General features: G+C 43.5%; 82 protein-coding genes, 3 tRNA genes, 1 rRNA gene and 2 riboswitches (1 of these 88 running past the window's edge). Of the genes, 14 read left to right on the top strand and 72 right to left on the bottom strand.

Annotation, left to right across the window (positions count from 1 at the left end):
- The 22 genes from BLV86_RS04695 to BLV86_RS04590 all read right to left on the bottom strand — a co-directional run.
- Window positions 1-185 (bottom strand): 16S ribosomal RNA (locus tag BLV86_RS04695); the annotation flags it as partial.
- 230 nt (window positions 186-415) lie between these two features.
- Window positions 416-501 (bottom strand) — tRNA-Ser (locus BLV86_RS04690).
- A gap of 187 nt (window positions 502-688) precedes the next feature.
- Complete coding sequence (locus BLV86_RS04685; RefSeq protein ID WP_031550569.1) at window positions 689-1,267, bottom strand: xanthine phosphoribosyltransferase; 579 nt, start codon at window positions 1,265-1,267, stop codon at window positions 689-691.
- Between the two features lie 13 nt (window positions 1,268-1,280).
- Window positions 1,281-2,273, bottom strand: a complete 993-nt coding sequence (locus BLV86_RS04680) for an ABC transporter permease (protein WP_031550570.1) — start codon at window positions 2,271-2,273, stop codon at window positions 1,281-1,283.
- Window positions 2,273-3,373, bottom strand: coding sequence for an ABC transporter permease (locus BLV86_RS04675; protein WP_031550572.1), 1,101 nt, complete (start codon window positions 3,371-3,373; stop codon window positions 2,273-2,275). Before BLV86_RS04675 ends, BLV86_RS04680 begins: the two co-directional genes overlap by 1 nt.
- A 3-nt stretch (window positions 3,374-3,376) precedes the next feature.
- Window positions 3,377-4,903, bottom strand: coding sequence for an ABC transporter ATP-binding protein (locus BLV86_RS04670; protein WP_031550574.1), 1,527 nt, complete (start codon window positions 4,901-4,903; stop codon window positions 3,377-3,379).
- 201 nt (window positions 4,904-5,104) lie between these two features.
- Window positions 5,105-6,394 (bottom strand): BMP family ABC transporter substrate-binding protein, encoded by a 1,290-nt coding sequence (locus BLV86_RS04665; RefSeq protein WP_090815300.1) that lies wholly within the window; start codon window positions 6,392-6,394, stop codon window positions 5,105-5,107.
- A gap of 244 nt (window positions 6,395-6,638) precedes the next feature.
- A riboswitch (purine riboswitch) is annotated at window positions 6,639-6,740 on the bottom strand.
- Between the two features lie 152 nt (window positions 6,741-6,892).
- Complete coding sequence (gene ispD, locus BLV86_RS04660) at window positions 6,893-7,636, bottom strand: 2-C-methyl-D-erythritol 4-phosphate cytidylyltransferase (protein WP_090815299.1); 744 nt, start codon at window positions 7,634-7,636, stop codon at window positions 6,893-6,895.
- A gap of 207 nt (window positions 7,637-7,843) precedes the next feature.
- A complete protein-coding gene (gene tsaD / locus BLV86_RS04655; RefSeq protein ID WP_090815298.1) occupies window positions 7,844-8,863 on the bottom strand; it encodes a tRNA (adenosine(37)-N6)-threonylcarbamoyltransferase complex transferase subunit TsaD in 1,020 nt (339 codons plus the stop codon).
- A gap of 115 nt (window positions 8,864-8,978) precedes the next feature.
- Window positions 8,979-9,902: a ribonuclease Z gene (locus BLV86_RS04650; RefSeq protein WP_090815297.1), complete on the bottom strand. Its 924-nt coding sequence runs from the start codon at window positions 9,900-9,902 to the stop codon at window positions 8,979-8,981.
- Window positions 9,903-9,915: 13 nt separating this feature from the next.
- On the bottom strand, window positions 9,916-10,407 hold the full coding sequence (gene rimI, locus BLV86_RS04645; RefSeq protein WP_090815296.1) for a ribosomal protein S18-alanine N-acetyltransferase: 492 nt from the start codon (window positions 10,405-10,407) through the stop codon (window positions 9,916-9,918).
- Between the two features lie 114 nt (window positions 10,408-10,521).
- Window positions 10,522-11,403, bottom strand: coding sequence for a tRNA (adenosine(37)-N6)-threonylcarbamoyltransferase complex dimerization subunit type 1 TsaB (gene tsaB / locus BLV86_RS04640; RefSeq protein WP_031550588.1), 882 nt, complete (start codon window positions 11,401-11,403; stop codon window positions 10,522-10,524).
- A gap of 23 nt (window positions 11,404-11,426) precedes the next feature.
- The gene (gene tsaE, locus BLV86_RS04635; RefSeq protein ID WP_090815295.1) at window positions 11,427-11,840 is read right to left on the bottom strand and encodes a tRNA (adenosine(37)-N6)-threonylcarbamoyltransferase complex ATPase subunit type 1 TsaE; all 414 of its coding nucleotides are present in this window, start codon (window positions 11,838-11,840) and stop codon (window positions 11,427-11,429) included.
- A 13-nt stretch (window positions 11,841-11,853) separates the two neighbouring features.
- The gene (locus BLV86_RS04630; RefSeq protein ID WP_090815294.1) at window positions 11,854-13,098 is read right to left on the bottom strand and encodes a homoserine dehydrogenase; all 1,245 of its coding nucleotides are present in this window, start codon (window positions 13,096-13,098) and stop codon (window positions 11,854-11,856) included.
- 156 nt (window positions 13,099-13,254) lie between these two features.
- Window positions 13,255-13,710: an ACT domain-containing protein gene (locus BLV86_RS04625; RefSeq protein WP_031550594.1), complete on the bottom strand. Its 456-nt coding sequence runs from the start codon at window positions 13,708-13,710 to the stop codon at window positions 13,255-13,257.
- 121 nt (window positions 13,711-13,831) lie between these two features.
- Window positions 13,832-14,971 (bottom strand): peptide chain release factor 2, encoded by a 1,140-nt coding sequence (prfB, locus tag BLV86_RS04620; RefSeq protein WP_330373101.1) that lies wholly within the window; start codon window positions 14,969-14,971, stop codon window positions 13,832-13,834.
- A gap of 156 nt (window positions 14,972-15,127) precedes the next feature.
- Window positions 15,128-17,764: a preprotein translocase subunit SecA gene (gene secA / locus BLV86_RS04615; RefSeq protein WP_090815293.1), complete on the bottom strand. Its 2,637-nt coding sequence runs from the start codon at window positions 17,762-17,764 to the stop codon at window positions 15,128-15,130.
- Between the two features lie 203 nt (window positions 17,765-17,967).
- Window positions 17,968-19,971 carry a glycoside hydrolase family 3 protein gene (locus BLV86_RS04610; RefSeq protein WP_090815292.1) on the bottom strand — a complete coding sequence of 668 codons (2,004 nt, stop codon included), beginning with the start codon at window positions 19,969-19,971 and terminating at the stop codon, window positions 17,968-17,970.
- 174 nt (window positions 19,972-20,145) lie between these two features.
- Window positions 20,146-21,000 carry a carbohydrate ABC transporter permease gene (locus BLV86_RS04605; RefSeq protein ID WP_031550602.1) on the bottom strand — a complete coding sequence of 285 codons (855 nt, stop codon included), beginning with the start codon at window positions 20,998-21,000 and terminating at the stop codon, window positions 20,146-20,148.
- A 116-nt stretch (window positions 21,001-21,116) separates the two neighbouring features.
- Entirely contained in the window at window positions 21,117-22,028 is a 912-nt protein-coding gene (locus tag BLV86_RS04600) for a carbohydrate ABC transporter permease (protein ID WP_090815291.1), read from the bottom strand.
- Between the two features lie 138 nt (window positions 22,029-22,166).
- Window positions 22,167-23,522 carry a type 2 periplasmic-binding domain-containing protein gene (locus BLV86_RS04595; RefSeq protein ID WP_090815290.1) on the bottom strand — a complete coding sequence of 452 codons (1,356 nt, stop codon included), beginning with the start codon at window positions 23,520-23,522 and terminating at the stop codon, window positions 22,167-22,169.
- A gap of 67 nt (window positions 23,523-23,589) precedes the next feature.
- Window positions 23,590-24,612, bottom strand: coding sequence for a LacI family DNA-binding transcriptional regulator (locus BLV86_RS04590; RefSeq protein ID WP_031550607.1), 1,023 nt, complete (start codon window positions 24,610-24,612; stop codon window positions 23,590-23,592).
- A gap of 305 nt (window positions 24,613-24,917) precedes the next feature.
- Here BLV86_RS04590 and BLV86_RS04585 point away from each other — a divergent pair, with 305 nt between their 5' ends.
- Window positions 24,918-27,359 (top strand): glycoside hydrolase family 94 protein, encoded by a 2,442-nt coding sequence (locus BLV86_RS04585; protein WP_090815289.1) that lies wholly within the window; start codon window positions 24,918-24,920, stop codon window positions 27,357-27,359.
- Between the two features lie 161 nt (window positions 27,360-27,520).
- Here the strand turns inward: BLV86_RS04585 and hpf are convergent, their stop codons facing one another.
- From hpf to BLV86_RS04550, 7 genes are all read right to left on the bottom strand, one after another.
- Window positions 27,521-28,051, bottom strand: coding sequence for a ribosome hibernation-promoting factor, HPF/YfiA family (hpf, locus tag BLV86_RS04580; RefSeq protein WP_031550612.1), 531 nt, complete (start codon window positions 28,049-28,051; stop codon window positions 27,521-27,523).
- Window positions 28,052-28,249: 198 nt separating this feature from the next.
- Window positions 28,250-29,323 (bottom strand): C40 family peptidase, encoded by a 1,074-nt coding sequence (locus tag BLV86_RS04575; protein WP_242873236.1) that lies wholly within the window; start codon window positions 29,321-29,323, stop codon window positions 28,250-28,252.
- Between the two features lie 262 nt (window positions 29,324-29,585).
- Window positions 29,586-30,863: an N-acetylmuramoyl-L-alanine amidase family protein gene (locus tag BLV86_RS04570; protein WP_090815288.1), complete on the bottom strand. Its 1,278-nt coding sequence runs from the start codon at window positions 30,861-30,863 to the stop codon at window positions 29,586-29,588.
- Window positions 30,864-31,433: 570 nt separating this feature from the next.
- Window positions 31,434-32,234 carry an SDR family NAD(P)-dependent oxidoreductase gene (locus BLV86_RS04565; protein WP_090815287.1) on the bottom strand — a complete coding sequence of 267 codons (801 nt, stop codon included), beginning with the start codon at window positions 32,232-32,234 and terminating at the stop codon, window positions 31,434-31,436.
- Window positions 32,235-32,673: 439 nt separating this feature from the next.
- Complete coding sequence (locus tag BLV86_RS04560) at window positions 32,674-33,231, bottom strand: zinc ribbon domain-containing protein (RefSeq protein WP_090815286.1); 558 nt, start codon at window positions 33,229-33,231, stop codon at window positions 32,674-32,676.
- 32 nt (window positions 33,232-33,263) lie between these two features.
- Window positions 33,264-34,814: a zinc ribbon domain-containing protein gene (locus BLV86_RS04555; protein ID WP_090815285.1), complete on the bottom strand. Its 1,551-nt coding sequence runs from the start codon at window positions 34,812-34,814 to the stop codon at window positions 33,264-33,266.
- 243 nt (window positions 34,815-35,057) lie between these two features.
- Window positions 35,058-35,993: a hypothetical protein gene (locus BLV86_RS04550; RefSeq protein ID WP_090815284.1), complete on the bottom strand. Its 936-nt coding sequence runs from the start codon at window positions 35,991-35,993 to the stop codon at window positions 35,058-35,060.
- Between the two features lie 230 nt (window positions 35,994-36,223).
- Between BLV86_RS04550 and BLV86_RS04545 the strand changes: the two genes are divergently transcribed.
- Entirely contained in the window at window positions 36,224-36,439 is a 216-nt protein-coding gene (locus tag BLV86_RS04545) for a CopG family transcriptional regulator (RefSeq protein ID WP_242873235.1), read from the top strand.
- A 169-nt stretch (window positions 36,440-36,608) separates the two neighbouring features.
- On the opposite strand, the gene BLV86_RS04540 is transcribed toward BLV86_RS04545, so the two are convergent.
- Window positions 36,609-38,288 (bottom strand): DUF3298 and DUF4163 domain-containing protein, encoded by a 1,680-nt coding sequence (locus BLV86_RS04540; RefSeq protein ID WP_090815283.1) that lies wholly within the window; start codon window positions 38,286-38,288, stop codon window positions 36,609-36,611.
- 268 nt (window positions 38,289-38,556) lie between these two features.
- On the opposite strand from BLV86_RS04540, the gene BLV86_RS04535 reads away from it, so the two are divergent.
- Entirely contained in the window at window positions 38,557-39,699 is a 1,143-nt protein-coding gene (locus BLV86_RS04535; RefSeq protein WP_090815282.1) for a glycosyltransferase, read from the top strand.
- 59 nt (window positions 39,700-39,758) lie between these two features.
- Here the strand turns inward: BLV86_RS04535 and BLV86_RS04530 are convergent, their stop codons facing one another.
- Window positions 39,759-42,035 (bottom strand): LTA synthase family protein, encoded by a 2,277-nt coding sequence (locus BLV86_RS04530; RefSeq protein ID WP_090815281.1) that lies wholly within the window; start codon window positions 42,033-42,035, stop codon window positions 39,759-39,761.
- Between the two features lie 182 nt (window positions 42,036-42,217).
- On the opposite strand from BLV86_RS04530, the gene BLV86_RS04525 reads away from it, so the two are divergent.
- The 4 genes from BLV86_RS04525 (at window position 42,218) to BLV86_RS04510 (ending at window position 47,118) form a co-directional block, all read left to right on the top strand.
- A complete protein-coding gene (locus BLV86_RS04525; RefSeq protein WP_090815304.1) occupies window positions 42,218-43,231 on the top strand; it encodes a glycosyltransferase in 1,014 nt (337 codons plus the stop codon).
- A complete protein-coding gene (locus BLV86_RS04520; RefSeq protein WP_090815280.1) occupies window positions 43,228-44,715 on the top strand; it encodes a hypothetical protein in 1,488 nt (495 codons plus the stop codon). The genes BLV86_RS04525 and BLV86_RS04520 overlap by 4 nt, the downstream gene beginning before the upstream one ends.
- Window positions 44,716-44,842: 127 nt before the next feature.
- Window positions 44,843-45,982 carry an ABC transporter permease gene (locus BLV86_RS04515; protein ID WP_175456441.1) on the top strand — a complete coding sequence of 380 codons (1,140 nt, stop codon included), beginning with the start codon at window positions 44,843-44,845 and terminating at the stop codon, window positions 45,980-45,982.
- Window positions 45,979-47,118 carry an ABC transporter permease gene (locus BLV86_RS04510; protein WP_090815278.1) on the top strand — a complete coding sequence of 380 codons (1,140 nt, stop codon included), beginning with the start codon at window positions 45,979-45,981 and terminating at the stop codon, window positions 47,116-47,118. Before BLV86_RS04515 ends, BLV86_RS04510 begins: the two co-directional genes overlap by 4 nt.
- A gap of 154 nt (window positions 47,119-47,272) precedes the next feature.
- Here BLV86_RS04510 and BLV86_RS04505 read toward each other — a convergent pair whose 3' ends face one another.
- The 7 genes from BLV86_RS04505 to BLV86_RS04475 all read right to left on the bottom strand — a co-directional run bounded on the left by BLV86_RS04505 (window position 47,273) and on the right by BLV86_RS04475 (window position 55,717).
- Entirely contained in the window at window positions 47,273-48,232 is a 960-nt protein-coding gene (locus BLV86_RS04505) for a methyl-accepting chemotaxis protein (RefSeq protein WP_090815277.1), read from the bottom strand.
- Window positions 48,233-48,247: 15 nt separating this feature from the next.
- On the bottom strand, window positions 48,248-49,342 hold the full coding sequence (locus tag BLV86_RS04500) for an FIST N-terminal domain-containing protein (RefSeq protein WP_090815276.1): 1,095 nt from the start codon (window positions 49,340-49,342) through the stop codon (window positions 48,248-48,250).
- 228 nt (window positions 49,343-49,570) lie between these two features.
- On the bottom strand, window positions 49,571-49,756 hold the full coding sequence (locus tag BLV86_RS04495) for a YjfB family protein (RefSeq protein WP_031550649.1): 186 nt from the start codon (window positions 49,754-49,756) through the stop codon (window positions 49,571-49,573).
- Window positions 49,757-49,960: 204 nt separating this feature from the next.
- A complete protein-coding gene (locus BLV86_RS04490) occupies window positions 49,961-52,024 on the bottom strand; it encodes a zinc ribbon domain-containing protein (protein WP_090815275.1) in 2,064 nt (687 codons plus the stop codon).
- Window positions 52,025-52,092: 68 nt separating this feature from the next.
- A complete protein-coding gene (locus BLV86_RS04485) occupies window positions 52,093-52,710 on the bottom strand; it encodes an ABC transporter ATP-binding protein (protein WP_044916471.1) in 618 nt (205 codons plus the stop codon).
- Between the two features lie 97 nt (window positions 52,711-52,807).
- Window positions 52,808-54,928: a zinc ribbon domain-containing protein gene (locus BLV86_RS04480; protein ID WP_090815274.1), complete on the bottom strand. Its 2,121-nt coding sequence runs from the start codon at window positions 54,926-54,928 to the stop codon at window positions 52,808-52,810.
- A 105-nt stretch (window positions 54,929-55,033) separates the two neighbouring features.
- Entirely contained in the window at window positions 55,034-55,717 is a 684-nt protein-coding gene (locus BLV86_RS04475; RefSeq protein ID WP_090815273.1) for a hypothetical protein, read from the bottom strand.
- Between the two features lie 160 nt (window positions 55,718-55,877).
- Here BLV86_RS04475 and BLV86_RS04470 point away from each other — a divergent pair, with 160 nt between their 5' ends.
- From BLV86_RS04470 to BLV86_RS04460, 3 genes are all read left to right on the top strand, one after another.
- Entirely contained in the window at window positions 55,878-56,558 is a 681-nt protein-coding gene (locus BLV86_RS04470) for a TIGR00266 family protein (protein WP_031550663.1), read from the top strand.
- A gap of 122 nt (window positions 56,559-56,680) precedes the next feature.
- A complete protein-coding gene (locus BLV86_RS04465) occupies window positions 56,681-57,232 on the top strand; it encodes a DJ-1 family glyoxalase III (protein ID WP_090815272.1) in 552 nt (183 codons plus the stop codon).
- Window positions 57,233-57,385: 153 nt separating this feature from the next.
- On the top strand, window positions 57,386-57,871 hold the full coding sequence (locus BLV86_RS04460) for a hypothetical protein (RefSeq protein ID WP_090815271.1): 486 nt from the start codon (window positions 57,386-57,388) through the stop codon (window positions 57,869-57,871).
- Between the two features lie 153 nt (window positions 57,872-58,024).
- Here BLV86_RS04460 and BLV86_RS04455 read toward each other — a convergent pair whose 3' ends face one another.
- The 8 genes from BLV86_RS04455 to BLV86_RS04420 form a co-directional block, all read right to left on the bottom strand.
- The gene (locus BLV86_RS04455) at window positions 58,025-61,219 is read right to left on the bottom strand and encodes an AAA family ATPase (protein ID WP_090815270.1); all 3,195 of its coding nucleotides are present in this window, start codon (window positions 61,217-61,219) and stop codon (window positions 58,025-58,027) included.
- Window positions 61,216-62,367, bottom strand: a complete 1,152-nt coding sequence (locus tag BLV86_RS04450; protein ID WP_090815269.1) for an exonuclease SbcCD subunit D — start codon at window positions 62,365-62,367, stop codon at window positions 61,216-61,218. Before BLV86_RS04450 ends, BLV86_RS04455 begins: the two co-directional genes overlap by 4 nt.
- 88 nt (window positions 62,368-62,455) lie before the next feature.
- Window positions 62,456-62,530: transfer RNA gene (locus tag BLV86_RS04445), tRNA-Pro, on the bottom strand.
- A gap of 23 nt (window positions 62,531-62,553) precedes the next feature.
- Window positions 62,554-62,628: transfer RNA gene (locus tag BLV86_RS04440), tRNA-Pro, on the bottom strand.
- Between the two features lie 129 nt (window positions 62,629-62,757).
- On the bottom strand, window positions 62,758-63,198 hold the full coding sequence (locus BLV86_RS04435; protein ID WP_090815268.1) for an Hsp20/alpha crystallin family protein: 441 nt from the start codon (window positions 63,196-63,198) through the stop codon (window positions 62,758-62,760).
- Between the two features lie 371 nt (window positions 63,199-63,569).
- The gene (locus BLV86_RS04430; RefSeq protein WP_090815267.1) at window positions 63,570-63,911 is read right to left on the bottom strand and encodes a zinc ribbon domain-containing protein; all 342 of its coding nucleotides are present in this window, start codon (window positions 63,909-63,911) and stop codon (window positions 63,570-63,572) included.
- A 518-nt stretch (window positions 63,912-64,429) separates the two neighbouring features.
- The gene (locus BLV86_RS04425; protein ID WP_090815266.1) at window positions 64,430-65,230 is read right to left on the bottom strand and encodes a creatininase family protein; all 801 of its coding nucleotides are present in this window, start codon (window positions 65,228-65,230) and stop codon (window positions 64,430-64,432) included.
- Between the two features lie 176 nt (window positions 65,231-65,406).
- The gene (locus BLV86_RS04420) at window positions 65,407-66,033 is read right to left on the bottom strand and encodes an ECF transporter S component (RefSeq protein WP_031550685.1); all 627 of its coding nucleotides are present in this window, start codon (window positions 66,031-66,033) and stop codon (window positions 65,407-65,409) included.
- A gap of 153 nt (window positions 66,034-66,186) precedes the next feature.
- Window positions 66,187-66,301: riboswitch (FMN riboswitch) on the bottom strand.
- A 283-nt stretch (window positions 66,302-66,584) separates the two neighbouring features.
- Between BLV86_RS04420 and BLV86_RS04415 the strand changes: the two genes are divergently transcribed.
- Window positions 66,585-67,016, top strand: coding sequence for a hypothetical protein (locus tag BLV86_RS04415; protein ID WP_031550688.1), 432 nt, complete (start codon window positions 66,585-66,587; stop codon window positions 67,014-67,016).
- 280 nt (window positions 67,017-67,296) lie between these two features.
- On the top strand, window positions 67,297-67,827 hold the full coding sequence (locus BLV86_RS04410; RefSeq protein ID WP_090815265.1) for a hypothetical protein: 531 nt from the start codon (window positions 67,297-67,299) through the stop codon (window positions 67,825-67,827).
- Window positions 67,828-67,955: 128 nt separating this feature from the next.
- On the opposite strand, the gene BLV86_RS04405 is transcribed toward BLV86_RS04410, so the two are convergent.
- The 26 genes from BLV86_RS04405 to BLV86_RS04280 form a co-directional block, all read right to left on the bottom strand.
- The gene (locus tag BLV86_RS04405; RefSeq protein ID WP_090815264.1) at window positions 67,956-69,338 is read right to left on the bottom strand and encodes a hypothetical protein; all 1,383 of its coding nucleotides are present in this window, start codon (window positions 69,336-69,338) and stop codon (window positions 67,956-67,958) included.
- 79 nt (window positions 69,339-69,417) lie between these two features.
- The gene (locus tag BLV86_RS04400) at window positions 69,418-69,648 is read right to left on the bottom strand and encodes a hypothetical protein (RefSeq protein WP_031550696.1); all 231 of its coding nucleotides are present in this window, start codon (window positions 69,646-69,648) and stop codon (window positions 69,418-69,420) included.
- 176 nt (window positions 69,649-69,824) lie between these two features.
- A complete protein-coding gene (locus BLV86_RS04395) occupies window positions 69,825-71,390 on the bottom strand; it encodes a sensor histidine kinase (protein WP_090815263.1) in 1,566 nt (521 codons plus the stop codon).
- A gap of 30 nt (window positions 71,391-71,420) precedes the next feature.
- Window positions 71,421-72,092: a response regulator transcription factor gene (locus BLV86_RS04390; RefSeq protein WP_031550702.1), complete on the bottom strand. Its 672-nt coding sequence runs from the start codon at window positions 72,090-72,092 to the stop codon at window positions 71,421-71,423.
- A 103-nt stretch (window positions 72,093-72,195) separates the two neighbouring features.
- A complete protein-coding gene (locus BLV86_RS04385; protein WP_139297878.1) occupies window positions 72,196-74,049 on the bottom strand; it encodes an ATP-dependent helicase in 1,854 nt (617 codons plus the stop codon).
- A 57-nt stretch (window positions 74,050-74,106) separates the two neighbouring features.
- Complete coding sequence (gene hflC / locus BLV86_RS04380) at window positions 74,107-74,997, bottom strand: protease modulator HflC (RefSeq protein ID WP_090815261.1); 891 nt, start codon at window positions 74,995-74,997, stop codon at window positions 74,107-74,109.
- The gene (hflK, locus tag BLV86_RS04375; RefSeq protein ID WP_242873234.1) at window positions 74,994-76,094 is read right to left on the bottom strand and encodes an FtsH protease activity modulator HflK; all 1,101 of its coding nucleotides are present in this window, start codon (window positions 76,092-76,094) and stop codon (window positions 74,994-74,996) included. The genes hflC and hflK overlap by 4 nt, the downstream gene beginning before the upstream one ends.
- 226 nt (window positions 76,095-76,320) lie before the next feature.
- Window positions 76,321-77,352: an SPFH domain-containing protein gene (locus tag BLV86_RS04370; RefSeq protein ID WP_031550713.1), complete on the bottom strand. Its 1,032-nt coding sequence runs from the start codon at window positions 77,350-77,352 to the stop codon at window positions 76,321-76,323.
- Window positions 77,353-77,543: 191 nt separating this feature from the next.
- Window positions 77,544-78,992, bottom strand: a complete 1,449-nt coding sequence (gltX, locus tag BLV86_RS04365) for a glutamate--tRNA ligase (RefSeq protein WP_031550716.1) — start codon at window positions 78,990-78,992, stop codon at window positions 77,544-77,546.
- A 164-nt stretch (window positions 78,993-79,156) separates the two neighbouring features.
- Window positions 79,157-81,250 (bottom strand): polyribonucleotide nucleotidyltransferase, encoded by a 2,094-nt coding sequence (locus tag BLV86_RS04360; RefSeq protein ID WP_090815260.1) that lies wholly within the window; start codon window positions 81,248-81,250, stop codon window positions 79,157-79,159.
- A gap of 354 nt (window positions 81,251-81,604) precedes the next feature.
- Window positions 81,605-81,871: a 30S ribosomal protein S15 gene (gene rpsO / locus BLV86_RS04355; RefSeq protein ID WP_031550722.1), complete on the bottom strand. Its 267-nt coding sequence runs from the start codon at window positions 81,869-81,871 to the stop codon at window positions 81,605-81,607.
- 162 nt (window positions 81,872-82,033) lie between these two features.
- Window positions 82,034-83,626 (bottom strand): tRNA pseudouridine(55) synthase TruB, encoded by a 1,593-nt coding sequence (truB, locus tag BLV86_RS04350; RefSeq protein ID WP_090815259.1) that lies wholly within the window; start codon window positions 83,624-83,626, stop codon window positions 82,034-82,036.
- 10 nt (window positions 83,627-83,636) lie between these two features.
- Window positions 83,637-84,740 carry a DHH family phosphoesterase gene (locus BLV86_RS04345; RefSeq protein ID WP_242840080.1) on the bottom strand — a complete coding sequence of 368 codons (1,104 nt, stop codon included), beginning with the start codon at window positions 84,738-84,740 and terminating at the stop codon, window positions 83,637-83,639.
- A complete protein-coding gene (gene rbfA, locus BLV86_RS04340; RefSeq protein ID WP_031550728.1) occupies window positions 84,685-85,101 on the bottom strand; it encodes a 30S ribosome-binding factor RbfA in 417 nt (138 codons plus the stop codon). The genes BLV86_RS04345 and rbfA overlap by 56 nt, the downstream gene beginning before the upstream one ends.
- Window positions 85,098-87,839 carry a translation initiation factor IF-2 gene (gene infB, locus BLV86_RS04335; protein ID WP_090815258.1) on the bottom strand — a complete coding sequence of 914 codons (2,742 nt, stop codon included), beginning with the start codon at window positions 87,837-87,839 and terminating at the stop codon, window positions 85,098-85,100. Before infB ends, rbfA begins: the two co-directional genes overlap by 4 nt.
- Window positions 87,829-88,149 (bottom strand): L7Ae/L30e/S12e/Gadd45 family ribosomal protein, encoded by a 321-nt coding sequence (locus BLV86_RS04330; RefSeq protein WP_442950755.1) that lies wholly within the window; start codon window positions 88,147-88,149, stop codon window positions 87,829-87,831. Before BLV86_RS04330 ends, infB begins: the two co-directional genes overlap by 11 nt.
- On the bottom strand, window positions 88,142-88,408 hold the full coding sequence (rnpM, locus tag BLV86_RS04325) for an RNase P modulator RnpM (protein ID WP_197027319.1): 267 nt from the start codon (window positions 88,406-88,408) through the stop codon (window positions 88,142-88,144). Before rnpM ends, BLV86_RS04330 begins: the two co-directional genes overlap by 8 nt.
- Before the next feature lie 5 nt (window positions 88,409-88,413).
- On the bottom strand, window positions 88,414-89,571 hold the full coding sequence (gene nusA / locus BLV86_RS04320) for a transcription termination factor NusA (protein ID WP_090815256.1): 1,158 nt from the start codon (window positions 89,569-89,571) through the stop codon (window positions 88,414-88,416).
- A complete protein-coding gene (gene rimP, locus BLV86_RS04315; RefSeq protein ID WP_044916483.1) occupies window positions 89,571-89,945 on the bottom strand; it encodes a ribosome maturation factor RimP in 375 nt (124 codons plus the stop codon). The genes nusA and rimP overlap by 1 nt, the downstream gene beginning before the upstream one ends.
- A gap of 230 nt (window positions 89,946-90,175) precedes the next feature.
- Entirely contained in the window at window positions 90,176-91,555 is a 1,380-nt protein-coding gene (locus BLV86_RS04310) for a sodium-dependent transporter (RefSeq protein ID WP_090815255.1), read from the bottom strand.
- Between the two features lie 143 nt (window positions 91,556-91,698).
- The gene (locus BLV86_RS04305; protein WP_090815254.1) at window positions 91,699-92,961 is read right to left on the bottom strand and encodes a bacterial transcriptional activator domain-containing protein; all 1,263 of its coding nucleotides are present in this window, start codon (window positions 92,959-92,961) and stop codon (window positions 91,699-91,701) included.
- Between the two features lie 141 nt (window positions 92,962-93,102).
- Window positions 93,103-93,780, bottom strand: coding sequence for an NAD(P)H-hydrate epimerase (locus BLV86_RS04300; protein ID WP_090815253.1), 678 nt, complete (start codon window positions 93,778-93,780; stop codon window positions 93,103-93,105).
- A 250-nt stretch (window positions 93,781-94,030) separates the two neighbouring features.
- A complete protein-coding gene (locus BLV86_RS04295) occupies window positions 94,031-95,221 on the bottom strand; it encodes an ABC transporter permease (RefSeq protein ID WP_031550752.1) in 1,191 nt (396 codons plus the stop codon).
- Window positions 95,205-95,864, bottom strand: a complete 660-nt coding sequence (locus tag BLV86_RS18600) for an ABC transporter ATP-binding protein (RefSeq protein ID WP_090815302.1) — start codon at window positions 95,862-95,864, stop codon at window positions 95,205-95,207. The genes BLV86_RS04295 and BLV86_RS18600 overlap by 17 nt, the downstream gene beginning before the upstream one ends.
- 480 nt (window positions 95,865-96,344) lie before the next feature.
- Window positions 96,345-98,102: an RND family efflux transporter gene (locus BLV86_RS04285; RefSeq protein WP_090815252.1), complete on the bottom strand. Its 1,758-nt coding sequence runs from the start codon at window positions 98,100-98,102 to the stop codon at window positions 96,345-96,347.
- A gap of 107 nt (window positions 98,103-98,209) precedes the next feature.
- On the bottom strand, window positions 98,210-99,310 hold the full coding sequence (locus BLV86_RS04280) for an S-layer homology domain-containing protein (RefSeq protein ID WP_090815251.1): 1,101 nt from the start codon (window positions 99,308-99,310) through the stop codon (window positions 98,210-98,212).
- Between the two features lie 382 nt (window positions 99,311-99,692).
- Here BLV86_RS04280 and BLV86_RS04275 point away from each other — a divergent pair, with 382 nt between their 5' ends.
- Both BLV86_RS04275 and BLV86_RS04270 read left to right on the top strand, forming a co-directional pair.
- Window positions 99,693-100,364 carry a response regulator transcription factor gene (locus BLV86_RS04275; protein ID WP_031550764.1) on the top strand — a complete coding sequence of 224 codons (672 nt, stop codon included), beginning with the start codon at window positions 99,693-99,695 and terminating at the stop codon, window positions 100,362-100,364.
- A gap of 6 nt (window positions 100,365-100,370) precedes the next feature.
- Window positions 100,371-101,428 carry the 5' portion of a sensor histidine kinase gene (locus BLV86_RS04270; RefSeq protein ID WP_175456440.1) on the top strand. The gene runs 502 nt beyond the window's last position, so 1,058 of the gene's 1,560 nt are visible here — the first part of the coding sequence; the start codon lies at window positions 100,371-100,373; its stop codon lies beyond the right edge, outside the window.

Here is a 101,428-nt window from a genome sequence, read left to right as displayed (position 1 = left end):
GCTTATGCGGTATTAGCAGTCTTTTCAGACTGTTATCCCCCTCTGTAAGGCAGGTTACCCACGCGTTACTCACCCGTCCGCCACTCGCTTGAGAATCACTAGGTTTCATCTCTCGCTCGTTCGACTTGCATGTGTTAGGCACGCCGCCAGCGTTCATCCTGAGCCAGGATCGAACTCTCATATTAAATGTTAAGAGATTTCTCTCTTTAAGTTCTCTTCCCGTTCAAAACTAAGCTTGGCTTCTGTTTTGTCCGTTTTCTTTACTGCGATTGTATTTTCGCTTTAGACCTTTTTGGTCTCGCTTCAGATCTTTAAAGATCCTCCGCTTCTGAATCTTCTTTATAGAATCTTCAGGGTCTGTGTATTAATCGATCTTTGATTTTCAAGGTTCTGTTGAGATTTTTAAAATCCCGAGCGCAGAGGGTGGGGTTCGAACCCACGTGCCCTTGCGGACAAACGGTTTTCAAGACCGCCTCGTTATGACCACTTCGATACCTCTGCATATTAAATTTTTACTTAAATAATATTGGTTTAAGTAATTTGTCGTTTTTGGCGACTTGCTTAATATATACTATCCCACTTTTCCCGTCAAGACTTTTTTAGAAAAAATTCATCTTTTGAAAATTAAATAAAAAAAGCAGTTCCCTCTAACTGATGTTTTGGGAACTGCTTTTAATCAAAGATTATTTTAATCTCTGAATTTTATTTCTCCTGTGGAAGCATCCATGGAATCTACAATTGCAAGAGACTCCAGTCTATAGCCCATGTTCCGGATTATCTGACCGCCATTCTGGAAGCCTTTTTCGATAGCTATTCCTATGCCTGAAACAGATGCTCCTGCCTGATTTATTATAGATATAAGACCCTGCAGAGCACATCCGTTTGCAAGGAAATCATCTATGATGAGAACCTTATCATCTTTGTTCAGGAATTTTTTCGACACTATAACAAGATTCTTGTTCTTATGGGTAAAGGATTCTACTTCTGCCGTATACATTTCACCATCAAGGTTTACACTCTTAGACTTTTTGGCAAATACAACAGGTACTCCGAAATGCCTTGCGACAACACAGGCTATGCCTATTCCGGAGGCTTCGATAGTCAGAATCTTATTGATTTCGATACCTTCAAATCGCTTTGCCCATTCTTTGCCCATTTGATCAAATAAATTGACATCAAGCTGATGATTAAGGAAACTGTCCACTTTAAGAATGTTTCCTTCTTTTACTATACCGTCTTTTACTATTCTTTCTTCGAGACAATTCATATTTATACCTTCTTTATCGTTCTTCTCTGAAGTAGTTTGTTCCGAGACTCCGTGGAGGCTGATTTTCGCGTTTATTGTGTATGCTTGTTATAACAAGAACCACCAGTGTAACCACATAGGGAATCATCTTATAAAGCTCTTTGTATTCAGTATGGGTTCCTGTTGGAAGGTAAAGATACAGTATGTATAATCCTCCGAACAAAATGGAAGAAAAGATACCGACGTCGGTTTTCCATATAGTGAAGATAACGAGAGCTATTGCAAGCCATCCTCTGTCACCGAAAGCATCATTTGACCATACTCCGCAGGCATAGTCCATAACATAATATAATCCGCCAAGGCCTGCGATCATACAACCGAGGCAGGTTGCAATGTACTTATATTTAGTAACACTGATTCCTGCGGCATCAGCTGTTGCGGGATCCTCTCCTACTGCGCGAAGATGAAGGCCTGTTCTTGTCTTCTTCAGGACAAATGCTGCGATAAGAGAAATGATTATAGCCACATAAGCAAGAAATCCATAGGAAAGGAATATCTTTCCGAACCAGCCTGTTTGTGAAGCCATAGGTAATGTTTTACTGAAATATGCTGAAGTTTGTGACAATGAAATCGAAGGAACATCAGCACCTGCAAGTTTGATAAGAGATCCGCCAAAGAAATTTCCGAAGCCTATTCCGAAGGTTGTCATGGCAAGACCTGTAACATTCTGATTTGAACGGAGAGTTACTGTAAGAAAGCTGTACAGAAGACCCATCAGAAAAGATCCTGCAAGTGAACAGAAAAGAGGTATAAAAACAGCAAGGAATCCGTTTAAATTGCCTGATGGAACAGACTGCTCATAAAAAAATGATCCTATAACTCCGCATATGGCTCCAACATACATAACACCGGGAATTCCGAGATTCAGATTTCCTGATTTTTCAGTTATGGTTTCTCCGGTACTTCCAAATAAAAGTGGAATGCCCTGTTGTACAGCTCTAGGAATAAAAGTAACCAGACTAAACATTATGCATTCTCCTTTCCGGAATCTTTACGAATCTTTACTTCGTATCTGATAAAGAACTCACAACCGATGATGAAGAAAAGAATAATTCCTGTCAGAATATCGGCAAAACTTTGGTTTAGTTCAAATGTTGTGGAAATCTCACTGGCACCTCTGTCCATAAAGATGATCAGAAGACTGGTAAAGATCATTCCGATAGGATGGAATTTGGCAAGCCAGGATACCATAACAGCTGTGAATCCCTGTCCATTGGTTATGGTTGTGGTGATAGTATGATTGATACCGCCAACAAGCAGAAGTCCGGCCAATCCGCAGAGTGCGCCTGAAATAAGCATTGTTCTGACAATAACCTGTTCTACCTTGATACCAACGTATCTTGCAGTGTTAAGGCTTTCTCCAACAACGGAAATTTCATATCCCTGCTTTGTGTATTTAAGGTAAATATACATGCCCGCAGTGACAATGGCAGCAACAACTATACTCAGGAGATATTTGTTTCCAAAGTTCGGGAGCCAGCCGATGTTTGAATTCTGGTTAATGATTCCGATCTTTCCTGAACCTTTGGGTACCTCCCAGACTATGGTGTAGAAAGCAACAATCTGTGTTGCAATGTAATTCATCATGAGGGTTGAAAGGGTTTCATTGGTGTTCCAGAGCGCTTTGCAAATTGCAGGGATAACGCCCCATACTGCACCTGCAAATAAAGATGTCACTATCATAAGGAGAATGACAACTGCATTGGGAAGTTTATTTTCCAATGTGATCATGCAGGCTGCAGCGGCAAGACCACCCATCAATATCTGTCCTTCGCCTCCGACATTCCAGAACTGCATCTTAAATGCAGGAGTAAGAGCCAGAGAAATGATAAGTAAAACTGCCACATACTGGAGAGTTATCCAGGCTTTTCTCTGGGTTCCGAAAGCACCTTTGAAAATTGTTGCGAATATGGAGATAGGATTATCACCTGTACAGATCATAGTTACGATTCCGCATACGATAAGTGAGATCAAAATCGCAGTAATTCTGATAATCCACGCTGTCTTTCTATCTACATCTGCTCTTTTTGAAATATAAAAACGAGGCTCTTTATTTTTTGCTGACATTACTTAAGCCTCTCCTTTCTGAGTCATCATGGAACCTAATGTATATTTATCGGTGGTTCTTCCGTCTACGATTCCTGTTACCTTACCTTCACAGAGTACAAGGATCCTGTCACAAAGTTCTACAAGTACATCCAGATCCTCACCTACAAATATAACAGCCGAACCACGGACCTTTTGTTGATTTATGAGGTCATATATCTGGTAGGAAGAATTAATATCCAGACCTCTTACTGCATAGGCTGTCAAAAGTACCCTTGGCTCAGAGGCGATCTCACGGCCCACAAGAACCTTCTGAACATTTCCTCCGGAAAGCTGTCTTACCGGTGTATCAACACTGGGAGTTGCCACCTGGAGCTGATCTACAACCTTTTCTGCAAGATCACGCGGAGCTTTCGTATCTGTAAAGATTTTTGAATTACCTTCTCTATAAGATCTGAGCATCATATTGTCGGCGATATTCATGTTGCCAACCAGACCCATGCCCAGTCTGTCCTCGGGAACGAAAGAAAGCTTTACACCGAGTTCTGAGATTTCTCTCGGAGACATACCCAGCAGTTCCTCTGTTCTGCCATCTCTATGGATGTATGTGATCTTTCCTTCTTTAACTATTTCAAGTCCCGCTATGGCACGAAGCAGTTCCTTCTGACCACATCCGGAAATTCCTGCTATTCCAAGGATCTCTCCTCTATTAGCAGTGAAAGAGACATTATCCAGCTTTACAACACCCTCTTCGTCTAAAACGGTGAGGTTTTCTACTTTTATACGAGGCTGCGGATCAACAGGCTCAGGTCTCTCAATGTTCAGAGAAACGGTGTGACCTACCATCATATCGGTCATTTCCTTTATGGTGGAATCTGCGGTCTTCATATCTCCGATGAATTCTCCCTGACGAAGTACTGCTACTCTGTCAGAAATACTCTGAATCTCATTAAGTTTATGGGTGATGATGACAATGGATTTGCCATCTTCCTTCATGTTCCTCATAACCTGGAAAAGGTGCTCTGTTTCTTGAGGGGTGAGAACAGCGGTGGGTTCATCCAGAATAAGAATCTCTGCTCCTCTGAAAAGTACCTTTACGATCTCAACAGTCTGTTTTTCGGAAACCGACATGTCATATATTTTTTTACTGGTGTTGATCTCGAATCCGTATTTATCGCAGATCGCTTTGATCTTTTTTTCTGCTTCCTGAAGATTCAGTTTACCTTCAAGACCAAGCACGATATTTTCAGTTGCATTGAAAATGTCGATGAGCTTGAAATGCTGGTGTACCATTCCGATACCAAGGGCAAATGCATCCCTCGGTGAGTTGATGGTAACTTCTTTTCCGTTGATGATGATCTGACCGGCATCCGGGTGATATATACCCGAAAGCATATTCATGAGGGTAGTCTTTCCGCTTCCGTTTTCTCCGAGAAGAGACAGGATCTCACCCTTTTTTATATCGAGATTGACATTGTTGTTGGCCAGGACTGTGCCGACAAAAGTCTTTGTTATATTACGAAGTGATACTGCTATTTCGTTGTTATTCAAAACTGATGCCTTTCTGCTTTATGAATCAGGTGGGTGTAAAAAGGATCTGCCGCCGGCTTATGAAGTGCAGCACCCTCACATCCCTGTGAACGGTGTCAACATTAAAAAATGGAAACATGGGAAATCTTTGCATTAGGCAGAATATAAACCTTTGCTAAAGATTCCCCATGTTTTTTAAAAGTTATAGAATCCGGATGTCAATTAGAATGCTGTATCAAGAAGTGTGATACCATCGATCTTTAAATCAAAGTATGGAGCTGAACGGAATCCTTCACCGGACTCGTCAAAGTAGCCATCCTTGATAACCTCTGTGTCAGCTGTGTAGTCAGCATCTGTATCTACATCAGCCATGTAGGATGTAAGAGCTGCACCGTCAACAGTGAAGGTGTTTGTATCAAATACGTGAACTGCGCCTGACTTAAGATCCTCTTCTGCCTTTGCGATGGCGTCTGCAGTACCTTCAGCAGCTGCAGTTCCAAGCTCTGTAAGTACTACTGAACCTGTCTCAAGAGTTCCGGTCCAGTCAGTTGCGATCTCAGTTCCGTTTTCAACTGAATCAATGATGTATGCATAGTAAGGAGCCCAGTCGATCTTTGATGAAACGATGAATGTGTTAGGACATGCAGAAGCGGTACTTCCGTTGTAGGAAACGTCAGGAACACCTGCCTTTTCACAAGCTGTAGGAGCACCCATGGAATCAGCATGCTGAGAGATAAGAACGCAGCCATTTTCGATGAGCTTGTTTGCGCCTTCCTTCTCTGCTGTCTCATCATACCATGAACCTGTGAAGGTAACTTCCATGGTTGTTGAAGGACATACAGAACGTGCTCCAAGGAAGAATGATGTGTAGCCAGAGATAACCTCTGCATAAGTATAAGCACCGATGTAACCCATCTTAGCCTGATCTTCGGTGATGGCACCACTCTCGATCATTTCATTAAGCTTCATACCTGCAGCAATACCTGCAAGATAACGACCCTCGAAGATGGTTGCAAATGCGTTGTGATAGTTTGAAAGACCCTCTGTATGAGCCTTTGTTCCTGTAGCGTGGCAGAACTGAACTTCAGGATATTCCTTAGCTGCCTCGATCATATAATCTTCGTGACCAAAAGAATCGGCGAAAACGATGCTGCATCCTGCATCTGCAAGCTCACAGGCAGCTTCATAGCACTCCTGTCCTTCAGGAATATTGGTTTTGAAAACAGCTGTTACGCCTGCTTCTTCGCAGGCTCTTGTAGCTGCCTCGATAAAGTTAAGGTCATATGTTGAGTTTTCATCGTGTAAGAATATAAAGCCGACTTTGAGGTCTGATGCAGCTTTCTTGTCAGAGCCTGCAGCTTCTGTTGCTTTTTCTCCGGAACCGTTTGCATCTGCTGCTGCGGTTGTTGCATTTGCAGAAGATCCGTTCTCACTCTGGCTTGAACATGCAACAGATGACAGCATCATGGATGCAAGCAGAACAGATGACATAATTTTTTTGAATCTTTTCATTGGTACTTCTCCTTTGTAAAAACTCGAAACAAAGACCATTTAACAGGATGCTTTTGCATTGATACTGAGTCTTTTTTGAAAATCAAGCATGGATTTTTATTCCTATGCTCACCCGTGCACTGCCGGTCTGCAAAGCATACAGCTTCCTTTCTGCAGCTTTGTGAAAATAAAAAAAGACGTAGAATCAATGCTTCTACGCCTTTTCAATCCGACATATTTAACCACTGAAAAACATTTCAGCTGAATACTGAATCGAAAATTCGATAGTCCGGTAATTTACGGCAACCGGGTAGAAACATCAAATCCATATTATTTGACCTATATCGATTAATCTCATCCATGGTAACAGAGTGAATTTATTAATTCAAGCTGTTTATAATATTATGTCAGTTTTATTAAAAAATTAATAAATATCAATGTTCCTTTTGTGACATTCAGCAAAAGTTGCCGGATCAAAAAGGCAGAATTGAGATTGATAAAAAGTATCACGGTAACAGCTTACCTGGACAGATACAGCTCTGCTATTTTTATATCTTCCGGGGTCGTTATCTTAATGTTCTCATAGGAGCCTGCAACAATTCTGACTCTTGTGCCTGTGTAGGATTCAACTACCATGGCGTCATCTGTCACAGGGATCATAAGCCGTCCGGCCTTTTCCTGATCTATAAGTTTTCTGTAAGCATTGTAGATCAAAGAAAAATCAAAGCTCTGAGGTGTTTCCATGAGCCATACCGAGCTTCGTTCCGGTGTGGACTTTACAAAGTGATCTTCATCAAGGATTTTGATGGTATCTTTTACGGGCATGCCGATGGCAGTTGCGTGGTACTTGGCGGCATAACGGATGGAGTCATCGATTATCGGATCCGTCAGCATTGGCCGTGCACAGTCATGGATAAGAACGATGGGATCATTTTCGGATGAAGCTGAATCCGTATCGATATGCTCGATTGATCTGATCTCAGCCAATCCGTTGTAAACAGAATTATAGCGCTCCTTTCCGCCCGGAATAATGGCACAGAGCTTAGACAAAGGGCCGGTCAAAGATTTCATGTAGGGAATGTCCTCTTCGGAAGTGGTTATGATGATTCCGTCTACACTTGGGTGCCGGTCAAATTTTTCTGCACTCCATGCAAAAAGAGGCTTGCCAAGAATCTCCATAAACTGTTTTTTCTGTTTGCTATGCATACGTCTTCCGCTGCCTGCAGCCAATACTATAGCGTAGACTTTTCTTCCTTCGTACATGGATACCTCCTCCATAAACTATTGTTTTTCACCATTTATATATGACATTCGGATGCAGATCTATCCGACCGCTCTGATATCTTCTTTTTGTATTTTGATTATACAACATAATTAATTGCCAAAGAATTCGTAAATAAAAAACTCTGAGAAAAACATGCAAAAACAAAGGTGCATATCCTTCTCAGAGTTAATTGTCGATTAACGGGCTTACCTTTCTCCAAGTTTAAGTCCCGGGCAGGCATTAAGGTCGAGACCATCCCTGCGACCACGCAAAAACTCGTAGTATCCGGCACAGCCAATCATGGCAGCATTGTCCGTACAAAGCACCGGGCTTGGACGGTAGAAAGAGATACCGTTTTCAGCACACTCACTTTCAAGCCTTGAGCGGATATGTGAGTTGGAAGCAACACCTCCGGCTATGGCGAGTTTTTTATATCCCCTTTCTTTGCAGAGACCTATGGCTCTTGAAACCAGAGAGTCGGTTACTGCCTCCTGGAATGAAGCACAAAGATCGGGAACATTGATGGTTTCTTCTTTCATCTTAGCCTTGTTGATATAGTTGAGAACGGCTGATTTGATTCCGGAAAATGAAAAATCGTATGGATTATCCGCAACTGTTCCTCTTGGGAAATCTATGGCATGAGGGTTACCGCTTCTTGCGGCTTTATCGATCTTTGGCCCGCCGGGATATCCGAGTCCCACTGCTCTTGCGACTTTGTCGAATGCTTCCCCCGCAGCATCGTCACGGGATCTTCCGACTATTTCATATTTTCCGTAATCTTCCACCACTACAAGATGTGTATGTCCGCCGGATACGATAAGGCAGGCAAAGGGCGGTTCGAGATCCTTGTTCTCTATATAGTTAGCACTGATATGCCCTTCGATATGATGTATACCTACAAGTGGTTTGTTTAATGCAAAACTGAGGGCTTTTGCTTCGGCAACTCCAACGAGAAGCGCTCCCACAAGACCAGGTCCGTAAGTTACAGCGATGGCGTCGATATCATCAAAAGTGCAGTCAGCTTCCTTAAGGGCAAGTGAGATAACATCATCGATTTTTTCTATGTGCTTTCGTGAAGCAATCTCGGGAACGACACCGCCGTATTCGGTGTGAATGGCTATCTGTGATGATATGATATTTGAACGTACCTCGCGACCGTTTCTTATGACAGCCGCAGCTGTTTCATCACAGCTGGATTCTATTCCCAAAATATTGATATCCTTCATTGCTTAGTCTCCCGGGGTTCAGAAAAAAAGATTACCTGTTCTCTGAACCCGTATTTAAAAACATTATTTTTGACAGCATGAAAACGGCATTACAATAACTCTGAAGGTCCCGTTCTCAAGCTTCTTTTTCTTCGTCGTCAAAGGTAAGATCCTTTGTCCATCCGTCCCGGGCAAATTTTACAGGGAAAATCTTCCATATGTCGTCCTTATAGATATCGGGACGCATTTCACTTGGAGAATAGTGTGTGAACCACATCTCCCGGGGCTTTGCTTCGGCGCCGATTGCCGCAGCTTCATACATCATCATATGTTTGTTTTTCTTTGCATTTTCAAGCTTGTCACGTTCTCCGTACATGCCCTCGCATATAAAGAGGTCTGCATCCTTGGCCATTTCTGTAATCGTCGGCGTCGGACGGGTGTCTGTGCAGTAGGTAACACTAAGTCCCCGTCTGGCAGCCCCCATGACCATATCAGGGGTGTAAATGACATTGTCCTCTGCGGTTATGGTCTCTCCGTGCTGCAGCTTATTCCAGTATTTAAGAGGTATATTCTGCTCTTTTGCTTTTGCTGCATCAAATTTACCCAGGCGTCTGATGCTTACCTTATAGCCATAACAGGTTACCTTGTGATTGACTTTAAATGCATCGATAACAAAGGGACCAAACTCCAGCTGTTGAACACTTTCCTCAAGTTCATGATATATGAGCTCAAAGGGAAGCTCAGGTGCAACTATGCGAAGTCCATCCACAACTCTTTTAAGCCCCTTCGGACCCACAAGGTGTATGGGTTCTGTCCTCTCGGCGTTGCCGATAGACAGAAGCATTCCGGGTAATCCCGATATGTGGTCTGCGTGAAAATGTGTAAAGCAGATCAGATCTATAGGTTTTGGCGACCAGGATTTCTCCTTCATGGCTATCTGTGTACCTTCGCCGCAGTCGATAAGCATATTGCTTCCGCTGCATCTGAGCATAAGGCTTGTAAGCCATCGGTTTGGAAGAGGCATCATGCCCCCTGTTCCAAGTAAACAAAGATCAAGCATATATTAAAATCCTTTATTTTTTGTATAAGTTTAGCTGCATGATGATGGCATCATCAACCGGATCCCTGTAGTAGCTTTTTCTTACGTAGAGCTCCTTAAAACCTAATTTCTGGTACAGTGCTCTGGCAGGAGTATTGCCGGCACGGACTTCGAGAAAAATGACTGAAGCTTTTTCTGTCAGGGCTGTCTGTATCATCTTCTGCATAAGTGTTTTGCCTATACCGTTTCTTCGCATATCGGGAGAAACACAAATATTTTCGATTTCTGCTTCGGGACCCAAAAGTCGTAAAACAGAGTAGCCTGCAAGATTGTTCATAAAACTTTCCTGATCTGAAGTATTAACCGGCTGCTTATGGACAACCATTGGATAGTCATAATCCGAAGAAAGGGCAGTTTCAAAGTCCTTTGAACTCCATGCCATTTTGCCGAAAGATAATCTCTCCAGTGCAAGTACTTCCGGAAGGTCCAGTATGTCCATAAAATCTATATCGTTGAAAGTGATCATAATTCAAATCTCAATAAAGTGATCCACACGTAATCTTTAATCAAACATAATTGTAAAGTCACTGCACCATGAACGAGAGAGACTGTTTATAATAAGAATGGCAGTATAATGAAATCAGAGATTCTCCGGTATGGACTCATCTTCGTATCCGGAACCCTCTCCTATTTTATAGTTACGGGCTGCAAGAACATCCTCGGCAGAGGTCTTTTTAAGCTTGTTTGGATCATCATGAGTGATATCGAATTCCCTGAGACCTGAAGCCTCTTTCTCGCGTTCTGCCTGCGGCTTTCGTATATAGCTGAGACGGAAATCCTTTCCGCTTACGGTCTCTCCGGCTTTCAGCTTTTCCATACCTGTCAATGCCACCGATGAGGCTCGTTGGAGAAGATTCTGAGGTGCGGCAAAACCAAAGGCTACAGTCAGATGTTCCATAAGATAATCTCTGTATACAGGTACGGCATCACCAAGGAACAGATGACGACCGCCGGCTTTGTTGATTTTCTCGGCCAGCTCATCTATGCCTATAGCCTCCTCTTCGCCCACCAGTGTGCCATTAAGGAAAGCTCCTGTATAAACCTGCTTACGGCGTGCATCCATGATGGGATGAACATATAATGCATCTTTGTCTGTTGCTGTCCCTGCTTCTCCGGAGGTTTTGCTGCCTGAAGAAATGCCTCCCATATCGGAAACATTTTTTGCAAGGCCTTCCAGAGTGCTGACCTCTATAAGAGGGATTCCGTAACCAAGAGCAAGACCCTTTGCTGTTGAAGCTCCGATACGAAGACCGGTGAAAGAGCCGGGACCTGCACTGACTGCGATGGCATCAAGATCTGAGACACTTCGTCCGGTACGCGAAAAAATCTCAGCCACCATAGGTAACAGTGTCTGAGAATGTGTAAGTCCTATATTGGCGGAATACTCTGAAAGCACAAGATTGTCTTCTATAAGCGCACATGACGCAGTATGTCCTGATGAATCTATACCTAAAACCAACATGTTTTTCTATCCATTTCTATAGATCAATACTCTATTCTTCTGTAATCGAATCCTTTATCCAGATCCTTCTTGATGCGAACCCAGTGAGCTTCTTCGGGAATCAGCTCATCGATCAACTCCGGCCATTCAATGATGGAGACACCCTTCCCGTAAAAATAGTCTTCATAACCGATTTCTTCCATTTCGGAGGGGTCGCCGATTCTGTAAACATCAAAATGATAGAGAGGGATACGGCCGTAGTATTCCTTTACTATGGTGAAGGTGGGCGAATTAACATAATCGTCAATGCCCAACCCCTCGGCAAAGCCCTGGGTAAAGACTGTTTTGCCGACGCCAAGGTCGCCATCCAGGCAAATGATATCGCCCGGTTTTGCAGCTTCACCCATTTTTTTGCCAAATGCGAAGGTGTCCTCCGCAGAATTACTTTCAAAAATCATTTTAAGCTTCTTTCTAGGTTTCTTTCTCGGTACGGATAAAGTGGAATATGCGTCGGCCTGTTTTAGCCTCAAAGGCCTTTACATTATCCAGGAAGTCATCCTCGAACATAACATCTGTAAGAAGTGCAAACTCATCGGTTCGGTTATCTAATACTATATGCTTAAGCTCGGAATCTTCGTTAAGGAAATACTCTCTGAGGTCAGCTTCGATATCAGAGGATGTGCCTTCTACTCTTATAAAATATGAAAAGGCATTGGAACCCATGGGCTCTATCTCAAGCATATTTTCGGACCAGCCGATTCCCTGGAATTCGTTTTTATGGCGTACTGCGGCAATTATGTCGGAAACAACTGCACTTGCGGTTGGAAGCTTGCCGGCGCCCATTCCGTAAAGCATGGTGGTTCCCAGGCAGTTACCTACGATGCGGATTCCGTTAAATACACCGTCAACACTGAAAAGAGGGTCTGACTTCGGGATCATCATAGGGACAACATAGGCAAAATATTTATCTTCTACCTGCTGGACAGAACCAAGAAGCTTTATGGACATGCCAAGCTCATGAGCATAGGAGAAATCAAGCTTTGAGATATCTCGGATACCCTCTGTGTAGATATCCTCATGACGGCAGCGATTACCGGATGCCATGCTGAGGAGAATGGCTGTCTTACGTGAGGTGTCAAAGCCGTCTATATCTGAAGACGGATCACGCTCTGCATAGCCGAGACGCTGAGCTTCTTCAAGAGTTTCTCCGAAATCAGCACCCTTTTCACGCATGTTTGTAAGGATGAAGTTGGTGGTTCCGTTCATGATACCGGTTATCTCGATGAGATTCTCACCGGCATAATTGTGATGTATGGTTCTGATGACCGGAATTCCTCCGCCTACAGAGGCTTCGAAATAGAAGTTACAATTATGTGCCTTGGCAATGCTTATAAGCTTTGAACCGCAGGCATCAACAAGAGCCTTGTTGGAGGTTACACAATGCTTACCCTTCTCGAGACAGGCTTTTACGAATTCGTAAGCCGGATGTATGCCGCCCATGGTTTCAACCACAAGACCAACCTCGTCATCATTCTCAATGATGGAAAAGTCATTGATGAGCTTATCGTTATCTTCAGGTATGGACTCACGGATATCAAGCACATACTTTAACTCGACAGGCTCACCGATCTTCTTTTTCAGGATTTCCTGATTTACTCTGAGAACCTCTGCCACACCAGAACCAATGGTTCCATAACCCATAATCGCAACTTTCATAAAGGACTCCTTTACATGATAAGATTTATAAGAACCATTATACCATTTTGAACAGCCTCTTGACGGGGATTTGTTCCGGGAAATCTTTAATTATGACGGATTCTCTATAATACTTTGTTATAAGAGATATGCTGTCCTTGCGACAGACAGGTATAGTTAAACCGTAGACTGTTCCTGTGCAATGATCTTCACATATTGTATGTTAGGCCAGGACTCGATATCCTGAATCATGGCATTGACATCGGAAGTGTCTTCCCGGACTTCGATGGATACAGTAAGAGTCGCAATGGAATTTACCGGGATGGACTGGTGTATGGTAAGTATGTTGGCTCTGTATTCGGAAATCTTTGAGCATATTTTTGACAGGAAACCAAGCTCATCATGCATTTGCATAACCAGAGTTACCGTCTTTCCCTTTGAGCTGTCATAAAAGGGGAAGATATCCTCTTTATATTTATAAAAGGAACTGCGGGAAATGCCTGCTTTTTCGGTTGCTTCCGCAATGGAGACCCCCTTTTCGTTTTCAAGGATACTCTTTACTTCAACAACTTTCTTTAAAACTGTCGGTAATGCTTTTGTCCGAACAACAAAATAATCGGACTCGTTATTCATTAGAAAGCCTCCAAATAAAAAACATTAACAGCACCAAATCCGGATGAAGACATAATCCTTACAGAGCCGGATAAACTCGCCCCCATGTCTGTATAGTGGAGATATGAAGGTGAGTACTAAATTAGTCGTCTCCCTGGATTCTGCGGTCGGGACAGCCAAGCTGCATCCATTTAAGGTATGCAGTGATAAAGCGGTCGATATCTCCGTCAAGAACAGCGTCTGTATTGGAAGACTGTTCGCCTGAACGAAGATCCTTAACCATGCGATATGGCTGAAGAACGTAAGAACGAATCTGGGAACCCCAGCCGTTATCCTTAACTTCTCCTCTGATTCCGGCGATCATCTCTTCCTGCTCGGCCTTTTCCTTGAGATAAAGTCTTGCCTTCAGCATCTGCATAGCCTTGGCACGGTTCTGTACCTGGGATCTTTCTTCCTGGCAGGCTACTACGATACCTGTAGGGATATGGATGAGACGTACAGCGGATGAGGTCTTGTTGATGTGCTGTCCGCCGGCACCGGATGAACGGAATACTTCCATCTTAATGTCCTCGGGACGAACTTCGATGTCTATGTCTGTTTCGATATCCGGCATGATATCGCAGGATACGAAGGATGTCTGTCTCTTGCCCTGGGCATTAAACGGTGAAATACGTACAAGTCTGTGAATGCCTGCCTCTGAACGGAGATATCCGTAGGCGTACTGACCGTCGATCTCGATGGTAGCTGACTTGATGCCTGCTTCATCTCCCTCAAGGTAATCAAGAATCTTGTAGGTGAAGCCATGGCGCTCTGCCCAACGTGTGTACATACGGTAAAGCATTCCAGCCCAGTCATTGGACTCTGTTCCACCGGCTCCTGCATTGAGACGAAGGATTGCGTTCATTGTGTCATATTCACCTGAAAGAAGAAGTCTTGTGGACATGGCATCAAGCTTCTCTGTGAACTCATCAAGCATTTCCTTGACTTCGGCAACGCTTTCCTGATCATCTTCCTCTTCTGCCATCTCGATAAGTGCTCCGATATCCTCGTATGCCTGTGTGAGATCTTCGTAGGCCTTTACGTCATCCTTGAGACGACGCGCTTCTGTTGAATACTGGTTTGCAGTTTCGGGATTTGCCCAAAAATCAGGCTCTTCCATCATTCGGTCAAGCTCAACGATTCTTTTCTGTTTATTGTCAAGGTCAAGAGAAGCGCCGAGATCCTTCAGTGACTGTTCTTTGCCATTAAGTTCAAATTTGTATTGCTCTAACTCTACGATCATAGTAATTCCTTTTATTTATAAACGTTTGATAGGTGAGGACTATATTACAGTCTTTTTGGGAGACTGTAATGTTTCTATTCAGAAACTTATGAAAAAATGCCGCGAAAGTATCTTTTCGCGGCATGGTCACGGTGCGGGTTAAAGTACCGAATTGTTTCAGTTCTCCGGTTTATCGCCGGGTGCCGGGTTTGCGCCGTTCTGAGGATTCATTGCCTTTAAATACTCGTTGCGTCCATGGCACTGCTTATATTTCTTTCCTGAACCGCATGGACACGGGTCATTTGGATATACCTTACGAACCTCACGCTTTTTGGGAGCTGCGGCTACACTGTCATCACGGTTTGTACCGGTTACCTGAGCAACCTGCTCACGCTCTACCTTCTGCTCAACCTTGATGTGGTAAAGTATGCGAATGGTATCTTCCTTAATGGCTGTGGTCATCTCCTCAAACATTGAGAAGCCCTGAATCTTGTACTCTACAAGGGGATCCTTCTGTCCGTAAGCCTGGAGACCGATACCGTCACGCATGAGATCCATATCATCGATATGGTTCATCCACTTCTGGTCGATGACTCTTAAAAGGATGACTCTTTCGATCTCACGAACCTGCTCTGGATTAGGGAAATCAGCTTCCTTCTGCTCATAAAGCTTGATTGCTTCCTCTTTGAGGAGCTGCTTAAACTCGTTCTTGGTCATGGTATTGAACTGTTCTTCTGTAAGTTTAAGCTTTGGCAGAGGAATAATGGTCATCAGAGTATCGTTAAGGCCGCTGAGATCCCAATCCTTTGCAGTGGAATCTTCTGCAACATTGGCATCAACGTAGTTCTCGATGATTTCCTGTATAAAGCTGATGATAAGAGGACGAAGGTTGTCTCCGTTGAGAACCTTTGAACGCTCATCATAGATAACATCTCTCTGTTCGTTGTTTACTTCGTCGTACTTAAGAAGGTTTTCACGGATGCCATAGTTGTTAAGCTCTATCTTCTGCTGTGCCTTTTCGATGGCATTGGAAAGCATCTTGTGATGAATCTGTTCGCCTTCGGGTACACCTAAAGCTTCAAACATGCCCATAAGACGGTCTGAACCGAAGAGTCTCATGAGATCATCCTCAAGTGAGATGAAGAACTGAGACTGTCCCGGGTCTCCCTGTCTTCCGGCACGTCCACGAAGCTGGTTGTCGATACGTCTTGATTCATGACGTTCTGTTCCGAGGATATGAAGACCGCCTGCAGCAAGTGACTCCGGATCCAACTTGATATCGGTACCACGACCTGCCATGTTGGTTGCGATGGTTACGGCGCCGTGCTGACCTGCGTCTGCTACGATAGCAGCTTCCATTTCATGGAACTTTGCGTTCAGGACATTGTGCTTGATGCCGCGTCTCTTAAGCATTCCGCTAAGGAGCTCTGAGGTGTCGATGTTGATGGTTCCGATAAGTACAGGAGCGCCTGTCTCGTGGATTCTTACTGCTTCATCAACTACAGCCTGGAATTTTTCTCTCTTTGTCTTATAAACCGCATCATCAAGGTCTACACGCTGTACGGGACGGTTTGTAGGGATACAGATAACATCCATGTAATAGATGTTACGGAACTCTTTTTCCTCGGTCTGGGCAGTACCTGTCATTCCGGCCTTCTTGTCAAACTTATTGAAGAAGTTCTGGAAGGTGATAGTTGCGAGGGTCTTGGACTCACGCTTTACCTTAACATGCTCTTTTGCTTCTATTGCCTGGTGGAGACCATCGCTGTAACGACGACCCGGCATGATACGTCCGGTAAACTCGTCTACGATGAGAATCTCGTCTTCCTTTACAACGTAGTCCTTATCACGGTGCATAAGATTGTTGGCACGAAGTGCAAGGATAACACAATGCTGGATCTCCAGGTTCTCGGGATCTGCAAGATTCTTTATATGGAAGAACTGCTCTACTTTGCGAACACCTTCCTGAGTGAGGTTTACAGTCTTCTCTTTTTCGTTAACGATAAAGTCACCGGTTTCTTCGATCTCTTCTCCGAGGATGGCATCGAGTTTATTGAACTCGGCTGATTCTTCACCTCTCTGAAGCTGTTTTGCAAGTATATCGCAAACCTCATAGAGCTTTGTGGACTTGCCGGACTGGCCGGAAATGATAAGAGGTGTACGTGCTTCATCGATAAGAACGGAGTCGACCTCGTCGATGATGCAGTAGTGGAGGCCACGAAGAACCTGCTGGTTCTTATATACTGCCATGTTGTCACGAAGGTAGTCGAAACCGAGCTCGTTGTTGGTAACATATGTAATGTCACAGTTGTAAGCCTGCTGACGCTGCTCTGTTGTCATGGAATTGAGGACAACACCAACCTTGAGTCCAAGAAACTCATGGATACGTCCCATCCACTCAGAGTCACGCTTAGCGAGGTAGTCATTGACGGTTACGATATGAACGCCCTTTCCTTCAAGTGCGTTTAAGTATGCAGGTGCTGTGGAAACAAGGGTTTTACCTTCACCTGTTCTCATCTCTGCGATACGGCCCTGATGAAGTACTACTCCACCGATAAGCTGTACCGGGAAATGCTTCATGCCGTTTACACGTTTTCCGGCCTCACGGACAGTGGCAAATGCTTCCGGGAGGATGTCATCCAATGTTTCTCCGTTGGCAAGGCGCTCTTTGAATTTTGCTGTCTGTGCTTTCAGTTCTTCATCTGACATGGCAGTCATCTGCTCGTCATATGAAAGTATTTTATTAACGATTGGCTCAATTCTCTTAAGCTCGCGTTCAGAGTGGGTACCGAAAACCTTCTCAAATAAACTCATCTATATACTCCTTAATAACCGTGTGCAGGTTTATAATCACACACTTTTAACTCTACTTTCGGCTATAACCATGAAATTCTATCACTAACCTCTTTTTTTTTCAAGACGGGCGGGAAAGTTTAGAGAGATTTAACTAAATGGGGCGCAGGGCGTAGCCGGATGCCCTCCGGCTACGCCCTGCTTACGTTGTGGCTGAAATGTAATTAGTGTGTTCTCTTTGTGCCTGCGTTTTCGTGGGTTAAGGGAACTGAAAAACTGATCTCTTTGCTTTCGCCCGGTTGCAGCTGGAGTTTTTCGAAGGCGATGAGTTCTCTCACCTGGGCTTTTTTGTTGTCACCGAAGATCAGGATGGTTTCGGCGCCTTCTCTGCTGCCGGTGTTGGTTACGGTGAGGGTTAAGGTGCTGCCTTCGAGCTTTTCATTGTTATGGGAGAAAGTTGTGTAGGAAAGTCCGTGGCCGAAGGGGAACAGTACAGGGATGTTGTGCTTGTCGGTGTACTTGTAGCCGATTTCGTAGCCTTCCTTATAATGTACGGTATCTTTGCGGCCGAAGTCTCCTACGCTGAAAGCGGAGCAGTCCTTGAGATCAAGGTAAAAGGTTTCCGGGAGTTTTCCTGACGGGTTAATGTCTCCGAAGATGGTGCGGGCAAGGGCTCTTCCGCCTTCGCATCCGTTGTAGTAGGACCAGAGAACGGTGTCTGCCTTGTCTATCCAGGAGCTCATGTCTACTGAGCTTCCGCTGATGAGGACGATGACCGCGTCTTTTCTTAGTTCAAGGATGGAATTGATAAGTTCATCCTGTCCGTAGGGAAGCTTCATGTCGGGTTTGTCAAAGCCTTCTCTGTCAAGTACATGGTTGAGACCGCCTACGTAGATGACGCTGTCATAGTTGTTCTCTCTTAATGCTTTGAGTACCTCTTCTCTCTTTTCCTCGGAGACTTTTTTGAGCTGGTCATTGCTCTCCACATCTACTTTTTCGAGACTGTTTTCCTGCCAGTTGATTTCGGTGCTGTCGGGAGCAATGTCTGCGTCGTAGCCTGACAGATAGTCGATCTTTGTGTTTCCGCCCAGGAGTTCCCTGAGACCAAGGAGAGGATTTATTTCATAAAGTGCTTTTATCTCTGCGCTTCCACCGCCGAGGCTGTGCTGCCTTATGGCATTATCACCTACAACGAGGATGCGTCGCTGTTTTTCCGGATCCAGAGGAAGGACGTGGCTTTCGTTTTTGAGGAGCACCAGAGACTCTGCTGCGATCTTTGCTGCGGTTTTATGGTGCTCATCTGTGTTGTAGGAACCTTTTTGTCTCTTTCCGGAAAGCATATGGAGCTTATCCATGAGAAGAAGGAGTCGGAAAACCTTCTTATCTATAACACTCTCGTCTATCTTCTTTTCCTGAACCATCTTTTTGAGAGGCTCGGCGAAGCAGTATTCGTCGAAGTTGTCTGTTACGGACATTTCCAGGTCACAGCCTGCGGTGGCTGCTTTTTCGGTGTCGTGGACCCCGCCCCAATCGGAGATCACAACACCGTCATAGTTCCACTCTTCACGGAGGATTGTGTCAAGAAGGAACTTGTTTTCGCAGCAGTAGTCACCGTAAACACGGTTGTAGGCGCCCATTACGGAGCCGGCGCCGCCTTCGAGCAGGACTCTTCTGAAAACCTCGAGATAAGTGTCTCTGAAGATTTCCTCGTCTATATCGGAGTCCACACCCATTCTTTCGGTTTCCTGGTTGTTTAAAGCGAAATGCTTAACGCAGGCAGCTACATCATTTTCCTGAACACCCTTTACGAACTCGATGGCAAGCTCTGAGGTGAGGTATCCATCTTCGCTGAAGTACTCGAAGTTTCTTCCGCAAAGAGGGCTTCTTTTGAGATTTATTCCCGGAGCAAGGATTACATCTTTTCCTCTGCCACGGGCCTCCGCGCCGAGAACATTACCCTCATCATGAGCAAGGGCCCTGTTGAAGGTGCTGGCGAGTGCACTGTTGCAGGGAAGGTAGGTCACGAGATCATCCTGGTAGTTGAGGGATATCCATTTGCTGTCATAAAACTCTCCTCTTACGCCCATGGGACCGTCGGAGGTGATGAGCGGAGGGACACCAAAACGCTCAACTCCGTCATTGTGAAAGAATCCGCTTCCGTGAAGCATGCCGATCTTTTCGTCCAGAGTCATCTTCTGAACGAGCTCTTCTATCTGTTCTTTAGTCATAGTTTCATCCTTTGCAATATTCAACAATATATTATTAGAAACGGAATCATCCCGGTCATGGGTAAAGCTGATCGGTTTCTGTTTATTGTGTAGTATGTGTTTTTATAAGACGGGATCATCCAAGCCATGTTTGTGGTTAATCATGGACTAAGATGATCCCGAAGAGTTTTTACATTATCCCTTAACGGCACCTGAAGTGATACCGCCTACGATATATTTAGATAAGAAAAGATATATTACGATTACCGGGAAAATGGAGGCAGCTATCATGATATAAACCTGTCCCATATCGAATCTGAGCCAGTCGGCACCTCGTAATTGTGCGATAAGAACCGGAAGTGTCTTTTTGGAATCGGTGTGAAGAATGAGGGCCGGTGTAAAGTAGTTGTTCCAGCTGCCCACAAAACTGAAGATAACCTGAACACTGATTGCCGGCTTCAGGAGAGGCATGATGATGGTGTTGAAGGTTCTGAATTCTCCGGAACCATCGATTCTTGCCGCCTCGACCAGTGACATGGGAAGGTTGCTTGCCATGTACTGTCTGAAATAGAAATAAGTAACCGGTGAAGCTATGGAAGGGATGATGAGCGGGATAATGGTATCATCGAGCTTCATATTATTGATGAGCTGGATGAAGCCAAGGACTGTAACCTGTCCCGGGATCATCATGATGGCCAGTATGAATGCTGCTATGGCATCTCTTCCTTTGAATCTGTAGGTATTGATGGCGTAGGCTGTCATAGCTGAGAAGTATACGCAAAGGACTGAGGAACAAACAGATACTGTAAGGCTGTTTACAAACCCTTTTGCTATAGGTATGGTTCCGTTTACCAGGTTTTCCCAGTTTTCAAAGATATGAGTGCTGGGGAGCATGGTGAAACCACGGGTCATCTCTGCATGTGATCTTGTTGCGTTTATGAGAAGTATGTAAAACCATATGAGGCACAGAAATGTAAAAATGCCAAGTACCACATAGGCTATGGCTCTTCTGGTCCCGACAGGAAGGCCGCTGCTTGCATGAGTTTCCATTATTATCTCCGTTCTGCCGCCCTTTCGTCGACGGCACAGATGATGATTTGTTTTTACTAATCTCAGTTCAGTCCCTTGACCGGCGGAACTGAATGTGGTGAACAGGAATATTCACATTAATCTTTCTTTGCACTGTTTATCCTGAATACCACTAAGCTGAGTATGCCTGTGATGATAAACATATAGACTGAAAGGGCGCCGCCCATTCCGAAATTCTTGCTTGTTAAGTACTGGTTCAGGTTCATGATAACTGTTGTGGTTGAACCTGCCGGTGTACCCTTTCCGTTTGTGAGGATCTGAGGAACATCGTACATCTGAAGTCCGCCGATAAGTGAAGTGATGAGAACATAGATGAAGATCGGACGGAGTATCGGCATGGTGATGCGGAAGAAAATCTGGGAAGCGCTTGCTCCGTCAACTTCTGCCGCTTCGTAAAGGGAACCGTCGATTCCCAGCATGCCTGCAAGTAACAGAATGGTTGTATTACCAAACCACATAAGGAAATTCATAAGCATTATCAGTATTCTGGATGCTGCGATGCTGTTCATGAATTTGAATGGCTCTTTCAGGATGTGGAGACTTATAAGCATTTGGTTTATAGGGCCCGCATCTGCGAAAAGAGCGAAGAATAACATTGAAAATGCTGATGCCATGATAAGGTTTGGCATATAGATGACTGTCTTGAAAAAACTCTGACCTTTAAGCTTAAGGCTTGGGTCTGAGAACCAGTATGCAAGAATGAGAGCCACTGTGATCTGAGGGATAAATCCGCCTATCCACATGATAAGAGTGTTGCCGAGATATTTCCAGATTTCCGGTGATGAGAGAAGGTTTATGTAATTTTCAATTCCTACAAATCTGGGGCCGATCTGTGTCAGACCGGAATAATAGTTCTCAAAGAAACTGTTATAGATGGTTGACGCCAAAGGGATGAAACTGAAGATTACATATACCAGGAAAAACGGTATGAGAAATATATAACCCCAGCGATTGTATCTGGCAGTTGTGCCGGATGCCTTCTTAGCCATGTGGAACCTCCAAAGTGGTCTTGCCTTGGATTGCCTTCCGATTTCCTCCGGAAGGCAATCCGCTGTATAACCATGATTTGAAAAAAGAGATGATGTGTGAGAAAGAATATTTTTCATGATGTTAAAGAACCGGAAATATCAACGGGTAAGATCAGGGTATCTTGTTGTAGCAAGTGTATAGAACTGTTCCATAGCCTTATCTATAGAATCGTAATTACCCTTGATGTAATCGCCCATAGCTGACTGGAAATCCTGAAGGAGTCCCTGATCGTAAGCTGTAAGGTTAGCCATGTCGATCCTGTCAGCCCCTGCACAGAACATCTTGAGAGGGTTCTGACCTCCGAGAACTTCATTGGAATAAGATTCGTCGTTTGCGAGCTCTTCCATGACAGGCTTGTTGTTTACGAAATCGTTGTCCTTGAGAACGATGTCCTTCATGATTTCAGGGTCGCAGGTAATCTTTCTGATGATGTCGGCAACTACGTCTCCATTGTCTGTTCCTGCAGCTGCGCAGATCCATGTTCCGCCCCAGTAGAAGCCCTGAGGACCTTCGATGGCACCCCAGCCGCCTTCGTGAGCGATAGAGCCTTCAACATCCTTTGCCATAGAGAAATCGATGAGCCATGCAGGTCCGAAGTAAGCAAATACTTTTCCTTCGGGATAGAAGCCCTTTGTCCAGTCGTCTGTCCACTGGTCGTAAGTATCACAGTAACCGGCATCAACAAGTGCCTTTGAATCCTCTACCCACTTGATGAGGTTGTCATCAACCTGGATCTTCTTATCTTCCGTAACCCATGGAAGCTTTGAATTGTTCTGATAAATTCTGAAGGTATCGGCCATGGAGGATATTACATGATAACCCTTGTCCTTAAGCTGTGCTGCTGATTCGTTGAATTTGTCCCAGTCAGAGAAATGCTTCTGAACCTCTTCCGGCTCCTGTGTTCCGAATACTTCTTCAGCGGCTTTTCTGTTGTAGATCATGACTCCCGGACATCCCTGCCATGAGCTTCCCTTGATAACGCCCTTTGAATCTGTAACAACGTCCTGAGTGTACTTGTACTGATCCTTCATATCTTCTGCTGTGATGCCAAGGTCTGTAAGAGGAACTGTGAAGTCTGTATCTGTGTACTTTGTTGCGTAATCAGCTTCTACCAGGAAAAGGTCAAGCTTCTCATCCTGTGGAGCCTTGTCCTGGGCAAGAAGTATCTCGTCCAGTCTGTTCTGGTAAGCATTCTCCTGGTTTGGAGTGATATGCCACTTTACTGTTATATCGCCGATCTTTCCTGTGGTTCCGTCAACCTCTTCATATCCCGGATAGTGGTCTATAAGGCGGGATTTGAACTCTTCGTTCCAAGCTGCGATGTTAAGAACCTTTCCGGCACCCTCTGTAGCTGCTGCCGTTGTTGCCTCGGGAGTGCTTCCGCCTCCGCATCCTGTAAGTACATTTGCTGCCACTGTGGCTGAAAGTAATAATCCTAGCATTGATCTTCTCATAACTGATTGCCTCCATTGTTTTTTATTATGTATAGTGTTTGATCTATCGGCTCTTGCCGGTAGTTTGTTATAACTTTGAAACCGATCCTCCCTTATCCAGCTTCCCTTCAACAAGCAGATGCTCGATGAGAGTGCCTTTCGGGTTGTTTATAAGCGCTATAAGCTTTTCTGCCGCAAGGGAACCCAGCTTTTTAGTATCCTGTACAACTGTGGTAAGTCTTGGGCTTATCCTTCTCGCAAGCTCGATCCCGTCGTAACCTGCTATGGAAATATCCTCGGGAATCCTAAGCCCCCTCTCTCTTACTGCATTTATACAGCCAAAGCAGGAAAAGTCATCGGGACAGATGATGCAGGTGGGCGGGTTTTCCAGATCCAGCAGCTTCTTTGCTGCCTCATAGGTTCTGTCGGTATCTCTGTAGGGCGCTGTGATCATGTATTCGTCAGGTACCGAAACATTAAGCTCCTGCATGGTGTTATAGAAGCAGGCGAGTCTTCCTTGTGTTACGGAAGTGTTTTCGTAGGCATGTATATATGCGATCCTTCTGTGACCCTGGTCATATATATAATGGAGCATTTCCCGCATGCCCTTTATGTTGTCGGATTGAACGGACATACAGTTGTCAAACATGTGATCGATGGTCACCACCGGTATGCTGCTGCTCACAAGCTCATAAACCTGGGGGTCGTAGAAGTCCACGCAGGCGATGACAACTCCGTCAAAGCCTCTGTATAAGGCATGTGAAAGATAAGTGCTGTTGTCATTCCGTTTCCCTGAGTTTATAAAGGTGATGTCGTAGCCATTGGCCTCAGCGGTTGTTTTGAAGCTGTCCAGAACATGGGAGAAATAATCATGGGTAAGACCGCTGTGGGCTTCGTCCACGAACAATACTCCGATGTTGTAGGTTTTGTTGGTCTTTAATGCCTGGGCGGCAGCGTTTGGCCTGTAACCAAGCTCTTCCGCAACCTTCCGGATGTGCTCCTTAGTCTCCTCGCCTATGTCGCGATGGTTGTTCAGGGCTTTTGACACCGTTGCTATCGATACGCCGCAGGTGTTGGAAATGTCTTTTAAAGATACTGTTCTTTTAGCCATGTTGTTTTCCAATCGTTTAACTTAATCGTTTTCGTAATGCCAATATACATCAATATGTCGATGAATGCAATACCATTTTTAATTTTTTTGTGAATCATTCACAGCAATACTGGTTTATGTGGCGGCATCTCGTCAAAAAATGCGATCATACCAAGAACCGGAGCAAGGTTTTTTCTGATTTTAGAGGAATATCAAGTAAACGTTTTCTGATAAATTTTGAAATTTTCTATTGATAAATATCGATATCGACTATATAATCCGACTATATCCAACTTAAACGATTAAGTATTAAACGGAGGCATTATATGAAATACGGTTACTTTGATGACGCTGCCCGTGAGTACGTTATCACCACTCCGAAGACACCATTGCCCTGGATAAACTATCTTGGCAATAAGGAATTCTTTTCATTGATCTCTAACACCTGCGGAGGCTACTCCTTCTATAAGGACGCTAAGCTTCTCCGCCTTACAAGGTATAGATACAACAATGTCCCTTATGACAATAACGGTAAGTATTTCTATGTAAAGGACAGAAACCGGAATACTGTCTGGAACCCGGGCTGGCAGCCTGTAAAGACTGAGCTTGACAGCTATGAGTGCCGTCACGGTCTTGGATACAGCAGATTTACATCATTAAAGGACGGAATTGAAGCAGAGCTTCTTAGCTTTGTTCCAATGGAGGATAATTGTGAGATTTCAAGTATAACTCTTACAAACAAGGGTGATACTTCGGCAGAACTGTCACTCTTCTCTTATGTAGAGTGGTGTCTCTGGAATGCAGATGATGATATGAAGAACTTCCAAAGAAACTTAAGCACCGGTGAGGTTGAGGTTTCCGGTGAAGGCTCAGTCATATTTCACAAGACAGAGTACAGGGAAAGAAGAAATCATTATGCCATTCTCGGAGTGAACAGTAAGGTAAACGGCTTTGATACAAGCCGTGACGCATTCCTGGGAGCCTATAACGGACCCGATCACCCGGATGCTGTCGTTAACGGGAAATGCACAGGCTCTATGGCCAGTGGCTGGTCTCCCATCGCTTCACAGCAGATAGATCTGAGTCTTGCGCCGGGTGAATCAAGGACCTTTATATTTACTCTGGGATACATAGAGAATGAAGAAAATGATAAGTGGGAAGCACCGTCTGTTATAAACAAAAAGAAAGCCTTCGAGATGCTTTCGAGATATGACAGCGAGGACAAGGTTGAAAAGGCTTTTGAAGAGCTTCGTGCATACTGGAATGAGCTTCTGGGAATCTATCATGTTTCTTCCGAAAACGAAAAGGTTGACCGCATGGTTAACATCTGGAATCAGTATCAGTGCATGGTTACTTTCAACATGTCCCGTTCTGCTTCCTACTATGAGTCAGGTATCGGAAGAGGCATGGGCTTCAGAGATTCCTGCCAGGATCTTCTGGGCTTTGTGCATCTCATTCCGGACCGAGCAAGACAGCGTATCATAGACATTGCTTCCACACAGTTCCCGGACGGCAGTGCATACCATCAGTATCAGCCGCTGACCAAGAAGGGGAATTCAGACATTGGTTCGGGCTTCAATGATGATCCTTTGTGGTTGATTGCAGGAACAAGTGCATATGTAAGAGAGACGGGTGACCTTTCGATTCTCAGTGAGTCTGTGCCTTTTGATAATGATATGACCACAGCACAGTCACTTATGAATCACCTTCAGCGTTCCTTCAACTTTACCGCAACTCATAAGGGACCTCACGGTCTTCCGCTCATCGGACGTGCTGACTGGAATGACTGCCTGAACCTTAACTGTTTTTCCGAGCATCCCGGGGAATCATTCCAGACCTTCGGACCATCAGAAGGACCGGTTGCGGAATCAGTATTTATAGCCGGAATGTTCGTGAAGTATGGAGAGGAATATGCCCAGCTTGCAGAGCTCCTTCATGATAATGCTGAGGCCGAAAGAGCCCGCGCTGAAGTTAAAAAGGTTTATGATGCGGTTCTCGAATATGGATGGGACGGCGACTGGTTCCTGAGAGCATACGATGCGGAATCAAAGAAGGTTGGTTCAAAAGAATGTGAAGAGGGTCAGATATACATCGAGCCTCAGGGCTTCTGCACTCTCGCAGGCATCGGTGTTAAGGAAGGACTTGCGGAAAAAGCATTGAAGAGCGTTGAAGAAAAGCTGGATACAAAGTATGGTGTAATGATCCTTCAGCCTGCATATACAAAGTATCATCTTGAACTTGGTGAGGTAAGCTCATACCCGCCCGGATACAAGGAGAACGGCGGTATCTTCTGCCACAATAACCCATGGGTTTCCATAGCGGAAACGGTTCTCGGTCACGGTGACAGAGCATTTGACATTTACAAAAAGACCTGCCCTGCTTTCATAGAGGACATAAGTGAAGTTCACTGTACAGAACCTTATGTTTATTCCCAGATGGTGGCCGGAAGGGATGCGAAGTTCTTCGGTCAGGGCAAGAACAGCTGGCTTACGGGAACTGCGGCCTGGACCTTTGTAAATGTTTCCCAGTATATTCTGGGCGTTTATCCTACACATAAGGGGCTTTCTATTGATCCGTGTGTACCGGAGGATTTCGGAGATTTCACCCTTACGAGAAAGTTCCGCGGCGGGGTTTACAGAATCAATGTTCACACCAACGGTTCCCAAAAGGGAGTTAAGAAGCTTACCGTAAACGGTGTGGTTTGTGAGGGTAATGTTATCCCGTTTGATGCAGCGGTTAAGGAATACGATGTTGTAGTTGAGATGTAAAACTATTATCAGAATTTAACCAAAGGATTTCACAGGGGGTGTTTCTTTTCGCAGAGAATCGTCCTCGGTGAAACGTAGAAAACTTTCTCCGGTGGTTTAACAGAAAAAGGTCCGGGGCTTTATGCCCCGAACCTTTTTTATGTAGGATTAAATATGGAAGCTTAATACTCCGGCTCGATGAGTCCGTAGCTGTTTCCTTTTCTCTTATAAACAACTGCCACATTTCCGGTATCGCCGTTCTGGAATACGAAGAATGCATGTCCTACAAGTTCCATCTGGAGACAAGCCTCTTCAGGAGTCATAGGCTTGAGATCAAAGTGCTTTGTACGAACGATATTGATCTCTTCTTCATTTGTATCATCAGGCTCCTCGTTGAAAGCATCCGAGAAATCGGCTGCAGCCTGATGTCTGTTGAGAAGTTTGGTGCGATACTTGCGGATCTGACGCTCGATGATGTCTACAACCAGATCCAATGACTGGAATTTATCTGAGGTGGTTTCCTCTGCGCGGATCACCCCGTCTTTAACAGGGATGGTTACCTCTACCTTGTACATATTCTTCTCAGTAGAGAGAGTGACATTGCAGATGGTGTCCTCCTTAAAGAACTTGGACAACTTTCCGAGCTTTCTGTCGATCTGGTCTTTCATGCCATCTGATACGTTAATGTTTCTGCCCGTGATATTAAACTTCATGGAATCACGCTCCCTTATATAGATTTCTCAAATATCTTTTGAGATACCTAGATTATACCACCGATAAAAATATAATTCCAATTTTATTACACTCAAAAAATGAATTTTTTATTAATGTGGTGGCGGATGACAGAAAAAAGTCCCAAATCAATGCCTCTGCAATGATTTGGGACTTGATATTACAGTATTTACAGGGTTTTAGTTGTTGATGAATCTTCCGTAAGCGTATGGCTCCCTGTAGTCGTATCTTCCGGTACAGATTCCGGTTCTTGTGTTTGCGGCATGGATGATAACTCCGTCGCCGGCATAGATTGCAACGTGATTTACATAATCGCCTGATGCGTAGAATATCAGGTCTCCCGGCTGCAGTTCCTCAAAGGTTATGGACTGGGCATTTTCAATCTGATCTCTTGAGGATCTTCCGGTTTTGATGCCAAAATACTTGAAGATCTGCTGAACAAATCCGGAACAATCGGCACCGTCTGTAAGTGAAGTTCCTCCGTATACGTACGGATTTCCAAGGAACTGTTTTGCGTAGTTGATAAGTGCCTGGCGGCTTGCTGTTGTGGCAATGGTAGGAACAGCGGTGCCTGCATTAACAACTTTGTTCACAGCGGAAACTATAGAAGTTGTCTCCGATGAAGGTGCATTGTTTACGGCTATTGTGTCATCAGAACCTGAAGTTGTTGAGTTGCCTGACTGCCCTGTTATGTTTGATACAAAACTGGTAAAGTCATCAGCCATATTGGATACCTTTGTCTTGAAGGCACTAAAATCGTCAACATCGTCTGCTATTTCCAGAAGCTTATCTTCGGAACCGGATACAGAGGATGTCTCTGTGATTGTTTCTTTCGCGCCGGAGTCCTTTGCCACTGCATAGTTCTCGGTTACTACATTGGAAGTGGTCTCATCAATGCTTGTAATGTTATATTCCGGAATCATGGAACCATCTGTAATAGCTGCCAGATCCTCATCGGAAGTGATGCCAAGTTCTGCATCATCAACAGGACCGTCTCCTATTTCCAGAAGAACTTCCCCGGAGGAATCGGATGAAGAGGTTGAGGATGATTTTGATTCTTTTGTCTTTGATGAGGAAGCCTTGGATTCTGTTGTTTTGGCAGTTGATGTTGTAGAAGATGCCTCAACTATCGCTGTCACAGATGAAGACTTTTCAGCCTCTTCGGCATAGGATACCATGCCGGGGGTCAGGCTGCCTATGGTTATGGTCAGAGCTGTATATAAAGCTATATGTTTGTATGTGATGTTTTTCAAAATGATCTCCCAGGTGTTCCGTACAAAAGGAACTGTAAATTGATATATTGATTTATTCAGCCGCTTAGCGACTGTGATAGTGCAGATTTCGGAAAATGATTAAAATACAAAACAGCAGGTGTGATATTCTCTGATGTTTTAATCACATCATTATGGTATCACACCTGCTGTTGAAGAATCTTTTTAAATGTTTTACGTTTTACTTACTGTGTAAAATTATTCTAAAAAGAATGGACAAACCCTTATATTTACTGATTAATGCTTATGAATAAAAACTGTCGATTCCGTCTGCGATTCCCTTTGCAAGAACAGCAACCGTAGAATCACTGTAATCAGAGACTCTGTCACCAAGTTCCAGGTCGATGGACGGGATCTTTGAGTAGCTGGTCTGAGTGAGATCCATCTGCATTGCACCGTCGCTGAAAATCTTTACACCATTTGCGGAAAGACCGTTGATGACATTTGAACCCAGACGGTCACTCTCCTGCCAGATTTCGGAAACGGGATACATGCCCTTGATGCCGTCAGCTACACTCATGAAGAAAGCACCTTTGTCTTTTTCGGTTGAGTCGTAGTGGATGGCGATATGGCAGTCAGCACGGTTGTTTGCCATGACTGTACGGGCAATGTTGTCGAGCTGTACATCTTCGCTCTCGCGGATCATGAGAACGTTGTAGCCTCTTTCGAGAAGGACGTCTTTCAAAGCTTTGGCAACCTTGAGGTTTACATAAGCCTCTGAGGTTCCGTCTTTCATGGTGGTTCCGGAAGAAACTGCGGTTGCGTGGGTATTGCCGGCTGCAGTGCTGCCGCCTGTAACCTTCTTTGTACCGTCGGGATGGCAAAGTGTCTTTACGCTCTCGCCGCCGCTTGTGCCGTGACCGGCATTTACGCATACGGTTATGCCTTTCTTGTTGCTGCCTGTTGCATAGTAAAGAGTTGCGGTGCCGGAATTGATCATTGAATTTTGGCCGAACTCCCAATCCGGATTGAATGCTACAGCTTCAGAGGTTTTCTTTTCAACCACTTCGGTGGTAGTAAATTCAGAACTGATGAATGCGGTCTGGCCGTTATACTCGATTCTGCTCCATTTCTGATCACTGTATCCTGTACGGTGGAAGCTGTCTCCGGTGTTGGCTTTACCAAGTACCTCGCCTGTTTCTGTCTGTGGTAATGAGCGAATGTTTACATTATCTGTCGTAATATAAACTTTTTCATCACGGTCTTCAAAGTTTATGGGAGCAGCTGTTTCTGCTGCTGTGGTTTCGAGAACGGAAGCAGCCTGTGTTTCGGTGGCTGCTGCAGCCTGTGTGTCAGAGTTGGCAGCCGGAACTGTAGGACCGACGTTGCTTGCAACAGTTGCAGATTCGTTGGGGAGAACATTGTTCTCTGTATCTGCGAGAGTTCCCTCTTCTACGGAAACTGCGGCTGAAGTCTCGGAGAACTCTGCTTTATAAGACTTCTTGCAGCCGCTAAGGGAAAAAGCAAGTGCTGTGCAGGCGGTTGCGGATAAAATCAATGTTTTTTTGAAATTTTTTTTCATACTTGACCTCACTCTGCCATCCGGAAATGATGGCGTATATATATCAACGGTATTTGAATCTTTTGGAAAACAAATATTCACAATGTGAAGTTATACTCTTTAAAGATTACTTCGGCAAGTGATAAAGCCTTAAAGTTTCATAAAGATTACAAAACAGGTAACAGTTCAGCCTGTGGAACATGGTGTGTGAATGAGGAGTAGTTTTTCAAGTTCTGCTGCTTCATGACCCAAGACACTAAAATCCGGAAATGAGTCAATGCCAAGTCCGGTTCTACATGACCCATATCACCAAAACACTAGATATGAGTCAATGATAAGTCCGATTCTACATGACCCATATCACCAAAACACCAGATATGAGTCAATGCTAAGTCCGGTTCTACATGACCCATATCACCAAAACACCAGATATGAGTCAATGCCAAGTCCGATTCTACATGACCCATATCACCAAAACACCGAATATGAGTCAATGCCAAATCCGATTCTACATGACTCATATCCCCGTAAAGCAGATTATGAGTCAAGCAAAAGCCTGGTCCACCGGCTGAACTGTTACAAATGAAGGGTTCAAATCCAACCACCGTCAAACTGTATAACCTGAGCAGTGAGATACCGTGGTGCCTGAGCGAGAAGGTAAATGAACTCTCCCACTTCCTCCGGTGTCGCCATGCGACCATAAGGGATTTCATCTTCCACTGCAGCTCTGTCTTCCGGAGACATCCAACCGTTCATGTCTGTGTCGACGCAGCCGATGGCCACAGCATTAACCGGAATATGATTTGGTGCCAGCTCCTTGCCGAGCGCCCTGGTGAAGGCATTGACAGCCCCTTTAGTCAGGCTGTAAACCGATTCCATGGAGGCCCCTGAGACTCCCCAGACTGAGGAAACATTCAGGATGCGGCCGCACCCGGTTTTCAGCATGTAAGGAATCACTGAGCGGGTGAGCTTGAACATATCGGAGACATTGGAACTAAGCATGTTACTGAACTCATCGTCGGTAACATCCTGACAGAGATTGAAGGTGGAAATGCCGGCGTTGTTCACAAGCAGGATTTCGTTAGTGTTTTCGGATTGATTTGAATCATTGCCTGAGGTAACTTCGTCAAGGCTGTTTGCGATATCATCTTCCGTAAGAACCGGCATGGCGGAATCAAGATCAATCTTTAGTGCCGATTTCAAAACTTCATTCGTGATGGCACCGTGAACGGTTTTGACTTCAGTGCAGATTCTTAACTTCTCCGCCACTTCCTCCAGAAGATCAAAATTTGAACGGCAGTTTATGATGAGCCTGTAGCCCTTTTGTGCCAATATTTCTGCCGTAGCCTTCCCCACTCCCCGGGAAGCGCCGGTTACGATAGCTGTTTTCATAATTTGATATCTCCTGTGGTTTGACGCTGTATTGACTAAGATATACAGCGATGTTAATATATTAATTGAAAAGAAGTGCTACCGATAGACGGTTAGCCCTAAGCTTTATTTAACAAAAATAACCGTTCAGTTGGGACTGGTGGTTATTTTTTGTTATCTCATAAACGAGACCAATGATCGCAAATATCAGAATTCCAAGTTGGAATAAATCTCCGTATGTAACCATGGAGCCCTCCTTTCCGGAGGGTCTTACAAATCCCTCCAAATAGAGGGCTAACCGCCTACCGTAGTTACTGGTAGCACTGCTTGGATTTTAACAAACATATATTCGTGTGTCAATGATTGATGACTGATGATAAAACGTAAAGATAATGAAGGCGCCGATGTGGTTTTAAGCCACATCGGCGCTGTTTTTAAAAGCTATAATTTATATGGTTTGTCATGTCCATTGGTTATTCTGCTCGTTCTTTTTTCTCAAAAAAGTCAACACAACTCCGGCAACAAGAAGAATTGATCCCAAGATCAAAATATAATAACCAGAACCTTTGTGTATAAAACCAGAGTAAATATCAGCTTCCGCTAAAATGTTCGATGTATGTGTTACTTCAAAAATATTAAGCGCTACGCCCAAACCGGCTAATACATAGAAAACTATATACTTATGTAAATGCAAAACAATTAGTATAGCGGCAGAGATTACAATAAAAAACCAACCATCTCCTCCGTTTATAAGAGTTTGTGACTGTTCATACCCAAAAACACTTGCAGAAACATATGGTAAAAAGCATGATAATATCCAAGATAACGCTCCTGCAATAGATAAAATAGTATCCACATGTTTTAAATCCAGTCCACTTGAAGCGGAATTTTTTAGTGAACTTTGATTATTCGGATTTTGCCATTCATTCATTCCGGAAGAACCACTTATGGGACTTCCACAATCTGGACAGAACATAGCACCATCATTAACCTTCTTACCACATTTAGGACAAAACATTTTTTCCTCCTTTTCCTTAGGGAATTCACATTTTAATAGTTATAATTTATATGGTTTTTTATGTCATCGGTTATTCTGTGATAAACTACTGTATCCTGATGTTCATCCGTTACATATAACGTGTCATAGCCGTCAAATATCAGTGTGCGAGTATCTGCATGGCCCTTGTAGTAATCAGTAATATAAAACGGGGTATTTGCGTAAATAGAATCTACATTTCCAAAAGGAGCGCCTTTATAGCTGTCCACTACCGAGACATCATAGGTTCCATAATAATTTTCAGATATTTCAACATAACCGACCAATGGTCCGTCTTCGTCATATATCATCATAACACCGTCATCTCCAACATATATTCCGACAGGATCATTCATTTCGGAAGCATTTAAGTCATTTGTGCTTGATGAATCTTCGTTGTAAGTCTCTTGAGCCAATAATTCATAATACGTTGATACGATCATTTCCTGAGTGGATTCATCAATCTCTTTGCCTAAAACGTCATTTGAATAGGATTCAAAGGGATTATACATCAGTTGCACAATTATTGATGAATCACAGTTTACTTCTTTGTCATTCTGAGCAAGGGAGCAATATGAAAAACTGAACGTGTCATCATCAAATAATTCAAATTGGATGTATACTTCGGCGGGTTCATCATTATAAGCACAGTCACCACTAAACTCAACTATACTTTTACCTTCGGTTGAATCAAATGCTCTCCATCTGGGATTAGAATAGAAATGCCCGTAAGCTTCGTCATATGTAATATCTCTAAGCCATATCGGGGAACCATTACGAACTAAATCTATACGATCATCAAATGATGAAAGCCAATCGGATTTTAAGTTATCCGGAGACTCATCAGTTGAAGATATGCTTTCGGTTGATGTTGGTTGAGCGACGGAAGTTTCATTTTTCGATTTAGTAGTTGTATTAGATTTTTGATAATAACCAAAAACATTTGGATCATTTCTAAAAAAATTACAAATGCATATTATCAGAAACAATAATACGAACGAGTAGGAAGTATTAGTTATTGAAGTGCCATAGTTTTTTGTATCTCCCAAGGAAAGTACCTTTATGCAATGTTGATAATATTTTTTATTAAAAACGATACCAAACCAAATTGAAGCAATGGCCCACCAAAGTAATCCTAGCAAAAATAATATAACGCCTATTATAGAAAAGTATTCTAACTCATAGAATGGACCTAGAATTATCAAAATACAGCCACAAATAAACGGCATCAGTGACAATACAGAAAATACAAATAGTTTGTAGCATTTTCGATAAGGAAATAAAAAAATACTATACTGAAAAGCTGAAAAATTAAATCCGGCTTTTCCGCTTTTTTGTATCCTATCAAATTGTTCTATATAATAATCAATATTTTTCCCTATTACTGGTTTTAATTCATCAAGAGAAACTTCATTATCAGTAATTCCTGAACCACTGGTCTGAGTGATATTTGACTGATCCGAAATTTCTTTTTTTATATTGTCTAAGTTGATAATTTTGAATCCACAATGGGGACAAAATTGTGCACTATCAGGGATCTCTGCGCCACATTTTGTACAGAACATGGTAAGCCTCCTTTTGATCTTTACATATGAAATCTGAAAAAACGAAGATGGTGATAAGGTGTTTTTTATATGCTTAAGAGAAGAACTATAAGAGAATCTTACAAGAATTTCAGATTAGGCAGTCACCAGTAGAAATGAACTGACATCCATGTCTTGCATATATTTCAATACGAGTGTAAGTAAGCTTCTTGCACCATCATCCGGATTCCATGCTACGTTTTAAACTCGTAAGACGATTCTGCATCAGTGTTGTATTCCAGAGATATCTGCGTATTTCATTGCGAATAATGGATGTTCCGGCTCTGGCGTAAAACCAATAAATTCTCCGTATAATGTAATATAATCACCTTCAAGGATTCTTGTTGTATCGGTATTTCGATAGTCTATGACATAGAAATACCCAAAATAGTCATCTTCAAGGCAATAATATATATCAAAGGAATTATTTTTCCCTTTTCTATTGACTGACGATACCACACAATTTATACGATAACGTTTATCTTTGCGTTCTTCAGTATATCGCAAGAAATTATTATAATTATCAAGATAGTTACAAGATTTTTTGTATGTATCCTCAGATTCATTTGAATATGCAGGAACAACATAATATGTGCCCCCGAAATATACTTCCATGCCCTCGCTTTCTTTTGTTTTAGCCTCAATATCTTCTGTTTGCTCCTCTGCAACAACCTCGTTCTGAATACCCTTTTTTATTGCCTTCGGATCAAAATCAAAGTTATCATCGTAAATAGCTTGAATGAGTGTCGAGAACTTGGAATTTTCAGTAAGTGACGAAAATTTATAACCGTCACATGTGAGCTCACTCATTTTCAAATAGTCACTATCATCTTTAATCTTAAAAGTAATTTTCCATTTTCTCCTTTTGGGATCAGTACCGGTAAAGTAAACAAAGGTTACTTTTTTATCTTGATCATGACGGTAATCCCACTTAGTTTCAAACATAGTTGAATCTAAGACAGAACCTATAGATTTAGTTTCATCATAATAATCGAACACACTATTTTTAATAGATTGAATCGCTGCATTTTTGTTTTCAAATGTTCTAAATACATATAAGATAATAACAATAAGAAAAATATTAATAATTAATGAACATACTTTTAAACATACAGTTAAACACCCATTACTATTCTTTTCTTTGAAAGTTGTATTTTCCATAGCTCCTCTAATGCTCTATTTTGGCTCCTACAAAACCTTCAGAAATATCACTAAACATATAATGTTGTTTAGTGTAAACACGATTAGAGCTCCTTTATAATATCCACGGCAACAAACATAATATATGTTACTAATATAACATCGACAATAACATATTAAATATAAGTTATATGAGCATATCAACACATTGCCTTTTAAGTTTAAAATTCCTGTTAAAAGGAGTTAATGTCATGGCAGGAATATCAATCACAAATAATAAACTTATTATAAAATCCAAAGCAAAAGCTAAAGGTGACGATGGTTACAAGGTGTTTTCTATACGCTTGAGGGAAGAACTCTATGAGAACCTTACAAGAATTTCAGATCAGGCAGGCTATAGCAGAAATGAACTGATATCCATGTTCCTGGAGTATGCCTGTGCAAATTGCGAAATAGAAGAAAACTGAAAAACAAAAAAGAACCCGGCTTTTTAAAGCCGAGTTCTTTTTTCATCTCATCATTTTCATTTTTGTGGGTTTTTCAATGAAAGCATTATTATTAAGTGATATATATATAGGACGCAGACCGCCAGGTCAGCGCCCCTTGTGTTGAGTGAAAAATGGATTTATATAATGTTTATCCCGCAAACACAATTCCTGAGAAAGCTTCCTCAATTTCGATGCCGTCTACCTTACGGGGCCAGTCGGAAGTATCAACATAGATTCTTGCAATCTTTCCGTCCGGTGTACGGGCATCAACCCAGTCAAGTTCATTGGTGCGTATCAGTATGAGTTTTGTTTTTTCAGGAAGCTCTGTTTCGGTACCATTATCGCTGCAGTCCTCTGTGAGTTCATCCATCACGCTGAGCTTAAGAGGCTGGTTGAGGGTGAGGTCGAAATCACGACCGATCCACCAGGCATTTGTAAGAGGAACAGGCTTTCCGTCAGCGTCCATTTCGTAATGGCGGAATATACCGTAGGTGCTTAAGAGACCGCCTCTGGAGGACATAATGAAATCAGAAGGATCTATAGGTTTTACATCGTAGAAAGCTTCTTCTGTGAAATCACCAACCTTTTTGATCTCGGATCCGTTAATGTCATAAATCTGTGTGATATGCCAGTCATTGTCAGAGCTCATATCGAGATAGATGTAAGCATTATCGTCTTTTACAAGGATATAAGCACGCATACCGTAAATGCTTTCCAGTTTCTCTGTATACTCCTTGCCATCAAGGCTCATGCGAAGTGTGTACTCTGAAGCATACTCATCATCTCCTATGGGCTCCAGGTAATTAACTGTGATGGATTTCTTTGTACCATCTCCTGTTTCAAATGAGAAAGGAGCATCCAAACCAATCTCGGCAGCATAATCTTTGGTGGTCTTCAGATACTTCTCATTAAGGAAGTCAGCCGAGTCAGTATAATACAGTGAAACGAACTCGGGTCCGTAGGCATAGGCTGTGATGTCATAAGCTGAAAATACTGTAACCAGTGCATCGTGTGTCATGTAGAACTGAAGATTCATATCATCTTTTCCGTCATACAAATCGCTGATGGCGGTCTTGAGATCTTCTACAACGAGGCCTTCTTCGATGTCAGGGTACTCTTCGTGGAGCTGCTTATCAACAGCGTCAATGAAAGCGTCTTTATCGGTAACAACGTCTGAAATCTTGAGCACCTCGCCGGTTTTGGGATCTACATTAAATCCGGTGATGACGGTGTTGCCGTGAGCACCTCCCAAAAAAGAATAGTTTGATGCGGACACACTGAAAATGTTTGAGTCCGAGCGTTCGATAGAAGCATCCATGTCTACAGAATATGAGTAGCCTTCGTTGTCCTCTTCTTTAAAACGGGGATCCTCATCTGCGAGTTCTTTTGCAGAATCCATATCAGACTTGAAGCTTTCGGCCGTATTCTTATTATAGGTGTCTATAGCTTTTACAAGCTCAGGGTGGTTTTCGTTACCTTCAACATACTCTCCGTTCACATAGGATCCAAGAGTTATTTCCGGATAGTAGCCTCCGCCTAAATATTTTCTGTCAGTATCCGAGTAAATACTTTCATAGTTTGTTTCTATTCCGGCATTTATGAGCTGCACCTCACCGCTTTCTTCAGCGGCTTCTGCATTAGTTTCCTTGGCAGCTTCAGTTGTGGCCAATGTTTCCGCCTCTTTTGTTTCAGCTGAAGCGGTAGTCTCCGCAGCAGTTGCTGCCGGTGCTTCGGTAGAACTGTTAGTAGTTGTCGTTCCGCCGCATCCGGACATCAAAAGTGCTGCCGAAATGACAAGAGCTGACATTTTCCTGATATTTCTTTTCATAATTACCTCCGTTCTGTTTCTTTCTTTTCCTTTCGATGAACATTAGTCACCGTATCTACTATATCATTCAGAAAGGATAAGGAAAACAAAAATAACAAAAGCTTTTTTCGCTTGCTTTTTTCTCTTGTTCTGAGTATATGTATACCTGGAGTTGGGTGATGTGTACTAAGGAAAAGGTAAAAACCAAAGTGAACAAACTCCGTGTATGGACTGTGGAGAGTTTATGATAGTAAAATGATTTATATCTTTTCAGTGAAGGGAGAACCTTGTGAAAATCCTTATTGCATCAGATTTATTTAATCCCGAAGTTAACGGAATTGTAACATCCATTAATATCTTATATGAAGGCTTGAAAAAGCATGGACACGATGTCAGGATCGTAACCCTCTCCCAAACACATTCCGAAAGAAAAGACGGAGATTTTTATTATGTCCCATCTATCAACGCAGACATAGTTTATCCTCATGCCAGGCTCGTTCTTCCCGGGAAATACAAAATAATTAAAGAATTAATTGAATGGAATCCTGATGTGATACACACCCATTGTGAACTGTCAACATTTTGCTGCGCATGTTATATAGCGAGAAAGACCAACACGCCCATTGTGCATCATTATCATACGGTTTATAAATACTATGTCCGCTATCTTCCCTTAGGCAATTTATGGGTAAGACCTATTGTTCCAAACATTATACGACAGATATCAGGGAAGACAAAAGCATTCATAACACCGACTGATAAAATGCGGCAAATACTTGAAGGATATCATATAAAGTCCGATATATTTGTTGTTCCAAGCGCCATCAGAGAGTGTTTTTTTGATTCTGAGTACTTCAAATACAGGAATTCCATTCGTGAAAAATATGGAATCAAAGAAAATGAATGCCTCCTGCTCTATCTTGGCAGAGTTGCCAAAGAAAAAAACATAGAGGAGCTTATTGATTTCATCGGAGATGAAGAACTGTCCGGTTACCGTATCATGATAGTTGGAGACGGACCCCACAGAAAGAAGATAGAAAAATATATTCAGAAGCAAAAGGTATCGGACAGAGTGATATTTGTCGGGATGATTGATCCTAACGAGGTTCCCCGATATTATGTTTCCGGTGATATATTTGTTAATGCGTCCCGTAGTGAATCCCAGGGATTAACTTATATGGAAGCCATGGCATGCAAAATCCCGGTTCTTTGCCGCTATGACAGCTGTCTGGATGGGGTTATTACGAATTCTGTAAACGGATTTATGTATAATAGTCGGGATGAATTCAAACAATATCTCAGACTGTTGGCAAATGATGAACATTTACGAACAACAGTCGCAGAGAATGCAAAAACAATGGTGTTTGAAAAATATAATCAGGAAAAATTTGTAAAAGAATGTGAAAAAATATATGAACTGAAGAAAATATGAAAAATACCAAAAGCCCGCCTGGCAGGCGGGCTTACAAGATGCGGGAGGTTATAAGATCATTATTGATCAGAGTCAATATCCTCCTGCCCTTTTTGTTTTAACAATTCAATCTGTTTTTTTGCTTCTTCCAATCCGCCTTTGATTGTGTCTTCCCTGCTTTGGTTTTTATCCTTCCTTAGCCCTTTCAATTCTTCTCTTACGTTGTCTTCCCTTTTGATCTCGCTTGAAGCCTCTTCGGCTGTGATCAAATCTGAATCTTTCCATAAATGGTGATAGAAATTATTTTCTATTATCTTTATGCTTGCGGAGTATTCCGATTCTATCAAATCGCTCATTGAGTCCAGATATAACTCAAGGTCTTTTTTATTATATTGTCCGGTGTCGATTTTCCATTCTGTTGTTCTGGTTTTTGAATTGTAAATGACCTTGTCGGTAATAAAACTTTTGTTATAAAGAACAGCTTTGTGGATACCTTGAGAAAAAACATCTGTGCCCATAAACAGTCTTGAGTCATAATCGATTCCCAAAAGATTCAAAACAGTCGGAACGATATCTATATTACAGCAATACGTTTCGCATGTTACTTTTTCCGGCAATCCCGTTGTATATAATATACATGTTGAATGATACAGATCCATATCGGAAATAGCCCTTCCCGCAAGCTGGTTTCTTCCTTCCTCTCCGAGATAATATGGATAATGGTCACCGGTTATCATTATTAAGGTGTTATCCAGGATCCCTTTTTCTTCAAGCCTGGTTACCAGATATTCAATTCCTTTTTCCAGTTCAAGATTGCCTGCAAGATATCCTAATGCTTCATCACAGTAATTGCCTGCTTCGTCACCGAGCCGGGATTTTACTTCTTCTATATTTTTATTGTAAATGCAATTGCTTGAATTGTACGGACCATGACCGCTGAAGGTCATATAATATGTGAAAAAACGATCTTCCGAAATGTACTTATCAACTGATTGCTCCATCAGTTCATAATCGGAAGCGGGCCACCTGGAGGAAAAAGTCATTCCGTCATCCATAAAAAACAGATTCTCATAACCAAGGTTGGTCCAGGACTGTTTTCTGCGGTAATAATTTCCGTAATAGTTATGGAAAGCATAGGAAGGCGCACCTTCGTTTTTAAAGATATTTCCAAGGCCCATGGGCATATAGCACATGGATGATTGAGGCATACTTCCGACATCGACGCCCTTTAAGGCCTTACGTGATACATCGGGCCATAAAGATGTTGAAAGAGCGAACTCTCCATTCACGGTTGTATTGCGAAAACTATTGTAATAATTTGTCAGTATTATTCCGCTGTTTGCCATCTCATAAATAGTTGGAGTTACTTTTTCATTGATTCCGTATGTCCAGAGACCTTCAGCGCAGATAAAAATAACATTATAACCTTTCATTATGCCGGTATATTCATTGGTATAAGAAGGCATTCTGTTTCCCACATAATCATACAGTTCATGAATAGAATCGTCGCCGCTGTTTTTTGCCAGTTCATCAAAATCAAAACTCTTATTGATTTTAGCTGCGGCATTGTTGTCGAATAATATTTCATCATTGAGCATCAGACCCTCATAGAGAGAATTATCGGTTTTAAATGAGTCACTTCTTCCGAAGCCGCAAAAATAAGAGCCCAATTCAACGGTAAAGGTTGTTATGCTTCCTACTTTGGAGGAAGTAGTGTCTGTGTCGCTTGTATTGGAAACGAATATATTATATGCACTTTGTTTTGCTGTACCGTCTATTCTGAGGCACTGAGCTCCCAGGATCCATAATATGATTACCGGGGGAATCATGATCAGATGAAGAACCGGAGGGTATGGATTGCCTTTTATTCGTTTAGTCAGACACAGTGCGGTTACAACTACTACAGGAAAAAGTAAAAGTGCCATGTATCCAAGGGATTTCTGCAGAACTTCTCCAATTGCCCAACCGAAATTGACTACGGATTCCTCTCCCATTTCCATCATGGATACAGAAAAAAATGAACCAAAGATTCGAAAATACACCAGTTGAATATCGTAATAAAAGGATATGATTAAAAGACTTAACGGAAAAAGAATCCGATTGATTTTTTGAGGAAACAGTCCGTTGATAACAGTCAGAGCAAGAGCTTCGGCAGGAACAAAAAAAAGAAAGAAAAGGTTTTCTTTTGAGAATCCCTGCCCCATTTGAAAACGAAGAATCAGTTCCCAAACAATAATAGATATGGAAAAAACACAAAAATAAGGCAGGAGATCGCAGATTCCCTGCTTTATTTTCCGTGAAAAATCCTTCGATTTTTTATATGATTTATCATTGTCAGTTTTTTTACTGTCGACCATAATCAGTAATCCTTTTGGTGGTGAAGTAATATTATCATTAAGAATTATTATTCTCAATCCTTTTTGGATTTTGTAACAGTTCACCCGGTGGACCAGGGGGATCTGTTACCGGAATTTGCAGATGGGGGTGTTTGATAGAGGAAAAGAATAGTATTATATTTACTATGATGCATGATAACAATATGAAAACTTTTGTATATATGGGTGGGATTAATCTCACAAAAAAGAGCGGCGTGGGGAAAGCGGTATATCACCAGATCTCCATGCTGGAAAAACAAGGTATATCTGTAAACAAATCCGGCTTAAAACAATCCGATATTGTTCATATCAATACGGTTTTTCCCGATAGTGTTTTCATGGCTGTAAGGGCTAAAGCATTGGGCAAAAAAGTATTATATTACGGTCATTCAACAATGGAGGATTTTAAAAACTCTTTTGTAGGTTCCAATTTTTTGGCACCGGTTTTTAAGCAATGGATAGTTTTTTGCTATGGACTCGGTGATGCTGTTATCACCCCTACTGAATATTCGAAGTCACTGTTGGAAGGATACAATATCAAAAAGCCTGTTTATGCTTTGTCAAACGGTATAGATACATATTACTGGAGGAAAGAGAAGGAACTTAATCTGATTCAGAAAAAGGAGTTTCTGAAAAAGTATAATCTGCCGGATGATAAAAAAGTGATAATGAGTGTAGGACATTATATGGAGAGAAAGGGTATTACGGAATTCATTGAACTTGCCAGGAATAACCCTGACTATTCTTTTATCTGGTTTGGTTATACACCTTCCGTTCTTGTTCCTGCTCGGGTTAGAAAAGAAATCCGACAGTCTCCAGAAAACCTTATCTTCGCAGGTTTCGTTGACAGCGCAGAATTGAAAAAAGCATATAATTTCTGTGATTTATTTCTTTTTATGAGTCATGAGGAGACAGAAGGAATAGTTGTTTTAGAGGCTATGGCATGTGAAATACCGGTTATCGTCCGTGACATCCCCGTATATAACGGATGGCTTGTTAACGGAAAAAATGTATTTAAATTCAAGCAGAATGACGAGCTGCCGGGGATACTTAAACAGGTCCTGAACAGTACTGATAAATCCATTGTAAAGGAAGCCGGAAAAACAGCTCTGGAAAGAGATTTCTCCAGGACAGGACAAAGACTTTCGGCAATTTATGATATAATAAAAGCCATATGAAAGAGAATAAAAATGGCGGCATTACCGTCAAGATAATCATCTTTATTATTTTACTGGCAGCACTTCTTACCGGCGGTGTTGTATTTATCATTAACAGCGGTATTTTCAAAAATCCCAGGAAGGCTTTTGCTGAAAATGTTGTTGGAGTTTCCAAAAATATAAATAAAGAAATTTCAAATATCGGTTCAATCCCTATGGATGCTTTGGTCCATTTTGGAATCGATGATACCGACAAATCTCATACCTGCACAAGGACTACGCGTTTTTCGTCCGATACCATGCCTGCATATGACCTGGTGTTGGAACAGACATACAGTTATAATGCAGATAATGGTGATGCTGCATATGATATTACAGCCTCTGTCAGTGGAAACCCGCTTGGTACGGGAAGTATGTATTTTTCCGGAGATCAGTTTATCTTTGTCCCTATGGATCCCGGTTCCCCGATGATAAGATATCAAATGGATTCATCAGCTCAGGAAAGTCTTAAAAACGTTGGAGCAATAGAACGTTATGCCAAGATGATAATGGAATCAGATAAACGTGAAGAAACTGACTGGGATCAGGAATTGAATAACTTTATTGAAACCGCTCTCTCAGGTTTAACGGAAAAAGACTTTATAAAATCAAAAGCAGGCTACATTATTTTAGGTGAAGAAAAGGAATGCAATACTGTTTCAGTAACCGTATCCGATGATAACGCTGTTAACCTGATTAGTGGTCTCAGCGATCTCATATACAAAGAAATAATTGACCTCGATGAAAATGATACTAGCAAATTTAACAGGCTTATCGATTCATACACCCAGAATGACGGTGACATGGAAATCACTATGACAACATACAGTTATAAAGGAACGCCTGTTGCCATTATTGCAGATGTTACTCTTGATCAGGAAACCTGTAAGTATGAAATCAACTATTATAAAAAGGGATCCGAAAAACAAATGATAATTGACTGTGATTCAACCGGTGATGATTCCTACTATGAAGAAAGCGTCATCTGCACAGGCAGCGGAGAATACAGCATGACCAACAAGTGTGATTTCGATGGCTTCTTCGTTACAATTCTTCAGGAAGTAAATCAGTCAGGTTCTTCCAAAGAAATAAACGGAACTTTTGAGATATCATCAAATAAACCTTCGTCTGATGATATTACTTCTATTACCGGAAACTTTATGACAGGTACGATTAAAGAAACTTCCGTACTTGGTAACGGAACGAAAACAACAACATTAAAAAGTGATAAGGTATCGGTCGACATTACTTCTTCCATGACCAGGGGACCTCTTGAGACAAACAAGATTACTCCCCCCGTTTTCCTGCCTGAGTCAGGTATTGATTGCGGAACAAACCTTGAGGATTTAAAAGCAGCACTGGATACGGGTGATACTTTAAAAGTGAATATGGACAATTCAGTATACAGTCTGGCGCAGGTATTCATCCTTATGATTAAAAAAGCAGGGATTTTAGATTTGTTGTAGGTTGCTGTTTCTTATGGACAGAATGATTAAACTTGACAGGGGGGCATGTTATCGAATGAAGCCTTTTATGCTCATCTTATATGATATAAAAAGACTATTTGGTCATGGGAAAACGGTGATACTCGCAATGTTATCGCCGGTCCCTGTTTTATTGCTGTTTGCAACCTTTCTTATACCGGTTATAAGTGCAGATAACGGCAATAAAATTGCATGTGCAATCTATAATGAAGATTCTGCAGAGAAAACAAGTGAATTATTAAATCTGATCATTGCTCCCGAAGTAAGTGACGGCAGGGCTGTGGTTTACCCTGTCAAAGACATGGAAACAGGAATGAATCTTGTTAAAGAAGGGAAAGTTGCCGTTTTCCTTCATATTCCGGAAAATACTTATTATACTTCCATGTCGGGAGAAAAGGCAGAATTGGAATATTATTATTCAAAAGAGCATTCCTTTGATGCTTTAATATTTTATTCATCCTTTAAAAGTACAATGTCTGTGTTCGGGCAGGGAATACGAATAGTATATATTGCTGCCGATATCGGAAGAAACAAAGGAATAACCGATGACGAGATATTAACCTTGTGGGAAGAAGGAAGCTATGATCTCCTGAATGTCCACCTTAATCGTGGCCGTATCATAGGAAAGAAGGGAGTCTTTTCTCCCGGAAATGATTATTATTTAAGATTCATTGTTGGTTCCCTGTTTGCTGTCTGTGCTTATTTTGCATCTTTTCCCATAATATACTTAACCGGTATCGATGTATCCGGAACATTTAAAAAGAGAAAAATATCTGCAGGCAGTCTTGCCGGATTTTATTTTGCACGTTTGATTTCAGGCACTATCCTTATCATGGGTACTTTCCTTATAATGTACCCGGTAGCACGAATTATACGTAATGTACCGATTCAGCTTGCATTAACTGTTTTTCCTGCTATGCTCTTAACCGCATTAACCTTCAGTGCCCTGGCAATCTTTTTCGGATCTGTTTTCAAAAACGGACATTCTGCTCTTTGGGCAGGGCTTTATTTTGGTTTTGTTTCCATGGCGGGTGTTTTCTTTATGTCCCGCAGTACCGATTATCCCAAAACGATTGCTTTTCTTATGGAAATATCTCCTCTTCGAAGCAGCATAAGCATTTTTTCCAATGCCCTTTATAAAATGGTTGAAGAAAGGTTCACGATGGATATCATGATGCTGGTATTCATGTGTATCGTTTTTGTGATTTCAGGGTTTACCGTTTATATGATAAGGGGGTGCAAAGAATGAATTACGCATCTCTGTTTAAAGGCCGTACAAGAGCACTTATTACAGACTATACATCTCTTTCTGTTTTGATCATTATCGCGATTGTTTCATTTTATATCTCCACGCTAAATACAGGCGAAAACAATACTTCTGTTCCGATTGCCATTGTAAACAATGATGAAGGCGTTTGGGGTGAAGAATTTATCAATGTATTGTTAAGTGAAGAATCGTATGATTTTTATCTTTCAACATTGGATGACGCAAATGATGCCATAGCCAAAAACAGAGCTCATGGAATAGTTGTAATAAAGGAGGATTTTTCGGATAAAATCCGGAAAGGTGACTATAATTCTCTGATTTCCGTTACTGTCATGTCTGACAGTATGGAACTGGAATCCTTTACCGAAACAGTTATTAATGATGCCATAAAAATATGGATTGAAGCCCTTATTGAATCACGTCTGGTTGAAATTGCCAAGGCTGATGAAGAGGAGCTTGCCCGGTTTCGCCAAAATACTTCCGAAATATGGGATAAAGGATCTCTTCTGGATGTAGAAGCATATCTGGTAGACACTGCTGAGGAAACTGATGAAGAAGACAATATGTGCACAGGTATCCGATGGTACGCAGCATTATCCCTGTTTTATATAATTATCAGCGGAACGTGGATGTGTAATTACGGAAGCGGACAGTTGATTCGAAGAGCCGTCGGGCGGGGCGCCAATATAGCCCTGATGTTCATTGCTCAGGCATTACCCGGCATGATGCTTGCTTCGATCGGATTAATTCCTGTTTTATACAAAGAGACAAGCGATGTTCGTTCTTTTCTTTTGATTTTACTTGCTTATATTGTTTACTCAATCGGAGCAAGCGGAATCGCTTTGGTTGTATGCTCTCTTTCCGGTAATTTCTCAGTTCTGGTTCTGTCAGCTCCGGTTATCACATTAACCGCATCTCTTATGTCCGGACTGCTCTTCAGACTTCCGGATTGGGCAGGTTTCTGGGAAAATCTTTCGATTATATTCCCGGGACGCTGGTTTTATATGGCATCTCATGGTAAATCATTTTTACCCGGAGCGGTTATTACAAGCGTAGTCTGGCTGCTGACAGGAATACTTATTTCCGGATTGATCAGCAAACTTAAAAAAACATCGTAATAATCGAGTAGATGGAATACACCCTGCTCGATTCTGAGTTAGCCGTCACATGTCCTGTGGCGGCTTTATTGCGAAAAAAAGAAGCCCGCCTTGGGGAGACGGGCTTACAAAAGAAGGGGTATAAAGGAAAGGACATTAGGGAATGTCCGCTTTATCAGCGTCTGATCTTTCGGATCATCGGATCGATCTGCTCGAGAGCATTATTCAGATCCTCAAATACAAAACCTTTCTTTGTGATGTTGGTCATCATATGCTGGATATCGCTTTCAACTTTGTCATAGTAAACTGCGGAATCTGCGACAGTTGAGGAAACCATATTCATGTTATTGTTGCAGTCATCAAATACCTGGAGCATTTCCTTGTTGCCGTTTGCGATATCCTCGGAAACTGCGTTAATGCTTTCAACAACGGCATCAGTTTCATTAACCTGATTCTGTGAATCCGTAATTGCGGTTCTTGTATTTATGATTGCATCCTTAAGCTTCAGGTTGTTTGAGTTAAGATTCTGCATGCTGTTGTCGATGGAGCCTACTATCTCCTGGATGTTCTTTGACAGCTTATTAACCTCTGTAGCAACAACCGCAAAGCCTTTTCCTGCCTGACCTGCACGGGCTGCCTCGATGGAAGCATTGATGGCAAGAAGGTTTGTCTGGCTGGCTATCCTGTTGATGGCACTTACATTCTTGGAAATGTCAGCAAAGCTCTTCTGAAACTCCTCAAAAACCTGTTCAACAGCGGAAATGGTTTCGTAAACATCATTGGACTTCTCTCTGACCATATCCATACTGTTGTGAGATTCCTCAACAGTAGATTCCATTTTCGATATGATGGATTCAAAACGGTCAACTATTTCCTGTACTCTTGAGAACTGAGCCTGGAAATCTGTTACAGAATTTGTGATGTCATCAGACTTCTGACGAACTGCATCAAAGGAGTACTGGATGCCCTTAAGCTCGTCTGAGGTCCTGATCTCTTCGTGCTGCAAAAGGTTCTTTTGCTTTAAAGCATACTCACCTATGGCTCTTAAGCCTTCAAGCTCATGCTTCAGAGAATTGTCAGAAGCATTTGCGGGTGTGTTCATATTATAATCCTGGTTTTTTCCAAATGAAAACATCGTACACCCTCCTTATCATTCAAATACAGCAACAACCATGGTCTGGTTAACATGCTGATTGTCGAACTGCTCGCCGCCGCCAATGTTTCCGACGGATGGTCCCAGTGTTGCCATATTCGAAAGCAGTGTGTTGTAATATCCGTTTCCGGTAAACAGCAGATATCTGTAAATACAGTTAACAGATATCAACAGTTTAGGATTAGGAATATCACCAAGGATCTTTTCGCGGGTTGCCTTATTGATGGCGTCAAAATCGTTGAGCTTCAGGATGCTGACGGAGTCATTGATATTAAGTCTCTTATAAAAGGTGAGTCCGCCCTTTGGAAGAGGATCCTTCTGGGAAGCTATAAATACCTTATCTTCTACTAATCGGCCAAAAGGATGCTCAAGAGTGTTGGCGATAACCTTATCAACGGGAACACCCATTTCCTGACTGTAAACCTCTGCTATAGGTTTGTGGTCGATCTCATAAACAGCCTTCTTTGCAAGATCTACTTTTGTAACTATATGAGTCGGATGTCCCTCCATAGGACCATAGATATTCTCGGAATAAACCTTTACCCTGCCGTTAGTGTTCTTTATCAGCATATATGCGCAGGCATCGGGATAAAGCTGTCCGTTCACAGTAACGGCAGCAGTTGCGGTTGCAGCATAGCCAAGCTCTGTTCCGCCAACTACATGAATACCGCTGTCTCCAAGGGCCATATTGATGGTGGTGGTGAGACGCTCCTCGTCATTGGTGCAATACTCGATGAGAATAGTATTGTCCCGGTTACCGTTGACGATGCTCATGCTCTCCTTAATGTTTACTACATCCACTGCAGGACAGGTAGAGAGATTTCTCACAACTCCGGCATGGACAACAGCTTCGCCGGTAAATGCGGTCACAATGAGGTTATGATCTGAGGACTGGGCATTGTAATAGTTGGTGCCGCTAACTCCGATGGACTGAGCATTGGGGTATTTCTTCTTTAGCAATGCTGAAATATCCTGAAGTCTGTCGTGATCTGTCATGATGATGAGACCGATAGGATCTGTTATCCCTCCGGTAGCTTCTTCTACAGCTGCTCTGACATCGCGATTCATACTGTAGCCTACTTTACTTTGCATAAGTACCTCCTGTTTATTAGGTAATGTCTATATATTTCAATGAAAAATATTGAATTCAAACTGCTGTCCATACTTTTATCGACACTTTCTTGAAAAATAATACCTTTTTAAGAAAAAAGAATTGAAAAAAGCGGATTTTTTCGAAATATTTATAGAAATAATGAAGGACAGGCTGTCACATCAATGTGAAAACCTGTCCTATATTTAAGAAACATCAAAACCTGTATCTCAAGCTACTGTATTAACATGTGCTCCCAGCTCAGGGTTAGCCGCCTGCTCAAGAAGCTTCATCATATTGTTGCTTGTTTCTTCTTCATTATCCAAAGCCTTTTTTAAAAGAGCAGTTCCGATATCGGAACCTACATTCCTCGTTAAGAGGCTCATAGAAGCACTTGAGATTCCTGAAATATCCACGGGAACCACCTCCTTTTCGTACACTTTGATTAATTATAACATTAAATGGATTAAAGAGGCTTGATATAATGCAAAAATTTATAATAATTTCACAGTTCCCGAGGAATAGTTCTCCCTGGTCCACAGGCTAAACGGTTACCTTAATGATATTGTCTCGTTCACTGCTGTCGAACAGCTTTTAATAGAGACAATGCAAAACAGATATTACTTAGCCTTGCACTCTTCTGTTATGCCGGCCTGGGAAACGATCAGGTATTTTTGCTCGCCGGAAACTGTCATAAGGGCACATATTTCAGGATCACTGTCCAATTCAGCGAGATAAACTCCATGACCAAGAGGAGTTAAAGTATAGACGTCTTTAACGCTGGATCCATTATAGCTGTAAGTTGCCGTTCCGTAGGTTCCATTTTTAAGGAGCTTTATTTTCCAGTTTGAAGCTACACCCGAATATGTTGTGTTCAAAGGTTCGGGATCATCGGTTCTCTGAGGTACATCCTCACACCATTTTCCGTTTGCATCAGTCCAGTAACCATCGGACGAGTAGTTGTTGCTTATACGCGTACCGTCAGGACCTATAAAATAGTATTTGCCCTTTGATTCTACCCAGGTATTACTTACATATTTTCCTTTGGAATCCTCATACAGTACAGCGCCATCCTCAAGGGTTTCAAATTTTCCGCCGGTCACTGCATAGGTTGTAGGATCATAGCCTGTATCGTCAGAAACAGATCCTGAGCTTCCGGACTTTCTTTGGGCAATGGAGGAATCCCAGCTTCCGTCTTTCTTTACATAGTAACCATCCGGAGTATAACCGTCGGTCATCATGTAACCATCCTTATCTATGTAATAATACTTACCTTTGCTTTCTACCCAGCAGTTTTTGACAAGGCGGCCATCCTTTTCATAGATCCATGCGCCGCTCTTCATCTTTGTCCACTGACCGCCGCTGATTGTAGGGATTGTTTCTTCCTCTTCTTCCTGCTCTTCAGATTCAGTAGTCTCCTCTTCTTCAACATCCTCTGTCAGCTTCTTTACATTGAAGTCACCACAGACGGTGATTTCGGCACCGTTCGTAGTGGCATGCATATAGTAGTATCCTGCAATAAGACTGTCGTCATCTTTTGTGCAGTAAGCACCAACGTGATCAATCTCGACTTTTGCATCCTCATCGCCTTCAAAGGCTCCTTCTGCGTCTATGCCTGCATGATAGTAGCCGTCATTGATCTCATCTACAAGGATACCGGATCTCTGCTGCTTAGTGAATTCGTCAGGGTCGTTGAAATCGGTACTATCCATTCCCATGCCGCCCATGAAATCATACTCAAGCCCCCAATCACCATCTTCATTTATGATAAGGGTGCATGGCAGAGGATTACTGAGGGCTTCTTTCCGGTTCTCCTCAAAATCTTCAGGAATGCCTTCGACATCCTCAAATCCATCCAGGGCTGTGAGCTGGATCTCACCTTCATACTCGCCTATAAGCTCGGAGAATTCAGCATCGGTTTTTACTTTGGCTCCCGATGGTATTATTACAATGTCTTTATCGTCTCCTGAGCGTTTCACAGACGATTCGGATGTAGCTTCCGTTGTTTCTTCCTTAGCAGCAGTTGTGGATTCAACGTCTGACTCAGCCACAGTCGTTGACTGGACACTGTCGGTACTTTCATTAACAACATCTTTGGGCTTGTTTTTCAGTAACAGAGCTGCCACAACTCCTATGACAACAAGACCCAGGACACCCGCACCGATAAAGGCGGCTTTTGGGATACCTCCCGGATTCTTTCCGCCGCCGGGGGCTCCGAAATTATTGGGAATATTATTGTTTCCATTAAAATTCCCATTGAATTTCCCGTTGAAGTTCCCGTTGAAGTTCCCATTGGGAACGCCATTACCGGAACTATACGGGGCTCCGGGGCCGGGACCGTTGAAACTGCCTTGTCGGGAACCTCCATAGGTTCCCTGATTTGGATTGTTATTTATATTCTGTTGAGGAGTGCTGTTTCCAAAGGTGTTTCCGGATTGTGGAGATCCGTTAGCGGAAGAATTGTAATTTCCTGTTTTTCCGTATGTAGGGAAAGATCCCTGAGTTCCTCTGGGCTGTTCTGAAGAACCGGCAGCGTCTGTGTCTTGTGGTGATGATTCGTTGGACGCGGGAGGATTTGCGTCAGGGGAACCGTCTGTGGCTTGATTTAATGTTGCCCCGCAGGTATCACAAAATACGGAATCATCAGGAAGCTCTGCACCGCATTTAGGACAAATTATACTCATATATTACTCCTTTCGTTTAGTTATATTCTGTGAAAATGCATTCTGGTCAGTCCTATGATGATTCGGGACTATACAGATAAGTGCCCTTTTTCAATTCTCAGGGAACGGTCCGTAAGAGGTAAAAGGATTGTGGGATTATGCTCTGTCAGGATCATGGCGCATCCTTTTTCTTTTTCTTTTCTCAGAAGATGTTCTATGCATTCTCCTCCGTGGGCATCTATTCCGGCCAGAGGTTCATCCAGTAACAGATAATCATATTTTCCCATTAAAGAAACAGCCAGATTGACTCTCCTTCGCTGTCCTCCGGAGAGTCTGTCTACACGTTTTTTTTTGAAATCTGTCATTCCAAGTTCATTAATGAGATAACCGGCACGTTCTTCATTTTCCTTTCCTTTAAGGGATGACCATGCATATAGATTTTCAACAACAGTCAGTTCTTCAAAAAGAACGATTTCCTGAGGAACATAGGCCACTTTTTCTTTAGCCTGTTTACCTTTGAGCCCATCAACAGTCACTTCACCGGAATCCGGTTTCAGAACCATGGCAAGCATGCCGAGAAGAGTGCTCTTGCCGCTTCCGTTGGAACCGAGCAGTGCTATCACCTCTCCTTTTTCGAGCAGCAGGGAAGCATTATCCACTGCTGTGAAATTACCATATTTTTTAACCAGACCGTTTGCTTCAATCATATATGATACCTGTTATGTGTTTTAATGTAATGGCACATGCACATATCAATGTGCGTTTGAGCTGATTACCGGGTGATGAAATCTGTTGATCCCCTTTTTAGAAGATATTAACCATCGGTGAAAGAATATATCCCAGACGCACAAGGGCATTTCTGTTTCCCATATTTGTGAGTTCCGGATTATCTTTATCTTCCAGCATTGAGACATGAAGGGTTTCTTTCAGCATATCGAGATCATCTTCGCAATCAATACCTGATTCAGCAAGAAACATTGGTGCAGTGATCTTATCCTCCTGAAGATTTCCCCTGTCAATGCTTGTGACTATTTTTACATTTCCTTCTTCTGTTTTAAGTTCAGTTATATATTGACCTTTTCCGTCTTTTATTTTCTGACTGATGGCACCTTTGAAAGTGTCTTCTTCAAGAGGGAGCATTCCGGTATTTCCACCTGTCTCAATTGTAAAGCTTCCGCTGAGATCCCTGTCCGATCCGTTTATTTTTCCGGTTTCGTCCACAACAAATGATACATCGCCGAAAGTTATTATATTTTTAACTTTATATCCCGAATCAATGGAATATACTCCATCTTCGTAATAAAAGGCTGTTCCATCTTCGGATGGAACATCGAGAATAACCTGTTTTTCAGTACCGGTACTATAACCGCTTATATTAATACTATGTGTTTCGGAGTCTTTGGAGACACTTATAACAACTCCAACAGGATTGTTTTTGTATGAATATGTTGTTACTTTGAGGCTGGTGCTGTCATCGATTTCACTGTCTTTGAATAATTCATTTATATCGATATCATCCCCCATTGAAATACCGGCAGTAAAAAGCTTTGTCATTCCCGCCATAAGGTCTTTGGCTTCCTGACCGGACACAGCAACGCTTAATGTATCACATTGCTGAGTCTTTCCGAAAATTGTATAGTCTTCCTTGGATTTTTCGAATGCTTTTTTATCCAGTTCTTTAAGTGAAATCTCAAGGAAATCTTTTGACTCTTTATCCCAGTCGACTGTCTTTTCCGAAGACATCCCGCATAACATCAGTGTAAATCTGTCAATGGTCTGATAAGGAGCAAGTGACTTTGCACTGCTGTCATCCAACTCGTACCTTACCATAGGAGAATTTGTCTGTGCAGGAGAATAAATAAATTCATTTCCGTTATAGTACATTCCTGAGGTTCCAAGAGATGTATCTCCCATGCTTACCGATAAAGTATATGCGGTATCTCCGCTTTTGGAATCATAGCTGTATGATTGAATGAGATCAACACTTCCGTCATCGCCTGCCGCATCCGATTCTATGGTGGTTACCTTGGTCGTAGTATGTGAATTCTCTGCATCATCCATTCCGAAATGCAGCATCGCTTCAACAGGCTTGGCTCCGAAACCGGTGAACTCATCACTGAAATATCTGGTGACCATAACCACATTTTCCGAAAACTGTGTCTTTGGATCTTTAAATAATCCGGGCAGGATTTTCAGAGCAAAAAATGCTGCACCGAGTATCACAACCAGGGCAGCAACACCGGCTGCAATCATTGTTACCGGTGATTTACCCTTTCTTTCCGGATTAACCGTATCGTACGGCATCTGCTGGCCGTACATATTGGACTGCCACTGTGCATTCTGTTGGCCATACATATCAGGCTGACCTTGCATGTTCTGCTGGCCATACATGTTCTGTTGGCCATACATGTTCTGCTGGCCATACATATTCTGTTGGCCATACATGTTCTGCTGATCATACATATTGGGCTGACCCTGCATGTTTTGCTGGCCGTACATATTGGACTGACCCTGCATGTTCTGCTGGCCGTACATATTGGACTGACCCTGCATGTTCTGCTGACCGTACATATTGGACTGACCCTGCATGTTCTGCTGGCCGTACATATTGGACTGCCACTGTGTATTCTGTTGGCCATAAATATCAGGCTGACCCTGCATGTTCTGTTGACCATACATATTGGACTGACCCTGCATGTTTTGCTGGCCGTACATATTTGGGTCGTCCTGTGCATTCTGCTGACCATACATATTCGGCTGGCTCTGCATATTGGACTGCCACTGCGCATTCGGCTGATCCGTTGTCTGCTGCATATTATTTGTATTTTGCTCCTGTGTCATGTTTTGAATTGGAGCTCCGCATTTGCGGCAGAATTTCTTGGTTCCGTCAACAACAGCTCCGCATTTTGGACAAGTAATTTGCATAATATCCTCCTCTATAAACGTTGTTTTCTTTTTTGTTCTCACTGATGCTCACATAAATGACTACACCCCGGGTTATCTCACCGTTCAGAAATCCGTATCTGTTTGTCACGCTGTCAGTACGTATATACCTATAAGCTCGATAAGAGGCGGCTGATATGCTTTTCCCATGAAAGCGTAGGAATTCTTTCCGTCAGTGTAAGTGGCAATGGTGATGTGTCCGTTACTTCCTTTTGTATGTACAATGACTTTCCCCATTTTGTAATCATTTTCTTCGTCGTAATTTTTGTCATCTTCGCTGATATCGTCTGTGCCGTGGCCCTGGCGGAATCTGTAGCCTTCATTTCCGTTTTTATCGGTATAAACCAGTTCAATCATGGTATCTTCAAGAGCTCTGTACTCTATATGATTGAATTGCTTTAAGCCCCTTTTTAACTTATCCGAAACTACAAGTCCCGATGCTTTTTCAGCATCCGCCAGACTGTCATAGGTTTTCCAGGTTTTTTCCTTCTCTTTTTGCGTGTCTAAAAAGGAAAAAAGTCCATCATCATCTTTTGATTCAGTATTGGCCGGGTCACTGTTTTCGTTGTAATCTTCAACAGAATCTCCTGTTATTGCTGATGTTTCCTCAGTTTCCCATGCTTCAGTGGCTGCTTCCGGAACTCCCGTATCGCAAGCGTTCAAAAACAAAAGTGATATGATAAGTATCGAAAAAACAGAAATCCTGTGCTTATTGCGTCTTACATTTGAGGGTTTTATGGACTTATCATTTTTATGATCAATTAATTTCATACAATTCTCCCTTTATGCTTACACAATATTTTATCGACACAATTACCCTTATGATAATTATTATATCAAAAGGTTAAGATTTTCGAAATTTGTTTTCATAAAGAAATTATTTTAGTATAATCTTCCTAACTGGATGATTTGTACCGAAAGGAGAATGATTATGCGATATTCTATCGAAGGCGAGCCGATGCCGGTTGTTATCTGTGAACTTGAACCCGGAGAAGAAATGATAACCGAATCCGGTGGAATGGCCTGGATGTCACCAAATATGCAGATGTCCCAAGAGGGCGGTGGTCTCGGAAAGATGTTCGGACGCATGGTTACCGGTGAGTCCATGTTCCTTACCCACTACAGATGTGAAGGTGGTCCCGGACTCATTGCTTTTGCTTCAAGCTTTACCGGAGGCATCAGACCGGTTGAGATCGGTCCCGGCAGGGAACTTATAGCTCAAAAGAATGCATTCCTTGCTTCGACCATAGGCGTTGAACTTTCAGTATCGTTCCAGAAGAGGCTGGGAGCAGGCTTCTTTGGAGGTGAGGGTTTCATCATGCAGAGACTGTCCGGAAACGGCATTGCTTTCCTCGAACTGGACGGACATGTTAAGGAATATAACCTTGGACCGGGCCAGCAGATGGTCATCGACACAGGTTATCTTGCAGCCATGGAAGGAACCTGTACCATGGACATACAGCAGATAAAGGGAGTAAAGAACGTACTTTTCGGCGGAGAAGGTTTGTTTAATACCATAGTTACAGGGCCCGGAAAGATATGGCTCCAGACCATGCCTATACCGCAGGTTGCTTCACAGATTATTCCATACCTGCCCACCAACAGAAAGTGATTCCGGAAAACATAATTAAAGCCCGCCTTTTCGGCGGGTTTTCTGTTACTGACAAGCGCTGCCAATCCCCTTCCCCGGTGGACGGACTTTATGACACGCCATAAAAGAAAGGAACTTCAAATATGAAAGTTTTCGCATTTATTGCAGACGGCTCTGAAGAGGTTGAGTGCCTCGCAGTTGTAGACCTTTTAAGGAGAGCAAAATTTGATGTAACACTTATTTCCATAAACAAAGAAAACCGGGTTCACACTTCTCATGACATAGACATTATCACAGATACTACTATAGACAGGGTTAATGTTGACGATGCCGACATTATGTTCCTCCCGGGAGGTGGATCCGGAACCGAAAATTTTAAGGCATCAAAGGCTCTTGGAGAAATGCTGCTTAAGCATGCTGAAAAGAATAAGCCGATAGCGGCTATCTGTGCTGCACCTTCGGTTATCGGGCTGCTGGGAATTCTCAAAGGCCGAAATGCTACCTGTTATCCGGGTTTTGAAGATCAGCTCATGGACGCAAACTGTGTCCATGACGGTGTTGTGACTGATGGTAATATCACAACTGCCCGTGGTCTGGGCTATGCCCTGGATCTCGGACTTAGGCTTATAGAGCTTTATAAGAGTCCGGAGGAGTCGAAAAAGATAAAGGGTGCTATACAGTACGATCAGGTATGATGATGGCCGGCTTCCGGATACGCGAAAATCAACTTCAATTATTACTTTTTTGTGACACTTCTGTGATGCTCCCGGTGATAGAATTTTTGACATTAGGGAAACACGATTTCAAGGAAGAAAAAGTGTTTTTTCAAGGAGGAAAAAAAGAGTATTATGAGGTTCAGAAGGCTTTTTGTCAGTTACAGTATTTTGATTTTGATCATCGCATCTCTGGCTGTTATATTCAGTGATATTGAAATAAAAAAGAGAGTTATAGACAAGCAGCAGTTTATCATGGCTGCAAAGGAAGCCGGGTTTGAAGTGACTGATGATACCGATCTCTTTGAAGGGGTAAGGGGGCTTGCCACTGCTCTGAATGCCAGCAACCGTGACAGTTCACTTACATATCAGTTTTATGTATTCGATGACCGTAACACGGCGGATGATGAGTTTGATATCTTCAGAAAGACTTTGGACAGCACTTTTGTAACCAAGGATTATTCGAGCTACATCGGACAAAATTACCTCGTTTATAAAATGGAAGGCGCAAAGGATTATCATCATCTTTGTGTAGTTGACAATACCCTCTTCTATGCAAAATCGCCCAATGAAGAAAAGCTTCAGGTCAGGGATTTTGCAAAAGAGGTTGGATATAATTGAACGATTTATAATAGTGAAATGCTCTGTGACAGTTGCCACAGAGCATTTTTTGTGAAATCATCCCAAACGGCCTGTTTGTCCATGATTTCGATTATAGGAAGCAGGGGGATCATGAGTGTTTAAAGAGGATCAGCAGGGATATTTTTCTTAACGTCAGCTTATCTCCCATCTGACACGACTGCCTTCCTCGTCTTTTGTGACTATAAGCTGGTCTTCGATTTCCTGTTTCAACTCGGTTACATGAGATATGATACCGATCAGCTTGGAGCCACTGGCCATTCGCTGAAGCACCCTGATGGCCTGGTCTCTTGAGTGGTCATCAAGGGAACCGAAGCCTTCGTCAATAAACATTACATCCAGGTTTATGGCAGCAGAGTTCTCCTGTATCTGGTCAGCCATTCCGAGAGCAAGGGACAGGGCTGCCATAAAGGATTCACCTCCGGACAAGGTTCGTACTTCACGTACTTTACCTGTGACTGTTGAATAAACCATGAGATCCAGTCCTCTGTTTTTGCCCTCTCCTGCCTGCTCATCTTCCACCATTCGAAGCTCGAATTGTCCTGCCGACATATCACTGAATCTCAGATTTGCGGCATAGAGAATTCTTTCAAGATAATATCTCTGTACAAAGGTTTCGATGTCCATTCTGGCACCGGTCACCTTTCCGGCAAGACGGTTGTATAGACCGTCGATCCGGTTAAAATCGGTGACAACATCGGCACGCTCCGACATCCTGGGGTTTAAGGCGTCAAAGGCCCGTTTGTTGACATTGAGCTCGTCATTCAGGATATTCAGTTCCTCCTGCCCTGCCTTCCACTTCGCTTCTGCCTCTTTTACTGACTCCGCCAATGCTTCCAGCTCCGGTTTTGGCTTATCCCCTATGGCAGTCTTTGCCGTATGGATGGCGGTTTCCGCTGAGGTTTTCTTTCGGGTGTGGTCATCTATGGACTGCTGAAGCTCTGCAACTTCTGCCTGAGTATGGCTTTCGGTAATGCTTTGCCACTCTTCTTCGGTCATTGCATTATCTGTAAGGAGGGCTTCATACTGTATCCTTCGCTCCGAAAGCTCGTCTTTTATGGAAGGAAGATCTCCTTTGTAGCGGCTGATGAGGGCTTGGGCACCTTCTTTTTCTGCCTTTGCTTTTTGAGACTCTTTCCGGGCATCACTCAGTGCATTATCGGCAATTTCCTTTTTCTGCTTTGCCTGATCCAGTGCTTCACTGGCGGCATTTTCGGATTCATAATCCTTTTGGGCAATGAGACTCTCCAAAGCCTGCTTTTGTCCCGCAAGAGCTATCCTTTGTTCCGAAAGCTGACTGAGTGAAAGCTCCGCCTGTTTTTTAAGCACGGGTTTCTTTTCTTCAATCTCCGTAAGCTTTGACTTCAGTTTTTTGAGAGTGATGTCCTTTTCCTTCAGAGTTTTTCCTTCTTCGTTGAAGGATTTTTTTCGGTCATTAAGCTTTACCATGGCAGTTTTGATATCTGTATCTTCGGGAAGCTCCGGAATAAGTGCTTTTATTTTTGTAAGGAGTTTTTGGAGATCCTCTTCTGAGCGGGCTTTCCTTTCCGACAGAAGCTCCTTTGCGGCTTTTGCCGCTGAGGCAGCCTTTTCAGAGGTGGTTCTCAAAGCTTCATTCTTTTTTGCCAGCTCATCGATAAGTTCCCGGGTCAGCTCTTTATGTTCGTCAGAAAGCCGGCAGGGGGATGGGTGCTCAAGGGAGCCGCAAACAGGACAGGGCAGTCCGGGCTTCAGCTTTTCCTTTGCAAGGAATCCCGCCTGGGCATCAAGAAAGCTGTTCTGCTTTGCCATATAGTCAGCATTATGGAGATTGAACTTTTCTCTGGCGCTAATGTAGTCTTCCTGAGCTTTTGCAAACTGTTCTGCCTGCTGATTTGCCGCATTATAGGACTTTTTTGCAGTTTCGTACTCTGTGTCCAGGGCTGTGAGTTCATTGCCTTTTGCCTGCCAGCGAGCAAGCTTCTCAGGGGTATCTGAAAGCTCTTCCTCCAGCCTTCTGCATTCAGCTTCCTCTTTTTCACAGGACTTAAAAGCTTCATCTGCTTCCCGGGAAGCTTTATCAAGTTTAGCGAGACTTGTTTCTATGTTCCTGACATTTGCTTCGGCTGCTTTTATCCTGCCAAACAGTTCAAGAGACTTGGATACTCTGTCATATATCTTCGCATAGCTTCCGGTTTCCGCGGCAGCCGCCTTCTGCATATCGGTTTCTTTTTGGACTGCTTTATCTTCGGCTTCGGACAGAGAAGGCAGTTTTTCTTCCTGTTCCTTAAGCTTACGTTCGGTATCATTTAAAAGATTCTGCTGATCATTGTATCTGATGAAATCTGCCTTTATGTCGTATGCCTTTTTTATATCGGAAATAAGCTTTTGTGAGCTTTCAATCTGTTCCTTTGAGGCTTCACATTCCCTCAGAGACTGCTCTGCTTCCTCAAGCTGTTTAAAGGATATGGCGATGGTCTGTCCTTCAGTAAGAGCCTTCATTTTTTTATCTCTGTCAGAGGTGAGAAGGTCGTAGGTTTCCTGCATTGATTTCTGCCTGTCATGTGTCAGCTCCAGAAGCTCCGAAAGAAGCTCCAGAAAATCCTCCATGTCCGCAACATTCATGCGGTCAGACCTTAAGATGCTTTGCTGAAGGTCCGACATTTCCTTTGCCTTAACGAAATACTCCGGTACCTTAACGTGACCTGCTTCTGTCTGGCAGGCGGTTTTTATCCTGGATATGTCTGTGAGTTTTTCTTTTTTGCGATTTCCGAGTTCATCCACCAGTTTCTGGTAAAGTTCTGTTCCGAAGAGCTTTCTGAATATGGCTTTTTTATCATCGGACTTTGCCCTGAGAAGCTCCATGAACTCCCCCTGTGCGATCATGGCTACCTGCATAAACTGACTTTTGGTGAGACCGACTATCTCCAGGAGTTTTGCATTAGCCTCTTTCTGAGGATATTCCGAGCCATCCGGCATAAGGAGGGACAGGGATTCACTGATGATCTGATCCTTTGCTCCTTTACGCTTTGCGGGGCGAAGGTGCCTTGGGATGCGTCGCACAGTATAGGTGTGCTCCTCTCCGCCTTCCAGTTCGGTAAATTCAAGCTCTACAAAGGGCTCCACATCGAAATCCACGTACTGGCTCTGCAGCTCCACACCGTCCTTTTTGTTGTTCCCGGAGCTGGCCTCGCCGTAAAGTGCAAAGACCATGGCGTCAAAAATAGTTGTTTTTCCGGCACCGGTATCTCCGGTCACAAGGAAGAGGTTCTGTCTCGTGTTAGTAAAATCTATATTGGTTTTCTTTCCATAGGACCCGAAGGCCTGCATGGTTAATGTTATCGGTTTCAAAATGTTCTCTCCTGTATAGAATTGATCACATCTTTCAAAAGTGCCTGTTCTTCTTCGTCCAGATCCTTCAGAAATGAATTGCAAAGCTCAAAGGGATCCAGTGCTCGTTCAGGCTCAAAACGGTTTTTATAGTCTGCCTTTCTAAGGGTTTCCCGGCGTATCTCCAGAAGATTCGGGAAAGCGTTACGAAGCCTGTCCTGAATATCGAAAACGTCCAGGTCGACTTTGTCTTCAAGGATTACGGTTACGTAATCGTCCGAGCTTCTGGTCAAAACCTCGGACAGAGTACCTCTTATGACACGAACCTGTCTTAAAGGCTCCAGAGGCAGAATCTCCGTTCTGATGTCTCCTTTCTGCCCAAGGGTAACCTTGATGATGCCTTTCTCCTGTCCTGCTTCTGAAACCGAGCAGGCAAGAGGTGTCCCTGAGTAGCGGTAAAATTCACTGCCAACCTTCATGGGTTTATGGATATGACCAAGTGCTGCGTAGTCAAAGGGTTCCAGCAGGTCTGCATTAACCTGGTCAATGTTTCCGACGGTATGTATCTCGGAATCCATTCGTTCGATTTCTTCGGGGGACTTTCCCTGGGGAAGGTAGAACTGGTGGCTTACGAAGATGTTCCGCTCTTCTGCATTAATCTGCTCACGCTCCAGAAGTTTGTGGAGAGAGTCGTTATAGGACAGATTCAGACCGTTTTTATCAGTGCCTGTAATGTTTTTTATCATGGAGGGTTTCACAAAGGGAAGAAGGTAATAGTTGACGGGACCAAAGGAATCTTCGATAGTAACTTTTTCTATGTGATCCTCCGGAGTTACAGGCGGAGTTCCTATCATATGTATCTTCTGCCGCTCCAGAATGTTTCTGAAGATATTTACCCGCGGTGCGCTGTCATGGTTGCCGCTTATGAGCATTATTTCTGCATCGGGAGCAGCGGCTGTAAGCTTCCGTATGAAATAATCAAAAAGATCCACAGCCTCTACAGGCGGTATGGCCTTGTCGTATATGTCTCCCGCTATAATGATGGCATCCGGTTTATGTTCTTTTGCGTAGTTGATGATTTTTTCGAGAATGTATTTTTGATCTTCCAGGAGATCGTGATTTATGAGTTTGAGACCCAGATGAAGGTCGGATAAGTGGAAAAAAGTCATTTTGTGCCTCCGTATTACTTTATAGTATATCATGGATCAGAAGACGAAAAAACGGAGGTCCGATAAACGAACCTCCGTGATGTGATCGTCGGAGTGACAGGATTCGAACTTGCGACCTCTTGGTCCCTAACCAAGCGCTCTAACCAAACTGAGCTACACCCCGATATCTATATGAAAATGAAAAAGTCGGGGTGACAGGATTCGAACCTGCGACCCCCTGGTCCCAAACCAGGTGCTCTAGCCAAACTGAGCCACACCCCGAGCTAAATGACCGCTCTTTTCAAGCGACTAGTGTATTCTACAAGAATAGAGAGCTGTTGTCAACAATAAATTTGCGGGAAAATAAAATTCTAAAAGCATGGCGCCGTCAGCGCCATGCTTCTTAAGTTATTACTTGATCTCGATGTATCTCGGAGCCTCGATTCTCTTAACTTCCTTCTTTGGAAGGTCGATCTTGAGGATTCCGTCTTCGAATTTAGCTTCGATGTCCTGTGGAGTGAAGTCATCGCCTACATAGAAGCTTCTCTGCATTGAGCCGCTGTAACGCTCGCGGCGGATAACTCTGCCCTCTTTGTCCTTCTCTTCTTTGTCGTCATTATGTGTAGCGCTTATCTTCAGGTATCCATCATTAAGCTCAAGTTTAACGTCCTCTTTCTTGTAACCCGGAAGCTCGACAGCCATTTCATAAGCCTTGTCGTTTTCCTTGATGTCGGTTCTCATCAGATTTGCAGGCTGACTGTTATGTGCAGGTCTTGAATGCAGGTCGCGATTGAAGTCGCCGAAAAAGTCATCCATAAAGTTATCACCAAAAATACTAGGCATATACAACATATCAAAATTCCTCCTTTATATTCAGGCTCTTGAAGATTTGTTTTTGATTCAGTATCAACTACAGATCAGCTGTGATCAGGGAAGATTTGAATCAGTTTCTTGTCTTTTTGAACCCCTCTTTTTGTTTACAACTATGTTATAGTCTTATTGTTAGCACTTGTCAACGGCGAGTGCTAACAAAAATTATAAACTTTTTGTAAACTTAAAAATCCCCTGTCTCCATTTGGTGGTGGAGACAAGGGATTAATTTATTTATTCCGTACTTATAGTCCATCGAATAATAAGTATCTGGCACATTGTGTGTTGTTAAATCGCTAAAACATAAGCTGTAATAGCGAATATGATGTATCAGATACTTAACATATGCTGGACTAGTTTGTTTTATACGGTGCTCCGCAGCTCGGACAGAAATTGCCGCCCTTGTTTTCGGTTCCGCAGTACGGACAGAACTTGGGAACCTTCAGGCCAAACTTTTGAGCTTCCTGAAGAAGCGCATTACGCTCCTGCTCTGACTCACGCATCATTCTCTCTGCTTCTGCCTTTGCACGCTCCTGTTCTTCCGGAGTCAGCTTGTCAAAAGCCTCCTGAGCAGCCTTTTGTGCTTCTTCCATCTTCTTCGCGAGCTCCTCAGGGGTAAGAGATGCAAATGCTTTTAATCTGGCAAGTTCCTTTTCATGGTCGATTTTTTCATCTTTTTTTCCGAACAATCCCATTATTTCAGCCTCCTATGTAAATATTATCATATTTCTTTTATACAAAACCGGGTCATCGGCTTAGGGCGATCAATGTCATGAGGACAGCAATGATCGTTAACAGTATGCCGATAATTGAAGCATTCTTACTTATTTCATTATAACGAGGATCGACTATGAATGAAACACATCTGGGTGTAAAAGGTAAAAATATATAAGGGGTTTAGTAACAGTTCAGCCGAGGTGCAGGCGGGTAGGATTCTTGAATTATATGTTTATTTTTATTCTTGATACTTATTGATAATAGATTCAGGAAATGCCTCATATTGGATAATTTCGATAACAGAGTCATCTATAACAAGCTGATACATTGACTCACTTTTGATATTTCATGTTTTGAGTCATATAAGTAATCTGAGATTATTGACTTATTATGACGAATACGAATATGTAGTCAATCAAAAGTTTCATAATCAGATAAACTGTCTGCGAGACTCCGGAATTGATTAAATCCATTGTCGGCTGAACTGTTACGGGATTTATGCGTTAATGTCCCAGTCCCGGACTTCAAGGAGTGCCTTTGCAAGTTTTTCTGCGGAACGTCTGAAAATAATCTCGCCCTTTCCGGATGTGGCGCCACGGGGATCGCCTCCGATTCCGATAGGCTTTCCGTCGGAAGTTCTTAAGTCCTCTCCCATCCAGTTGATGGCAGCTTCGCCTGAAAAATTCAGGATTTTCTTTCCTTTGTAGCCTCCGTCTTTGTAGCCGGTTTCCGAAAGCTCAAGTTTGACGGTTTCAGGGTGAATCGCCATGATCATGGAGGTTTCCATCTCTCCTCCGTGGAAATCCCAATGATTATCCGGGCTTATGGTGGCCTGAACTTCAGGATCCAGGAAAGCACCTGATGCCAGAACAAAGGTGAAGATTCCGAAATCATGACGTAGCTGTCTTGAAAGAATATCAGCCACTGGACGGTTTCCTCCGTGACAAATAAGGAAAACAAGCTTCTTGAAGCCGTGATTTTGTATAGACTCAGCAATGTCATAAAGCATGTGGTAGTAGGTATCCGGCTTAAAGGAAACGGAGCCGGAGAAATTAAGATGCTCTATGGAAAGTCCCACCGGGATTACAGGAAAAATGAGCATGGGGAAATCAGGATCGATTTTCTCAAGCTCTTCTTTAACGTATTTGGGCATCGCTTCCGCTATCATTGAATCTGTGCCCAGAGGTGCCTGCGACCCATGCTGTTCTATGGCGCCGAGAGGTATGAGGACCATAGTTCGGTCCTTGTCGATAGCTTCCATTTCTTTTCTGGTTAAATCTCTGTAATTCTGAATCATGATAGTCTCCTGTTTGAAGGTGAAATAAGGTTACTGATTAAAGCCCCGGGGACTCACGGAAACTCTTTTACCCGGTCTTCAATACAGTAAAGAAAAAGCGAATGCCTCCTGATCGGAAACATTCGCCAGCTGATGATCTTATGATATGGAAATAAATGTCTCCATAAAACCTGAAGTTATGCCTGTGCGGCGCTGTTCATTGAACGAAACCCTGGAACAGCAGCCCTTACTCTGCTGAAGATCACATATGAAAGTGTGTAAACCAAAGTGAGCTTGATGAGGTTAAACGGAATTGTTGCAAGGATGATAAAGGTCGGAAGATTCTTGATGAGAGGATTTACCGAAGATACCATAACCACAACATCGTCAATGCTTACGCCCATAGCCTTGGCATACATAGGAAGTGTGATGAAAGCATTGCAGAAGCACATCCATGCGGTGCGGATGAAAACATTGGTGATGAGTAAGATGGCAATGCTCTTTATGGACTTATCAGACTTCTTGTACATGAGCCACATAGGAACGATGAAAATAAACGCTCCAAGAAGGTTTGAAACCTCACCTACATACATGCTGTTTGTTCCCACTGTGAAAAGCTTGATGAGAAGCTTTGAAACTTCAACAAAGAATGCGGAAAATGGTCCGAGAGTGAAAAGTGCGATTACGCTCGGCATATCACTGAAGTCTATCTTGTAGAACGGCGGGAAGAAAGGAATGCTGAATTCAAGGGACATGAGCACTCCCGCAAGAGCTGCAAGAAGTCCGGTGTAAACCATTTTCTGAATGTTTGATCTGTTTGTCATAATGTTGTCCTCCAAAATTATAATGATAATTGAGGAAACAAGCTCTTTGAGATGGTTGAAATTTCGATCTATAATCGAACCGGAAATGCCCGGTAACGAAAAAAATCTCAGTACCTGAAATTCGGGTACTGAGATAAATCGTCATTTATTTCACGTTTTCTTCTCTCATCCAGACTATACTGTCGGTACCGGAATCACACCGGTTCATGCACAAAGGCTCGCGGACTATACCGCCGGTAGGGAATCACACCCTGCCCCGAAGAACTTATTTCGTTTTCTGACTTTAGACTAGCATCAGAAGGCAGGACTGTCAACAGATGATTTTGGATACGGTTAGGTTTCACAATACATTTTTATGAGAAAACCTGGGAAAATCCACGGGGGACCACTCTCGTTGGTGAGAACTGTTTCAAGTGTATTTAGAAATGATTAAGTACATTTTTTGTAAAAATATTGAAAAAATTATGGAAATCTTAATTATTTGCTGTATAATAGGCAAGGTAATTATGTATCACCCAAAGTGGTAAAAAATGCAAAAGAGGTATATTGAGATGAAAACTTCTAAGAAAATCTTAGCTGTCGCAATGACAGGCGTAATCGCAGCTTCAATGGCAGTTCCTGCATTTGCATCATCACAGGTTCGCAACATTGATCCATATTCAGGATCAGCTCTTGCTGCCAATGACGCTAATGCAAAGCATGATGCTATCATGGCTTCATGGGATGCTTATGTTCAGTCAGTAGGTGGTGAGGAAGCAGCTGCAGCAATTGCAAACGCTTCACAGGGAATCAAGCTTGCTCAGAACACAACAGAGTCAAGAATTGCCAATTCCAAGGCAGCAGCAGCTCAGGCTAACAACACTATTGAGCTTGCAAAGGAAGAGTTAGCAGGCAATACAGTAGTTGTAGCACCTGTAGTTACTTCAGCTGATTTAGCAGCTATTGCCAATGCAACATATGAGGCAACTCACGGCGCTAACTAATTTTAGTGCATAACGGTTTTCACTAAGAAAATCGGAGCCCATATCAATGATTGTATAGAGGTCATTGATAGGGGCTCCATTTTTTTGATTTTTCCGGGAGACAGTGAATCTCTTATACATGTTTTGATGGAAAAACGTAGAATAAATGTAACATTTTGCAAGTGCCTTTTGGAATATAATGAACTTAGGGACTGGTGCTTATTTCAGGATCTTCGCGTAATGAATGGATAGCCATATGATCTTCAAAAACACCTGTATCCTAAAGTAAGGGGTTAGAGTTATGAATAAAATACCGGGTAAGATATTGGTATCAATGATGTTAAGCGGGGTTTTGATATCCGGTTTTGCGATACCTGCGATGGCGGACAATGTAGTGACAGTTTCTTCACTGCCCTCTTCCACATCTGCATATACAACATCAAACAGTCAGAATAAATCGTCTGCTGCTATCGGCGTTGAGCCGGGTTCTGAAGTCGCTTCAGGCAAAGCTGTTACACCGGTTATAACAGCTGCTGTCAATGTCCAGACCGCAGAGACTATCACGACACAAAATGTATCGTCAGCTTCATCATCAGAATCTTCAAAGGTTACGATACCTGTTATAAACGCGGCAGACACGATAGAGGCATCCAATACAAAAAAAGCTGCTGCAAACGTAGAGAAAACTGAGGCTGTTTCAACTGAAAAGATTGGAGTTGTGGATGCTACGCTGGGAAATATAAGCCTAAGCAGTCAGGCCGTAGCAGCAACTGAAGTAGGATATTGCGTTATCCTGTCATCATCACCGACAGGACTCATGACAGACTTATAAGAGCGAATTATTAAAGAAGCTCCGGGGATCACTATAGCAAGTGGTTTCCGGAGCTTTCGTTTCTACCCGCGATTAAAAATCGCGGGAGCCACGCGGCTCAAAAGAATCCGTAAGGATTCTTTCTATGACTAATCTATTGCAGTTATATACAGGCTGTATCCATCAGATACAATATTATCAAAAGTGTCTGACAAGTCTGCTTCAGCTATATGGTATCTTGAGCCGTACTCTTCGTCTGTCCAGATACGGACAGAGTCTTTTACTTCGGGTTCTCCGAAAAGATTTTTCAGGATCTGAGTAAGCTCCTCTTTTGAACGGGAAAGACCCTTGGTATTTACAGTGATTCTATTGAGGCCTTTATCATTTATGTGAAAATAAACTTCTGAAGGTGTGTCAAAAGTAAGAAGATAAAGGTTTCCGCTGTAGATATCTGCACCGTCAGGATCTTTCATTCCGGTTTCTGTCAGCCTTACTCCCAGTTCCTCAGATATTTTCATCATGGATAAAGACTCCGGGTAGGCTTTCCTTACGAAAGAGCCGGAACCGGGTTCTCTCATATCCATAGATCTGATGGAATCTATAAAAGCGGTGCTGTTTTTGGAGACAGCATTTGTGAGCATATTTCCTATTATGGCTGCTGTGTCGGAAAGCTGTTCTGCATCCGGCACAAGAGATGACTTCTTTGCGCTGCTCTCTTTTGTCAAATGTTGGGTCAGTAAAACAGATGGAATACCATTTATATGGTAAACAACATACTCTGTATCTGTGGATCTTTTAAGTTCAACCTTCTGCCCTGTCATTTTTTTGATGGAGCTTATCAGGGCATCTGAAAGGGGCGTTGCCTTTCCATTAACTGTAGCGGCTTTGAACCCTGGGTATTCATCGGAGTTCTCCAGGTCAAGGCTTAATTCAAAAAGTATCCGCTGCTTATCCTCTGAGGAAAGATTCGACATATATTCTTCTGCTGTATTCCTCCCCTGACCGGGATCCCGGGATATAAGAAAGCGAATTTCCGTTGAAGCGTTCATGACAGACAGCCTTTTTGCTACCGACTCAAGGATTGCAATTTTTGCTGTATCATAAAATATGGCATCCGCATCCGAAGAATCGATATATGTAGAAATCAGGATGATGTCTGAGGCATCAGAATCTGATGATGTGGCTTTTACAGCACTAAGCATTTGAAATTCGTTCCCGGACTCACCATCTGAACTTCCGGTTAAGTAATAGATACGATATCCATTTTCCGATAATCTTTCTGCCAATGCCTCAATTTGTAGTTTTTCAAGCTGTTCATCATAAGAGGCAGAAGAATCATTAATTATACCGGTGGCTTTGATGGAAGTTTTTATAAGGCCGGCATAATCAGATCCGTCAATCCTGACTTTTTGATAAATGAGTCTGGGAGCAAGTAAGATCACGGCCAGGAGAAAGGTCTTAAGCCCATGCAGCAAAGCCTTTTTTTCTTTATATACAGCACCATGAACAAACTGCATGGCGCTGTATACCATGACCAGAACTCCTGTGACGTATATTAGGAGAAATGGTATATCAACAGGGTCTTTTAACAAATTTGAAAGGTTCATGGTATCACTTGTGCATCTTCTTTAAGGTTTCAACCATTTCCACATCATCCTCAAGAACCTTGAAGTTGGTAGTCACAGGGTCAGAGCCCGGTTTTGTGATGGTTAACTCAATTACCGAACCGATGGGAATGCTGCTTGAAAAGGTGTGCTGCATAAATGCTACAACCTTAGGGTGATTGCTCTGGAATTTCTTCATTATACCTGCAATCTTCATCATTTCTGCGGGATTTATCATTAGTGGTACCTCCGATATTTATAAAAAAAAGTGGGGGCGAATTAAATCGCTCCCCACATATTAATCTAAAACGGGATATATTGAAAGAGAAAAAAGTATAAAGAAATAGTGAATAAATGTAACCATTCAGACGTCCACCGGATCTGACCAGGTTACTTCCCTGAGACCTGTTTGATTCATAAGCGTTTATGTTTATCTTCTCTTTCCAGCGTGAACCAGAAATCCACTCCGGTTCTGGTATTTTTTGCTCCGCACTTCTGATGGTGAGCTTCAACTATGGCCTTGACAATGCTTAAACCAAGTCCGCTTCCGCCATAGCTTCTGGTGTGAGCTTTATCCACCTTGAAAAACTTCTCCCATATCTTTGTAAGGTCTTCCTCCGGAATTGGATTTCCGGTATTTGACACATGAATGGACAGGGTTCCGTCCCGTTCTTTTTCGGAGAAGATGCTTATGTTATTTGGTTCCTTCAGGTGGTGTAAAGCATTGTTCAGGTAGTTTGTTATGATCTGCTCTACCTTAAACTCGTCTGCCCATACCATGGTGCCGTCGGGAATGTCTACTTCTACGTGGGCAGAAGCCTGCTTTATAAGAATCTCTGACTTGGTTATGACACCGTTTACCACCTTTGAAATATCAAAAAGTGCGAAGTCAGGAAGGTCCTTGCCCTGTTCTATGGAACTTAGATTCATAAGCTCATGAACCAAAGTGTTCATCCTTTTTGCTTCATCCACTATAACTCCGCAATAGTAGGCTCTGGTTTCCGGATCCTCTGCCAACCCTTCATTTAGTCCTTCCGCATAGCCCTGAATAAGAGCTATGGGGGTTTTGAGCTCGTGGGAGACATTGGCAACAAATTCCTGCTGACGTTCGGCATATTTTATCCTGGTTTCAACATCAGACTGCAGCTCATTGTTGGCGGTTTTTAGTTCTGCGATGGTTTTCTGAAGACTTTCAGACAGGGTGTTCATGGAATTACCGAGTACACCTATCTCATCCTGGGATGCCCCTTCATATCTGGCGCTGTAATCCTGGGCAGAAATCTTTTCACTGAGGCGGGCCAGCTGATTTATGGGTTTTGTGATCTCGCGGCTCATGAAATATACTATGATGGATCCAAAGATCATGGCCAGAATACCGATAAAAAGCAGGAAGCGGTTAAAAAAACCAACGGATTCCTTCAGGCTGGAAACCGGCATGGACATGATGAAGCAGGTGGTGTTATCTGAAAAATATCCCCAGCTTTCAAGATAAGTGTCCTTTGACAGATTATCAACATTTCTTTCAATTGAATAGTTGTCGAACTTTCTGACCACTTCGGCCGTAATGCCGGATCTGTTTCCGAGAATGTACTGATTTAGTTTTCGAAGCTGAAAATTAAGGTCTCCAAAGGTCGAGAAAATCCTGTCGGTTTTTGTGTCCAGGATGATAACATTAACATTGTAGGTCTCTGACAGTTCCTTAAGATACCTTGTAGCTGTTGTCTCGGTTTTGGGATCGGAACTGTCATAATCTGCCGGGAAGAGTTCTGAGGCGATGCCGGAATCTGCAGTGCTGTTAAGCATGTTGTCAAGCTTCATATATGCAGTCTCAAGAGTTGTAATCTTCTCTTTGGTATATATTCTTTCCAGAAGGAAAGTATTGGTCAAAAGTATGGCAGCCAGTATGGCGGCGATAATACAGATGAAAATGCAGGTATACCGCCACTTAATGCTTTTTTTCAGGATAGAGTTTTTATTCATTTAAATCTCCATTCCGTTTTTCTATACTCATTACGCTTCGAACTTGTAGCCCATGCCCCATACGGTCTTAATGTAGTCGCCCTTTTCACCCATCTTGGCACGCAGCTTTTTTACATGAGTATCAATGGTTCTGGCGTCTCCGAAATAGTCATAGTTCCATACGTTATTGAGGATCTTCTCTCTGGAGAGAGCTATGCCCTTGTTTTCTATGAAATAAACCAGGAGTTCATACTCCTTGAAGCTAAGCTCAACTTCTTTTTGGTCTATCTTTACGGAATGGGCGGATTTGTCAATGATTATGCCGCCGATATCTATCACGTCATCCTGGTTTATACCGGATCTTCTAAGTATTGCTTCGACTCTCGCCACAAGTATCTTTGGTGAAAAAGGCTTCGAGATGTATTCATCTGCACCATATTCAAAGCCTTTCAGCTCATCAGACTCTTCGGAACGGGCCGTCAGCATTATCACAGGAACCTTGCTGTGCTCCCGGACAGTTTTGAGAACATCCCATCCGTTCATTTTCGGCATCATTACGTCAAGAATGATAAGGGCTATATCCTTTACGGAGAAAAACTTATCTATTGCTTCCTCTCCGTCTGCGGCTTCGATAACTTCAAAGTCCTTGATTTTGAGAAAGTCGGAAATCAGCTTTCTCATACGATCTTCATCATCTACAACAAGTATTTTTAAACGATCCATAACTCCTCCCATCGTACCCGTTTCAAACATGATCCAGAGACCGAAAGTGTGCGGGTTTAAAATATATAGGATGCCCCGTGAGCGAAAGGACACATAAGGGCATTTATTTTTTCATTGCCTCCAGCAGAAACCTGCTTGGACTGCAATTTTTACTATATCTTTGATCTGTGAAATAAATGTGAAGTTCCTTTCTGGCTCTTGTGATGGCTACATAGAAACCACGGCGCTCTTCCTCGATATCCTCCTTTGAAACAGCCTTCCGGTAAGGAACAATGGTTTCATTTATATCCACAAGATGAACGATGTCAAACTCCAGCCCCTTGCTGCCATGGAAGGTCATGAGGTGGATGCCCTTTTCGGAACCATCCTGTTTTTTCGCAAGTTCTTCTCCGTAGTTTTCAACGAATTTCAGCCATTCATTTTTGTCCGGCAGGTGCCGTGCGGAAGCCTCTATCTCATCCATTATAGCATTTATGTTTTCAGGATTTACATGGTTCTCTCTTGCATTATCCTCGATAAAGCGGTCATAGCCGATCTTTTTCCGTATATAGATAATAGCTGCCACCGTAGGGAGTCGCTTTACAGCTTCCAGATCTCTCACAAGTAAGTTTATCTTATATATCATTTCAGATGATGAAGAGTAGTACCGCTTCAATTTGTCAAAGTTCATGTCCCGGTGGTCCATGGCCTTTCTCGATATATAGCGAAGCGGCTTATTCATTATCCTGAGAAAATCTGCCCGGGTTCCCAGGTTAAGGGATAACCTGATATAGGAGATAATGTCCCTGGCGGAGCTGCTGTCGTAGATATTTTTGACCTTGTTTTTTAAGGTATAGGGAATCTGCAGTTTGGAAAGCTCTGTCAATAGTGGGTGCACCAGAAGCTCTGTTCTGAAAAGAACTGCGATCTCCTCAGGTGGGACACCAGTTTTAAGCTCCTTTTTGATATTTTCGAGAACCTGGAGGTATTCGTTCAGCGGGTCCTTTGTCCTGTAGCATAATGTCACTCCCCCGGGACCATTCACAGCCCGGATATCCTTTGAAAAGCGCTGCTTATTGTGACTTATGACCTTTTTTGCGAAATTTACTATCTCCTGTCTTGAACGGTAATTGTTGGAAAGGAAAATCTGTTGTGAGTCGGGATAATCATTTGGAAAACCAAGCATGATGGAGGGTTCTGCACCTCTGAAACGGTATATGGACTGATCGTCGTCTCCTACTATGAAAAGATTGTTTTCGGGAGCCGCAAGCATTTTGACTATTTCATACTGAACAGGGCTGATGTCCTGAAACTCATCAACGAGAATGAAACGGTATTTCTCCTGCCATTTTCTGAGTTCCTCAGGTTCCCTCAGAAACAGTTCATGACATAAAAGAAGCATGTCATCAAAATCCACCAATCGCTGAATCCTGAGTTCCTGTCGGTACTGTTCCACGATGCGTAGAAACTTATCTGTATCTATGAGTTTGGAGGTGAAGCCGGAGGTATCCTTTCCGAGAGATTTAAACTTTGAGATTTCGGAAAGAAGAAGTCTGAAAAAGTCTATGTCATAGGAGCTGTCAATGTGTTCTCTCATGGTCAGCTCACGCAGAATCATCACCTTGGTTCTGTCGTTTATTATGTTCTTGAAGGAAAGATTGTATCTTAGTCTCAGGATAAAGAAAAAAACCGAGTGAAAGGTTCCGAATGTGATCTGATGTCCTGACATGCCTCTTTCTTTTATCAGTTTATTAAATCGTGTTTCCATTTCCTGAGCAGCATCTTTTGTGAAGGTAATGACCAAAATGTCTTCTGAAGGAATGCCTATGGACAAAAGGTGAAGGAGTCTTTGGGTGATGACTGTGGTTTTTCCGGAGCCGGGGCCGGCAAGCACCATGGCGGGACCGTATATGTGATTGATTGCCTGAATTTGTTCATTAGAAAAGCTCATGGCACACAGTGTACCATGAGCTTTCAAAATCTCCTATGGTCTGAATTTAGACCATACGGGATGCCCGCCGGGGCTAACCCTGGTTTATCGAAGGTCTGTGCCGTATAAGATCTTTGCGAGTTCGGAATCTTTATCGAGGATGATGGTCTTGTCGCCTCTGCCTTTGAGTGAGGTTTTCAGGGCGTCGAGGGAGCGGATGTAGTTGTAGAATTCCGCTTTCTCAGTGGTGTTGTAGGCTTCGGCGAGGGTTTTCATGTATTCGGCTTCACCTTCGGCTTCAATGATGGCGGCCTGCTTTTTGGCCTCTGCCTCCATGATTGTTACCTGACGGTTGGTATCATTTCGGATTTTCTGGGCCTGGCTGTCACCCTGTGCTTTATAGGATGCAGCGATATTCTGGCGCTCGGAGATCATTCGTTCGTAAACGGCTTCCTTGTTGTCGTCGGGAAGGTCAAGGGCTTTAATCTTTGCTTCAGTGATGGTAATGCCGTAGCCACCGATGTCCGAATTGGAATCTTCGGTTATGAGCTTTGTAAGCTGTTCACCTCTTGCGGCAATGACTTCGTCCTGAGACATTGAGGAGATGGTGTTCTTTGTGGCATTATAAACTGCTACGCCTACACGATCTTCTGCGGCTCTTGTGGAAGCATTGAGAGTCTGCGTGAACTTTACGGGATCTGTGACCTTCCAGAGAATGAAATCATCCGCAATCATGGATTTTTTATCTTTTGTGATAACATCTGAAGGCTGTATATCGTAGATTTGAAGATCCTTCGGGATGTAGCGGACGCTCTCCAGGAATGGGAGCTTTGTATAAAGTCCTGCTTCGGTGCTCACTTTTGTGATCTTCCCAAGATGTATTACAACCCCGTATTCATTGGGATTTACAGTATAAAAGGCGGTACCTGACAGGAATAAAAAACAAATGAGTAAGATCACAAGGACAGCTCTTATTTTGTTGAATGATTTATTCATGAGTTGCTCTCCTCCTCAGTCAGGTAGTCTTCAGATGAATATGCATCTGTATCCGTAGTTTCAGAATAATTCACAGTATTAGTGCGGTTTTCTGATGTGAAGCTTGCAAGAGGAAGCATGGTCTGGGTTCCGCCGTCATCGATTATGACCTTAAGATCCGGAAGAACATCCTCCATAGTTTCGTAGAATAAACGCTGTTTTGTAATTAGAGGATTAAGCTTGTACTGATCGTACATAGCATTAAACCTTGCTACCTGTCCTTCTGCTTCAGCTATTCTGGCTTCCTTCTTTGCTTCTGCATCTTTTTCAATTTTGTCAGCGTTGGCCTCGGCTGCAGGAAGCTGTTCTGACTTGTATTTATTTGCGTTATTAATCGAAGTCTCAGAACCCTGCTTTGCATTTTCAACAGATTTGAAAGCAGACATAACCAGCTGGTTTGGCGGTTCAACGTCCTGTATGGAGACATTAACAACCTCAAGACCTATGTTTGCCTTTGTAAGGGCACTTACCAAAGAATCACGTACATCGGACTGTACTTTGTTCTTGCTGGTTGTCATGACATCATCAACATTGTAATTGGAAACAATGGTACGAATGGCTGCCTGGGCAAGGTTTTCCAGGATTGCCTCCGGGGCACTGGAATTATACAGATAGCTGACCGGGTCTGAGACTCTGTACTCAATGTAAAAATCGGTGTTTACAAAGTTGAAGTCTGAGGTAATCATCAGAGACTGTTCGGTAAGTGACTCGGCTCTTCCGTTTTCTCCGGCATTTTCGTCTACAACCTTGTAACCGATGGGAATGCCGTATGTGGTTGTGCGAACCAGGTGAACAGAATCGATAAAAGGAATCTTGAAATACATTCCGGCGGTTTTTACGTCCTGAACCTTTCCGAATCTTGTTAAGACCGCCTGTTCCTGCTCAGAAACTCTGTAAATGCCGGAAGTGATAAAGCTAATGGCCACGAAGGCTACGATGACCAATGTCAGAACATTAAGGAGCTTTCCGGCTGTTTCCTTTGCTTTTTTGGGATCCGGCATATCGATATGAGGCATTCCGGGGCCATTGCCGACACCTCCGTTGTTAAAATTTTTCATCTATTACTCTCCTCGTTTTTGATTTTAGAAATCATTAAAACGCCCAGCCTGAGCGGAAGGGCATCCGTATATAAACGAGTCGCTTGCGGCGGAAAATCTATAACTGAACTCCTTAGAGGCTCTAAGGGTTTGGTTATGATTTTTCTCGTCCGCGCTCAACGTTTATATACAGATGCCCTTCTTCGGTTCAGGCTTCCATTCCAGAATGGATTTATTTTTCTAAATATTAGCCTCTGCGTTCTATGTCATCTGCGATCTGGTTTGACTTTCCTGCGGCCTCCAAAGTGATCGGAGTGCTATGCTCATTTAAACATGGGTCAACCGGACGCTGAGCTTCCTCCTTCGGAGTTCTGTCAATCTTTGTGTAATCACCGATTCCCACAGCCTCTGTCAGAGCGCCGAGAGAAGAAACGGTTGCAGAAATATCTGTCGGAAGGAAAATCTTTGTTGCGCGACCGTCAGCCACAGTCTTAAGTGCTTCAAGACCGCGAAGCTTCAGAACTGTGTCATTAACATTGGCAGACTTAAGCATCTCAAGACCCTCAGCCTCTGCTCTGTAAACAAGCTTTACAGATTCAGCCTTACCTTGAGCAATGGCGATCTGAGCATCTCTCTCAGCCTCAGCCGCAAGAACCTTAGCCCTCTTGTCACCCTCTGCTCTCTTAACTATAGATTCCTGATGAGCCTCTGCCTGAAGGACAGTCTCACGTCTCTCACGCTCAGCTCTCATCTGCTTGGTCATAACCTCCTCAATCTCACGAGGCGGCTGGATATTCTTGACCTCAACTCTTGTAACCTTGATTCCCCATGGATCAGTTGCAGTATCAAGGGCCATCTGCATCTTGCTGTTGATGATGTCTCTGCCTGAAAGAGTCATATCAAGCTCCATCTCACCAACGATTGAACGAAGGTTTGTGGCTGTAAGATTGGCAAGACCGCTCATGGCATTTTCGATACCATACTGATAAGCCTTTGGATCAAAAACGGTCATATAAACTACAGAATCAATGGAAATAGTAACATTGTCCTTTGTGATAACAGGCTGAGGATCAAAATCGCAAACCTGCTCCTTCAGAGAAATCTTACGGAAAACCCTGTCAATGATAGGCATCTTAAAGTGAAGCCCCGCGTGCCAGGTATCATGATACTTTCCGAGACGCTCAACATTAACGGCATACCCCTGAGGTACGACCTTAATGCAGCCACTCAGAATAACGAAAATGATAACCAGAAAAGGAAAAAATAAAAAGAATCCCATACATACTCCAATCTGTCCTTCAAATTTTGGAAGGACGAAAAATTTTACGAGACTATAATAGCATATATGACAAAGATAAAATATTAACGATTATATACGAAAAAAGAAATTCGTGAGAAGACGTGAAAAAAATGCAAGGGCCGTCACACGTCCCTTGCATTTTCTTGACCCATTTCAAATACTTGCGGAAATCACCCCTCAAGCTTTGCGATTCCCGCCTCAAGTCGCTTAATAGACTCGTCCTTTCCGAGAACCTCCATGATTTCGGTGGCACCCGCAGGAGTCATCTGCTTGCCTGAAAGAGCGATACGGATAGGCCACATAACAAAACCTGTCTTAAGCTCCTTCTCCTTGCCGTACTCCGAAAGAAGTGCGAAAAGCGCATCATTGGAGTAATCTTCCTGAGCCTTAAGAAGAGGAAGCACATCCTTAAGAAGCTCAAGAGAGTTCTCAAGATTGGTCTTTGACTTCTTGTTTACATAAAGATCATTCTCGTACTCCGGAACCTCCTCAAAGAAAGAAATCATCTCAGGGATATCCGGGAAAATCTCGATACGGGTCTTAACCATGGTAGCGATATGCTTGAAGTCAAGAGGCTTCTTAATGGTATCCTGAATGAAAGGAAGCGCTCTTTCATAGTACTTATCGAAATCCATAGCCTTGATATACTCGCCGTTCATCCAGCGGAGCTTGCCCATGTCGAAAACAGCCGGGCTCTTTGAGATACGGGTGTAATCAAACTTACGGATGAGATCCTGAAGAGACATGATCTCCTCATTATCATCCGGTGACCATCCGAGAAGTGCTACGAAGTTGACAACAGCCTCCGCTACAAAGCCCTGGTCAATGAGATCCTCAAAGGAAGAATGTCCTGAACGCTTTGAAAGCTTCTTGTGGTTCTCATCTGTGATAAGCGGGCAGTGAACATACTTAGGGATTTCCCATCCGTAAGCATCATAGAGACGGTTGTACTTAGGGCTTGAGCTGAGATACTCATTGCCGCGGACAACGTGAGTGATGCCCATGAGATGATCGTCGATAACATTGGCAAAATTGTAAGTAGGGAATCCGTCAGACTTGATAAGTACCATGTCATCAAGCTCGGAATTGTCTACTGTAACATCTCCGTAAAGTTCGTCGTGGAAAGATGTTGTTCCCTCTGTAGGGTTGTTCTGACGGATAACATAAGGCTTTCCTGCCTTAAGGTTCTCCTCGATCTCTTCCTTTGAAAGACCGAGACAATGCTTATCATAGTGCATGATCTCTTCGCCGTTAACGGTTGTCTTCAGAGTCTCAAGACGCTCCTTTGTACAGAAGCAGTAGTAAGCCTTGCCCTCGTTTACGAGCTGCTTTGCATAATCCATGTAGATTCCGGACTTAACACGGTCTGACTGAACATAAGGTCCGCAATTACCCGGCTTATCAGGAGACTCATCAGGGATGAGACCTGTGTCGGCAAGGGTTCTGTTAATGAGGTCTACCGCACCTTCAACAAGACGCTCCTGGTCTGTATCTTCTATTCTGAGAAGGAAATCGCCGTCCTCGTGCTTTGAAATGAGGTAAGCATACAGTGCAGTTCTTAAATTACCAACATGCATTCTTCCGGTTGGTGACGGAGCGTATCGTGTTCTGATCTTCATTTTGTTCTCCTAAATGTAAAGAAGGGACTGTCGCCAGTCCCCGCTCTTAGATTTGAAATTTGATATTCACAGAAATCTATGCCTGAAAAGGCTATTCTCTATGTATTGAAGCCTCGGGAATAACATTGACACGAGATTCCCGAGGATGATTTTTTGTGATTATATCAGTCTTTGAGATCCTGTGGTCTCATGGTGAGGTTGATTCTGCCCATCTTGTCGATTTCCTGTACCTTTACGGTAACTTCATCGCCGATGTTTACAACATCCTCAACCTTCTCAACTCTTCCATCAGCAAGCTTTGAGATGTGAACCATACCGTCCTTGTTAGGGCTTAACTGTACGAATGCACCAAAGTTCATGATACGTACAACCTTACCTGTGAGGATCTGTCCCGGCTCGATGTCATTAACGATGGACTCAACGATCTTCTTAGCCTTCTCAAGAGCTGCAAGGTCGATGCCGGAGATGGAAACCATACCGTTATCGTCGATATCGATCTTTGCACCTGTTTCATCAATGATTGCATTGATGGTCTTGCCCTGCTTACCGATAACATCACCGATCTTCTCAGGATCGATCTGGAGAGTGATGATCTTAGGTGCATATGGTGAAAGCTCCTTACGAGGCTCTGCAATAGCATCCTTCATTACGCCGTCCATGATGAAAAGACGTGCTTCGTGTGCTCTCTTGATAGCTTCTGTTACGATATCCTTTGTAAGACCGTGGATCTTGATATCCATCTGGATAGCTGTGATACCTTCGTGAGTACCTGTTACCTTGAAGTCCATGTCGCCGAAGAAATCTTCGAGACCCTGGATATCTGTAAGTACGAGATAGTCATCATCTGTATCACCGGTTACAAGACCGCAGCTGATACCTGCTACAGGCTCCTTGATAGGAACACCGGCTGCCATAAGTGAGAGGCAGGATGCGCAGGTTGAACCCATTGATGTTGAACCGTTTGACTCCATTGTCTCTGAAACCGCACGGATAGCATATGGGAAATCTTCTACTGAAGGAAGTACAGGAAGGAGTGCTCTCTCAGCAAGTGCTCCGTGACCGATCTCACGACGTCCCGGGCCGCGGCTTGCCTTAGCCTCACCTACTGAGTAACCGGGGAAGTTGTACTGGTGAAGGTAACGCTTCTCTGTGATGTACTCATTAAGTTCCTCAACCTTCTGAACCTCTGAAAGAGGAGCAAGGGTTACGATATCAAGAATCTGAGTCTGTCCACGCTTGAACATAGCAGAACCGTGTACTCTCGGAATAAGGTCTACCTCAGCCTCAAGAGGTCTGATCTCGTCGATTCTACGACCATCCGGTCTCTTGTGGTCCTTGAGGATCATCTTACGAACTGTTTTCTTCTCATACTGATAGATGGCATCAGGAAGGATGGCAAGAGCTTCTTCATCCTCTGCAAGAGCCTCTTCAAGCTTCTTTGTAACCTCAGCCATGTTGAGATCTCTCTGCTGCTTGTCATCAGTGAATACTGCTGTTTCCATCTCCTCAGGAGGAACGATGGCCTTGATCTTCTCAAATACCTCTTCAGGTACTGCAGCACTAACGTACTCCATCTTCTTCTTTCCGCACTCTGCGATGATGGAATCGAAGAATCCGATGATCTGCTTGTTGATCTCGTCAGCCTTGTAGATAGCCTCGATCATCTTATCATCGGAAATGCAGTTTGCCCCTGCTTCAATCATGATAACTTTGTCACGGGTTGAAGCAACTGTAAGGGCAAGGTCTGAAACAGCCTTCTCTGCATTGGTAGGATTGATGATGAACTCACCGTTGATCATACCAACCTGTGTTGAAGCACATGGACCGTCCCAGGGTACATCTGAGATGGCTGTTGCAAGGGATGAACCAAGCATCGCAAGAAGCTCAGGTGAGCAATCCTGATCAACTGACATAACCAGGTTGTCAACGAGACAGTCATTTCTGAAATCCTTAGGGAAAAGAGGTCTCATAGGACGGTCGATAACACGTGATGTAAGGATAGCATTATCACCTGCACGGCCTTCTCTCTTCTTGAATCCACCCGGGAATTTACCGACTGAATACATCTTCTCCTCATACTCGATCTGAAGAGGGAAGAATTCAATGCCGTCTCTCGGAGCGGCTGAAGCGGTACATGTTGAAAGAACGGTTGTATCGCCATAGTGCATAAGTGCTGCACCGTTTGCCTGGGCACAAACACGACCGATATCAACGGTAAGTGTTCTGCCGGCGAGTTCCATTGAATAACTCTTGTACATTATTTACCTCCATTATTTTGACAGGGAGGTCCAAAAACACTGATATAACTCTGCTTCAAAGTCATGCCGTATATCCCCGAACAGAACACAGGGCATGATTAATCATGCCGGATGTATACAGCCGATTGTTTATACCGCTCTTTGAACCGGAATCTCATCAGTGATCTCGGATATCTCTCCTGTCGTTTGGTTTTTTGATCTGACCTTCTTAAAGAAAACTAAAATCTCTGATTTCTCATTTGATGATCACCATACAGATTTTAACAGATTCTCTAAGTTTGGTCGACCGTTTTTAAGTGATTTCTTAATAAAGAAAAAGAGCAGAGAAAAAATCTCCGCTCTTCTTTATCAAAATTACTTTCTGATACCGAGCTTCTCGATGAGTGATCTGTAACCCTCAAGGTCTGTCTTAGCAAGGTACTGAAGAAGTCCTCTTCTCTGACCAACCATCATAAGAAGTCCTCTTCTTGAGTGGTGATCCTTAGGGTTCTTCTTAAGGTGCTCAGTAAGCTCGTTGATTCTTGTTGTAAGAATAGCAACCTGAACCTCAGGTGAACCTGTGTCACCAGGCTTACGTCCGTACTGTGCAATAAGCTCAGCTTTCTTTTCCTTAGAAATCATTTTAAATTCCTCCTAAAATAACTTTCACGATATTTCGTGATTAAACTTACGTTAACAGAGTTCCCGAAAGGAGTTCCTAAGAACCATGCCAACGCGCATACTCATGTAATTTAACAAAGCACTTAAGCCTTGTCAATGCATTTCAAAAAAATAAACAAAAATTTACAAATCCATGGGATAATGCATAGCCGCGTCCACATCCTTCTCCAACTGGTGTTTGAGAACTTCAAGGGATGCAAATTTTTCCTGGTCTCTTATTCTGTCCATAAATTCCACGCGGATCTTCTGACCATAGATATCTTTATTGAAATTAATAATATGGGTTTCTATACTTACCGGATTATCGGCTGCTACAGTGGGATTTGTACCTATATTGGTAACTCCGCGGTAAAGCACCTGTCCCACCAGAACTCTGGAGATATAAACTCCGGCTTTTGGAAGGGTCTTTCCTGAGGTAGGCAGAATGTTTGCGGTAGGAAAACCAAGAACTGTTGAGCCTAAGTGTTTTCCGTGGATGACAGTGCCGCTTAATGCAACGTGCCTTCCGAGAAGATCTGCTGCCAGCTTGACATTACCCTTCTGGATTTCTTCGCGGATAAAGGTACTGGATATCTCTCTGGAGTTACCGTTCTCATCAAGAACCTGACGTTTCTTGATGATGTGGGCGGTATAACCGTATTTATCCTGGAGGGCCATCAGCATGTCCGCATCGCCCTGGGCCATGTGACCAAAACGGCAGTCGGTTCCTGCAACGATATCCTTTGCATTCATGCCCTCGATAAGCACATCTCGTAAAAAAAACTCCGCCGGAACCTTCATGGTGTCGTGGTTCACAGGATATGAAAATACGTAATCAAAACCAAGGTTTCTGAGTCTCGTGAGGTGTTCATCACTTGAAGAAATCGAGGTTTTGCTGGTTCCGGAAAAAAGATTGTCCGGATTTTGCGAAAATGTCAGCACAGCGGTTTTGTAATGCTTAGCTCCTGCGATGGCAAACATATTCTCAAATATGAGCTGGTGTCCTTTATGGCTTCCGTCAAATTTTCCGAAGGCAACAACTGCCGGCTCCGGAACAAAAATAGGAGGCTTCACTACGGAATAGAGTTCACCCTTCTCTTCAAGCTCAGAAAGCTCTGATATGGTATGGCTTTCTGAAAGAGTGTATTTTCCCACTCTGGTGCGGAGCAATGCAGTCATGGCAGCTCCTGTTCCCAACTTTTCGCCTATATCCTTACATAAGGTTCTTATGTAGGTGCCTTTGGAACAGGTGATCTCCATTTTTACATAAGGAAGACTGATATCAAGTATTTTAATGTCGTGTACCGTTATTCTGTTGGCTTTACGTTCAACGGTCTTTCCCTGACGGGCAAGATCATAAAGCTTTTTGCCATTGATCTTTTTTGCACTGTACATGGGCGGGATTTGTTCATAGGTTCCTATGAAAGAACTTATGGCATCCCTGACCTCATCTTCGGTAACCTTCACAGGCTTCTCTTCCAGCACGGTTCCCGTTATATCCTCTGTATCAGTGATTATACCAAGCTGCATCTCGGCTTCATAAACTTTTTCGGTACCGGAGATGGTTTCCACAAGTTTTGTTGCGGCACCGGCGCAGACCACCAGTACTCCTTCCGCCAGAGGGTCAAGGGTTCCGGTGTGTCCGATTTTCTTTTCATGAAGTATTGAGCGCAGCTTTTTTGTGACATCAAAGCTGGTCCAGTTTTTTTCTTTATTTATTACTATTATTCCATCCATTGGTTATTTATCATTGGGCGCTGTTTGAAACGAATTCCGGCGCATCCAGCTGTTTTGCCAACTCCTTTGTAACGTTATTTATAACATCAAAATGTGATCCCTGAAGAGTGCATCCGGCTGCCATTTTATGACCGCCGCCGCCGAAATGAGAAGCCACTTTGGCAACATCCAGCATATTGTTGTTGCTTCTGAGACTTACCTTGTAATTCTGGTTAGTCATCTCGTAAATGAAGATGGCACAATCCACGCCACGAGTCTCACGCATGGTGCTTACTATACCGTCAATGTCTTTGGAGGTGACATTGTAAAATCTCATATCTTTGCAGGTCAGCCAGCCGGCTATGCATCGTTTATCCATGATCATCAGGCTTTCGGTGAGAACTCGTCCCAGTACCTGCTGCTGTGCATATGTTTTTGTGTAGTAAGTATCATCAATTATGGAACCGAAATCTATTCCCTTTGACATAAGACGACCGGCTATCTCCATGGTATGTCTGGAGGTGCAGTTATACTTAAAAACACCGGTATCATGCACTATTCCGAGATAGAGACAGGAAGCGGCATCTTTATTAACGTAGCTGTCATCCATAAGATCGTAAACTACCTCACAGGTACTTGATGCTTCAGGAATAATAGTACACTTTTCGAATTTCTGATTTCCCGGGATGTGGTGATCCACAACATAGAGATTTTCAGCATGTTCGGCAAGGATCTTGAAGTCGCCTACCCTGTCATAACCGTTGCAGTCACAGATGATACATAACTGGTATTTGCGGTCTGAGGGTACATGTATAATGTCATTGAAACCGGGCATAAACCTGAATTTTTCATTGGCGTTCTGGAGATAAACATTGACCTTCTTGTCAGGGTAACGCTCCTGTATATAAAGCTTTGTACCGAGTGTGGAACCCAGGCAGTCGCCATCGGGATTTGTGTGTCCAAGGATACAAATGCTTTCTGCTGCTTCTATCAACTTTTCAAATTCGTTCATGAAATACTCTCTCTCATAGTAGAAATTCAGGCAGATAATGCATGGCTGCACCTCTGCCTGTGAATGATCATACTTCTTCTGTTGTGTCAGGATCCTGAGCAGGATCTTCTTCCTGATCAACATGCTTTTCCGCATCTTCTCTGGCAACCTTGCTGATGAGCTCTTCCATGTGGGCACCATACTCTATGGAGTGATCCTCGATGAACTGAAGCTCCGGGGTGTGACGGAGATTTACGGTCTGCGCAAGTTCACGACGCAGGAAACCACTGGCGGCTTTTAAGCCTTCCATGGTCTTTTTAAGGGATTCCTCGCTGCCGAGTACCGAAATGTAAACTCTGCAATACTGAAGATCGGGAGTTACATCAGCACCGGTAACAGACACCATAGGTGAAATGCGGGGATCCTTGAGGTCACGGATCGCTACGGAAAGTTCTCTCATGACCTCGGCATTTATTCTTGTATTTTTAACGGAATTTTTTCTCAACGCTTAACCTCTTCCATTACATAGACTTCAACATAATCATCGATCTCGATCTCGTTAAAGGCTTCAAATACAAGACCACACTCGTAGCCTGCCTTTACTTCCTTTACATCGTCCTTGAAACGCTTTACGGAAGCAATCTCGCCCTCGAATACCAGATCCTGCTTTGGTCCGCGCATGATACGGGCCTTGGCGCCTCTCTGTACGAGACCGTCCTTAACCATACATCCTGCGATGTTACCAACGCCGGAAGCCTTGAAGATCTGACGGATCTCAGCATGACCGATAACCTTCTCCTCATAAACAGGAGCAAGCATACCCTTCATTGCATCCTCGATATCTTCGATAGCCTTATAGATAATGTTGTAAAGTCTTACATCAACATGCTCGCGTTCTGCAATTTCCTTTGCGGTTGCATCAGGCTTAACGTCAAAACCGATGACGATAGCATTGGAAGCACTTGCAAGAACCACATCGGATTCGTTGATGGCACCAACACCGGAATGGATAACCTTAACGGCAACCTCATCGTTCTTGATCTTCTCAAGGGAATCCTTAACGGCCTCAACTGAACCCTGAACGTCAGCCTTGACAACGATAGGAAGTTCCTTGATCTCGCCGGCCTTGATCTGATCAAAGAGTGCATCAAGAGATACCTTCTTCTTGGATTCCTCAACCATCTTCTGCTTGTTCTCTGTTACGAAGGCAGCAGCATAAGCCTTAGCTTCCTTCTCGCTGTCCTTAACCTGGAAAATCTCTCCGGCATTGGGAACAGTATTGAGACCAAGTATCTCACATGGCTGTGAAGGACCGGCTTTCTTGATACGTCTGCCCTTGTCGTCAGTCATGGCACGAACCTTACCGTAAGCGGAACCTACTGCAACTACATCACCCTGGTGAAGAGTTCCCTTCTGAACCAGAAGTCTTGCAACGGAACCACGTCCCTTATCAAGCTCTGCCTCGATAACAACACCGTAAGCTGAACGGTTCTGGTTAGCCTTAAGCTCCATGACGTCTGCCTCAAGAACTACGTTCTCAAGAAGATCTTCGATACCGATACCCTTCTTTGCAGAAACAGGTACACAGATGGTATCTCCGCCGTAATCCTCGGGAACAAGGTCATATTTCATAAGTTCCTGTTTAACACGGTCAGGATTTGCACCTTCCTTATCAATCTTGTTGATTGCTACGATGATAGGAGTGTTTGCGGCCTTTGCGTGGTTGATAGCTTCCACTGTCTGAGGCATTACACCGTCATCTGCTGCAACTACGAGTACAGCGATATCTGTTGACTGTGCACCACGCATACGCATGGCTGTGAATGCCTCGTGTCCAGGTGTATCAAGGAAGGTAATGAGACGGTCCTCGCCGTTAACATTAACGGATACCTGGTAAGCACCGATAGACTGTGTGATACCGCCGGCTTCCTTTGCTGTAACATTTGTATTACGGATAGCATCAAGGATAGATGTTTTACCGTGGTCAACGTGACCCATTACGCAGACTACAGGAGGTCTGGATACCATATCCTCTTCCTGATCTTCGATATCATCCTTAACAAGCTCGGCGATTACATCTACCTTCTCTTCCATCTCGCAAAGGATATCGTAATCAACTGCGATATTCTCGGCTTCTTCATAGGAAAGTTCGGTATTGAGAGTTACCATCTGGCCCTGCATGAAGAGCTTCTTTATAATGTCGGCAGGCTTCTGCTTCATCTTGTCCGCAAGATCCTTGATGGTGATAACCTCAGGAATGGTGATGGACTTGATCTCTTCCTCAACCGGCTTAACAACTTCAGGCTTAATAAATGCACCCTTTCCGGTCTTCTTCTTGCGTGCTGCCATCTCATCGTCTCTCTCGTAAGACTGCTCTGCAGTGTACTTGTTCTGCTTACGATTGGTACGGTTTCTCTTAGCTGCCTCAGCTCTCTCGTTATCGAAATTCTTATTTCCGAAATTCTTGTCTGATGGCTTGTGCGCATTTCTGTTGGCTGTTGGCTTTGAAGAAATATCTACGGCTGCAGCTGAACTGTCCGTACGTCTCTGACCGCCGAAGCCTGCACCTGCAGGTCTCTGTCCAGGTCTCTGCTGACCGCTGCGATCTGCGGGTCTTCCTGTACCGGAAGGTCTTGCGCCATCCTTGTGGAAACCGCTCTGAGGTCTTTCTCCTCTTTCGGTTTTCTGAGTGAATCCCGGTCTCTGCTGGCGATCTCCTGTATTTCTGTCGAATCTGGGCTTCTGGTCGCCTGTTCTTCCTTCGCCGGAAGCTGCAGAACGTGTTTCAGCCTTCTTTCTTGCTTCTTCCTCTTGAGCTTTACGTGCTGCTTCAGCTTTTGCTTCTTCTTCAGCTCTTGCCTTGGCCTCGATTTCAGCCTTCTTTCTTGCTTCTTCCTCAGCTGCCTTACGTGCTGCTTCGGCCTTTGCTTCTGCTTCGGCCTGACGCTGCTGAATTTCATTCAGCTCGCGAAGAGGTGTGACTCTTGCTGTTCCGGGAGGAAGAGGTCTTCCGTTGGGGCTTGTCTTCTTAGGCTGCTCCTTTTCCTTTGACTCTGCAGCAGATCTGGTTTTACGTGCGCCCTGCTCCTTAGCTGAAGAAAGCTTTCCGCCAAGTGGATGGTTTTTATGATTAGCGGAGTTCTGGGAATGGAAAACCACAGCAAGCTTTTTCTTCTTTGGTGCCTCTTCCTTCTTAGCTTCCTTGCTGTTTAATCCATTTTCTTTCTGGTTCTCATCTGACATTCACATTACCTCCGTCAATATATTTGATCATCGCTTTTGCGAAACCTTCATCTTCTACGCTGAGAGATGACCGTTCGGATTTTCCGAGCTGCGCCCCCAGCCTGTCTTTAGTTCCCAATTCAAAATACGGCACATTTCTGTAGGTTGCCATATTTTTGAATTTTTTCTTTGTGTTATCTGACGCATCCTCGGGAACTATCACTAGCTGGGATTTTCCGCCCTTAAGGGATTTTTCCACTGCGAACTCGCCACTTTTCAATTTGCCTGCTCTTTGGCATAGGCCCAGCAGACCGTATATTCTATCATCTATCAAGCTTTATCAGTTCCTCTCTGAGTGCCTGCGCTGTAGCTTCAGAAATACTTACCTTGAAAGCACGATCCAGTGCCTTGCGTTTTATTGCTTTTTCAAAGCATGCAAGGTCGTTGCAGATATATGCACCGCGGCCGTTTTTTCGGCCGGTCGGATCAATGCTGAAGGTATCGTCCTGTGAATGAACGATACGTATAAGGTCAGGTTTTTCTCTTTTCTGACCACAGCCTACACAGGTTCTTTCCGGCAGTTTCTTCATACCGGTCATACTTCTTCGCTTTCATCAGAAATCATTTCTGAATCTGACTCGTAATCATCTTCGGCTACACCATCATCTTCATAGTCTTCGCCCTGATAATCGATACCCATCTCATCAAAGATGCCCTGCTCCTGAGCCTGGGATTCTGATTTGATATCGATCTTGTAGTTTGTGAGCTTTGCAGCAAGGCGGGCATTCTGTCCTTCCTTACCGATGGCAAGACTGAGCATAGCGTCAGGTACGATAACCATGGCTTCTTTATTATCCTGATCAGCGATAACTGCGATAACCTTTGCAGGTGAAAGAGCATTTTCTATAAGGTATGCAGGGTTCTCGTCATAGTTAATGATATCGATCTTCTCTCCGCGAAGTTCTTCAACTACTGTATTAACTCTTGAACCGTTGAGACCTACACATGCTCCAACCGGATCAACATCGGGATCGTTTGATAAAACAGCCATCTTGGTTCTGGAACCGGCTTCGCGGGAGATAGCCTTGATCTCTACGATACCGTCTCTTACTTCGGAAACCTCTTCTTCGAAAAGGCGCTTAACGAGTTCAGGATGGGTTCTGGATACCATAACGCGCGGTCCGCGAGGAGAATCCTTGACTTCTACTACGTATACCTTGACTCTGTCATTGGTATCAAGCTTTTCGCCCTTGATCTGCTCATTTTCTGAAAGATATCCGTCAACCTTTCCTAAATTGATGATAATGGATCTTCCGGTATCTCTGTCAACTGTTCCTGTAACAACTTCTTTCTCCATGGAGTAGTACTCGTTGTAAAGAACCTTGCGCTCTTCTTCGCGAATGCGCTGTACTATAACGCCCTTTGCATTCTGTGTCGCGATACGTCCGAAGGTCTTTGAATCAACTTTTACCGGAACGATGGAACCAAGTGTATAGCCGGGATCTATCATTCTTGCATCAGCAAGGGAGATCTCGGTATTTTTATCAAGTACTTCCTCTACTACAGTCTTGTCAGCTATAACTGAATAATCGCAAGTGTCAGGATCTACACTGACACGGATGTTGTCAGAAGAACCGAAGTGATTCTTACATGCTGTCTGAAGTGAAAGCTCGATTGCTTCTATAAGAGACTGCTTTGAAATACCTTTTTCCTTCTCAAGTAGATCGAGTGCTTCGCTAAGTTCTTTATTCATTAGTTTTTACCCCTCCCGGTAATATTGTCGTTTGATCCATCATCTGAGGTTTCCTCTGCGTTATCATCAGCCGCAGTATCCGGTATGATATCGTCGTTTCCAGGCTGGTCTTTGAAACCGAGTGAACATACTTCCATCATATACTGCTCAGGAATGAAGTCCTCTTTGTCGAGCCACTTTGAAAGTTTTCTTGAAACTCTGGCACAATCATCTACAGTCATGTCGACTCCGTCTGTGCGGTAAATGAAAGATCTAAGGTACCATTCTCCGTTTTCAAGTGTAAAAGTAACGCTGTCCACCTGATAACCTTCTTTGGGGCACATCTCATCGAGATATTTTTTTACCCTTACTGTGTAATCACCGTTTGCCTGCATATAAAAATCCTCTAAACTTAAGTAAAAGGAGCGGGCTTAGCGCCTGCTCCTTTTAACTAGTCAATAAATACGGTACAAAGATAACACAAGAACATCGTAAAATCAACACTTTTTTAAAAATCTCCGGTATTAAACTCACAGAATTCCACAGGGGACGTTTCTCGCCGGTGAGAAACGTCCCCTGTGGATTAACGGCGAGAAATGGTCGCCGGTGGTTTTTCGTAAAATCTTTACATCAGTCCACGGATAAGGATAATAAGTATGAGTACCGGTAGAACAAACTGGAAGTAGCGTTTTACGCCCGGATGGATCTTCATACCCTCTCCCTTGTTGCATTCATTCATGTAATTATCAAAGCCCCAGCCCCACTTGCTCACGCAGAAAAGAAGATAAATAAGAGAGCCTGCCGGGAGAAGAATATTTGAAACAATAAAATCTTCTGAATCCAGGACGTCTCTTCCGCCAATCAGATGAACATCTGACCAGATATTGTAACCAAGTACACAAGGGATACTTGTGATAAGTATGAAAATGCAGTTTACAAGAACTGCTTTCTTTCTTGTCCATTTGAAATTATCAATGGAGGTGGAAAGGATGTTTTCAAATACAGTTATAACCGTACTAAAGCTTGCAAAGGACATGAACAGGAAGAAAAGAGAACCCCAGACCCTTCCCCCGGTCATGCTCATGAATACTTTAGGCAGCGTCATGAATATAAGACTCGGACCTGCATCGGGATCGACATTGAAACTGAAGCATGCAGGGAAAATGATGAGACCGGATGTTATTGCAACAAAAGTGTCCAGGGCGCAGATCCTTATGGATTCACCTACAAGTGTAAATCGGTCAGACATATAAGAACCGAAGATTTCCATACAAGCAACGCCAAGGCTCAGAGTGAAAAATGCCTGGTTCATGGCTGCCGAGATAACCGAACCAAGACCTTTCAGGATGCTTCCTTCTCCTGCTGCCGCAACCTTTTCAAGGCTGGGAACAAGGTAGAAATTAAGGCCCTTTGCTGCTCCCGGAAGAGAAATGCTGTGTATTGCAAGAATGATGATCAGGGCAAGCAGAACAGTCATCATGGCTGTTGTGACCTTTTCCAGGCCTTTCTGTATTCCGAATGAACATACAAGGAAACCTAAGAGAACTGTCAGCATCATACAGATCATCATTTCTTCCGGGTCTGAAAGAAGGTTAACAAAAACAGAATCCACTTCATCCATGGATATGTTATCGAATTTTCCGACGGCAAATTTCATAAAATATGAAACCATCCAGCCGGAAACGGTTGTGTAGTACATCATAAGGATGTAAGCTCCGGCAATGGCAAACCATCCGTGAATATGCCATTTGCTGCCGTAGGGTTCCAGATTTTTATATGCCAATACTGCACTCTTTCGTGAGGCACGTCCCACCGCAAGCTCCATTGTAAGGACGGGAACACCCATAATTACAAGGAAGATAAGATAGAATATTACAAATATTCCTCCTCCGTTCTGCCCTGCAAGGTATGGGAATTTCCATACGTTTCCTATTCCTATGGCACAACCGGCACTTACCAGAAGAAAGCCCAGTCTTGATTTAAAACTTTCACGATTATCGTTCATAAAATCTCCTCAAAAAAGGGCTTGCAGCAAACTGCAAGCCCTGAAATATTTATACAGAGCCGCCGGATAAAAAGGTGTCGGTCAAAATGACCGGCGGCTTACACGGTTAATGAATAAGAAGTTTATCCGTCATACCGGGACTTTCAGATAAGGTCAGTGTTCTTTGCGTTTTCCAAAACTGATGGAATCTCAGCAAGTGAAACAATGCGGTACTTGAGTTCGGCACGGGAACCGGCAAGTTCCTTAAGCTTCTTGGAAATTCTGTGATAGATTATGCCGCAATCTTCTTTTTTGGTACCTATAAGAAGAAGAAGGTACTGGCTTGAGCTGTATTTTGTATAGACATCACCCTGTCTGAGCTCTGCATAGAGAGCGTTTTTCAAGGCTTCGGCTCTTGCGGAAAGCTTCTCCTGATTCTGTATAGGTTTTCCTTCGTAGTCAACCAGAGTACAAAGCATCATAAAGATGGAGTTTCCTCTACGTACCAGGTTACGACGGAGAACATTGTAAACGTCGATAAAGCTTGAGAACGCACAGTAGTATGATCCGAGGCTGCGACTGTCGCCCTTACTGTTCTTAAGAGCTGCATCACGCTCAAGGATACCGGCCTGGATTTCCTCGATATCATCAGAAACAACCTTGATGTCATCATAGATGCGTTCGTAGCACTTGATAAGGTCGTCAGGAAGAGGAACTTCCAGATCATCAAGATAATAACGGGCTGTTTTATTGTAAAGCTCATAAGCTTCTTTGTATTCTTTGCGAAGAATCAATGCATCGATAACATTGATCTGCCATCCGCCGTCAGGATAAATCTGGCTGGCTTTGCTGTAAAGCTTGTAGAGGTTATTGTAATCTTCTTTTTTTCTGTAATAATCACCGAGGAACAGTACAAGCTCATCGAAGAGATGCTTCAGCTTGACAGATTCAACGATAACCCAGTTATCTGTGGAAAATTCGGGAAGAAGTTCGCCTTTATAGAGTTCGAAAGCCTGCTCATAAAGTTTTGCTTTTGTCTCCTCATCTTCAGCTTCGGCAGCCTTGCGGCAATCGTCTGTGTAGGTCTTTACATCAAGAGTTACCTCGTAGCCTTCGGGCTTCTCAATGTAGTAAATGCCTTTCTTTCCTTCGATATACCGCTTTCCCGGAACACCGCTCTTTTTAAGCTGTGTTCTTGCCTGATGGAGCAGGTTGTTCAAGCTGTTGTTTTCGTCAAGAAGATCCTTGTAGCCGAAAACGCCGTCGATAAGTTCTCTCTTGGAGATGCCCTTCTTATAATTAAGAAGTATGATCTGTATCAGTTTTAAGAAATTTGCTTTATTATTCTGCCCGAGTCCCATGTACTGTCCGTTAACAGAAATGGAAAATCCACCGAGCATACGTATGTCTATTCTGTTTTCACTCATAATTTCCCCTTACTTTAAGACATTTTATAAGTTTTATATTAGTCTTATTCAAATGAAAAGTAAACAGAAAAATAAAAATTTTAAGCCTTTTTGTAATTATTTTTGTATAGCATGCCGCTTTTTTAATGAAGTTGGATGTGCTTAAGCCCTGTTAAGCTCTTCTTCGGCCTTTATATAAGCCTCCTCCGGGATGCCTATATCTTCAACAAAGATCTTCCCGCTATACTCTTTTCCGGCCCCGTTCATAAGTCCGGTCTTATTTTTTCCGAAGGTGATGGTGACATCTGCTTTTATGCCGCATCCCAGAAGTTCGCCGGTGTCGGTATTGATACCGGAGGGCGAGTCAATGGCAAGGGTAAAGCCACGAGTGTGAGCATTGGCCTCCACTATGAAGCTCCTGTAAACACCTTCTACTGGGCGGTGAAGACCTATACCGAAGATTCCGTCGATGCAAATGTCACAGTCCGGAAGCTCGTCACCGGCACGGTAAAGATTTACTCTTCCGAGAAGCTTCTGAAAGTGAAACATCTGATAAAGGAATTCCCAACTTGCCTTTTCAAGCTTTCCGACAACCCATACCACCGGGTCGTAGCCGGTCTCTTTAAGCATGCGGGCTGCAGCCACTGCATCGGCGCCATTGTTGCCGACGCCTGCCAGTACCAGTATGCGGGCGTCTCTCTCATAGGTAAAATGTCTGTTTATATAGATGGCAATCTTTGAACTTGCGGTTTCCATTAGGGCAAGGGACTCAAACCCCAGCTCTCCCATGGCTATCATGTCTGCCTTTTTGGCAACTGTTCCTGTTATCAGATCCTGCATGTGAAATCCTCCGCAAAATAGTAGATTGTGGACTATGGGGACGGGGTTATTGGCTCATTTTGTCACAAAATGAACCAATAATCCCGTCCCCTTGGTCCATAGACTGAACTGTTACGCTTTTTTAATTATACAACAATGCCTGTATATGATGGCTGATTTCCATAAATTGGTCAAAATTTCATAATGATTATCTTTGAACTAAACAAAAAGCGCATAAGTCCGGATCCTGACTTATGCGCTATGAAAAATTTTAATCCGACCTCAGTGCGTCTATCGGGTTCAATGTTGCCGCGCTTCTTGCGGGCATGTAACCGAAAATGAGACCGATGGCAATGGAAATACTGAAGGATGCGATGACCCATCCGAAGGAGGGCTGCGCGTCAATGTTCATCACCTTACCGGCTAGAGTGGTACCGATGAAGCCGACTATAATGCCGATGATTCCGCCCATGGAACTGGTAACAGCCGCCTCAATGACAAACTGTGTAAGTATGGTGGAACGCTTGGCACCGAGAGCTTTTCTTATACCGATCTCTCTGGTTCTCTCCGTCACGGATACAAGCATAATGTTCATGACACCCACGCCGGCAACAAGAAGTGAGATTCCTGCGATACCGCCCAGCATCAGAGACATTGAAGCAATCATTTCATTCATGGAATCCAGGAGCTCGCTCATGGCTGTGACCTTATACAGGTCATCATTTTTAAATATGGTGTAAAGGAAATCCTCGATGAGAGTGGTGACTGTTGAGGATTCCTCAACGTACTCATCATGAAGAGTGAAGGTGTAGCTGTTGATGGTTCCGTTTCGGGACAGCTTTACAGCTGCAGTGTAGGGGATGTAAACGAAATCATCACTTCCGCCCTCGCTCATCTCGTCGCTTTCGGAGGTCTGCCGTTCAACAACGCCCACTATCTCATACTTTGTTCCGTTAATGCTTATGCGTTGTCCGAGAGCCTTTTCGGCGCTCTCGTAATAGGTCTTCGCCACATAAAGTCCGATGACCGCAACCTTCTGTCTTGCGGCAATGTCTGCGTACTGGATGAAACGGCCTTTCTCAAGGTCATAAGCCATGATATCCAGATAGTCCTCAGAAACACCTGTAACAGAAGTGTTTGAGGAGTTTTCATTACCCACCTTTACAGTGGCACTGACATTAACCGTAGGTGAAAGATGTGAAAAATACTTTTCGTTATCCTGATAAAAGTCATACATCTCATCAACGCTTACCGAACGGGAGCTGAGATTTGTGACATTTACGTTGATACGGTTGGTTCCCATTGAGGCAAAGCTTGAGGTCATAAAGGACATCTCGCCGTTTACTATTCCTACCAGAATGATAACCGCTGCAACACCGATGATGATACCAAGCATCGTAAGGAACGAACGCATTTTATTTGCCCAGATGCTCTTAAGAGCAAGATTAAATGAGTTTAGCATAGTCCTCCGCTGTTCCGTCATAAACTACTTTGCCGTCAGAGATACGGATGATTCTTTTGGCTTCAAGTGCGATGGAATTGTCATGGGTTATCATGACTACCGTGTTTCCGTCTTCGTTGATTTCCTTAAGGAAGCCCAGCACCTGCTTTGAGGTTTTTGAATCAAGGGCACCCGTCGGCTCGTCTGCAAGTATAAGTTCGGGATCTCCCGCGAGAGCTCTCGCAATGGAAACTCTCTGCTGCTGTCCACCGGAAAGCTGTGCCGGCTTCTGCATCCATTTGTCTGCAAGTCCGACGCGCTCCAGCTGCTTCATGGCACGCTCCTTCTGCTCAGCCTTTGGAACTCCTGCATAAAGAAGGGGCAGGCAGACATTATCAAGAAGGTTATCCTTCGGAAGCAGGTTGTACTGCTGGAAGACAAAACCGATCTTCTTGTTTCTGATGGCTGCCAGTTCGTCATCCTTCATGGAGGAGGTATCCTGACCGCTGATGAGATATTTTCCGCTGGTGGGCACGTCCAGAGCTCCGATAATGTTCATAAGGGTTGATTTTCCCGAGCCGGATTTACCGACTATGGCCACGAACTCTCCCTTGAAAATGTTTACGGAGATGCCGTCATTGGCATGAACCTCTTCGGAACCCATCTTGTAAATCTTGTAGATGTCGTGGAGCTCCAGGAGAGGAAGCTCTCCGATATGCTCCTTCGGGATGAAGACCACCTGACCCGGTTCGGAGCTTCCTGAGGCTGCCTCCTGGGCCGCTTTCAGCTTCGCGATTTCGTCGTGGTTTTCGGCATACTCGTCAGGTTCTTCTTCCTCAGCTTCGTTTTCTAAGGAAGTGCTTTCTGTGTCAGCAGTACTGTCATTATTTAAATGATCAGCTTCATCCTTTGAGGAAACATCATCTGACGTAGTGTCAGAAATTGTCAAATCTTCTATTTTGAGAGATTCATTCTCCTGACTTTTTTCAGTTTTATTTTTATTGATAAAATCTTTTAATGACATAATATCCTAAACTCACACTAGGGTTATTTAAATCAGCAGTTTATTGCGGTTACAAGTATAACTACCGGTATGGGATACGTATTTGTTCCCATGCCGGTATATTGATTTTTGTTCTGACTATTACATCGGACCGCCGCCCATGCCGCCGCTTCTGCCGCCAGAGCCGCCGCTTCTGCTTCCGCCTGAACTGCCTCCGAAGCCTCCGCCACTGGGCGGACCGCCGGAGCCGCTGAAACCTCCGCCCGGCTGGCCTCCGAAGCCTCCCATCATCATGCCGGCATCATCTGAGCCGACTGTGGATTGGGAAATGTAAACCTCGTCATCTTCGCTGAGATCTCCCGAAAGGATCTCAACGTAGCTGTCTGAAGTAAGACCAGTTTCAACGGAAACCGAATGGAATCCGTCAGGTACATGGGAATTCTCATCTTCAGTGTAGGTCTCTCCTTCCTTATTCTTTACATAAACCTTGTCGCCTCTCTGAAGTGCATCGATAGGGATTGCAAGAGTGTTCTCTGCCTCATCAAGGATTATGACACCCTCAACGTTCATGCCCGGAAGGAGACTTCCGAATTCAGTCATGGTAACCGTTACAGGATAATAGGTAACACCGTTTGAAGAGGTACCTTCCATAGAAATCTTTGTTACCGTTCCCTTGAAGGTCTGGCCTTCAAAGGCATCTGCCGTAACATCCACAGACTGACCAACAGCAACATTGGAGATATCAAGCTCGTCAATGTTCATGTCAAAGGTCACTTCCGTCAGGTCATATATAACTGCAAGGGAAGTTGCCTGTGAACCGTTCTGTACATTCTCACCGGCATTAACTGTTTTTGTGACAACAGTTCCGGAAATCGGAGCGGTGATGGTGTAGTCTTCAAAGTTATCTGTAGTTGTATCAAGGCTTGACTGTGCACTTTCCACTGAGGATTTTGCACTGTCTACCTTATCCTTGTAGGAATCAATGATGTCTTCTATATCATCTGCTTCTGCAAGGAAAAGTGACTGCCCTGCTGTGACATAATCACCTTCGTCCACGAGGAGATCCGCAACAGTTACTGTGGAAGTAAGATTTTTAGCCTTAATGGTGAAATCCCTTGCGGCTTCAAAAACTGCACTTCCTGAGGCATTCATGCCATTGATATTGGCAGTGGCATACATATCGGTGGTAAGTCCGCCGGGATTTGCCACCTCGATGGTGATGTATCTTACAAGCTGTCCGCCGGTAAGTGTGGTTTCCATGGAATCCACAGAAGTAACAACACCGATGAGCTCTTCCAGCGTGTCATCAAGAATGACTGTGGCTGTATTTCCCACAGGGATCATTGCTGCTTCCACGGAAAGAAATGGAATGTCTATTTTCATGGTGGAGTCATCATAGATCTCGGCTATTGCGGTGTTGGAATTTACCTGATCACCTATAGAGATGTTGAGGGTCTTAATGTGACCGGAATAGGGAGACTTTACGGTATTTCCGCTGAAATCCGCCACTGCCGTGTCGTAATCCTTCACGGCATCACTGTACTTGTTTTCCGAACGCTCAAGGGAGCTGGTTGCGGAACTAAGCTTTGATGTAATGGAGGAAGAATCTATCTCGTAAAGAACCTGTCCCTTTTCTACCACATCTCCTTCCTGGAAATCTGCGGAAATGACTTTACCGTCCACCATGGAAGTGATCTTGTAGCTGTTTTTTGGCGAGATGGTTCCGGAACTTGAAAGGGATGACTGGATGGTCTGTCTCGTTACGGTTCCGGTCTTTACTTTTTCTTCGGAAGCGGATTTTTGGCTTTTCTTTGAGTTAAAGAACTTTACTCCGCCTATTACCAGAGCCACTACTACAGCTCCGATGATGATCTTTTTAACTGGTAATCTTAATTTCATGAAATGCTCCAAAAAAGATTATTTTGAGTTTCCTGTATGTCCGGTCTGGTATAACCGGTCCGGATATCAGGGATCTGAATGAAGGAAGAATCATCCTTTTTTCAATATCATTTTGCAACTGCTGTGATCTCCTGTTTTCCGTCAGAGTCACGTCTCCATACAACGGTTACCTTGTCGCCCTTCTCATGGGTACTGTATACGGAGAATGCATAAGCCACATCGTCGTTGCCAACCTCGTATTCTGTTCCGTCGATCTCTACTGAGGTAGGAGTCATTAAGCTGCTTGAACTATAGTAAATATTGGTAATCTCGCCGGTGATGGTACCCATATCGTTTCCGTTTGAGGAATATGCGTATACCGACTTTGTTGAGGCATTATAGTAGATAACCACAGGATCACCGCTGGAAGCTTCATTTTCGATATCATCCGCAGAGGAAGACTCGCCGTTGAGAGTACAGCTTGCATCACTTCTGCTGAAGGGGATGATGGAAGTGAGACTCTTGTCCACCTTAAGAAGGTAAGGACCTTTAAGATTGGACTCAAGGGTATCCAGAAGATTGATCTCATCGTTATCTGAAAGGGTGTAGCCAAATAATTTGCCGTAGATGGTGCTGTTGGATCTGGTGGCAGTTTCATTGGCAGAAGTATTGGTCTTCATAAGATTATAGAAAATGTTGACGCAATCCTCGTAGGTCAGGTATTCGTTCACACCCTTCGAAATGTTTTCCACGAGACCTATGGCTGTTGCTTTGGCATTTCTGTTTGACACCATGCTGCCGCTGAAATCCTCGTTGGTGTAACCAAGGAGAGTGAGACAGGCCTTTTCGGCCTCTGCCATCTTGATGCCCTGATCAGGCTTGAAGAGACCGCCGAGATAGGCGCTGAGCCAGCCCTGCTCTGCTGCTATTCTTATATAGGAAGCGTACTCTGAGGTTGCAAGCACGTCTGAAAATACTGAAACATTGGACTCCGCAGCAACTGTGGTATGGTAGGTTGATGCCATGACCAGCATTTTTGCGAAGAGTGCCCTGGAAACCGGCTGCTCGTTCAGAGTAACATCGAAGTTCTCAATGATTTTTGCGCTCACCAGTGCGTTCTTTCTCTGGGTTAAGGTTGTTGATGCAAATGCTGTCATCGGTGTATATGAAACGACGCTCACAATGCCGGTTACTGCGGCGAGGGCGCCATACGTGAATCTGTTGTACATGTGATCTCCTTATCTGTGAATACTTTTTTGAGCCTCAATATCTGACACCTGGATGCAGATCTAATTGGCTCCCGAGCTCAATACGTTTTGCATTGTAAAGACGAAAACTGAAACGAAGCTGAAAAGTTTTTCAGAAATGGGCAAACTGCAGCATAGTTCACAAAAAAATCATAAATAGAAAAGCCGCAGGAATTCCACCGGGGCGGTTCCCGGCGGCGAGAACCGCCCCGGTGGAATTCTGAAGTCCTCTTCAGGATTTTCAGTTTCTTTTAAGACTTAAAAGTTATGATTTTTCCCGTACTAAGATATAATAAAGAAGTGAGTGTTTTCAGGTGCTTAGCATTAGCACATTTAAAAATGTTGAAGGATAAAGGATAAGATAATGAAGATTTTGATTGTAGAAGACGAAAAACTACTGGCGGATTCCGTAAAGACTCTTCTGGAAGAAAAGGGCTATGACGCGGATGCTGTTTATGACGGTGAGTCCGGGGTTGATTACGCGGAAACCGGAGTTTACGACCTTATAATACTTGACGTAATGATGCCGAAGATGAATGGCTATCAGGTGGCAAAAAAGCTTCGCCAGATTCATTTAAGCACTCCTATCCTGATGCTGACTGCAAAGTCGGAGCTTTTGGACCGTGTGGAGGGGCTTAACTCCGGGGCTGACTACTATCTCACAAAGCCCTTTGACAGCAGGGAGCTCCTTGCCTGTGTCTCTGCTCTTCTTCGTCGTCAGGGGAATGAAGTAGACGAGCTTTGCTTCGGTAATACTTCCCTGGATCTTGAGACCGGTGCCCTCCTGTGTGAAGGCAATGAGCTTCGTCTCAGCGCCAAGGAATTTGACGTCATGAGAATGCTTATGCAGTCAAAGGAGAAGAATCTTTCAAAGGAAACCATTCTCAGCAAAGCCTGGGGCTACGACTCCGATGCGGTTGAAAACCACGTGGAGGTTTATGTAGGTTTTCTTCGTAAAAAACTTAAGTCCATAGGTTCCAATGTAAACATCGTTGCTGCAAGACGTCTCGGTTACCATCTCGAGCTCGAGGGGTAAATGATTATGGAAATGATAAAGAAACTGAGATTCCGTTTTGTAGCCATTACCATGACTATAGTAACCGTAATGCTCATAGTCATTTTTGGACTGGTGCTGAGTCTCACCCACAGACGTATATATTCAGACAGTGTGAAAATGCTCAGTCAATTGTCCGGAGTGCCTCTCGGTATGAACCAGAACCGTCGTCCGGAAAGACGGGAACGAAACAAGGAAACCAATGTACAGCTTCCTTTTTTCAGGGTTGAAGTGGACAGTAACGGAGAAATCATTGCCACAGACGGCGATTTTTATGATCTGACGGATGAAGACAGCCTCCAGACACTTGTAGATGATGTGCTGTCACGTTCAGACCGAATCGGAGACTTAAGCGACTATAATCTAAGATACTTCCGTTCAATGGCATCTGATATAAAAATGATGGATCCGGGAGCCCAGCCGGCACCCGGCGAGAGTCCTGCAGTAGATAAAGATGGTAAAGCATTGGCAGAAGGGAATTCAGAACAGATACCTCCGGAATTAAGTGGAAACAATAATATCATGCCTCAGGGAGATGATAACTCAAAGTCCATGAGTCAGCCTCAGGAGAATTCCGGCATGAAGGGTTCGGAGCAGCCACCCGAAAACTCCGGTCAGAATATTACAGGAAATGAAGCTCCAAATCCTGAAATAACCAATAAGGAAGATTTTGATCCGGGAGCGATAGGGAAGGAAAACTGGGACGGAAAGAGAAACCGTGTTATCGTTTTTGCCGACATTTCTTCCGAAGTTGCAACCATGCGAAACCTTATCAGAAACTGTATGCTTATTGCTATTCTCAGTTTCCTGGTATTCCTCGTTATAGCAATCTTCTTTGCCAGATGGGCAGTCAAGCCCGTGGAGGACGCCTGGGTTCAGCAACGGCAGTTTGTGTCGGATGCTTCCCATGAGCTTAAAACTCCTCTCACAGTCATACTGACGGATGCGGAAATGCTCAAATCCCGGAATCTGGAGGATGCACAGAAGAAACAGTTTGCCGAAAATATCTTCACCATGGCACATCAGATGCGAGGCCTTGTGGACAG

This window comes from Oribacterium sp. KHPX15 (genome assembly GCF_900107835.1).
GTDB lineage: Bacteria > Bacillota > Clostridia > Lachnospirales > Lachnospiraceae > Oribacterium.
The sequence above is the reverse complement of the archived record's forward strand: the minus strand, read 5'-3'. Positions and strand labels throughout refer to the sequence as shown.

Excerpts from the sequence above, each read along its gene's own strand:
- BLV86_RS04520 (WP_090815280.1), top strand. The coding sequence starts at position 43,228 with ATGAAAGAGAATAAAAATGGCGGCATTACCGTCAAGATAATCATCTTT.
- hflC (WP_090815261.1), bottom strand. The coding sequence starts at position 74,997 with ATGAATAAATCATTCAACAAAATAAGAGCTGTCCTTGTGATCTTACTC.
- BLV86_RS18600 (WP_090815302.1), bottom strand. The coding sequence starts at position 95,864 with ATGGGTTCCGAAGAGGTTCATGCCAATGACGGCATCTCCGTAAACATT.
- BLV86_RS04555 (WP_090815285.1), bottom strand. The coding sequence starts at position 34,814 with ATGTTCTGTACAAAATGTGGCGCAGAGATCCCTGATAGTGCACAATTT.
- BLV86_RS04540 (WP_090815283.1), bottom strand. The coding sequence starts at position 38,288 with ATGAAAAGAAATATCAGGAAAATGTCAGCTCTTGTCATTTCGGCAGCA.
- BLV86_RS04570 (WP_090815288.1), bottom strand. The coding sequence starts at position 30,863 with ATGAAAAAAAATTTCAAAAAAACATTGATTTTATCCGCAACCGCCTGC.
- BLV86_RS04675 (WP_031550572.1), bottom strand. The coding sequence starts at position 3,373 with ATGTCAGCAAAAAATAAAGAGCCTCGTTTTTATATTTCAAAAAGAGCA.
- secA (WP_090815293.1), bottom strand. The coding sequence starts at position 17,764 with ATGAGTTTATTTGAGAAGGTTTTCGGTACCCACTCTGAACGCGAGCTT.
- BLV86_RS04595 (WP_090815290.1), bottom strand. The coding sequence starts at position 23,522 with ATGAGAAGATCAATGCTAGGATTATTACTTTCAGCCACAGTGGCAGCA.
- BLV86_RS04630 (WP_090815294.1), bottom strand. The coding sequence starts at position 13,098 with ATGAAAGTTGCGATTATGGGTTATGGAACCATTGGTTCTGGTGTGGCA.
- BLV86_RS04560 (WP_090815286.1), bottom strand. The coding sequence starts at position 33,231 with ATGTTTTGTCCTAAATGTGGTAAGAAGGTTAATGATGGTGCTATGTTC.
- prfB (WP_330373101.1), bottom strand. The coding sequence starts at position 14,971 with ATGATCGTAGAGTTAGAGCAATACAAATTTGAACTTAATGGCAAAGAA.
- BLV86_RS04310 (WP_090815255.1), bottom strand. The coding sequence starts at position 91,555 with ATGAACGATAATCGTGAAAGTTTTAAATCAAGACTGGGCTTTCTTCTG.
- ispD (WP_090815299.1), bottom strand. The coding sequence starts at position 7,636 with ATGTACGAAGGAAGAAAAGTCTACGCTATAGTATTGGCTGCAGGCAGC.
- nusA (WP_090815256.1), bottom strand. The coding sequence starts at position 89,571 with ATGAATAAAGAACTTAGCGAAGCACTCGATCTACTTGAGAAGGAAAAA.
- BLV86_RS04430 (WP_090815267.1), bottom strand. The coding sequence starts at position 63,911 with ATGGGATTGTTCGGAAAAAAAGATGAAAAAATCGACCATGAAAAGGAA.
- rimI (WP_090815296.1), bottom strand. The coding sequence starts at position 10,407 with ATGATCACTTTCAACGATATAGATTTTATGGACATACTGGACCTTCCG.
- BLV86_RS04405 (WP_090815264.1), bottom strand. The coding sequence starts at position 69,338 with ATGGTATACAGCGCCATGCAGTTTGTTCATGGTGCTGTATATAAAGAA.
- BLV86_RS04665 (WP_090815300.1), bottom strand. The coding sequence starts at position 6,394 with ATGAAAAGATTCAAAAAAATTATGTCATCTGTTCTGCTTGCATCCATG.
- BLV86_RS04395 (WP_090815263.1), bottom strand. The coding sequence starts at position 71,390 with ATGAATAAAAACTCTATCCTGAAAAAAAGCATTAAGTGGCGGTATACC.
- BLV86_RS04510 (WP_090815278.1), top strand. The coding sequence starts at position 45,979 with ATGAATTACGCATCTCTGTTTAAAGGCCGTACAAGAGCACTTATTACA.
- BLV86_RS04585 (WP_090815289.1), top strand. The coding sequence starts at position 24,918 with ATGAAATACGGTTACTTTGATGACGCTGCCCGTGAGTACGTTATCACC.
- BLV86_RS04345 (WP_242840080.1), bottom strand. The coding sequence starts at position 84,740 with ATGTTGATCAGGAAGAAGATCCTGCTCAGGATCCTGACACAACAGAAG.
- BLV86_RS04680 (WP_031550570.1), bottom strand. The coding sequence starts at position 2,273 with ATGTTTAGTCTGGTTACTTTTATTCCTAGAGCTGTACAACAGGGCATT.
- BLV86_RS04610 (WP_090815292.1), bottom strand. The coding sequence starts at position 19,971 with ATGACTAAAGAACAGATAGAAGAGCTCGTTCAGAAGATGACTCTGGAC.
- BLV86_RS04530 (WP_090815281.1), bottom strand. The coding sequence starts at position 42,035 with ATGGTCGACAGTAAAAAAACTGACAATGATAAATCATATAAAAAATCG.
- truB (WP_090815259.1), bottom strand. The coding sequence starts at position 83,626 with ATGGATGGAATAATAGTAATAAATAAAGAAAAAAACTGGACCAGCTTT.
- BLV86_RS04465 (WP_090815272.1), top strand. The coding sequence starts at position 56,681 with ATGAAAGTTTTCGCATTTATTGCAGACGGCTCTGAAGAGGTTGAGTGC.
- BLV86_RS04490 (WP_090815275.1), bottom strand. The coding sequence starts at position 52,024 with ATGAGTATAATTTGTCCTAAATGCGGTGCAGAGCTTCCTGATGATTCC.
- BLV86_RS04525 (WP_090815304.1), top strand. The coding sequence starts at position 42,218 with ATGAAAACTTTTGTATATATGGGTGGGATTAATCTCACAAAAAAGAGC.
- BLV86_RS04360 (WP_090815260.1), bottom strand. The coding sequence starts at position 81,250 with ATGTACAAGAGTTATTCAATGGAACTCGCCGGCAGAACACTTACCGTT.
- tsaE (WP_090815295.1), bottom strand. The coding sequence starts at position 11,840 with ATGATTTTTGAAAGTAATTCTGCGGAGGACACCTTCGCATTTGGCAAA.
- BLV86_RS04685 (WP_031550569.1), bottom strand. The coding sequence starts at position 1,267 with ATGAATTGTCTCGAAGAAAGAATAGTAAAAGACGGTATAGTAAAAGAA.
- BLV86_RS04425 (WP_090815266.1), bottom strand. The coding sequence starts at position 65,230 with ATGATTCAGAATTACAGAGATTTAACCAGAAAAGAAATGGAAGCTATC.
- BLV86_RS04295 (WP_031550752.1), bottom strand. The coding sequence starts at position 95,221 with ATGCTAAACTCATTTAATCTTGCTCTTAAGAGCATCTGGGCAAATAAA.
- BLV86_RS04415 (WP_031550688.1), top strand. The coding sequence starts at position 66,585 with ATGAAAACTTCTAAGAAAATCTTAGCTGTCGCAATGACAGGCGTAATC.
- rpsO (WP_031550722.1), bottom strand. The coding sequence starts at position 81,871 with ATGATTTCTAAGGAAAAGAAAGCTGAGCTTATTGCACAGTACGGACGT.
- BLV86_RS04460 (WP_090815271.1), top strand. The coding sequence starts at position 57,386 with ATGAGGTTCAGAAGGCTTTTTGTCAGTTACAGTATTTTGATTTTGATC.
- rimP (WP_044916483.1), bottom strand. The coding sequence starts at position 89,945 with ATGCAGGCAAACGGTGATTACACAGTAAGGGTAAAAAAATATCTCGAT.
- BLV86_RS04500 (WP_090815276.1), bottom strand. The coding sequence starts at position 49,342 with ATGCAAAGTAAAGTAGGCTACAGTATGAATCGCGATGTCAGAGCAGCT.
- BLV86_RS04450 (WP_090815269.1), bottom strand. The coding sequence starts at position 62,367 with ATGACTTTTTTCCACTTATCCGACCTTCATCTGGGTCTCAAACTCATA.
- BLV86_RS04515 (WP_175456441.1), top strand. The coding sequence starts at position 44,843 with ATGTTATCGCCGGTCCCTGTTTTATTGCTGTTTGCAACCTTTCTTATA.
- BLV86_RS04305 (WP_090815254.1), bottom strand. The coding sequence starts at position 92,961 with ATGAGTGAAAACAGAATAGACATACGTATGCTCGGTGGATTTTCCATT.
- BLV86_RS04590 (WP_031550607.1), bottom strand. The coding sequence starts at position 24,612 with ATGGCTAAAAGAACAGTATCTTTAAAAGACATTTCCAACACCTGCGGC.
- BLV86_RS04285 (WP_090815252.1), bottom strand. The coding sequence starts at position 98,102 with ATGAAATTAAGATTACCAGTTAAAAAGATCATCATCGGAGCTGTAGTA.
- BLV86_RS04625 (WP_031550594.1), bottom strand. The coding sequence starts at position 13,710 with ATGAATAACGAGTCCGATTATTTTGTTGTTCGGACAAAAGCATTACCG.
- BLV86_RS04280 (WP_090815251.1), bottom strand. The coding sequence starts at position 99,310 with ATGTACAACAGATTCACGTATGGCGCCCTCGCCGCAGTAACCGGCATT.
- BLV86_RS04420 (WP_031550685.1), bottom strand. The coding sequence starts at position 66,033 with ATGACAAACAGATCAAACATTCAGAAAATGGTTTACACCGGACTTCTT.
- BLV86_RS04605 (WP_031550602.1), bottom strand. The coding sequence starts at position 21,000 with ATGGAAACTCATGCAAGCAGCGGCCTTCCTGTCGGGACCAGAAGAGCC.
- tsaD (WP_090815298.1), bottom strand. The coding sequence starts at position 8,863 with ATGAAGGATATCAATATTTTGGGAATAGAATCCAGCTGTGATGAAACA.
- BLV86_RS04400 (WP_031550696.1), bottom strand. The coding sequence starts at position 69,648 with ATGATAAATCCCGCAGAAATGATGAAGATTGCAGGTATAATGAAGAAA.
- BLV86_RS04475 (WP_090815273.1), bottom strand. The coding sequence starts at position 55,717 with ATGAAATTAATTGATCATAAAAATGATAAGTCCATAAAACCCTCAAAT.
- rnpM (WP_197027319.1), bottom strand. The coding sequence starts at position 88,408 with ATGAAGAAACTGCCGGAAAGAACCTGTGTAGGCTGTGGTCAGAAAAGA.
- BLV86_RS04600 (WP_090815291.1), bottom strand. The coding sequence starts at position 22,028 with ATGGCTAAGAAGGCATCCGGCACAACTGCCAGATACAATCGCTGGGGT.
- BLV86_RS04435 (WP_090815268.1), bottom strand. The coding sequence starts at position 63,198 with ATGTTGTATATGCCTAGTATTTTTGGTGATAACTTTATGGATGACTTT.
- BLV86_RS04390 (WP_031550702.1), bottom strand. The coding sequence starts at position 72,092 with ATGGATCGTTTAAAAATACTTGTTGTAGATGATGAAGATCGTATGAGA.
- BLV86_RS04565 (WP_090815287.1), bottom strand. The coding sequence starts at position 32,234 with ATGAAAACAGCTATCGTAACCGGCGCTTCCCGGGGAGTGGGGAAGGCT.
- BLV86_RS04470 (WP_031550663.1), top strand. The coding sequence starts at position 55,878 with ATGCGATATTCTATCGAAGGCGAGCCGATGCCGGTTGTTATCTGTGAA.
- tsaB (WP_031550588.1), bottom strand. The coding sequence starts at position 11,403 with ATGTTGGTTTTAGGTATAGATTCATCAGGACATACTGCGTCATGTGCG.
- gltX (WP_031550716.1), bottom strand. The coding sequence starts at position 78,992 with ATGAAGATCAGAACACGATACGCTCCGTCACCAACCGGAAGAATGCAT.
- BLV86_RS04370 (WP_031550713.1), bottom strand. The coding sequence starts at position 77,352 with ATGGGATTCTTTTTATTTTTTCCTTTTCTGGTTATCATTTTCGTTATT.
- BLV86_RS04545 (WP_242873235.1), top strand. The coding sequence starts at position 36,224 with ATGGCAGGAATATCAATCACAAATAATAAACTTATTATAAAATCCAAA.
- BLV86_RS04485 (WP_044916471.1), bottom strand. The coding sequence starts at position 52,710 with ATGATTGAAGCAAACGGTCTGGTTAAAAAATATGGTAATTTCACAGCA.
- BLV86_RS04300 (WP_090815253.1), bottom strand. The coding sequence starts at position 93,780 with ATGCAGGATCTGATAACAGGAACAGTTGCCAAAAAGGCAGACATGATA.
- hflK (WP_242873234.1), bottom strand. The coding sequence starts at position 76,094 with ATGAAAAATTTTAACAACGGAGGTGTCGGCAATGGCCCCGGAATGCCT.
- BLV86_RS04410 (WP_090815265.1), top strand. The coding sequence starts at position 67,297 with ATGAATAAAATACCGGGTAAGATATTGGTATCAATGATGTTAAGCGGG.
- BLV86_RS04275 (WP_031550764.1), top strand. The coding sequence starts at position 99,693 with ATGAAGATTTTGATTGTAGAAGACGAAAAACTACTGGCGGATTCCGTA.
- BLV86_RS04505 (WP_090815277.1), bottom strand. The coding sequence starts at position 48,232 with ATGTTTTCATTTGGAAAAAACCAGGATTATAATATGAACACACCCGCA.
- BLV86_RS04650 (WP_090815297.1), bottom strand. The coding sequence starts at position 9,902 with ATGCTTGATCTTTGTTTACTTGGAACAGGGGGCATGATGCCTCTTCCA.
- hpf (WP_031550612.1), bottom strand. The coding sequence starts at position 28,051 with ATGAAGTTTAATATCACGGGCAGAAACATTAACGTATCAGATGGCATG.
- BLV86_RS04550 (WP_090815284.1), bottom strand. The coding sequence starts at position 35,993 with ATGGAAAATACAACTTTCAAAGAAAAGAATAGTAATGGGTGTTTAACT.
- infB (WP_090815258.1), bottom strand. The coding sequence starts at position 87,839 with ATGTCAGATGAGAACCAGAAAGAAAATGGATTAAACAGCAAGGAAGCT.
- BLV86_RS04480 (WP_090815274.1), bottom strand. The coding sequence starts at position 54,928 with ATGCAAATTACTTGTCCAAAATGCGGAGCTGTTGTTGACGGAACCAAG.